Annotated in this window: 106 protein-coding genes and 2 tRNA genes (2 of these 108 running past the window's edge); 52 read left to right on the plus strand and 56 right to left on the minus strand. The window is 65.0% G+C overall.

From position 1 onward, the window contains the following. Positions 1-432, minus strand: the 5' portion of a protein-coding gene (locus AC0QDI_RS01895) for a DUF6517 family protein (protein WP_474664703.1). Its footprint begins 237 nt before the window's first position; the window shows 432 of its 669 coding nt (coding positions 1-432); its start codon is at positions 430-432; its stop codon lies off the left edge, out of view. A 165-nt stretch (positions 433-597) separates the two neighbouring features. Between AC0QDI_RS01895 and AC0QDI_RS01900 the strand changes: the two genes are divergently transcribed. Continuing rightward, positions 598-1,719 (plus strand): pyridoxal phosphate-dependent aminotransferase, encoded by a 1,122-nt coding sequence (locus tag AC0QDI_RS01900; protein WP_474664706.1) that lies wholly within the window; start codon positions 598-600, stop codon positions 1,717-1,719. 660 nt (positions 1,720-2,379) lie between these two features. On the opposite strand, the gene AC0QDI_RS01905 is transcribed toward AC0QDI_RS01900, so the two are convergent. Next, positions 2,380-2,946, minus strand: a complete 567-nt coding sequence (locus AC0QDI_RS01905) for a type 1 glutamine amidotransferase domain-containing protein (protein ID WP_474664708.1) — start codon at positions 2,944-2,946, stop codon at positions 2,380-2,382. Between the two features lie 174 nt (positions 2,947-3,120). Here AC0QDI_RS01905 and AC0QDI_RS01910 point away from each other — a divergent pair, with 174 nt between their 5' ends. Next, positions 3,121-4,086 (plus strand): NADPH:quinone reductase, encoded by a 966-nt coding sequence (locus tag AC0QDI_RS01910; protein ID WP_474664711.1) that lies wholly within the window; start codon positions 3,121-3,123, stop codon positions 4,084-4,086. A gap of 28 nt (positions 4,087-4,114) precedes the next feature. Here the strand turns inward: AC0QDI_RS01910 and AC0QDI_RS01915 are convergent, their stop codons facing one another. The 3 genes from AC0QDI_RS01915 to AC0QDI_RS01925 all read right to left on the minus strand — a co-directional run bounded on the left by AC0QDI_RS01915 (position 4,115) and on the right by AC0QDI_RS01925 (position 6,457). Next, complete coding sequence (locus AC0QDI_RS01915) at positions 4,115-4,903, minus strand: TrmB family transcriptional regulator (RefSeq protein WP_474664713.1); 789 nt, start codon at positions 4,901-4,903, stop codon at positions 4,115-4,117. Between the two features lie 56 nt (positions 4,904-4,959). Further along, entirely contained in the window at positions 4,960-5,364 is a 405-nt protein-coding gene (locus AC0QDI_RS01920) for a DUF7344 domain-containing protein (protein WP_474664715.1), read from the minus strand. 85 nt (positions 5,365-5,449) lie between these two features. Beyond that, positions 5,450-6,457 (minus strand): TIGR04024 family LLM class F420-dependent oxidoreductase, encoded by a 1,008-nt coding sequence (locus tag AC0QDI_RS01925; RefSeq protein WP_474665647.1) that lies wholly within the window; start codon positions 6,455-6,457, stop codon positions 5,450-5,452. Between the two features lie 362 nt (positions 6,458-6,819). Here AC0QDI_RS01925 and AC0QDI_RS01930 point away from each other — a divergent pair, with 362 nt between their 5' ends. Then, positions 6,820-8,247 (plus strand): FAD-binding oxidoreductase, encoded by a 1,428-nt coding sequence (locus tag AC0QDI_RS01930; RefSeq protein ID WP_474664717.1) that lies wholly within the window; start codon positions 6,820-6,822, stop codon positions 8,245-8,247. On the opposite strand, the gene AC0QDI_RS01935 is transcribed toward AC0QDI_RS01930, so the two are convergent. Continuing rightward, on the minus strand, positions 8,244-8,381 hold the full coding sequence (locus AC0QDI_RS01935; RefSeq protein ID WP_474664719.1) for a hypothetical protein: 138 nt from the start codon (positions 8,379-8,381) through the stop codon (positions 8,244-8,246). The genes AC0QDI_RS01930 and AC0QDI_RS01935 overlap by 4 nt on opposite strands. Here AC0QDI_RS01935 and AC0QDI_RS01940 point away from each other — a divergent pair. After that, positions 8,380-9,279, plus strand: a complete 900-nt coding sequence (locus tag AC0QDI_RS01940; RefSeq protein WP_474664721.1) for a hypothetical protein — start codon at positions 8,380-8,382, stop codon at positions 9,277-9,279. The genes AC0QDI_RS01935 and AC0QDI_RS01940 overlap by 2 nt on opposite strands. Before the next feature lie 140 nt (positions 9,280-9,419). Beyond that, the gene (locus tag AC0QDI_RS01945) at positions 9,420-10,967 is read left to right on the plus strand and encodes a TrkH family potassium uptake protein (RefSeq protein WP_474664723.1); all 1,548 of its coding nucleotides are present in this window, start codon (positions 9,420-9,422) and stop codon (positions 10,965-10,967) included. Positions 10,968-11,058: 91 nt separating this feature from the next. Here the strand turns inward: AC0QDI_RS01945 and AC0QDI_RS01950 are convergent, their stop codons facing one another. Beyond that, positions 11,059-12,747, minus strand: coding sequence for a thiamine pyrophosphate-binding protein (locus AC0QDI_RS01950; RefSeq protein ID WP_474664725.1), 1,689 nt, complete (start codon positions 12,745-12,747; stop codon positions 11,059-11,061). 109 nt (positions 12,748-12,856) lie between these two features. Here AC0QDI_RS01950 and AC0QDI_RS01955 point away from each other — a divergent pair, with 109 nt between their 5' ends. Beyond that, positions 12,857-13,717, plus strand: coding sequence for a UbiA family prenyltransferase (locus tag AC0QDI_RS01955; protein ID WP_474664727.1), 861 nt, complete (start codon positions 12,857-12,859; stop codon positions 13,715-13,717). Positions 13,718-13,751: 34 nt separating this feature from the next. On the opposite strand, the gene AC0QDI_RS01960 is transcribed toward AC0QDI_RS01955, so the two are convergent. After that, positions 13,752-13,952 (minus strand): hypothetical protein, encoded by a 201-nt coding sequence (locus AC0QDI_RS01960; RefSeq protein ID WP_474664729.1) that lies wholly within the window; start codon positions 13,950-13,952, stop codon positions 13,752-13,754. 607 nt (positions 13,953-14,559) lie between these two features. Here AC0QDI_RS01960 and AC0QDI_RS01965 point away from each other — a divergent pair. Further along, entirely contained in the window at positions 14,560-15,069 is a 510-nt protein-coding gene (locus AC0QDI_RS01965; RefSeq protein WP_474664731.1) for a DUF7979 domain-containing protein, read from the plus strand. 282 nt (positions 15,070-15,351) lie between these two features. Here the strand turns inward: AC0QDI_RS01965 and AC0QDI_RS01970 are convergent, their stop codons facing one another. From AC0QDI_RS01970 to AC0QDI_RS01980, 3 genes are all read right to left on the minus strand, one after another. Then, positions 15,352-16,530, minus strand: a complete 1,179-nt coding sequence (locus tag AC0QDI_RS01970; RefSeq protein WP_474664732.1) for a redox-regulated ATPase YchF — start codon at positions 16,528-16,530, stop codon at positions 15,352-15,354. Between the two features lie 180 nt (positions 16,531-16,710). Further along, entirely contained in the window at positions 16,711-17,916 is a 1,206-nt protein-coding gene (locus tag AC0QDI_RS01975; RefSeq protein WP_474664734.1) for a hypothetical protein, read from the minus strand. 78 nt (positions 17,917-17,994) lie between these two features. Further along, positions 17,995-18,726: an N-acetyltransferase family protein gene (locus AC0QDI_RS01980; protein WP_474664736.1), complete on the minus strand. Its 732-nt coding sequence runs from the start codon at positions 18,724-18,726 to the stop codon at positions 17,995-17,997. Positions 18,727-18,952: 226 nt separating this feature from the next. Between AC0QDI_RS01980 and AC0QDI_RS01985 the strand changes: the two genes are divergently transcribed. Next, complete coding sequence (locus tag AC0QDI_RS01985) at positions 18,953-20,674, plus strand: RICIN domain-containing protein (protein WP_474664738.1); 1,722 nt, start codon at positions 18,953-18,955, stop codon at positions 20,672-20,674. Between the two features lie 126 nt (positions 20,675-20,800). Beyond that, entirely contained in the window at positions 20,801-21,250 is a 450-nt protein-coding gene (locus AC0QDI_RS01990; protein WP_474665649.1) for a hypothetical protein, read from the plus strand. Between the two features lie 69 nt (positions 21,251-21,319). Here AC0QDI_RS01990 and AC0QDI_RS01995 read toward each other — a convergent pair whose 3' ends face one another. The 3 genes from AC0QDI_RS01995 to AC0QDI_RS02005 all read right to left on the minus strand — a co-directional run bounded on the left by AC0QDI_RS01995 (position 21,320) and on the right by AC0QDI_RS02005 (position 24,300). Further along, on the minus strand, positions 21,320-21,889 hold the full coding sequence (locus AC0QDI_RS01995; RefSeq protein WP_474664740.1) for a DUF7344 domain-containing protein: 570 nt from the start codon (positions 21,887-21,889) through the stop codon (positions 21,320-21,322). Between the two features lie 408 nt (positions 21,890-22,297). Then, positions 22,298-22,996, minus strand: coding sequence for a helix-turn-helix domain-containing protein (locus tag AC0QDI_RS02000; protein ID WP_474664742.1), 699 nt, complete (start codon positions 22,994-22,996; stop codon positions 22,298-22,300). Between the two features lie 380 nt (positions 22,997-23,376). Beyond that, positions 23,377-24,300: an HhH-GPD family protein gene (locus AC0QDI_RS02005; RefSeq protein ID WP_474664744.1), complete on the minus strand. Its 924-nt coding sequence runs from the start codon at positions 24,298-24,300 to the stop codon at positions 23,377-23,379. 142 nt (positions 24,301-24,442) lie between these two features. On the opposite strand from AC0QDI_RS02005, the gene AC0QDI_RS02010 reads away from it, so the two are divergent. Further along, positions 24,443-24,766, plus strand: coding sequence for a ribbon-helix-helix protein (locus tag AC0QDI_RS02010; RefSeq protein WP_180841645.1), 324 nt, complete (start codon positions 24,443-24,445; stop codon positions 24,764-24,766). 353 nt (positions 24,767-25,119) lie between these two features. Here the strand turns inward: AC0QDI_RS02010 and han are convergent, their stop codons facing one another. Beyond that, positions 25,120-27,024, minus strand: coding sequence for a Hef-associated nuclease (gene han / locus AC0QDI_RS02015; protein WP_474664746.1), 1,905 nt, complete (start codon positions 27,022-27,024; stop codon positions 25,120-25,122). A 217-nt stretch (positions 27,025-27,241) separates the two neighbouring features. Here han and AC0QDI_RS02020 point away from each other — a divergent pair, with 217 nt between their 5' ends. Beyond that, positions 27,242-27,739, plus strand: coding sequence for a Mov34/MPN/PAD-1 family protein (locus tag AC0QDI_RS02020; protein ID WP_474664748.1), 498 nt, complete (start codon positions 27,242-27,244; stop codon positions 27,737-27,739). Positions 27,740-27,839: 100 nt separating this feature from the next. Then, complete coding sequence (locus AC0QDI_RS02025; RefSeq protein ID WP_474664750.1) at positions 27,840-28,271, plus strand: FAD synthase family protein; 432 nt, start codon at positions 27,840-27,842, stop codon at positions 28,269-28,271. Between the two features lie 79 nt (positions 28,272-28,350). On the opposite strand, the gene AC0QDI_RS02030 is transcribed toward AC0QDI_RS02025, so the two are convergent. The 3 genes from AC0QDI_RS02030 to AC0QDI_RS02040 all read right to left on the minus strand — a co-directional run bounded on the left by AC0QDI_RS02030 (position 28,351) and on the right by AC0QDI_RS02040 (position 31,255). Then, the gene (locus AC0QDI_RS02030; RefSeq protein WP_474664752.1) at positions 28,351-28,506 is read right to left on the minus strand and encodes a hypothetical protein; all 156 of its coding nucleotides are present in this window, start codon (positions 28,504-28,506) and stop codon (positions 28,351-28,353) included. Positions 28,507-28,631: 125 nt separating this feature from the next. Beyond that, entirely contained in the window at positions 28,632-30,359 is a 1,728-nt protein-coding gene (gene ilvD / locus AC0QDI_RS02035; protein ID WP_474664754.1) for a dihydroxy-acid dehydratase, read from the minus strand. 188 nt (positions 30,360-30,547) lie between these two features. Continuing rightward, positions 30,548-31,255, minus strand: coding sequence for a glycosyltransferase family 2 protein (locus AC0QDI_RS02040; protein ID WP_474664756.1), 708 nt, complete (start codon positions 31,253-31,255; stop codon positions 30,548-30,550). A gap of 146 nt (positions 31,256-31,401) precedes the next feature. On the opposite strand from AC0QDI_RS02040, the gene AC0QDI_RS02045 reads away from it, so the two are divergent. After that, the gene (locus AC0QDI_RS02045; RefSeq protein ID WP_474664758.1) at positions 31,402-32,379 is read left to right on the plus strand and encodes a beta-ribofuranosylaminobenzene 5'-phosphate synthase family protein; all 978 of its coding nucleotides are present in this window, start codon (positions 31,402-31,404) and stop codon (positions 32,377-32,379) included. A 55-nt stretch (positions 32,380-32,434) separates the two neighbouring features. Here AC0QDI_RS02045 and AC0QDI_RS02050 read toward each other — a convergent pair whose 3' ends face one another. Continuing rightward, the gene (locus AC0QDI_RS02050; RefSeq protein WP_474664759.1) at positions 32,435-32,824 is read right to left on the minus strand and encodes a DUF7344 domain-containing protein; all 390 of its coding nucleotides are present in this window, start codon (positions 32,822-32,824) and stop codon (positions 32,435-32,437) included. A gap of 90 nt (positions 32,825-32,914) precedes the next feature. Then, positions 32,915-33,574: a helix-turn-helix domain-containing protein gene (locus tag AC0QDI_RS02055; protein ID WP_474664761.1), complete on the minus strand. Its 660-nt coding sequence runs from the start codon at positions 33,572-33,574 to the stop codon at positions 32,915-32,917. 110 nt (positions 33,575-33,684) lie between these two features. Between AC0QDI_RS02055 and AC0QDI_RS02060 the strand changes: the two genes are divergently transcribed. From AC0QDI_RS02060 to AC0QDI_RS02110, 11 genes are all read left to right on the plus strand, one after another. Continuing rightward, a complete protein-coding gene (locus AC0QDI_RS02060; protein WP_474664763.1) occupies positions 33,685-34,521 on the plus strand; it encodes an RAD55 family ATPase in 837 nt (278 codons plus the stop codon). Positions 34,522-34,588: 67 nt separating this feature from the next. Beyond that, the gene (locus tag AC0QDI_RS02065; protein WP_474664765.1) at positions 34,589-35,464 is read left to right on the plus strand and encodes a hypothetical protein; all 876 of its coding nucleotides are present in this window, start codon (positions 34,589-34,591) and stop codon (positions 35,462-35,464) included. After that, a complete protein-coding gene (locus AC0QDI_RS02070) occupies positions 35,461-36,129 on the plus strand; it encodes a DUF8135 domain-containing protein (protein ID WP_474664767.1) in 669 nt (222 codons plus the stop codon). Before AC0QDI_RS02065 ends, AC0QDI_RS02070 begins: the two co-directional genes overlap by 4 nt. A gap of 139 nt (positions 36,130-36,268) precedes the next feature. Then, positions 36,269-36,598: a transcription factor S gene (locus AC0QDI_RS02075; RefSeq protein ID WP_474664769.1), complete on the plus strand. Its 330-nt coding sequence runs from the start codon at positions 36,269-36,271 to the stop codon at positions 36,596-36,598. An 84-nt stretch (positions 36,599-36,682) separates the two neighbouring features. Beyond that, on the plus strand, positions 36,683-37,972 hold the full coding sequence (gene dinB, locus AC0QDI_RS02080) for a DNA polymerase IV (RefSeq protein ID WP_474664771.1): 1,290 nt from the start codon (positions 36,683-36,685) through the stop codon (positions 37,970-37,972). Between the two features lie 136 nt (positions 37,973-38,108). Next, on the plus strand, positions 38,109-39,434 hold the full coding sequence (locus tag AC0QDI_RS02085) for a J domain-containing protein (RefSeq protein WP_474664773.1): 1,326 nt from the start codon (positions 38,109-38,111) through the stop codon (positions 39,432-39,434). Between the two features lie 105 nt (positions 39,435-39,539). Next, positions 39,540-40,082 carry a transcriptional regulator gene (locus tag AC0QDI_RS02090; protein ID WP_474664775.1) on the plus strand — a complete coding sequence of 181 codons (543 nt, stop codon included), beginning with the start codon at positions 39,540-39,542 and terminating at the stop codon, positions 40,080-40,082. A 73-nt stretch (positions 40,083-40,155) separates the two neighbouring features. Continuing rightward, the gene (locus AC0QDI_RS02095) at positions 40,156-41,025 is read left to right on the plus strand and encodes an alanyl-tRNA editing protein (RefSeq protein WP_474664777.1); all 870 of its coding nucleotides are present in this window, start codon (positions 40,156-40,158) and stop codon (positions 41,023-41,025) included. Between the two features lie 158 nt (positions 41,026-41,183). Next, positions 41,184-42,422, plus strand: coding sequence for a mandelate racemase/muconate lactonizing enzyme family protein (locus tag AC0QDI_RS02100; protein ID WP_474664779.1), 1,239 nt, complete (start codon positions 41,184-41,186; stop codon positions 42,420-42,422). Positions 42,423-42,793: 371 nt separating this feature from the next. Further along, positions 42,794-43,447, plus strand: a complete 654-nt coding sequence (locus AC0QDI_RS02105) for a bifunctional 4-hydroxy-2-oxoglutarate aldolase/2-dehydro-3-deoxy-phosphogluconate aldolase (protein ID WP_474664781.1) — start codon at positions 42,794-42,796, stop codon at positions 43,445-43,447. Positions 43,448-43,526: 79 nt separating this feature from the next. After that, a complete protein-coding gene (locus tag AC0QDI_RS02110; protein WP_474664783.1) occupies positions 43,527-44,687 on the plus strand; it encodes a S1C family serine protease in 1,161 nt (386 codons plus the stop codon). A gap of 99 nt (positions 44,688-44,786) precedes the next feature. Here the strand turns inward: AC0QDI_RS02110 and AC0QDI_RS02115 are convergent, their stop codons facing one another. Continuing rightward, positions 44,787-44,993, minus strand: coding sequence for a hypothetical protein (locus AC0QDI_RS02115; protein WP_474664785.1), 207 nt, complete (start codon positions 44,991-44,993; stop codon positions 44,787-44,789). 155 nt (positions 44,994-45,148) lie between these two features. Between AC0QDI_RS02115 and AC0QDI_RS02120 the strand changes: the two genes are divergently transcribed. Both AC0QDI_RS02120 and AC0QDI_RS02125 read left to right on the plus strand, forming a co-directional pair. Then, entirely contained in the window at positions 45,149-45,328 is a 180-nt protein-coding gene (locus AC0QDI_RS02120; RefSeq protein ID WP_098726634.1) for a protein translocase SEC61 complex subunit gamma, read from the plus strand. Beyond that, positions 45,328-45,765: a transcription elongation factor Spt5 gene (locus AC0QDI_RS02125; RefSeq protein ID WP_098726635.1), complete on the plus strand. Its 438-nt coding sequence runs from the start codon at positions 45,328-45,330 to the stop codon at positions 45,763-45,765. The genes AC0QDI_RS02120 and AC0QDI_RS02125 overlap by 1 nt, the downstream gene beginning before the upstream one ends. Before the next feature lie 171 nt (positions 45,766-45,936). Here the strand turns inward: AC0QDI_RS02125 and AC0QDI_RS02130 are convergent, their stop codons facing one another. Next, complete coding sequence (locus AC0QDI_RS02130) at positions 45,937-46,224, minus strand: DUF7565 family protein (RefSeq protein WP_474664787.1); 288 nt, start codon at positions 46,222-46,224, stop codon at positions 45,937-45,939. 110 nt (positions 46,225-46,334) lie between these two features. Between AC0QDI_RS02130 and AC0QDI_RS02135 the strand changes: the two genes are divergently transcribed. From AC0QDI_RS02135 to AC0QDI_RS02150, 4 genes are all read left to right on the plus strand, one after another. After that, positions 46,335-46,763: a hypothetical protein gene (locus tag AC0QDI_RS02135; RefSeq protein ID WP_474664789.1), complete on the plus strand. Its 429-nt coding sequence runs from the start codon at positions 46,335-46,337 to the stop codon at positions 46,761-46,763. A gap of 36 nt (positions 46,764-46,799) precedes the next feature. Then, positions 46,800-47,552, plus strand: a complete 753-nt coding sequence (locus tag AC0QDI_RS02140) for a PHP domain-containing protein (protein ID WP_474664791.1) — start codon at positions 46,800-46,802, stop codon at positions 47,550-47,552. 150 nt (positions 47,553-47,702) lie between these two features. Continuing rightward, the gene (locus tag AC0QDI_RS02145; protein WP_474664792.1) at positions 47,703-48,926 is read left to right on the plus strand and encodes a mandelate racemase/muconate lactonizing enzyme family protein; all 1,224 of its coding nucleotides are present in this window, start codon (positions 47,703-47,705) and stop codon (positions 48,924-48,926) included. Positions 48,927-49,353: 427 nt separating this feature from the next. Then, positions 49,354-49,986: a GAP family protein gene (locus AC0QDI_RS02150; protein WP_474664793.1), complete on the plus strand. Its 633-nt coding sequence runs from the start codon at positions 49,354-49,356 to the stop codon at positions 49,984-49,986. A gap of 174 nt (positions 49,987-50,160) precedes the next feature. On the opposite strand, the gene AC0QDI_RS02155 is transcribed toward AC0QDI_RS02150, so the two are convergent. The 3 genes from AC0QDI_RS02155 to AC0QDI_RS02165 are packed head-to-tail and all read right to left on the minus strand — an operon-like array spanning position 50,161 to position 52,838. After that, entirely contained in the window at positions 50,161-50,625 is a 465-nt protein-coding gene (locus AC0QDI_RS02155; RefSeq protein WP_474664795.1) for a Mut7-C RNAse domain-containing protein, read from the minus strand. Positions 50,626-50,649: 24 nt separating this feature from the next. Further along, a complete protein-coding gene (gene polX, locus AC0QDI_RS02160) occupies positions 50,650-52,401 on the minus strand; it encodes a DNA polymerase/3'-5' exonuclease PolX (RefSeq protein WP_474664797.1) in 1,752 nt (583 codons plus the stop codon). After that, positions 52,398-52,838 (minus strand): DUF5788 family protein, encoded by a 441-nt coding sequence (locus AC0QDI_RS02165; protein WP_474664799.1) that lies wholly within the window; start codon positions 52,836-52,838, stop codon positions 52,398-52,400. The genes polX and AC0QDI_RS02165 overlap by 4 nt, the downstream gene beginning before the upstream one ends. A gap of 202 nt (positions 52,839-53,040) precedes the next feature. On the opposite strand from AC0QDI_RS02165, the gene AC0QDI_RS02170 reads away from it, so the two are divergent. From AC0QDI_RS02170 to AC0QDI_RS02180, 3 genes are all read left to right on the plus strand, one after another. After that, positions 53,041-53,985 carry a rhomboid family intramembrane serine protease gene (locus tag AC0QDI_RS02170; protein ID WP_474664801.1) on the plus strand — a complete coding sequence of 315 codons (945 nt, stop codon included), beginning with the start codon at positions 53,041-53,043 and terminating at the stop codon, positions 53,983-53,985. A gap of 70 nt (positions 53,986-54,055) precedes the next feature. After that, the gene (locus AC0QDI_RS02175) at positions 54,056-54,847 is read left to right on the plus strand and encodes an endonuclease V (protein ID WP_474664803.1); all 792 of its coding nucleotides are present in this window, start codon (positions 54,056-54,058) and stop codon (positions 54,845-54,847) included. A gap of 181 nt (positions 54,848-55,028) precedes the next feature. Then, positions 55,029-55,967, plus strand: a complete 939-nt coding sequence (locus AC0QDI_RS02180) for an SDR family oxidoreductase (protein ID WP_474664805.1) — start codon at positions 55,029-55,031, stop codon at positions 55,965-55,967. An 85-nt stretch (positions 55,968-56,052) separates the two neighbouring features. Here AC0QDI_RS02180 and AC0QDI_RS02185 read toward each other — a convergent pair whose 3' ends face one another. Further along, positions 56,053-56,580 (minus strand): DUF7097 family protein, encoded by a 528-nt coding sequence (locus AC0QDI_RS02185; protein ID WP_474664807.1) that lies wholly within the window; start codon positions 56,578-56,580, stop codon positions 56,053-56,055. Positions 56,581-56,665: 85 nt separating this feature from the next. Here AC0QDI_RS02185 and AC0QDI_RS02190 point away from each other — a divergent pair, with 85 nt between their 5' ends. After that, positions 56,666-57,016 carry an ArsR family transcriptional regulator gene (locus AC0QDI_RS02190; RefSeq protein ID WP_474664809.1) on the plus strand — a complete coding sequence of 117 codons (351 nt, stop codon included), beginning with the start codon at positions 56,666-56,668 and terminating at the stop codon, positions 57,014-57,016. Between the two features lie 44 nt (positions 57,017-57,060). Then, positions 57,061-57,432: a DUF192 domain-containing protein gene (locus AC0QDI_RS02195; RefSeq protein ID WP_474664811.1), complete on the plus strand. Its 372-nt coding sequence runs from the start codon at positions 57,061-57,063 to the stop codon at positions 57,430-57,432. 119 nt (positions 57,433-57,551) lie between these two features. On the opposite strand, the gene AC0QDI_RS02200 is transcribed toward AC0QDI_RS02195, so the two are convergent. Further along, the gene (locus tag AC0QDI_RS02200) at positions 57,552-58,274 is read right to left on the minus strand and encodes a hypothetical protein (RefSeq protein WP_474664812.1); all 723 of its coding nucleotides are present in this window, start codon (positions 58,272-58,274) and stop codon (positions 57,552-57,554) included. 298 nt (positions 58,275-58,572) lie between these two features. Here AC0QDI_RS02200 and AC0QDI_RS02205 point away from each other — a divergent pair, with 298 nt between their 5' ends. Both AC0QDI_RS02205 and AC0QDI_RS02210 read left to right on the plus strand, forming a co-directional pair. Beyond that, positions 58,573-60,105: a (R)-citramalate synthase gene (locus AC0QDI_RS02205; RefSeq protein ID WP_474664814.1), complete on the plus strand. Its 1,533-nt coding sequence runs from the start codon at positions 58,573-58,575 to the stop codon at positions 60,103-60,105. A gap of 627 nt (positions 60,106-60,732) precedes the next feature. Continuing rightward, entirely contained in the window at positions 60,733-62,391 is a 1,659-nt protein-coding gene (locus AC0QDI_RS02210; RefSeq protein ID WP_474664816.1) for a right-handed parallel beta-helix repeat-containing protein, read from the plus strand. A gap of 67 nt (positions 62,392-62,458) precedes the next feature. Here the strand turns inward: AC0QDI_RS02210 and AC0QDI_RS02215 are convergent, their stop codons facing one another. The 4 genes from AC0QDI_RS02215 to AC0QDI_RS02230 form a co-directional block, all read right to left on the minus strand. Then, complete coding sequence (locus AC0QDI_RS02215) at positions 62,459-64,126, minus strand: 4Fe-4S ferredoxin N-terminal domain-containing protein (RefSeq protein WP_474664818.1); 1,668 nt, start codon at positions 64,124-64,126, stop codon at positions 62,459-62,461. 299 nt (positions 64,127-64,425) lie between these two features. Then, positions 64,426-64,510 (minus strand) — tRNA-Ser (locus AC0QDI_RS02220). Between the two features lie 159 nt (positions 64,511-64,669). Further along, positions 64,670-67,360 carry a phosphoenolpyruvate carboxylase gene (gene ppc / locus AC0QDI_RS02225; RefSeq protein WP_474664820.1) on the minus strand — a complete coding sequence of 897 codons (2,691 nt, stop codon included), beginning with the start codon at positions 67,358-67,360 and terminating at the stop codon, positions 64,670-64,672. Positions 67,361-67,890: 530 nt separating this feature from the next. Beyond that, positions 67,891-68,820: an NAD-dependent epimerase/dehydratase family protein gene (locus tag AC0QDI_RS02230; RefSeq protein ID WP_474664822.1), complete on the minus strand. Its 930-nt coding sequence runs from the start codon at positions 68,818-68,820 to the stop codon at positions 67,891-67,893. Between the two features lie 140 nt (positions 68,821-68,960). Between AC0QDI_RS02230 and AC0QDI_RS02235 the strand changes: the two genes are divergently transcribed. The 3 genes from AC0QDI_RS02235 (at position 68,961) to AC0QDI_RS02245 (ending at position 71,457) form a co-directional block, all read left to right on the plus strand. Next, positions 68,961-70,283, plus strand: a complete 1,323-nt coding sequence (locus tag AC0QDI_RS02235) for an MFS transporter (protein ID WP_474664824.1) — start codon at positions 68,961-68,963, stop codon at positions 70,281-70,283. A gap of 122 nt (positions 70,284-70,405) precedes the next feature. Continuing rightward, positions 70,406-70,858 (plus strand): MaoC family dehydratase, encoded by a 453-nt coding sequence (locus tag AC0QDI_RS02240; protein ID WP_474664826.1) that lies wholly within the window; start codon positions 70,406-70,408, stop codon positions 70,856-70,858. Positions 70,859-71,109: 251 nt separating this feature from the next. Further along, positions 71,110-71,457: a DUF8119 family protein gene (locus AC0QDI_RS02245; protein ID WP_474664828.1), complete on the plus strand. Its 348-nt coding sequence runs from the start codon at positions 71,110-71,112 to the stop codon at positions 71,455-71,457. Here the strand turns inward: AC0QDI_RS02245 and AC0QDI_RS02250 are convergent. The 5 genes from AC0QDI_RS02250 to AC0QDI_RS02270 form a co-directional block, all read right to left on the minus strand. After that, positions 71,428-72,678, minus strand: a complete 1,251-nt coding sequence (locus AC0QDI_RS02250) for a hypothetical protein (protein ID WP_474664830.1) — start codon at positions 72,676-72,678, stop codon at positions 71,428-71,430. The two genes, AC0QDI_RS02245 and AC0QDI_RS02250, sit on opposite strands and share 30 nt — an antisense overlap. Before the next feature lie 276 nt (positions 72,679-72,954). After that, positions 72,955-74,052, minus strand: coding sequence for a glycosyltransferase (locus AC0QDI_RS02255; RefSeq protein WP_474664832.1), 1,098 nt, complete (start codon positions 74,050-74,052; stop codon positions 72,955-72,957). Further along, the gene (locus tag AC0QDI_RS02260; protein ID WP_474664834.1) at positions 74,053-75,036 is read right to left on the minus strand and encodes a glycosyltransferase family 4 protein; all 984 of its coding nucleotides are present in this window, start codon (positions 75,034-75,036) and stop codon (positions 74,053-74,055) included. Positions 75,037-75,132: 96 nt separating this feature from the next. Further along, positions 75,133-75,996, minus strand: a complete 864-nt coding sequence (locus AC0QDI_RS02265) for a hypothetical protein (RefSeq protein ID WP_474664836.1) — start codon at positions 75,994-75,996, stop codon at positions 75,133-75,135. Between the two features lie 219 nt (positions 75,997-76,215). After that, the gene (locus AC0QDI_RS02270; protein WP_474664838.1) at positions 76,216-77,796 is read right to left on the minus strand and encodes a sulfatase; all 1,581 of its coding nucleotides are present in this window, start codon (positions 77,794-77,796) and stop codon (positions 76,216-76,218) included. Positions 77,797-77,919: 123 nt separating this feature from the next. Between AC0QDI_RS02270 and AC0QDI_RS02275 the strand changes: the two genes are divergently transcribed. Both AC0QDI_RS02275 and AC0QDI_RS02280 read left to right on the plus strand, forming a co-directional pair. Then, positions 77,920-78,939 (plus strand): lysylphosphatidylglycerol synthase transmembrane domain-containing protein, encoded by a 1,020-nt coding sequence (locus AC0QDI_RS02275; protein WP_474664840.1) that lies wholly within the window; start codon positions 77,920-77,922, stop codon positions 78,937-78,939. A gap of 99 nt (positions 78,940-79,038) precedes the next feature. Beyond that, entirely contained in the window at positions 79,039-79,536 is a 498-nt protein-coding gene (locus AC0QDI_RS02280; protein ID WP_474664842.1) for a metal-dependent hydrolase, read from the plus strand. 57 nt (positions 79,537-79,593) lie between these two features. Here AC0QDI_RS02280 and AC0QDI_RS02285 read toward each other — a convergent pair whose 3' ends face one another. Further along, positions 79,594-80,070, minus strand: a complete 477-nt coding sequence (locus tag AC0QDI_RS02285) for a metal-dependent hydrolase (protein WP_474664844.1) — start codon at positions 80,068-80,070, stop codon at positions 79,594-79,596. Positions 80,071-80,199: 129 nt separating this feature from the next. On the opposite strand from AC0QDI_RS02285, the gene AC0QDI_RS02290 reads away from it, so the two are divergent. Beyond that, positions 80,200-80,721, plus strand: a complete 522-nt coding sequence (locus tag AC0QDI_RS02290) for a DedA family protein (protein ID WP_474664846.1) — start codon at positions 80,200-80,202, stop codon at positions 80,719-80,721. A gap of 183 nt (positions 80,722-80,904) precedes the next feature. On the opposite strand, the gene AC0QDI_RS02295 is transcribed toward AC0QDI_RS02290, so the two are convergent. Both AC0QDI_RS02295 and AC0QDI_RS02300 read right to left on the minus strand, forming a co-directional pair. Further along, positions 80,905-82,317 (minus strand): aryl-sulfate sulfotransferase, encoded by a 1,413-nt coding sequence (locus tag AC0QDI_RS02295; protein WP_474664848.1) that lies wholly within the window; start codon positions 82,315-82,317, stop codon positions 80,905-80,907. A gap of 151 nt (positions 82,318-82,468) precedes the next feature. Beyond that, positions 82,469-83,344 (minus strand): universal stress protein, encoded by an 876-nt coding sequence (locus tag AC0QDI_RS02300; protein ID WP_474664850.1) that lies wholly within the window; start codon positions 83,342-83,344, stop codon positions 82,469-82,471. A 291-nt stretch (positions 83,345-83,635) separates the two neighbouring features. On the opposite strand from AC0QDI_RS02300, the gene AC0QDI_RS02305 reads away from it, so the two are divergent. Continuing rightward, positions 83,636-84,274: a helix-turn-helix domain-containing protein gene (locus AC0QDI_RS02305; RefSeq protein ID WP_474664852.1), complete on the plus strand. Its 639-nt coding sequence runs from the start codon at positions 83,636-83,638 to the stop codon at positions 84,272-84,274. Between the two features lie 65 nt (positions 84,275-84,339). Continuing rightward, the gene (locus AC0QDI_RS02310; protein ID WP_474664854.1) at positions 84,340-84,687 is read left to right on the plus strand and encodes a DUF7344 domain-containing protein; all 348 of its coding nucleotides are present in this window, start codon (positions 84,340-84,342) and stop codon (positions 84,685-84,687) included. Positions 84,688-84,998: 311 nt separating this feature from the next. Here the strand turns inward: AC0QDI_RS02310 and AC0QDI_RS02315 are convergent, their stop codons facing one another. The 4 genes from AC0QDI_RS02315 to AC0QDI_RS02330 all read right to left on the minus strand — a co-directional run bounded on the left by AC0QDI_RS02315 (position 84,999) and on the right by AC0QDI_RS02330 (position 90,416). After that, a complete protein-coding gene (locus AC0QDI_RS02315) occupies positions 84,999-85,298 on the minus strand; it encodes a HalOD1 output domain-containing protein (protein ID WP_474664856.1) in 300 nt (99 codons plus the stop codon). Between the two features lie 110 nt (positions 85,299-85,408). After that, the gene (locus tag AC0QDI_RS02320; RefSeq protein ID WP_474664858.1) at positions 85,409-88,567 is read right to left on the minus strand and encodes a PAS domain S-box protein; all 3,159 of its coding nucleotides are present in this window, start codon (positions 88,565-88,567) and stop codon (positions 85,409-85,411) included. Positions 88,568-88,627: 60 nt separating this feature from the next. After that, the gene (locus AC0QDI_RS02325) at positions 88,628-89,680 is read right to left on the minus strand and encodes a DNA-methyltransferase (protein WP_474664860.1); all 1,053 of its coding nucleotides are present in this window, start codon (positions 89,678-89,680) and stop codon (positions 88,628-88,630) included. A gap of 199 nt (positions 89,681-89,879) precedes the next feature. Beyond that, entirely contained in the window at positions 89,880-90,416 is a 537-nt protein-coding gene (locus AC0QDI_RS02330) for a hypothetical protein (protein ID WP_474664862.1), read from the minus strand. Between the two features lie 477 nt (positions 90,417-90,893). Between AC0QDI_RS02330 and AC0QDI_RS02335 the strand changes: the two genes are divergently transcribed. Beyond that, complete coding sequence (locus tag AC0QDI_RS02335; RefSeq protein ID WP_474664864.1) at positions 90,894-91,538, plus strand: hypothetical protein; 645 nt, start codon at positions 90,894-90,896, stop codon at positions 91,536-91,538. A 114-nt stretch (positions 91,539-91,652) separates the two neighbouring features. Here AC0QDI_RS02335 and AC0QDI_RS02340 read toward each other — a convergent pair whose 3' ends face one another. The 3 genes from AC0QDI_RS02340 to AC0QDI_RS02350 all read right to left on the minus strand — a co-directional run bounded on the left by AC0QDI_RS02340 (position 91,653) and on the right by AC0QDI_RS02350 (position 95,606). Then, the gene (locus tag AC0QDI_RS02340; RefSeq protein ID WP_474664866.1) at positions 91,653-92,246 is read right to left on the minus strand and encodes an NADPH-dependent FMN reductase; all 594 of its coding nucleotides are present in this window, start codon (positions 92,244-92,246) and stop codon (positions 91,653-91,655) included. A 351-nt stretch (positions 92,247-92,597) separates the two neighbouring features. Then, positions 92,598-92,993 carry an SPW repeat domain-containing protein gene (locus AC0QDI_RS02345; RefSeq protein WP_474664868.1) on the minus strand — a complete coding sequence of 132 codons (396 nt, stop codon included), beginning with the start codon at positions 92,991-92,993 and terminating at the stop codon, positions 92,598-92,600. A 204-nt stretch (positions 92,994-93,197) separates the two neighbouring features. Next, entirely contained in the window at positions 93,198-95,606 is a 2,409-nt protein-coding gene (locus tag AC0QDI_RS02350; protein WP_474664870.1) for an ATP-binding protein, read from the minus strand. A 266-nt stretch (positions 95,607-95,872) separates the two neighbouring features. Here AC0QDI_RS02350 and AC0QDI_RS02355 point away from each other — a divergent pair, with 266 nt between their 5' ends. Together AC0QDI_RS02355 and AC0QDI_RS02360 are read left to right on the plus strand one after the other, a co-directional pair. Further along, a complete protein-coding gene (locus tag AC0QDI_RS02355; protein WP_474664872.1) occupies positions 95,873-96,910 on the plus strand; it encodes a M48 family metallopeptidase in 1,038 nt (345 codons plus the stop codon). 139 nt (positions 96,911-97,049) lie between these two features. Then, positions 97,050-97,517, plus strand: a complete 468-nt coding sequence (locus AC0QDI_RS02360) for a response regulator (protein ID WP_474664874.1) — start codon at positions 97,050-97,052, stop codon at positions 97,515-97,517. A 172-nt stretch (positions 97,518-97,689) separates the two neighbouring features. Here AC0QDI_RS02360 and AC0QDI_RS02365 read toward each other — a convergent pair whose 3' ends face one another. Then, positions 97,690-98,976: a DUF4352 domain-containing protein gene (locus AC0QDI_RS02365; protein ID WP_474664876.1), complete on the minus strand. Its 1,287-nt coding sequence runs from the start codon at positions 98,974-98,976 to the stop codon at positions 97,690-97,692. A gap of 604 nt (positions 98,977-99,580) precedes the next feature. Here AC0QDI_RS02365 and AC0QDI_RS02370 point away from each other — a divergent pair. Then, positions 99,581-99,844 (plus strand): winged helix-turn-helix domain-containing protein, encoded by a 264-nt coding sequence (locus AC0QDI_RS02370; protein WP_474664878.1) that lies wholly within the window; start codon positions 99,581-99,583, stop codon positions 99,842-99,844. Positions 99,845-100,630: 786 nt separating this feature from the next. Here AC0QDI_RS02370 and AC0QDI_RS02375 read toward each other — a convergent pair. After that, a tRNA-Trp gene (locus AC0QDI_RS02375) sits at positions 100,631-100,805 on the minus strand. Positions 100,806-100,863: 58 nt separating this feature from the next. After that, a complete protein-coding gene (locus tag AC0QDI_RS02380; protein ID WP_474664880.1) occupies positions 100,864-101,775 on the minus strand; it encodes a DUF5794 domain-containing protein in 912 nt (303 codons plus the stop codon). A 593-nt stretch (positions 101,776-102,368) separates the two neighbouring features. On the opposite strand from AC0QDI_RS02380, the gene guaB reads away from it, so the two are divergent. Beyond that, positions 102,369-103,871 carry an IMP dehydrogenase gene (gene guaB, locus AC0QDI_RS02385; protein ID WP_474664882.1) on the plus strand — a complete coding sequence of 501 codons (1,503 nt, stop codon included), beginning with the start codon at positions 102,369-102,371 and terminating at the stop codon, positions 103,869-103,871. 217 nt (positions 103,872-104,088) lie between these two features. On the opposite strand, the gene AC0QDI_RS02390 is transcribed toward guaB, so the two are convergent. The 4 genes from AC0QDI_RS02390 to AC0QDI_RS02405 form a co-directional block, all read right to left on the minus strand. After that, on the minus strand, positions 104,089-105,765 hold the full coding sequence (locus tag AC0QDI_RS02390) for an acetate--CoA ligase (protein ID WP_474664884.1): 1,677 nt from the start codon (positions 105,763-105,765) through the stop codon (positions 104,089-104,091). Positions 105,766-105,838: 73 nt separating this feature from the next. Beyond that, positions 105,839-106,318, minus strand: coding sequence for a hypothetical protein (locus tag AC0QDI_RS02395; RefSeq protein ID WP_474664886.1), 480 nt, complete (start codon positions 106,316-106,318; stop codon positions 105,839-105,841). After that, positions 106,315-107,913 (minus strand): sodium/proline symporter, encoded by a 1,599-nt coding sequence (locus AC0QDI_RS02400; RefSeq protein ID WP_474664888.1) that lies wholly within the window; start codon positions 107,911-107,913, stop codon positions 106,315-106,317. Before AC0QDI_RS02400 ends, AC0QDI_RS02395 begins: the two co-directional genes overlap by 4 nt. Beyond that, positions 107,906-108,406 carry a hypothetical protein gene (locus AC0QDI_RS02405; protein ID WP_474664890.1) on the minus strand — a complete coding sequence of 167 codons (501 nt, stop codon included), beginning with the start codon at positions 108,404-108,406 and terminating at the stop codon, positions 107,906-107,908. The genes AC0QDI_RS02400 and AC0QDI_RS02405 overlap by 8 nt, the downstream gene beginning before the upstream one ends. 319 nt (positions 108,407-108,725) lie before the next feature. On the opposite strand from AC0QDI_RS02405, the gene AC0QDI_RS02410 reads away from it, so the two are divergent. Then, on the plus strand, positions 108,726-108,929 hold the full coding sequence (locus AC0QDI_RS02410) for a hypothetical protein (protein ID WP_474664892.1): 204 nt from the start codon (positions 108,726-108,728) through the stop codon (positions 108,927-108,929). 223 nt (positions 108,930-109,152) lie between these two features. Here the strand turns inward: AC0QDI_RS02410 and cmk are convergent, their stop codons facing one another. Together cmk and AC0QDI_RS02420 are read right to left on the minus strand one after the other, a co-directional pair. Beyond that, complete coding sequence (gene cmk, locus AC0QDI_RS02415; RefSeq protein ID WP_474664894.1) at positions 109,153-109,764, minus strand: (d)CMP kinase; 612 nt, start codon at positions 109,762-109,764, stop codon at positions 109,153-109,155. A 128-nt stretch (positions 109,765-109,892) separates the two neighbouring features. Then, positions 109,893-110,369, minus strand: coding sequence for a cupin domain-containing protein (locus AC0QDI_RS02420; RefSeq protein WP_474664896.1), 477 nt, complete (start codon positions 110,367-110,369; stop codon positions 109,893-109,895). A 232-nt stretch (positions 110,370-110,601) separates the two neighbouring features. On the opposite strand from AC0QDI_RS02420, the gene AC0QDI_RS02425 reads away from it, so the two are divergent. Then, positions 110,602-111,144: a hypothetical protein gene (locus tag AC0QDI_RS02425; protein WP_474664898.1), complete on the plus strand. Its 543-nt coding sequence runs from the start codon at positions 110,602-110,604 to the stop codon at positions 111,142-111,144. Between the two features lie 54 nt (positions 111,145-111,198). Here the strand turns inward: AC0QDI_RS02425 and AC0QDI_RS02430 are convergent, their stop codons facing one another. Next, positions 111,199-111,992, minus strand: the end of a protein-coding gene (locus AC0QDI_RS02430) for a YcaO-like family protein (RefSeq protein ID WP_474664900.1). 970 nt of this gene lie beyond the right edge of the window; the window shows 794 of its 1,764 coding nt (coding positions 971-1,764); its start codon lies off the right edge, out of view; the stop codon is at positions 111,199-111,201.

Raw genomic sequence — 111,992 nt, forward strand, 5'->3', positions numbered from 1 at the left:
GTTCGTGATATCACCGTGATCGCTGGGAAGTTCGCTCAGAAACCGCTCGAGGAGTTCCCCGTTCGACATGTCGTCGAGTGGGTTGAGCGATCGGCCGGCGACCTTCATGCCGGGGATCGAGACGCCCGCGAAGGCGGCTCCCTCGCGCGTCTCGCCCAGATAGGTGACCTCCTTCGTGTAAACCGAGCGCCAGACGCCGGCCCGGACGTCGCGTTCGATGCCGCCCGGGAGGTCGACAGTTCGTTCGATCGCGTCGTTATTGACGCCGCTTTCCTCGTAGCCGGCCCCCTCGAGTGCGTCCCCGGTCGGGGCGACGCGGTCGGAGTCGAACTCGAGCGGCCCGTTACCGAGAACGACGTCGATGCAGCCTGCCGTCAGTGCGAGGGCTCCGGTCGCGCCCGCGGCGAGCACCGATCGGCGAGTGGGAGTCATTGAAAGAGAGATTCGGTACGAGCGGCATATCCCTTGTGGCTACTTCAGGACCGCTGACAGGACCGTTTACGGGTCGAGACGGTTCGGGTTCGGGACCGCTCGGGAAACGAGGTCGTACCGACGAACACATGAAGAGTTATCGGGGTCGACCGCCCCCGTATAGCCATGACCGACTTCGCAGCGCGAGTCGAGCAGGTGTCGATCAGCGGCATTCGCAAGGTCTTCGAGGCCGCCGGCGACGACGCGATCAACCTCGGCCTCGGCCAGCCGGACTTCCCGACGCCCGCCCACGCCCGTCGCGGGGCGATCGAAGCGATCGAGGCCGGGCGGGCCGACGCCTACACCTCGAATAAGGGCACCCCGCAGCTTCGAGAGGCGATCTCGGCGAAGTACGACCGGGACTACGGCCTCGAGATCGATCCCGAAGACGTGATCGCCACCTCCGGCGGCAGCGAGGCGCTCCATATCGCGCTCGAGGCCCACGTCGATCCCGGCGAGGAAGTGATCTTCCCGGACCCGGGTTTCGTCTCCTACGACGCGCTGACCCACATCGCCGACGGGACGCCGAAGCCCGTCGGGTTGCGAGAGGATCTGACCCTCGATCCCGAAACGGTCGAAGACGCGATCACCGACGAGACGGCGGTGTTCATCGTCAACAGTCCCGCGAACCCGACGGGGGCCGTCCAGAGCGAAGACGACATGCGGGAATTCGCCCGCATCGCGGACGAGCACGACGTGCTCTGCATCTCCGACGAGGTCTACGAACACATCGTCTTCGAGGGCGACCACCACTCGCCCTTCGAGTTCGCCGAGACGGACAACGTCATCGTCGTCAGCGCCTGCTCGAAGACCTACTCGATGACCGGTTGGCGGCTCGGCTGGGTCGTCGCATCGAATCGGCGGATCGAGCGCATGCTTCGGGTCCACCAGTACGGGCAGGCTTGTGCCTCCGCGCCCGCCCAGTACGCCGCCGAGGCCGCCCTGACGGGCCCCCAGGATCGGGTTCGGGAGATGGTCGACACCTTCGAGCGACGGCGGGACCTCGTGCTCGACGGGCTCACCGACGCCGGCCTCGAGGTGCCGACCCCCGAAGGGGCCTTCTACGCGATGCCGAAGGTCCCCGATGGCTGGTGTGACGAGGTGCTCGAGCGCGGCGTCGTCGTCGTCCCCGGCGACGCCTTCGGCGCGAACGGCGAGGGTTACGCGCGGCTCTCGTATGCGACCGGAACGGAGGAACTGAAGGAGGCGCTCGAGATCATGGACGACGCGACGAAGGCCGTTCGATAGGATTCGCTCGAATCGACCGCTGTTACCAGTACATCGAGGGGTCTCTGTGGGTTGTTTCTCTCACCCTCTCCCCGCTGCGTCTTCCATCGAACGAGCTGCGGAGACGACCTATATTCTCACTTCGGACTGGAAAACCGGCATGCGGTGGCGCGCGCTGTCGGTCGGCCGAACGAAAGTGAGGGCGACCGACGACATTGTGCGAGGGATGAGGACCGCAGCGACCCGTGGGAGCGAGGACCGCAATCGGCTGGGGAGGGTGAGGCAACGCCGTGCCGCCACGATACGCAGAACGCGCCGCGTCATTCTCGTTTTTCTACGTCGATTGATCAGTCCACATGTAGAGAAGAGTCTTCTCGAAGGCGGTCGGGTGGAAAAATGCCTCCTGCGATCGTGGCAACAGGGAATCGCCACGCCCTCCCCAGCCGATTCGCTCGTTCGCTCCGCTCACTCGCTCATCCCTCGCACAATGTCGTCGGCCGCTCTCGCTTTCCGAGGCGCTCACTGTGTTCGCGCCTCGCGACGCTCGCTCGGCCGACAGCGCGCACCACCGCACGTCGGTTGATCAGTCCGAACGATACAGAGAGAATCGACACTGACTGTCCCTGTTTTCGCAGTAGCCTAGTGTCCGATACGAAACGGTGGAGAAAAGCCCGGGAGTTTTCAGCGCTGTGCTGACGCGAACTCGTCGACGATCGTCTCGCAGAACGCCTCGAGGTCGTCCGGATTCCGACTCGTCACCAGTCCGTCGTCGACGACGACCGCCTCGTCGACCCACTCGCCGCCGGCGTTGCGGACGTCGGTCTGCAGGCTGTGATAGGAGGTCAGCGTCTTGCCGTCGACGACGCCGGCTTCGATCAGCGTCCACGGGCCGTGGCAGATCACGCCCGCCGGCTTCCCGGCTTCGACGTGTTGTCGCAGGAGTTCCACGCCGTCCTCGTCGGTTCGGAGCGTGTCCGCACCGACGGTCCCGCCGGGGACGAGCAGCGCGTCGTAGTCGTCCGCCGAGACCTCGTCGAACGATTTCTCGACCTCGTAGCTGTCGCTCCACTCGAGGTCGTCGTTCACCGTCCGCGCCTCTCCCGTCTCGCTGCCGAGCACGTCGACCGCGGCACCGGCATCGGCGACTGCCTCCTTCGATTCGGTGAACTCGATCTCCTCGGTCCCTTCCGGTGCGAGGAAGATGCCGACGGTCGTCTCCTCGAGCGGCTGCTGGTCAGATTCGCTCATGCTGAAAGCGAGTGCGCTCGTGTGCACAAGGGTTGTACTTGCTGGTGCAAAACGGTCGGACGGCGCTCCGATCGGTGCGGCCCGCTCGAGTACCACCGATACCGCTCCAGGGACGCCGTCTCCCCTGCCGTCACGTGTACCATTTTACGGCCCCGCTCCGTGGTCTCGAACGATATGCGCGCTGTACGCCTCCACGAACACGGCGATGCGGACGTACTACAGGTAGACGAAATCGATCGACCGGAGCCGGCCGCCGACGAACTGCTGATCGAGGTCGCCGCCGCCGGCGTCAACCCCGTCGATACCTACTTCCGGGACGGCTCGTACACGCCGGTCGACGTGCCGTTTACGCCCGGCGTCGACTTCTCGGGCGTCGTCGCCGAGGTGGGCGAATCCGTCGACGGCTTCGAGGACGGGGATCTCGTCTACGGCACGGGTATCGGCGGGGCCGCCGCGCAGGGTGCCTACGCGGAGTTCGCGACGGTCCCCACCGATCGCGTCGTCCACCTCCCCGACGGCGCGGATCTGACCGAGGCGGGAGCCGCGGGCGTCGCCGCCGTCACCGCCTGGCGCGCCCTGATCGACCACGCCGACCTCGAGCCCGCCGAACACTGTCTGGTCCACGGCGGATCGGGCGGCGTCGGCCACGCGGCCGTCCAGATCGCGGCCGCCGTGAGCGCGCGAGTGATCACGACAGCGTCCGAGGAGTACCACGACGCGCTCGCCGACTACGGGGCCGAAACGGTGCTCGACTACGGCCGCGACGATCTGGCCGACGCCGTCCTCGAGGCCTCCGGGGGCGGCGTCGACGCCGTGCTCGATCACCGCCTCGACGACTACCTGCAGTTCGACGCGGACGTGGCCGCGCAGGGCGCTCGAGTCGTCGGCATCGGCGAGAACAGTCCCGATCCGGGCTTTACGAACGACGGGGCCGCCCGGTCGAAGGACGTCTCCTACCAGTTCATGAGCATGTTCAATACGCCGGATCTGCGCGTCCCGCTTCGCGGCGTTGCCCACCTGATGAACGCGGACGAACTCTCGATCGACGTGGCGCGGACGTACGACCTCGAGGAGGCGGCCGCCGCCCAGCGGGCCGTCATGTCGGATAGCTTCCTCGGGAAACTCGTCATCGAGCCGTAGCGATCGCTCGAACACCGGGCCGTCCGGATCACTCGAACACTGAACCGCGATCCAGCCGCGTGCCGAGCAGCTGTCGAACGCCGACGACGAGCCCGTGATCGGGGCCCTCGGCCCAGAGCGCCGTCTCTTCCGTGTTACTCGGTCGCGTGCCCGCCGACAGCGCGCTGAGCAGCACCGCCCGGCGGTCGACCAGCAGGATCCGGCTCAGCCACTTGCCCTCGAGTTGCGCCGGATCCGCCGCGAGCGCGGTCGTCGCCACGGCGGCGTCGGGAACGTGCGATCGAATCCGCGCTGCCGTCTCCTCGGACGGAGCTTCGATCATAACGGAGACGCCCGACTCGGACGCCGCTGCGAGCCGATCACACAGTTCCTCGTCGAGCACGTCTTCGTCCGCGATGAGCACGTAAATCTCGTCGGTCGCGTCCTCGAGAAGGAGCCCGGTACGATCCGTCACGTTATCGTGATCGGCGATCGCCCACGCGCCCTGTTCCTCCAGCCCTTTCTTTCGGCGGAGCTTCGAAAGGGCGTCGTCGGCGGCCTCGAGCGTGGACTCGTACTGTTCGCGAAGTCGCTCGAGGACGAGATCCTGGGGAAGCGCTCGATACTGACGGGGTTCGGTCTGCTGGACGTCGACGAGCCCCTTTCTGTGCAACCGTTCGACGGAGTCGTACACCCGCGAGCGAGGGACGTCCGACAGCGTGTGGATTTCGGACGCGCTCGCTTTCGGGACACGCGAGAGGGCGACGAAACAGCGAGCCTCGTACTCGGTGAGGCCGAGTTCGTCGAGGAGCCGCACCGCCTGATTTTCGGTGGGCATACACCCAATTCTAGGGAATCGGACGGGTATACTACGGGCCTATTTGTGCCGGGCCGCTACCGGGATTCCTGTGGGGGCCCGCGGACGGCCGCCTGCCGGGAGAGCAGCGCTCGTCCGCGATCGCGGAGCGTAACTGTCTCCGTCGAGCTATCGTAATCGATGGCCTCCGCGGCCGCCAATTTCGGGATCTGCGTGTGGTGGAGCGAGATCCGAACGGCCCGTCGCTCTCTCGCAGAGACGTCACCGTGATCAGAAATCGCGTTCGGCTCGGAGCCGGCCTCCTGTGCGGCGATCTCCACCGCGAGCTCCGGTAGCGTGGCGGAGCCGCCGTTCGCCTCGAGAAAATCCAACGTCGCACGCCGGCGTCGATTCGCCAACAGATCCATCGCCGTATCGACGGCGTCAGCACGGGAATCGCCGAACGCGGTGAGACTCTCGGGTGAATTCAGTAGCGGGATCATACCACCGATAGGAGCCAGACGGTATATATGCGACGTGTGAGTCCGATCGAAACACGATCGTCGTTTCTCGAGATGAGGTCGTCGACTACGCGAGGTCGGCGACCGCTTCCATCGTCGTCCGCTTGTCCGCCTCGGACATTCCGTTGACGAACCCGAGTCGAACGGCGTCGACGCCCTCGATCTCGCTGTACGCCTCGACCCAGTCGCGAACCTCGTCGGGGGTGCCCGCGGGAGCCAGCTCGTCGAGTACGTCGTCGGGCAGCGCCTCTGCCATCGCGTCCGTGTCCCGGTCGTCCCAGGCCGCTCGGATCTCCTCGACGACGTCGGAGTAGCCCTGCTCGGCGACGGAGTTTCCGTAGTAGGGACCGTACGCCCCGAGCATGAACGCGATAGTGCTGCGAGCCTTCGCGCGTGCTTCCTCGCGGTCTTCGGACACGATCCCGCGAACGATCGGCGCAACTCGCAGGTCCGAGAGGTCCTTCCCGGCGAGCTCGGCACCGCGTTCCAGATCCTCGAGGCGGTCTCGAAGCCCGTCTTTCGTGAATAGCTGGGGGGCCCAACCGTCGCCGAAGCGACCGGCCATCTCGGTGGCCTTGGGGCCGAGGGTCCCGACGTCGATCGGTGGCGGGGTTTCGTGGGGGCCGCGCTCGTATTTCAGGCCGGGAATCTCGAAGATATCGCCCTCGTAGGCGGGGTTCCCTTCGCTGGAGACCGCGCGGACGATCTCGATCACTTCGCGGGTCCGGCGTAGTGGCCGGTCGAACTCCTCGCCGTGCCACCGTTCCGTGATCGCGGGCGAACTCGGGCCGATTCCGAATCGAAACCGACCGTCCGCGGTGTCTTGCATCGTGAGCGCCGTCTGGGCGAGCATCGACGGCGTTCGCCCGTACGGCGAGATCACGTCGTTGGAGATGCCGAGTTCATCGGTCCGCTCGGCAGCCAGCGTCAGCGGCGGCACGATGTTCCAGCCGGTCGTCTCGCCGACCGTGATCCGGTCGAAACCGAGTTCCTCGACCTGAACGGCCCGCTCGGCGACGCCCTGGGGCCGGTCGTAGTCGCCCAGTCGGATCAGCAGATCCAGTTCGGCGTTCATCGGTCGTCCCTCCGCGTCGACTGTCGGATCGCTCGTCGTATTGCCATCACCGTACACCCCGCCAGCCATTCACATAAATTTGTAGCGTTTCCGTCCAGTTTCCCGGGACGAACGGTCGCCGCGGCAATCGACTGCCGCTGTCACCGATGAGGATCTCGACACGCCGCTTCCGGATCGCCTCGAGATACCGATGCAGGTCGCGGCTTCGGGACCAGAGCCCGGAGGATCGCTCACCGTCGTCGGGCAGAGTTGGCGACACGTCGTCGGTCGCCCTCGAGCGCGTGGCCGTTTCCACCCGTTCGACTTCCGCCGCCTTGGAAGCGGTGGGAAACGTTGATACGAGTCGTGACCGACGTGGGCGTATGACACATGACTGTTCGTTCCTCGAGGCGCTCGACCTCGCGGACGCTCAGCTCTCGTTCGCGGACGGGCGACGCGAATCGCACGCGACGGACTTCGGGACGGAGCAAAACGACGGTGGCGGCGTGCTCCCGGACGCCGTCGTCTGGCCCGAGTGCACGGACGACGTCTCGACCGTGCTCGCCGCCGCGACCGACCGTGGCGTCCCCGTGACCCCCTACGCCGCCGGGACCGGACTCGAGGGCAACGCCGTCCCGGCCCGCGGCGGCATCAGCCTGGATCTCACGCGGCTGGACGCAGTCGCCGACTACCGGCCAGACGACTTCCAGATCGACGTCGGGCCGGGAATCATCGGCTCCGACGTCGACGAGCACGTCGCCGGTGACGGCCTGTTCTTCCCGCCGTTGCCCTCCTCCGGCGACATCTCGACGATCGGCGGAATGATCGCGACCGACGCCAGCGGCATGCAGACGGTCCGCTACGGTGAGGTCGCCGATTGGGTTCTCGGCCTCGAGGCCGTCCTCGCCGACGGCACCGTCGTCCGGACGGGCTCGCGGGCCGTCAAGACCTCGAGCGGCTACAACCTGACCGATCTCATCGTCGGCAGCGAGGGGACGCTGGCCGTCGTCACCGAGGCGACGCTGGAACTCGCGGGCCGCCCCGAGCAGATCCGCGGCGGCCGAGCGATCTTCGAGACGCTCGACGACGCGACCGAAGCGGTCTTCGACGCGGTCCGGACGGACGTCGGCGTCGCCCGGATCGAACTCGTCGACGGGCTGAGCGCGACGATGGCCAACGAGTATCTCGGGAGCGATCTCCCCGACGCGCCGATGGTCTTCCTCGAGTTTCACGCCAATCACGGCATCGAGGAGGAGATCGACCTCTGCCGGACGATCTTCGAAGACCACGACGTCGCTCGATTCGAGATGAGCGACGACGATAACGAGATGGACGCCCTCTGGCGGGCGCGGAGGGAACTGGGCTACGCCGTCGCGAGCTACGATCCCGCCCTCGAGCCGCTTCACCCCGGCGACGCGACGGTACCGATCAGTTCCTATCCGACTGTCGTTCGGGAGGCGAAACGGCTGGCCGACGAATACGACCTCCTCGTCCCCTGTTTCGGCCACGCGGGCGACGGCAACCTCCACTACAGCATCCTCGTCGACCCCGACGATCCCGAGCAGGTCGAACGCGGCGAGCAGTGTTATCGAGAGATCGTGGAGCTCGCGATCGAACTGGGCGGCACCGCGACGGGAGAGCACGGTATCGGCCAGGGCAAACGGGAATACCTCGAGCCAGAACACGGGGCCGGCGCGGTCGAGGCCATGCGGACGATCAAGCGAGCGCTCGATCCGACCGACACGCTCAATCCGGGGAAGATATTCCCCGAAACGGCCGCCGGCGAACGGATCAACGGTCGGGAGCGTTAGGCGCGGCCGCATCGCTCGACGGTGACCTCGCAGTCGATCGGACGCGATGTCTGATCGTCGTCACCGTTACTGTCGGCCGGAAGGACGATATGGGCGGTCCGTCTGTTCTCTCGATAGGTAGTGGATTCGATCATGACTCCGATGGACCACCGGCGGCCCGCGCTCGACCGCCGCCGATTTCTCACGTGTGCGTGTACCGCAGTCGCCGGGACGGTCGTCGCATCGGGAGCCGGTTCGGCGGCCGTCGGTGACGGCGATCTGACGATCGAAATCGTCCGCCACGACTCCGTCGAGTCGGCCGACGACGCGCTCGAGTCCGTCTTCGAGGGGGCCGAACTGTTCGCCGAGACGTGGACGGACGCCACGCCGGGAACGGCCGAGGTGACGGTGGACGAATCATCGGTCGCGACGTTCGAGGTATCACCGTCGCACGGTGACACCCTCGACGCGGTCGAAACCGACGACGCGCTCCGGTCCGATCGGACGCCGGAAACGGTGACGCTGTTCGTCGTCGAAGACGGAACGACGACCGCGGGTGCGATGCGTTCGTACGCGGCACACGACGGGAGCGAATACGCAGCGTCCGGAGCGTACGGCTACGTCAATACCGAACTCGTCGACCTGCTCGGCTGGCGGTTCGGGACGCCGCGGGAACTCGTTCGGAACTTCGCGGCCCACGAGTGCGGGCACGCGGTCATCGGCTGGGCCGACTTTCCGTACTATCCGGCGGACGAGCCCGACCGCGACCGCTCGCCGGTGGTTCGCGCACACAGCTGTGGCGCTCAGGACCATCCCGCAGCCAGCGGCTGGTTCGTCCGACACGGGATCACGCCGATGGCCACGGGCTACTCGGCAATGGAAAGTCGGAACACGCCGCGGAATCACCGGTTCGCGACCGAAGCCGATGCGATCGATGTCTACGCGCCCCCAGCCGACGAGGCGTGGTCGTACTTCAACATGGACTACGTCGCCGCGTTCTCTGAAACGTCTCGAGCGGCGATGGGCGAACACCACCGACAGTTCTTTTCGTGACGTCCGTCGACTCTCCCGTTCCTCGGCCGAGGCAGCGGTCTCGAGACACAGTTTTTATTGCTGTACATCGAATCTGTCGGAGTTAGTTACGTTCGGTCGATCGAGAAGCCTGTCTCGGTCCCACCAGATCGGTAGTTAGAATGATAGGAAGGATTCACGTCGACGTCCGGTCCAGTCTCGGTCTCCTCGGCACGGTGCTGAAGTATCTCTCCCTCTCCCTGCTGTTTCCGACGGCGGTCGCGCTGTTCTACCGGGAGAGCCCGCTCCCGTTTCTCGTCGCGCTCGTCGTCGCCGTCGCCGTCGGAACGGGGCTCGAGCGCCTCGAGCCCGATCCGACCCTCGAGCACCGCGAGGCGTTCCTCCTCGTCGCGCTGACGTGGCTCGTGCTCCCGATCGTCGGGATGATCCCGTATCTCGTCGCCGACACGGGGACGATCGCACATCCCGTCAACGCGCTGTTCGAGAGCATGAGCGGCTTCACGACGACCGGAGCGACGGTCATGGGTAGCATCTCCCTCGAGACGCACTCGCGGTCGATCATGATCTGGCGACAGCTCACCCAGTGGCTCGGCGGGATGGGAATCATCGTGCTCATGGTCGCCATCCTCTCGGAGCTCTCCGTCGGTGGCACGCAGCTCATCCGGGAGGAATCGCCGGGGATCCAGGTCGAGAAACTGACGCCGCGGATCAGGCAGACGGCGCGGGCGCTCTGGCTGATCTACGCCTGGTTCACGCTCGCCGCGGTGGTCGTCTACTACGGGCTCCACCTCGCCGGGCTGGCCCCGAACATGACGTTTTACAACGCCGTCGCCCACGCGCTCACGTCGCTGCCGACCGGCGGGTTCTCGCCGGAGGGGCGCAGCGTCGAGGCGTTCGAACCGATCGTTCAGTGGGCGGTCATGGTCTTCATGGTTGTCGCCGGGGCGAACTTCGCGCTCTACTGGTACGCCTGGCGCGGCCAGATCGAGCGCCTGACCGGGAACGCCGAGTTCAGATCTTACCTCCTGTCGATGGGGGTCGTCGGCGGTCTCATCTCCGTCCTCCTCTTCCTCGGGATGGGGCTCGCCACGGTTCCCGAGGGCGTCGCGACGATCCCCGGCAGTCTCGAGCGGTCACTCCGACACGGCCTCTTCCAGACGCTCGCGATCGTGACGACGACCGGCTACGCCAGCATGGACTTCAACGCGTGGAGCGAGTCGACGCAGGTGATCCTCCTGTTCGCGATGTTCCTCGGCGGCTCGGCGGGATCCGCGGCCGGCTCGATCAAGATCGTCCGCTGGTACGTCGTCCAGAAATCGATGCGACGCGAACTCTTCAGACTCGTCCATCCGCAGGCGATCCGCCCGGTTCGAATGGGCGGTACCGGCGAGGTCATCGACGAGGACACCATTCACAGCATCTTCGTCTTCATCGCGCTCTTTCTGACGCTGTTCGTCGTCTCCACCGTCTTGCTCTTCCTCGACGCCTATCGAACGCCGGGCCTCTCGCTGTCGGCGCTCGAGGCCACGAGCGCGACGATCGCGACGCTCGGGAACATCGGCCCGGGCGTCGGCGTCGTCGGGCCGATGAACAGCTACGAGCCCTTCTCGAACGCCGCGAAGCTGTACATGACGTTCCTCATGTGGATCGGCCGGCTCGAGATCCTCTCCGTGCTGGTCATCCTGACGCCGGCGTACTGGCGCTCGTAGCGGCGGCCGAGACTCGTCCGGCCGTCACTGGGTTCCGGCGCAACTGCGCCCGTCCTGCGGATGCGCCGAATCCGACTTTCGGGAGCCCGTCTCAGTCCTGAACCAGCACGTCCAGTACGTCCGGTCCCTCGCGGGTCAGCGCGTCCTCGAGCGCGCCCTCGATACCGTCCGGCGTCTCGACAAGTTCGGCGCGCGCGCCGTGGCTCTCGGCGTTTTTCACCAGATCGACCGCCGGCTCGAAGTCCATCCCGACGAACTCGTAGTCGTCCTCCTCGCCGCCCATGAGGTGGAGCGTATTGTCCTTCAGGATCCGGTAGTTGCGGTTGTCCGAGACGACGACCGTCAGGTCCAGATCGTACCGGGCGGCGCTGTAGATCGAGTGGGGGTAGTACTGGTAGGAGCCGTCGCCGATGAAGCCGATCACGTCCCGCGGGTCGTCTCGCCGTTCCTCGGCGACGGCGGCGCCGACCGCCGCGGGCAGCCCGTAGCCGAGGCCGCCGCCCTTGTTCGACATGTACTGTTCGGGCGCGAGGTCCCATCGGGTCAGCATGGCGTACTTCGAGGTGACGCCCTCGTCGACGATGGCCGCGTCACCGGCCACGCGCTCCATCGCGTCGACCAGCTCGGCCTTCGACGACCGCGGATCGTCCCCGTCGGCCTCGCCGTAGCCGGCCATCTGGCCCTCGACCGTCTCTTTGACGTCGGCGACCGCCTCGAGTCGCTCCGCCACGATATCGTCCGAGAGTTTTCCGCGAACGCGCTCGGTGAGATCCTGCAAAACGAGCCCCGGGTCGCCGATCACGGCGGCGTCGGCGGGCTGATTCTTGCCCACCTGCCAGGCGTCGTCGCTGAGGTGAATGCAGGTCGTGTCGGGATCGACCAGCGCCTCTTCGTGGCGGGTCAGCGTCGTGTTCGTCGAACAACCCGCGAACAGGATCGTGTCGGTGTCCATCAACATTGCGGCCAGGCTCTCGCTGGTCGGTAGGTAGGAGACCCACTGCTCGTGGTCGGTGGGGAAGTCCACCTCGCAGGAGAGGATCTCCCCGTGGACGCGAGCGCCCGTCGCCTCCGCGAGTTCGACCGCCGCGGCGACGGCGTCGGCACCGGAGCGGGCGACGTGGTCCCCGACGACCATCACCGGATCCTCTGCGTCGGCCAACAGGTCGGCGGCGCGCTCGAGTTGCGCCGGATCGCCGCTGCCCGCGTTCGGAATCGGCCCGAGCCGTTCGGGCTCGGCGTCGGTTTCCTCGAGCATCACGTCGAGGGGCAATCCGAGGAAGACGGGGCCGGTCGGGGGCGTCATCGCGACCCGGAACGCCCGGCGGAGCATCGTCGGCAGCGCCGAGACGTCGAGTACCTCGTCGGACCACTTGCAGAACTGGTCGGCTATGTCGACCAGATCGCCCGAGAGGATCGGCTCCTCGTGGCGGAAGTCCGTGCTGTGATTGCCCGCCGTCACGACCAGCGGCGCGCCGGCGATCTTGGCCGCGTAGAGGTTGCCGAGCCCGTGGGCCAACCCGGGTGCGATGTGGAGATTCGCCACGCCGACCGGGGTGATCGAGTCGTCGTGGTGGGCGTGGTACCGTCGCCGCTGGGCGTACCCCCCGGCCATTCCCACCGCGATGTCCTCGTGAAGGCCGAGTCTGTACTCGAGGTCGCTTCGACTGATCGCGTCCATGATCGGCAGTTCGGTCGTCCCCGGATTGCCGAAGACGTAGTCGACGCCGTAGGACTCGAGGGCGTCGGTGAAGAGATCCGCACCCGTATAGCTATCTACCATGCTCCCTCGTGGCACGCCATCTCACATCAAATTGTGTGTTTCGGCGGGTCGGTTCCAGTTCGTGCGGTTCCGGCCCGGGTATTATAGTTCAGTTCGTTGTCGCCCGCATATGGCCATCGCGAGGGACGCCGCCGGCGTCGACGCGACCGCTCGAGCGCTCTGGTCGCAGGTCCATCCCGTCTTCATGACGCCGCCGCTCGCGGCCTCGCTGTTCGGCGCGATCCTCGCCGGAACCGTCGATCCGCTGACCGCGGCGGTTCACGTCGTCGCGATGTTCGCCGCGGTCTACACGGCGCACGTGAAAGACGGTTACGTGGATTTCCACGTCCGCGGCGAGGACGACGACCATCCCTTGACCGAGAGGGGGTGTCGGATCGCACTCGGGCTGTCGACGGCGGTGTTCGCGCTGTGTTGTGTCGCCCTCGGCGTTCTCGTCGGTCCGGTCGCGGTCGCGCTGGTCGTTCCGACGTGGCTGATCGCTTACCATCACGCGCCACAGCTCGACACGAACCCGGTGACGGCGACGACCGGCTATCCGCTCGGGATCGCCCTCTCCCTGCTCGGCGGGTTCTACGTGCAGGCCGCGACGATCACGGTCGTTCCGCTCGGTTTCGCCGTCGTCTTCCTCGCGCTCCTCTCCGGGATCAAAGTGATCGACGACATGCAGGACTACGCGTACGATCGCTCGATCGAGAAACGGACCGTCGCGGTCGCGGTCGGCCCCGACCGCGCCTACGACATCGCCTACGGGCTACTGATCGCTGCGGTCGCGGCCGTCGTCGCGTTGGCCCTCGTTCGCATCTTTCCCCTCACGTCGCTGCTCGCGGCGCTCGCGTTCGCCGCCGTCGCGCTCGTCGCGCGACGGGCGGATCCCGAACTCGCCACCATGCTCCTCATCCGCGGCTCCTACGTCTTCCTCGCCGTCCTCGTGGCCGCGGTTCGGTTCGACCCGCTCGGCCACCTGGTGTGAGCCCCCGGTCCGACGTTCGGGTACTCGAAACGGCCTACACCGAATGCCGGTAACCACACCTGGGGCAGTACATCGTGCCGTCTTTGATGAGCGTGTGACTCTCGTCGCAGTGCCCGCACAGACAGCCGACGGAGACGCCGACTTGCTGTGCGATCCCGGCCAGCGTGTTCTGTAACTGCTGCTGGCGTTGCTCCGTCGCCTCGAGTCGATCCGCCAGGACGGCCAGCTGTGCCATCGTTCGCTCACGACGGGGGTCGGACACGCGGGTTGAACGGGGCGTCATAGTCGGTGTAGGTCGCCGGTGAGCAAATACTCATCTCTACCCGACAGCCGTCGTGAGACTCTTGCCGACTGGCTACCGGCTCTCGGTTACGGTTCACGTCCGAACTCGGGTAGCGATGCTGAAACCACACCCTGTCCATCACCGTCCCTCTCTACGGGAGCAATAGCAGCCGCTCACGGGTATTAGAGAGACGGGGTAGGTCAGTCAACGGTAACCACACGTGGAAACCACGCGGGCTGAAAGGTGCTGCCTGACCGTGCCGCCTACCACCCACTCTCTTCTATCGCTACAAAACACCTCCGGTACTCGGATCTGCGGAGGGGGAGGTGGTACCGAACGTCGCTCTCCGAGCGCGCGATTCGTACTGCGCGGAGCGTGTCACGTGTCCCTGCCGAATCGGGCCATCCACGATCACGGAACGTCCCGCCCGCTATTCCATTACAGAGAGGTCGACGGGTTCGGGTACCGGAGACGCTGTTCGGCGCTGGCGCCGTCTCGGGAGACCAGTTCCGACGGCTCACACGGAAAATGTTACAGTCAGAAAAGGTTAGTGTCTGACATGTCCACTCTCGATCCCTGGCGAGTGCTTGCGGCCATCCTCGTCGTCGGTGGTCTCTGTGGTGTCGGCATCGGTGGGCTCGAATTCGCGTCCACTGTCGAGGCCAACGGCTACGACTACACGATGTCCATCCACGTGCTGGACAGCGACGACGCCGTCCTCGTACAGGGTGACGACGATGCTGGCCCGAACAGCACCACCATCACCGACTACGGGAACCTCTCTGCCGACGCTCGGGAAGCGTTCGACGAACTGTACGACGGCAGTGACGATAGTGTCACTCCCATCCCGGAAAAGCGCGCCCGTCACCTGAACGAGACCACGGAACTCACCCTCCACGACCGGATTACCGTCCGGTATCAGGGCGACCGCTACTGGTTCTGGCTCGGCGAGCGGGCGGAACGGTCGACGGTCGGCCAGTTAGCGATCGTCGGTGGTCTCCTCGTGGGATCACCCTTCGTCGTCGCGACGTTCGGCGTCCTGTTGTACGTCCGGCGGCGGGATAACTGAGGGCCGGCCGTTTGTCGGCTACGCGGTAGCATCCGCCCACGAGACGAGCGTCTACAGTCTTCCACGAGTCAGTTCGGTGTTCTGCCCCAGGAATGGCTGTTCGTTGTCTTTCGAGGGGTGTTCAGATAGCATCGCGAGATGCAGGGCTCGGAGTGCCCGTCGAGCCTTCTACGAGACACTCTACGGAGCGCCGTAGGATCTCGTTTCCGCGGATTCCAGAGAGGTGCTCCGCAGGGATCACATCTCCACGTAACGGACAGCGGCCACTTTGGTGGCCCGTTGTCAATTAGTACTCACGATCTTGATCACGTCGCCCTCCTCGAGTTCGTACTCCTCGCTGATCTCCCGATTCGACTTCGCGTTCACCGCGTGCAGGTAGCCGTCGCCGATGTCGGAGTGAACGGTGTACGCCAGATCGACCGGCGTCGAACCGTCGGGCAAGAGGAAGGCGTCCGGCAGGACGTTCCCGCTGCCGTCGGACCACTTCGCGGCGTCCTCGACCGGGTAGGCGGTGAGGTGCTCGAGCATATCGTAGACCGCGTAATCGAGCGCCGTCTGGACGCCGGTGCCGTCCCACTCGGCCATCGTGTCCGCGAGCCCCTCGAGCGCCTCGCGCTGGGCGTCGTTGACGTCGTCGCCGATCGCGATCGTCTCGTCGCCGGGATCGTACTCGATCAGCCCGTTTTCCGCGGCCCGGCGGAGCGCGAGTTCGCCCTCCGCGGTGGTGGGGATCACCGGTTTGTCCAGTTCGAGCAGCCGTTCGACGTTCTCCTCGGGCGCGATATCGATCTTGTTCGCCGCGACGACGATCGGTTTGGTCCGCTGGCGGACGTCGCGCGCGAGCGCCTCGCGGTGTTCGTCCTCCCACTGGATCGGGTCGTCGGGGTAGTCGAGGTCGCGGAGGACGATTGCGATCTGCTTTGGCGACGCGCCAAAGCCCGAGAGCATGTCCGCCAGCACGTCGTCGATGTCGAAGTCGGGCGAGCGGGACTTGCGCTCGACTGACTCCCAGTTGTTCTCGACGATGCCCGCCAACCAGAGGTCCATCTCCTCCTCGATGAAATCGATGTCCTCGAGCGGGTTGTGATCGCCGATGTCGACGGGCTCGCCCTTCTCGTTGGTCCCGCCGGAGGCGTCGACGACGTTGACGATCACGTCCGCGTTCGTGAGTTCGTCGAGGAACTGGTTGCCCAGCCCCTTCCCCTCGTGGGCGCCCGGGACGAGCCCCGCCACGTCCAGGAGTTCGATCGGGACGTAGCGCTTGCCGTCCTCGCAGTTGTCGGCGGTACAGCGCTCGTCGCGCTCGAGGCAGGGGCACTCGGTCCGGACGTAGCTCACCCCCCGGTTGGCGTCGATCGTGGTGAACGGGTAGTTGGCGACGTCGACCTCCGCCATCGTCGCCGCGGTGTAGAACGTGGACTTGCCGGCGTTGGGCTTTCCGGCAAGCGCGATCGAAAGCATGGCTCAGCGTAGCAGGGTCCGGGAAAACTACCTTTCGATTCCGTCACTACGGCCGGACGGGTTCGAGTCGGCTATCTCGGCGTCAGTCACCGCGCTGGGAGCGGTCGTTGCGGCGAGGTTCCGTCGACAGGACGCGGGTCCGCGTTGCTGTCTCCCACCCCGAACAGGAGCCCTCGAGTGCTACCTCGTTCCCGGTTCGAACGCCTCGAGGAGGACCGACGCCTCGCGGACCCCTTCTTCGAAGACGGCGTGGTCGGATTCCGACACGCGGTCCGCATGGGGATCCCAGTCGATCGCTCGAATCGCCGCCAGTTCCGGGAGCGTGGCGTGTCGGAGCCCGGTCGCGACGGCGTCGGCGGAGTCGTCCGTGTGCGAAGCGATCGCGCGGGCGAGGTCGTCGACCGACCGGGTCTCGCCGTTCCACTCGTGGTAGAGCACGGCGAGTGCGACTCGAGCGCGCTCGGTTCGGAGCGCGTCGAGGACCGTCTCCGCCGTCGACGGGACGGCCGCGACGGTCTCGACGCCCGGATCCCGCGCCGGCAGCACCGACGCGTCGGACGCTTCGGACTGCGGATTCACGGTCGAATCGACGAAATGCGTCGGGTCGTCGGGACCGGCGGCAGTCGACGACGGATCGGTATTCGGGGACACACCAGCGCGCGACGTCGTCTCCGTCGTCGTCGATGCCGATGCGGTGGTGGCTGCCGACGCAGTGGCGGTTGTCGATGCATCGGTGGCTGGTGACGCGGTGGTAGTTGCCGATGTATCAGTCGCTGTCGACGCACCAGCAGTCGCTTTCCCGTCAGTAGAGTCCATCGTGTCCGAAATCCGCTCGTCGATCGATGCCGTCGCTTCGCCAGCGGCCGCTGTCCGTTCTCCGGCCGTCGATTCCGTCTCGGCGGCGGCCGCGGTCGGCGACGGTGCCGCCTCCGTGTCTCCGTCGACCGCGCATCCACGCGTCAAACCGGACTCGTCTCGAAGCGGTTCCCGGACGGCACTGACGAAGCCGGTCGCACCGCCGACCGCCGCGAGGACCGTCACCAGCGACAGCGGATCGCGGATCGCTCCGCCCTCGAGCGTGACGTAGCCGATCAGCCAGACGCCGAGCGCGCACGCGACGACGATCCCGATCGAGACCCTGGTCGCGGCTCGCCAGCGGACGTCCGGCGAGACGTTCCGACTGGCCAGCCAGTAGCCGCCGGTGGCCAGCCCGGTCGGCACGAGCAGCGAAACGAACAGTTCGAACGCGACGACCGGCCGTGAAACCGGCGTCTCGAGCGTCTGGACGATTCCGGCGACCGCGAGCGCGAGCCCCATCGCGACGATTACGGCGGTCGATTCCCCCCATCCCTCCCACTCGTACTGTGCGGGGGTGGCAAGACGCATACCTGTCCGTTCCAGAGACGGTTATATAAAATGGATTGGTTAGGAAACGACACGTTTTTCGAACCGAACGCGCCGCGGCTACAGATCGACGGCCATCATCACCTCGTCGACGTAGTGGCCGTTGAGCTTGTAGTGATCCTCGCGGACGGCTTCGGTCTCCCAGTCGTGCATTTCGAGGAACGCGATCGCCTCCTCGTTGGTCGATGGCACGCTCTGGTAGACTCGCTCGTAGCCGTTGGCGCCGGCCCACTCGAGCCCGCGCGAGAGGAGATGCGAGCCGATACCGTGATCGCGGTACTCCTCGAGGACGCCGACGGTGAGTTCGGCGGTGTGGCTCAGCTTCTCTAACTCCGGGGCGTGAAGGTGGACCCAGCCGACGACATCCTCGTCGACCGTGGCGACGAAGAACATCCGGGACTGGAGTTCGTTGTGCCGAAGCAACGCGTTCTCGTGGTCGATCTCGTCGGCGACGCTTTCCGCCTCGATGTACGTTTTCTCCTCGGCGACCTGCCGGATCGCCCCGACGATCCCCGTCAGGTCCTCCTGTCGCGCCGGCCGGATGTGAAACTCGAGCGCCTCGGAGACGTACTCCTCTTCTGCGCCCGCGTCGATCGTGACTCTGAGCGTGCCGTCTTCCTCCTCGATTCGGCCGTCCCGCTTGAGGATCGCGACGTGGTGGCGGAAGCCGCCGGGATCGAGACCCAACTGGTCTCGAGTCTCTTCGGGATCGACCGCTCCGCGGCGCTCGACGTACTCGTATATCTCTTTGCGGTCCGCGTGGCCGAACTCGAGCGTTTCTGCCGATTCCATGCTGTTCGTTACCACGAGACAATACTTAGTTCTTGGCCGACCGAACTGGTTCGGATCGGACCATTTCGACGGTCGGTTTCAGGTAGCGATCGGCACGGCCAGCGACGTGAACGGACCGATCACGGGGACACCGCATACGCGAGGGTAAAGTACACTTCACATCTGAGTGTAATCTACGCATCAAAAATATATATTTATCAGCGAGCGATATTTGAAATAGGTATTCATGAACCAATCACGGAGAACGTACCTGAAAGCGGCGGCGGCATCGGCGGCGCTCGGTGGCGTCTCGCTATCCTCGGTAATCGGTTCGGTGACGGCACAGACCGACGGCGGATCACAGTACGGCCTCGACGACGGCTTCAGCGATACCTCGTGGCTCGAAAGCGAGAACGTGCGCGTGATCAGGATCACGGAACCAACGCGAGGTGCGGTCGAAGACGCGTTCCAGACGAGCGGCCCGCGGCTGATCGTCTTCGAGACCAGCGGGACGATCGATCTCGGAAATAGCAATCTGGCGATCACCGAGGACAAGTGCTGGGTGGCCGGGCAGACGGCTCCCTCGCCCGGAATCACGTTCATCAAGGGAGCGGTCCAGATCGACGCCAACGACTGCGTCGTCCAGCACATCAGATCCCGGATCGGCCCCGGCGACGGCTCGATCCAGGGCAACGACGCGTTCAACACCCAGGACGGCACCCAGAACAACGTCGTCGACCACGTGACGGCATCGTGGGGCGTCGACGAGTGTCTTTCCGTGGGCTACGACACGCAGAATACCACGGTGATCAACTCGCTGATCTACGAGGGCCTGTGGAGCCCGTACGGCGACGGGGCCGATCACAACTACGGCACGCTCGTCGGCGACGGCGCGTCGAACGTGACGCTGGCGGGCAACGTCTGGGCGAAGTGTCGCGGCCGCCTCCCGCGACTCAAGGCCGACACGAGCTCGGTCGTCGTCAACAACCTCACCTACTTCTTCGACGAGTCGGCGAACGCCGACAGCTCCGCCACTACGAGCTTCGTCGGCAACGTCTACACCGGGCTGAACGATACCGGCGATCCGATCCTCGAGGGGACGCCCACGGCCTACCACCGGGACAACGTGACGGCCGATCCGGCGCTTTCCGGGCAGTCGTTCGCCGAGGTCTCGAGCACGGGTTCGCCGCCGCTGTGGCCCGGCGGCCTCTCCGAGCTGCCCGCGGGCGACGTCGAAAGTCACAACCTCGCGAACGCGGGCGCACGGCCGGCCGACCGGACCGACGACGACCGACGCATCGTCCGGGAGATCCGCGACCGCGCGGGCAACGATCGACTCGACTCGCCGTACGACTATTGGGTCGGCCACCACGACGAGGTCGGCGGCTATCCGTATATTCCGGCGAACACGCACTCGCTGTCGGTCCCCGACAGCGGGCTGCGCGACTGGCTCGCGGAGTGGGCCAGTGCCGTCGAGGTCGGGGGCTCGCCGCCCGGCTCCGGCGATGGCGACGATGACGGAGATGGCAGCGCGAGCGGCCCGATTTCGACGGGGATCTACGAAATCGCGAACGTCAACAGCGGCCAGCTGCTCGAGGTGGCGAACGCGAGCACGAGCGACGGGGCGAACGTTCAGCAGTGGCCCGCCAACGGCCATCCGACGCAGCAGTGGTCCGTCGAAGATCTCGGCAACGGCGAGTACCACATCCGGAACGAAAACAGCGGCAAGCTCCTCGAGGTACCGAACGCCGACACCAGCGACGGCGCGAACGTCCAGCAGTACGCCGCGAGCGGCTGCGACTGCCAGCGCTGGCGCATCGTCGACGACGGCGGCCAGTACGCGCTCGAGGCCGTCCACAGCGGGAAGGTCGCCGACGTCGTGGACTGGTCGACCGAGAACGGGGCGAACGTCATGCAGTGGCCCGACACTGGCGGTGCCAACCAGCGCTGGACGTTCGAGTCGGTCTGAGATCGTTCGACCTTAACACGGCAACTGGTACAGCCGGACGGCCTTCCACGGGTAGCTCCTCGACTCGGACGCGTGAGACGCCTCCGCGACAGAGGCACCAGCCATGGTATGCATCTCACGCACCCTATGATCGGCTCGAATCTGCTAGTCGCCGGCTGTGCGCTCGCCCTCGCGGTCGCGATCGGTCTGGTGGCCCACGAGTGGGCACACGCGACGGTCCTTCGACTCGCCCGCGTCGAGTACTCCGTCTCCTATTTCCCCGGCCGTCCCGACGGGTTCGTCGCGTTGGTGACGACTCGTCCGTGGGCCGCCGTCTATCCTCGGCCGTCCGGGAACGAATCGCCCTGGGTGCTGCGTTTCGCCGCACTCGCACCCGCCCTCCTCGCGATCCCGGCGTTCGGACTGGCCGCCGCCGGCTACGTGACGAGCGACACGCCGATCGTCGCCGCCGCGACCATCGGCTGGCTCGCCTGCGCGCTACCCAGCCCGCAGGACTTTTCGGTCGCGTTCCACGTCCACCGGCTCCTCGAGCGGTCCCGCGAACCGAACGCGATCGCGCCGTCCCGCGCCGATTGACGGTTGTCGCTCGACTCTCGCGTTCGGAGAACCTCTGAGCGGTATCGTCGGAACGTACCCGCCGAGACGCTATCGGCGGAACGCGCCGGTCGAGCGCGCGTGTATCCCCGTCACGGTAGCGAACGCGACGAGAACGAGTCCCGCACCGACGAGCCCGGAAACCGGAACGATCCCCGTCGCGATGGTCCCGAGAAACAGCCCGCAGAGGGCGATCGTCGCCGCGTACCGTCGCGGCCACCGTGTTTCTGACGGGGACTGATCAGGGGGCTCGAGATAGGGACGCAGCCGTGCCACGAGCGGCGTCGGCTCGACCCACCCGCGGTCTTTGTCGTACGTGACGATTCCGTGATTGTCGAGTTTCGGCAAGTGGGATTGATACAGCGAAATGTAGACCCGCTGGCGCTCGTCGGAACTCAGTGCTTCGACTGCCGTCTCTTGCTCCCAGGCGGCGACCTGTTCCGCGAGGTCTCGCAACCGAACCCGGCCGCCTTCGTCGTGGAGGTACCGGAGCACGTCCCGACGGCGCTTGGTCTGTAGGAGGTGATAAATATCGTCGAGTGAGAGATCAGCCGAACCCTCGACGGCATCGGATGCGTTCAGCGAGTCACTGACGGCATCCGGCTGGCTGCGTTTGACCACTCGAATTCACGACTGACAGTATTATCGTGTAACGGATAAAACTATTCACTCGTTGACCCGCTGGATCGGCCGTTCGGCGACGAAAACCGTGTGTGGGTCGTGAGACGACCCGTTACGGATCCGGTAAGCGCGGCCACACAGCCACGAATGACCGCGCGTCGTAAGTGAGCACGGGTGAGCTACCGGCGCCACAGCGCTTCTCGGTGTTTCGGGCGGTCGGCGTCACGCCGACATTTGATTGTCTCCATGTCCACTGTTAAAGCTATCTATTGAGACAAATACGCCGATAGACGGGAGAGAATAAGACGATTATAAGAAACGAGCCAGGTATTTGGATACGACAACAATACCGTCGGCACGAGACGTGAAATTCACCGCAGTCGTCTACTCGAGCAACGAACGCACCGATCAGGGATCTATCTCCATCGGTGCGGTTCGCTCGGACAGTTCCGCGCTGACGAGGGCGGCGTGACTCCGACGGAGTCGTTCCGAGAGCGCCTGATGTGAGACGTCGAGCTCCGCGGCCAACTCCTTGAGCGTCACCCCCCTCGGGACGTCGAAGTAGCCGAGTTCGTGAGCCTTGCAGATGGTCTCGTATTGCGTTTCGGTCAGGGGTGTTTGCGCGCTCGCGAGATCGTCGATACCGCTGATCCGGGTGACGACGGCCTGGTATTCGTATTGCTCGAACAACTCGTGACACGCCGACACCGATTCCCGATCGTCGAACAGTAACTTCAGCATCCACCGCCCGTTCGCTCCGCGAGCCGTCAGGATCGCGCCGTCGGTCTCGGTGACGATCTGTTCGAGCAGTTTCACGCCGTCTCCGAACTCGAGTCGGAACAACCAGCGATCGTTCTGACCGGGCGTCACTCCGTCGTCCGTCGAGGACTCGTCGGCGTCGTCGGCGATGCTCGCGATCACTTCGACCGACGGATCCGCTTCGAGCGCCCGCTCGACCGTTTCGCGGTCCGGGCCGTTCGTCCAGACGAGCGGTGACGACCCACCGACCATCCCCCCGACCTGAAACTCGAACGTCGACACTCGATCGAACGTCCGGGCGAAGCCGAGTCGCGCAGCCGGAATTTCGAGTTCGACGACTGTGGTCATCACCGAAGTCCACCACGAAGACGTATAGACGGGTTTGGTTTCCGGTAGCCTTTCCCGCCACCCAATTCCGATGACTATCGCTTCCGTCGGACTCTCCAATCTATCGAGTGGTTACTGTTGGATGAGCTTCGCCTGTAATCCGTCGATCTCACAACCGTCACGCCCGATTCGCGAGACGAGGACCTCCGCCTCGGCGCCGGGTTTTCGGGGCCGACGAAGCGGCCAACCGAGATCGAAGCGGAGTTCGAGAGCGTTCTCAATTCCTGTAATTCCCGAGTAGCTACAAGTATTATACTATCGTCGTTTCACGTGGCCAACGGGAAACTCTGGCCGACAGGGAATGCAGGCTGTCCGGCGTTCTTCTCCACCCGAAACGCGTTCTACCGTCGAAGCCGTGCGACAGGAGTGTCACCGTCGCGATCGAACTCGACCAGTCCGTCCGACTCGAGATCGGCTACGATCCCCTCGAGCCACTCCCGTCCGTACTCGCCGTCGGGGGTGTAGTCGACGCGGACGCGGTGACCGAGGGTATCCACGTCGAGTTCGTCGTACTCCCGGAGAGTGGCGATCACGCGGCCGCGGAACTGCCGGCGGCTCCCCTCGAAACTCGGCTGGGTGGGGACGTCCGGAGCGGTGAAGTCGCCGCTCGCGTAGGCCCCACACCACTCGCGCCACGGACAGCCAGCCTCGTCACAGCGGGGCGTCTGCTCGCAGGCGACGCCGCCGAGTTCCATGATCGCGTTGTTCCAGACTCGAGACCGGCCGTCAGGCATGAGTTCGCTCGCGGCCGCCTCGAAGGCCGTGTCGTCGTCCGGGACGTCGAAGGCCCGATAGAGGACGCGTTTGACGTTCGTATCGACGACGGCGTCGCCGTTGTTAAAGGCGAAGCTCGCGACCGCGTTGGCGGTGTACGGACCGACGCCCATCAGCTCCTGGAGTTCGTCGGGCGTTTCGGGGAACTCGCCGTCGTACTCCTCCTCGACCTGTCCGGCGGCCTCGTGCAGGTACTTCGCCCGGTTGTTGTATCCGAGACTGTGATCCGTCCAGAAGCCCACGACGTCGGCGCGATCGGCGTCGGCCAGCTCGGCGGTCGTCGGCCAGCGCTCGAGGAATTCCTCCCAGGCCTCGACGACGCGGCCCAGTTGGGTCTGCTGGCTCATCACCTCGCTGACGAGGATTTCGTAGGGATCGTCGGTCCGCCGCCACGGAAAGTCGCGGTGGTCGTCCTCGTACCACCCGATCAACGCCTCGCGAACGGCCGCCGGGTCGTCGGGCAACGCCCACTCCTGGGCCTCTGCTGTCATCGACGGGGGTTATACTGTCGGCTGTAAGTCAGTGTCGCAATTCGCCGACGCACTCGATAGGTCACGGAGCGGGTCCGGGGAGCGGTTCCCGGGTCGAAGCGACCACGAAAGGTCTATCCGACGCGCTCGAGTCCCCTTCCCTATGAGCCTCGATGATCTCACCGACGAAGTGACGGACTCCTACACCGGTATCGGCGACGACCTCACCGTCTCGCTGGATCGCGAAACGCGCAACGAACTCGCACTGCTCGAGACAGCCCTCGAGCCCGAGGAGACGGACGAACTGGTCCGCCGGGCGATTCACATGCTCTTTCAGTCGACCGTCGACACCGGAAAACTCGACTTCCAGTTGCGATCGGCCTACGACGTGACCTACGACGAGTACCTCTCGGGCATGACCTTCGAGGAGATGACCGGTGCGGATCAGTATCCGTCGATGGACGACGAGCGCAGGTATCAGTTCTAGCGGCCTCGAACTCGCCGACAAAACATCACGGTTCGCTGTCGGTTCGATCGTGGTAGTCGTATGCATTCTAGCTTCACGGCATAATTCAACCCTCATAATAGGCGAGCTTATCAGTGCTCAGTTCCTCGAGTCGCACATGGCAATCAGTCAACGTTCACTCGAATCCGAATACCAATGTCCGGAATGTGCGGGATCGCTCTCCGCTCACTACGAGTCACTTTCCTGTGACGACTGCGGCTACACGCCGCGTCACGGTGCCGATTAAGCCGAGGTCAGATACTGTCCGCTCGAGTCGATAGAAACGGACCAAAACCGAATTTTCGCTGCTCGCTGTTCGTCGCTCGAGTCGACGGTCAGTCGTCGATCGGGGCCGCACTCGAGAGCGCTTCGTCGATGTCGGCCTCGGCCATCTTCTCGACTAAGGCGTCGATCACTTCCTCGCGCTTGCCGCTGACGAACTTGATCGAGCCGACGACGAGGTGGCCGCCGCCGGAGACGCCGCCGCCCGCGATTTCTGCCTCGAGTTCCGAGACCATGTTCGGAATGTCCAGTCGAACGCCATCGGAGCGCAGGACGGCGAAGTCCGGACCGTAGCCGACCGTGATGACCGGGTCGCCGGTCTCCTCGATCTTGCGGTCGTGGATCTCGCCCGTGGTCTTCCCCGGCGCGGGGTACGTGAATCGGTGGGCGTAGTTCTCGACGTCGATCCGGTAGAGATGCGCACCGTTCTCGAGCGTCTCGTGCTCGAGATGGGGCATCGCGGCGTCGAGCTGTTCATCGACTTCCTCGCGGCCGCGCTCGGCGAAGAACTCGACGAGGTCGCGGTGGCGCCCTTCGTCGTCGCTGTCGACCTGCAGGAGGTCCTGAATCAGCTGGTCGCCGGAGTTGTAGCGCAGCCAGAAGGCGGCGTAATCCAGCGCCTCGCTGACGTCCTGCAGGCGATTTTCGTCGTACCCTTCCTCGGCGGCGAGGTCGATGTAGTCGTCCATCGCGTCGGCCTTCGATCGGTCCGAGAGGCCGGCGACGGCGGGGACGTGGCGGAGTTCGTCGCCCAGATCGGGGTAGATCATCCGCGCGAGTTCGACGCAGAGCATCCCCGTCGTGATCCGGTAGTCCTCGTCGTGGAGGTACGGGTTGACGTGGGCGTCGAGCAGGTCCTCGACCGCGTCCGGATCGGGGTGGTGGTGGTCGACCGTGACGATCGGGATATCGTAGTGGGCCAGCGTCTCGTAAGCCGGAACGTCCTCGGCCGTCGAGCCGTTGTCCAGCATGAGGAGGAGCGGCAGTTGTTGGCCGTGTTTCTCGCGGTCCTCGAGCGCGAAGTTCAGGTCTCGCGTGGCGTCTTCCATCTCGTAGAAGGGAGCCTTCGCGGGGAGGCGCTTGATGAGGTGGCGCGGCGCGTTCTCGTCCTCGTGGACCTCGGCGATGAATCGCTGGAGCGCGATCTGGACCGGGACGGCGGCGCACATGCCGTCGCCGTCGGCGTGGTGGCGCACGCGGATCGGACGCCCCTCGAGTACCGTCCGGCGGAGCAACCGGGCGACCTCCTCGAGGTCAGGTCGGAGCTTCTCGAACGCCGGCCAGTCGATCAGCGGGTCGACGTCGTGGGGTTCGGCGCGGGCTTCGAGGGCGATCTCGAGGCGGTCGCGAGCCTCGGCGGCGTCTTCGCCCTCGAGTTTCGAGAGACCGTCGACCTCGATCTGGACCGAGCCCTCGCGGTGTTCCGGCGTTCCGGTCACGCGGACGACGTCGCCGACTTCGATGGCGGGGTAGGCGCGGACGCCGGCCTCCTCGAAGGCGGCGCAGGGAACGACGCCGTTCTCGTCGGCGACGTGGAAGATCGTCGGTCCGCCGGTCTGTTTGACCTGCGTCACGACGCCCTCGAGGTGGATCTGTTCGCCCACGGTCGCCTCGAGGCGGTCGGTTCCGGTCAGGGAGTAGTCGTGAGAGACCGTCTCGAGCGTGTAGTCGTCGACGTCGACCGGCTCGAAGGCGAGGTCGCCGTTCTCGCGGACGCTTTCGAGTTCGACGACGAGCTCGTCGCCGACGCCGTACGTGCCCTCGAGAACCGATTCGTGGACGAGTCCGGAGACCGAGTCGGAGAGATCGACGAAGACGCCGTAGTCGACGATGCCGTTGATTTGGGCGAGATAGGAGCGACCGGTCTCAACGTCGTCAGCGGTACAATCGGGAGCGAGATCGTAAACGACGGAATCCCCGTCGTCTGCGCCGGGTTCCCCGGCGGAGTCACGCGTCATCTTGAGTCGCAGTTTGGGGGTGGTCGCGTATAACCCTTGTCAAGAAGCGATGGCGACTCGAATCGGGAACCGAGATCGTGCGAGCCGAGGTCGCCGGCCTCACCCCGACGGGCTCGATTTCGGACGCAAACGGGGACGACGGACCGGCTCGTCTCGGTGAGACGAGGCAAACCGGCGCATCGGAACGTTTAGCAACCGCAAGGCCGCAGGTGGGTGTATGGGGCTGTTCGACGCGCTGTTCCGCTCGAGCGAGATCCTCGGTATCGCCGAGGAGACCCTCGAGTTCGCCCTCGAGTCCTCGGAGGCGACCCACCCGAACGAGTACATGGGGTTTCTCCGAGGGACCGAGGCCGAGCGCCTGGATCTCGATCGGGAGGGCCTCGTCATCACGGATATCCTCGTGGTGCCCGGCACCGAGTCCAACAGCGTCAGCGCGACCGTCAAGACGAACCAGATTCCGAACGACGTCAAGGCGCTGGGAAGCATTCACTCCCACCCGAACGGCGTGATCAGCCCGAGCAACGCTGATCTGGACACGTTCGGTCGCGGAAGCGTCCACGTCATCATCGGCGCACCCTACCGCCGATCGGACTGGAAGGCGTTCGATTCGAAGGGCGAGCCGACGCAACTCGCCGTGATCGACGTCGACCTTCCCGAGACCGAGGACTTCTTCGATTTCACGCAGGCGGATATCGACGAGGAACTTCGACGATGAGACTCGCTATACTCGAGACGATGCTATCAGTGACTACCGCACCGATTACGACGGGATCGACACGGAAGGCGTCCGCCGCCGAAGGGGGAGTGATGGGGCGATGACGCGGACGGTCATCGCCCAGGGAACGTTCGATATCCTCCATCCAGGCCACGTCCACTACCTCGAGGCGGCCGCCGCGATGGGCGACGAACTGTACGTCATCGTCGCCCGCAAGACGAACGTCGACCACAAGGAGGCGCCGATCTGCCCCGCGACGCAACGGCGGGACGTCGTCGGCGCGCTCGAGGCCGTCGACGAAGCGATACTCGGCCACGAGGAGGACATCTTCGTCCCGATCGAGGAGATCGATCCCGACGTGATCGCGCTCGGCCACGACCAGCACCACGACGACGAGGCCATCGCGGCCGAGCTCGAGCGCCGCGGGATCGACTGTTCGGTCCGCCGGGCGAGTGCGCTGGAACCGAACGACGAGGAGCATCTGCTTTCGACTCGACTGATCATCGATCGGATCCTGGAACGACGCGCGTAACCGGTCGCTCGAGCGGAATCGGTCGTCCGAGCGGACGGGGACGGCCGTCACGAGTCGCGGACGGTGTGGCGCTCCCGTCTCAGTTTTCGAGGATGACCGGCGGCGGGAGCCGGAGCGAATCGACCGTGTGTCCCGTCTCCACGAAGTGCTCGATCGCCTTTTCGGAGACCTCCGCTTCCGTGTAGCCGTCGGCGGTGCTGATCTGCCAGTCACACTCGAGACAATACTTACTCATCGGTCGGTCTAGCTGGTAGTCGGTCACAAAGGCGGGAAAGACTCGTGCAGGAAAGCGAAGGGAGTGGTGTCACGAAACCGTCACCCGGAAGCGGGTGAATCGATGCGACCGCGCGCGTCTGCCGATCAGTCCTCTTTGACGCCGGGGTTGGTCACGGCACCGTTGGCGGCCGAGCCGAAGTCACGGCCGAACTTCGCCAGAACGCCGGTCTCGTAGTTGGGTTCGGGTCGGTCCCACTCCTCGCGGCGCGCCTCGAGTTCCTCGTCGCTGACGTCGACCGCGAGGGTTCGATCCGCGATATCGATGGTGATCACGTCGCCGTCCTCGATGAGACCGATGGGGCCGCCGGCGAACGCTTCGGGGGCGACGTGACCGATCGAGAACCCGCGCGTCGCGCCGGAGAAGCGACCGTCGGTGATGAGCGCGACGTCTTCGGCGTGGCCCTGCCCGGCGACCGCGCTCGTGACGCCCAGCATCTCGCGCATGCCGGGGCCGCCCTGTGGCCCCTCGTTCCGGATGACGATCACGTCGCCGCTCTCGACGCGTCCCTCCTGGACGTAGGCCATGGCGTTTTCCTCGTCTTCGAAGACGCGGACGGGCCCTTCGTGGTGGAGTTCGTCGTCGCCCGTAACCTTCAGGACCGAGCCGCCGGGCGCGAGGTTCCCCGTCAGGATCCGGATCGCACCCTGCTCGTTTTTCGGCTCGTCGACGGTGTAGAGGAAGTCGGCGTCCAGGTCCTCGATCGCCGGCGGATCGAGCGCCTCGAGTTCCTCGCCGATCGCGTTCCCCGTGACCGTCAGCGCGTCGCCGTGGAGGAGGTCCGCCTCGTAGAGGGCGTTCAGGACGACCGGGATGCCGCCGACCTCGTGGAGGTCCTGCATGACCCGCGTGCCGCCGGGCTGCATGTCTGCGATCTTCGGCGTCCGCCGGCTGATCTCGTCGAACTCCTCGATGGAGAGGTCGACGCCGGCCTCGGCGGCCATCGCCAGCAGGTGGAGGACGGCGTTGGTCGAGCCGCCGATGGCGACCTGCAACGCGATGGCGTTTTCGAACGACTCCTTGCCGAGGAAGTCGGAGGGTTTGCGCTGTTCCTCGACGACTTCGACGGCGAGTTCGCCGGCCTCGCGGGCGACCTCGTAGCGCGCTTCGTCCTCGGCGAGCGGGCCGGCGCTGCCCAGCGGTGCGAAGCCGAGCGCCTCGGAGATCGAGGCCATCGTGTTGGCGGTGAACATCCCGCCACAGGAGCCGGCGCCGGGACAGGCGTTGCGCTCCATCTCGTCGAGTTCCTCGCTTTCCATCTCGCCGTCGGCGACGGCGCCGACGCCCTCGAAGAGGTTCTGGACGGTGATCTCTCGGCCCTCGTGCTCGCCGGGCATGATGGAGCCGCCGTACAGGAAGACGGAGGGCAGGTCCGTCCGGATCGAGGCCATCATCATTCCGGGCATGTTCTTGTCGCAGCCGCCGATGGTGACCAGCCCGTCCATGCGCTCGCCGAAGGAGACGAGTTCGACGGAGTCGGCGATGAGTTCCCGAGAGATCAGGGACGCCTTCATCCCCTCGGTCCCCATCGAGATGGCGTCGGAGATGGTGATCGTCCCGAACTCGATGGGCATCCCGCCGGCCTCGTCGACGCCCTCGAGCGCCGCGTCGGCGACGTCGTCGAGGTGGACGTTACACGGCGTGATGTCGGCCGCCGGATTCGGGACGCCGATCATCGGCGCGCCGAAGTCCTCGTCGTCGAACCCCATGGCGCGGAACATCGCGCGGTGGGGGGCCTTATCGGGCCCCTCCGTCACTTCCCGACTCCGTAGCCGCTCGTCCTTTCCGTAGTCGAACTCGTCGTCGCTGCTCATGGTCGGATCTTGCGTCGAAGGGGCATAAGTCGTCCTTTCTCGGTCAATCGTTCCCGGGGCCGCGGTTCGACCGAATAAATTCGGTTCGATGGGAGGGATCGTCGTTCGGATCGCTCCGGCCGGCCGAATCAATCGCGCCGGCGTCGCGTTCCGACCGACTCCCGCGCCGGAAAAGATCGACGCGGAGACTAAAAGTACTCTCGAGTCGGCGAGAGACCGGGCAAAGCGTACTCGAGGTAGCCGACGAGATACGTCCAGCAGAGCCGTCCGTAGCCGACCCGCTCCTGCCGGCGGGTCGACGTGGCGACGGGACAGGTGTGGTCGTACGCGACGACTCCCTCGCGGCGCAGTCGCAGCGACAGGTCCGTGTCCTCGAGAAATTTCAGGGAGTCGTCGAAGCCGCCGATCGCCTCGAACGTCGTCCGCCGCACGCTGCAGTTACACCCCGGCTGCTGGACGAAGCCGACCGGCCAGCACGCGCGATACCACCAGTCCGAGAGGAGCCGAAAGCACGCTCGGTGACGGAGTCCGTTCTCGAGCGGCCGGAGCGGTCCGCCGACGCCGACGACTTCGGGAGTGGCGTAGTGCCGGTAGTGGCGTCGAACCCACGACGGCGGGACGACCGTATCGGCGTCGGTGAACAGGAGGACGTCGCCATCGGCGACGGTTACACCTCGGTTTCTGGCCGCGCCGGGCCCCTCACCGCGGTCGTCGACGATAACCCGGTCGACGGCCGAATGGCCTCGAGCGATCCGCACCGTTTTCGCGCCGCTCGCGGCGACGATCGCCTCGAGATCGCCGTCGAACCGCTGGGCGGCCAGCGAGTCCAGGGTTCGCTCGAGCCGCTCTCCTTCGTCGCGGGCGGGGACGACGACCGAGGCGTCGACTGTCCGCATCATCGGGGAGTGTCGGCGGAACCAACATAACCGCTGTGTCCCGTCGACTCGACCGCGTGGGCAGCGGTGACACCGTCGCGACGGTCCCAGTCGTTGCCACCGTCGAAACCCCCTTCCCGGGGGCTTTCGTAGCGGTGGATAGCATCATGGCGACCGCGACCGTCAGCGCGGGTGCGCGACTCCACGTCGGCTTTCAGAACCTCTCGCTCGCTCGCGAGCGGCTCTACGGCGGTATCGGCGTCGGGCTCGCGGAGCCCCGGGTGACCGTTACGGCCGAGCCGGCCCCAACGATCCAGGCAGACGATCCGCTCGTCCGGACGTACGCGAGCCGCGCCGTCGACGTCCTCGAGGTACCGGGCGTCGCGGTCGACGCCGAGGAGTCCCTGCCGCGCCACGTCGGCCTCGGTAGCGGCACCCAACTCGCACTGGCCGTGCTCGCGGCGACCGCGCGGGCCCACGGCCTCGAGCCTCGAGTTCGGGCCCGCGCGCCGGCGATGGGTCGGGGCGGCCGCAGCGGCGTCGGCGTCGCGACCTTCGAGAGCGGCGGGTTCGCCGTCGACGCCGGCCACCCGACGAACCGCTTTACCACGGAGCCGCCGGCGGAGGGCGACTGGACGGTGCCGCCTGTCGTCGCCCGCCACGACCTGCCCGCGAACTGGCGGTTTCTCGTCGTCGTCCCCGACGCCGACCCCGGCCGCAGCGGCGACGACGAGGACGCGAGCATGCGCGCGGTCGTCGAGCGAGCCGATCCCGCTATCGCCGACGAGATCGCCGGCGTCGTCACCCGAAAACTGTTGCCGGCCGCCGCCGCGGGTCGACTCGAGCCGTTCGGCGAGGCCGTCGCCGAAATCGGGCGCAAGAACGGTGCCTGGTACGCCGACGCGCAGGGCGGCGTCTTCCGGCCGCCCGCGGGGGAACTCGTCGAAGCGCTCGAGGAGTGTCAGGTCCTCTCCGGCGTCGGCCAATCGTCGTGGGGGCCGGTCGTCTACGGCGTCACCGATACCGGACACGCCGACGAGGCCGAAGCCGCGGCGGAAGACGCGCTCGCCGATCGCGGGCTCGAGGGACGGGTTATTCTTGCAAAACCGGCGGCGTCCGGTGCTCGGTACGGATCCGACGAGTAACGGAGCGGACGTCCTCGCGATATCGGCGGATCCTCGGGTTCGAACGTGATCGCACTCAGGAAAGTTCCGGACGAGAGGAAATCGAGATGTCGAGCGCGTTGTGCGGGTTCGCAATCGTTACCGACAGGTGATCCAGCAGCGACGTCAGCGAAACCAGATCGCGGTCTCGATCCCACTCGAGCAGGCCCGCCTCGCGAAGCGCCGGCAGGTGTGCGTGTCGAAGGCTGAGATCGATCTCTCGGCGTCGATCCGGTTGGACGTCTGCCGCCGGTCTCCGGTACTCGGCCGCCGCGAGTTCGGTCGTCAGCCGGTAGACGGTCACCGGGCCGCTGTGCGTCGTCAGGTACCGGAGCGCGTTCCGCCGCGTCGAATCGGCAAGCAGCGCGTGTATCGTGTCGAGGAATTCGGGCGAATCTACCTGCTCGAGCCGGAGTCGTTCTACCATGCTCGATCAGTGGCTCGGGGCCACGATAGCCTGCTCCCCTGTCTACTCATGACCTTTATCTCAGTAGTAATGGCGTCTCTGAATATCGCGTTACGAATTTCGCGAATCCGGGCGGAGGAAAACGGTCTGAAGCACTTTGTCCACCCCGCGACGCATCCGCTCCGAGAACGCCTGCACGGAGACGTCGAGCTCGTCGGCGAGTTCACCGTACTCGACCTCGCGGGGGACTTTGAAGTAGCCCCGCTCGACGGCCAGCGAGACCGCTTCGTACTGGGCCTCCGTGAGTCCGTAGTCGTCTCCGCTCGCGTCGATGTCGGCCAGCGACGAGACGCGATTGAGTCGGTACGCGATATCGTGCTCGGTACAGTACTGATTGAAGCGCGCGAGCCCCGCGTGTTCCTCGAAGCGGATCCGAAAAAGCCACTCCTCGTCGCTGTGAGCCTCGAGGATCGTCGCGTCCGTCTGCGCGATGCCGGTAATCAGCTGTTCGGCCGGATCCTCCCACTCGATCTTGTACAGCGCCCGGTCGTCGTACTCGTCGAGCGCGGTGATCGATTTGACGTTCGGGCTCTCGCTCATGGCGACTTCGAACGATTGCAGATCCGATCCGTACCCCCAGATGTACGGCATGACCCGCTTGGCTGCGGGAACGACGCGCTCGATTTCCACGGAGAGGCCGGGGTACTCGGCGATGATCTGGCCGAGGAGGAACTCGTCGCCTCCGATCGATATTTCGGCGATGATAGCCATGCGACCGGTACGCGCTCCACGGGCTTTGGTGACGGGGGTCGGTGACTCGGGTCCACTCCCCGCTTCGCATTTGCCACAACAGGTAACTCGGTGCGTCCGAACGGACACGTATGGAGCGGATGCCGCTCGGAATCTCACGGTTCGATCGAACGATCGGCGGCGGTGCGCCGACCGGGAGCGTCGTTCTTCTGGCCGGCGAATCCGGTGCCGGGGCGCGCGAGTTCTGTTATACGAGCGCCGTGATGAACGGACTCGTCGACGCCGATCCCGAACTGTTCGACCTCTACTACGGCGACCTCGAGCCGGAGACGACGGTCCCCGAGGCCGTCCACTACGTCTCGTTTACGGACGAACGAAGCGCCATCGTCGGCGAGATGGAGTTCGTTATGGACGAGGAACTCGTCCGGGCGGGGACGAACGACGTCTCGTTCGTCGAACTCGCCGAGGAGTACTTCCAGCTGACGCCGGTTCCGACCGCCTGGTACGCCGAGGGGATGGCCGACATCACCGAACTCGGCTCGCACAACGAGCGAACCGACGTCCTCGAGGCCCTGGGCGAGTACCTGACCGAGCACGCGAGGGGGAACCTCGTCGTGATCGACTCGCTGACCGACCTCATCGCGGTCGCCGACGACCGGCTCGGGCTGTCGGACCTGACCGTCCTGCTGAAGGGACTCAAACGAGCGTCACATCGCTGGGGCGGCGTCATTTTACTGCTTATCAACTCGGACCTCCTCGAGCCCACGGAGCTCGGGCGGATCAAGGAAGCCACCGACGGCACGCTGCTATTCGAGTGGGAGAGCGGCGGCTCGGAGCGAGCGCGCACGCTCGTCGTCGAGCAATTCCGCGGCGTGCTCTCTCGGCTCGAGGACGAGGACATCGTCAGGTTCGAGACCGAGATCCACGACGGCGGGTTCGATATCAGCAACGTCCGGAAAATCCGGTAGCGGTCGACCGACTCAGCGACTGAGTTCGAACCAACGCTTATCCGACTGATGGCCCTACTACGAGCAGATGTCGAGCCAGAACGACGACGAGGGCGATTTCTCCTTTCCGTTGCCCGCCGAAGTCGACGACTGGCTGACCGCAGAGGCGGTTCGACGCGATGAGAGCCGGGACGAGGTCTGTCGCAGGTTGCTGACCGCATCGCACACCGCCGCGACGGACGACGACCTGGCGGTGGCCGACCCCGACGAACTGTCGGCCGTCCGGAGCCGGCTCGAGACCCAGCGCGAGGAGTTCACGGACCTCCTCGAGGACGTCCGCTCCCGCGTGATTCAGGTCAAACGGGAGACCGACGGAAAGTCGCCGATCGATCACGACCACCCCAGCTCCGCGACCGCCGACGGTCTCGCGGCGGTTCGCGACGATCTCGCCGCGCTCCAGGAAACCGTCGATCGCGGGTTCGATAACTACGAGGCGATTCTCGAGGGGCTCCTCGAAGACACCGACGAACTCGAGGACAGGTCCACGCTGCTCGCCCGGGCGGTGATCGAACTTCGGGAACAGCGGGATGCGGTCGCGGACGAACGGCGGGAGCGAGCGGCGACCGAGCGACTCCAACGCGCGGCGAACCAGCTGGGAGTTCGAACGGCGACCTGCGCCGACTGCGGCTCGAGCGTCGACCTCGCGCTGTTGACCGGTCCCGCGTGTCCGCACTGCGAGAGCCGGTTTTCGGCTATCACGAAGCGGTCGTCGATCTTCGGCTCCCACCGGCTCGAGACCGGTGAGCCGCCGGCGCTCGAGGGCCACGTCGAGGGGGCGGCGGACTCGACGACCGAAGCGGTCTTCGAGGCGGTCGAGTCGGAGGCGGAATCCGAAATGAGGAACCGTGACGAAGAAGACGAGACCGATATGACCGAGACCGACGCCGGAGCGATCGATCGATGACCGACGACGCGAGCCGTGACGAGGGAGACGGCGACGACGCCACCGGAACGGAATTCACCCACGGCGAGAACGGAGAACCGACGATCGACGCCGGTAACGAGGGGTCTCAAACGGTCGACGGCGGCGACGAGGTGGCCCGGCCGGACGACGACGGCGAGGACGTGAACGGCCGATCGGATCCGCTCGGCGATCTCGCTTCGACGGTCTCCGACGAGGACCGCGAGCGCTCGCGGACGCCCGATTTCGACGACCTGTTCGACCGACACGACGTCGCCGATATCGACGGCGACCGACTCTGGGAGCGCCTCGAGGCCGATCGCGCGGCGGAGTCGAGCGGTGCGGGCGACACGGCTTCCGGAGACGGGTCGAGCGGGACGGATGACTCGACCGAAACAGGCGACTCGCGGGGGACGGACGATCCGAACGGAACGGGAGAATCGGCCGACCCGGCCGAGCCGGGCGGTGCGCTCCGGCTGGCCGACCGGGAAATACGGGAGGTCGAAAAGCGCTCGTACTGCCAGGGGTGCGAGCACTTCACCGAACCGCCCGACGTCGCCTGCACTCGCGACGGAACCGATATCCTCGCCGTCACGACGATGCAAACGTTCCGGGTCGCGGACTGCCCGTTCGTCCTCGAGGACGAAGCGCTCGAGAAACGGCACTGATACGGTCTGCAGTCAGTCAGTTCCGGCGCGACCGCAGGCCGGTTGCGGTCGCGCCTGTACACCGGTACAGTAAACCGTATGACGACGCGGATCGAGCGAAGTGGTGTCTTTTTGCGTGCCGAGTTCGTAGCCGTCCACTATGCAGTTTTGCGACGATTGCGGTTCGATGATGAAAGCCCGCGACGACCGAATGGTCTGTACGAACGACGACTGCGGGGCCTCGAGCGAACGGGACCGCGAGCAGGAAGACGCGTTCGTCACGACGGAGTCACAGACCGACGACGACGTGATCGAATCCAGCGAGGAGGCCAACTTCGAGGGGAAACCGAAGGCGACGGACGTCATCTGCGACGAGTGCGGCGCCGAGGAAGCGTGGTACACGCTCAAACAGACCGCCTCCGCGGACGAACCGCCGACGCGCTTTTTCAAGTGTACCGACTGTGGCAAACGATGGCGAGAGTACAACTGATCGACGAGCGACGAGTTCCGTTTTGGGCGTGTCCGCCGCGGACGCAACGTTCACATCGGTCCGGACGAATCCACCGATAGACGAATGCCAGATGGCCCGCGTCTCCCGGGCGTCGACGGCGAGGACGACGAGGACCGCATCGTCTGTCACGTCGACGCCGACTGCTTCTACGCCTCCTGCGAGCGACTGCGCGAGTCCGAACTCCGCGGCGAACCCCTCGTCGTCGGGATGGGCTACGAGGCGGGCGACACCAATGGCGCGGTCGCCACCGCGAGCTACGAGGCCCGTGAATTCGGCGTCGAGAGCGCCCAAGCTATCTCGACGGCCCTCGAGCGGCTCCCCAGACGCGCGGCCGCCGAAGCCGGCGAACTGGACGACGACATCGAGCGCGCGGAGACCGGCTACTACCGGCCGGTCGACATGGACTACTACGAGTCGGTCGCGAGCGAGGTCCGGGAGATCCTCCACGACTGCGCCGACACGGTCCGCGAGGTCAGCATCGACGAGGCCTACCTCGACGTGACCGAACGCACCGCCTGGGAGGTCGCGGACGGCTTCGCCCGCCACGTCAGGGACCGCATCCGTCGGGAGGTCGGCGTCACCGTCAGCGTCGGCGTCGCCCCGACGATGAGCACCGCGAAGATCGCAAGCGATTTCGACAAGCCCGACGGGCTCACGGTCGTCAAGCCCGGCGAAATCCGGGCATTCCTCGCGCCGCTCGAGGTCGACTTGCTCCACGGCGTCGGCCCCGTAACCGCCCGCGAGCTTCGGGAGATGGGCCTCGAGACGGCGGGCGACGTCGCCGCGGCCGATCCGGAGCCGCTGGTCGAACGATTCGGCGAGCGCGGTCGGGAGCTGTACGATCGCGCCCGCGGGGAGGACGACCGCCGGGTCGAACCGAAGGGCGACCCCAAGAGCTTCTCTCGGGAATCCGCGTTCGCCGAGCCCGTCGAAGCGCCCGATCCGAAGTACGAACTGATCGAAACCCTCGCGGCCGCCGTCGCGGATCGCGCACAGCGGGAAGGGGCGCTGTACCGGACCATCGGCGTCAAAGCCGTCACGCCGCCCTACGACGTCAACACGCGCGAGCGATCCCTGTCCGGTCCGGTCGACGACCCCGACCTCGTCGACCGCATCGCTCGAGACCTGTTCACCGAGTTCGAGTCCGACCCCGTACGCAAACTCGGCGTCCGGGTAGCCAACCTCGAGTTCGTCGCCGCCGATCAGGCCAGCCTCGAGAGCTGGGAGCGAAGCGGGGACGGTGTCGAGACCGACGCGGGCGACGAGGTTTCCGATGAGGAACCGGTATCGGAATCGGAGCCGGCCGGCGACGAGCCGTCAGCCGGGCAGTCGTCGCTCGCGGATTTCTCGTAGGCCGGCGCTCGTGGCGACGGCCGAAATACCCACGGTACTCGAGTGCGGACGATTCGGACGGAAACCGGAAGGAACACTGAAATTATAACCCCTCCCCCACAATCCCACTCACGGACGATACCATCTCCACGCTCACATGACAGATGACTTTTACGACCTTCTCGAGATCTCTCCCGACGCCCCACAGGACGAGATTAAGGACGCCTACCGCGAACAGGTTCGGGTCTACCATCCCGATCTGAACGACGATGACCGCGCGCAGGCGCAGTTCACAGCGGTCAAAACGGCCTACGATATTCTCGGCGATCCGGTCGAACGTCAGGCCTACGACCGACTCGGTCACGAGGACTACGTCGCGAAACGGACCAGCGGCCTTCCCTCGCCCGACGTCTGGCGGAGCGACGAGGACGACGAGACGGAAGACGGGACGGAGCTGAGCTACTCGGAATCGGGGACGAAATCCGCCTCCGCCTCGACCGCGTCGTCGGCGACGGCCGGCTCCGAGACGGCGAGTTCGGGCGGGACGGCCTCGAGTCGGTCGTCGGCAACGGCGGGCGCGACCGGGGCGACGTCGGCGGCCGGCGCGGCCTCTGCCGGGGCCGCCGGAAGCGCCTCGAGCGCGACCGGGGCCAGCGGTGCGGCGGGAACCGGTACCGGTACCGGTACCGGAACCGGGTCTCCCAGTGGGAGCGCCTCGGGGACGGGGCGGGCCGGTGGAACGGCTCGCGGAACCGGTCAGTCGAGCGGAACCGGAACTGCGTCCGGCTCTCGATCGGAACCGACGACTCCCAACCCGCTCGTTCGTTGGTGGCGGCGACAGAACTTCTCGCTACCGCTGATCTGGTTGTCAGTGATCGTCTACACCGTCGGCCTCGGACACTTCGCGCTCGAGAACGGCGAGCCGCTCGAATCGCTCTGGGCCGACGTCCGCGCCACGGGAGCGGATCCGTCGGGAATCTGGTCGCTGCTTTCGGAGAGCCGTCACGGTATCGAGACGGTGACGACGTTCGTCGGGGGCGTCGAGTTCGTGACGCCGCCCCTCGAGCCGACGCTGTGGTACGGCGCGCTGGCCGGTGTCGTCGCGCTCGCGCTGAGTGCCCTGCTCGTGACTCGCGCCGTCCGCCGGGAGGAGACGTGGGGTCCGGTGACGATCAACGAGACGATCGTCGTCGCCCTCGCGATGGCGGCCGCGACGACGCTGATCGGCGGTCCCCTGCTCGCGGGGGCGGTGCTCATGCCGCTCCTGTTCGCCGTGATCATCCGCCACACGAAGCGGTTGCCCGGCTGGGCACCCTCGTATCTGTACGTGGTTCCGGTGCTCGCGCCGGCCGCCGGCTTCGGCGCTGCGGCGGCCGGTGCCGCCACGCTTCCCGTCGATATCGCCGCGTTCGTGATCTTGCCGCTGCTCGGCGGACTGGCCTTGCCCCTGCGGACGACCGTCCGGAAACGCTTCGGCCGCTGAGTTCCGGCACCCACACGAATTTTCTCGAACGAGTCCGCTCGAGCCGATACCGTCCGCCATCCCCCGTACCGAACGGTTAAAATGCGCCAGTAGCCAATGTGTCGCATGGCCAAATACTCGACCGGTTCGTCCGGCGGCGGTGGCGGGACGAACTGCGAACTCTGTGGTGCCGAGAGCAACTCGCTCAGGCTCGCGACGGTCGCCGGAGCCGAACTCGAGGTCTGTCCGGACTGCGCGCCACACGACGATTCGCAGGCTCACGGCGGGAATCGGAACCGGAGCGGCGGCAATTCGAGCGGGAGCGGCTCGAGCGGCGGCGGTTCCAGCGACGGACCCAGCCGCAAGCAGAAGGCGGCCCAGAACGTCGCGAAGGCGAACCCGGTCTGGGACGGCGACTCCGAACACTGGGAGAAGGAGGGAACCAACTACGACGACGATCAGCTGCCGTATCTCGTTTCGGACTACGGCGAGGCGCTCGTCGAGGCGCGACGGGACGCCGGTCTCCAGCGCGAGGAACTCGCCGATGAACTCGGCGCACCGGAGAAAGACCTCCTCGCCGTCGAACAGGGACGCGCGACGCAGGCCGGCGTCGGCGGCGGCCTGATCGAGGCCCTCGAGGAGCGACTGGACGTGACCCTTGCGGAGTAATCGACCGCACTAACCGAATTCGGTGACCGTCTCGGCGAGCAGACTTTTAGTGGCGGACGACAGACTCCAACCGATGACCGGGCAACGGGCGGCAGCGGAGCCGTACGCCACGCGGTTCGAGACCGAAGTGACGTCGATCGACGGGCGGCGGGTCTGGCTCGAGCGGAGTCACTTCTACGGGGCGAGCGGCGGCCAGCCGGCCGATCGGGGGACGATCGGCGATATCGCCGTGACCGAGGTCGAACTGGTCGACGGCGAGCAGGTTCACGTGCTGGCCGAGGAGCCGTCGTTTCGGCCGGGCCACCGCGTGCTGTGTTCGGTCGACTGGTCGTTCCGAATGTACTGCATGCGGGCCCACACCGCCAGCCACATCCTCGCGGGGGCCGCGCGGCGGCTGCTCGAGGGGAGTTCCTACGCCGGCCTGGATATCGGCCCGGAGACGGTCCGGGTCGACCTCGAAACGAACGCGACCGTCGACGACGAGACGCTGATCGAACTGGACGAGACGGTCAATCGCGTGATCTGGGAGTCGCGGCCGGTGTCGTGGGACGACGTCCCGGTTTCGGAGGCGCGCGAGCGCGATGGGGTCGCGTTCGACGCCGACGCCGACGCGGGTGCCGTCGAGAAGGGGCGGGTGCGACTGGTCACGATCGAGGACGAAAACGACAACCGGAGCGGGAACCGGCTCTCCGGGATGACCGGTCCGACCGATCCGTGGGACGTGACGGCCTGCGGCGGGACCCACGTCCGGAATACTCGCGAGGTCGGACCCGTCACCGTGTTGGGCCACTCGAGTCCGTCGACGGGAGTCCGCCGGATCGAGTTCGCCGTCGGTCCGCAGGCGATCGACCGTCGAACGGCCGAGAAGCGGGCCGCCTTCGCCGCGATATCGGCGCTAGATGTCGACCTCGAGGATGTGAGCGACGAACTCGAGCGCGCGTGAGGTGACGGCGGTCGGCGATTTTCGCCCGAGCGAACGAGGGTGCCGTTCGCAAGCGGTGGGTTCATTTCCGTTGATTCCAAACTATCGACTACGCGTCCCCCGGACCTTGCTCACGGAAGGTAGAAACTATTACTACCTTAGGAGTGAAAATCTACTTTATGGGGATCGATTACTCACAGCTGCACGATCCGAACGCCGAGTATACGATGCGTGACCTCTCGAGCGAGACGATGGACGTCACCCGCGAACGCGGCGGCGGCCGGGACGTCGAGATCACCGACATCCAGACGACGATGGTCGACGGGAATTTTCCGTGGACCCTCGTCCGGATCTACACCGACGCGGGAATCGTCGGCACCGGTGAAGCCTACTGGGGAGCCGGCGCGCCGGAACTGATCGAGCGGATGACGCCCTTCCTGCAGGGCGAGAACCCGCTGGACATCGACCGACTGACCGAGCACCTCGTCCAGAAGATGTCCGGCGAGGGCTCGATCGGCGGCGTCACGGTCACCGCGATCTCGGGGATCGAGGTCGCGCTGCACGACCTCGCCGGAAAGATCCTCGACGTCCCGGCCTATCAGCTGCTGGGCGGCAAGTACCGCGACGAGATGCGGGTCTACTGTGACTGCCACACCGAAGAAGAGGCCGATCCCGACGCCTGTGCCGACGAAGCCGAGCGCGTCGTCGAGGACCTGGGGTACGACGCCCTGAAGTTCGACCTCGACGTGCCCAGCGGTCACGAGAAAGACCGCGCGAACCGGCACCTCCGCGACCCCGAGATCGAGCACAAGGCCGAAATCGTCGAGAAAGTCACCGAGCGCGTCGGCGACCGCGCCGACGTCGCCTTCGACTGCCACTGGACCTTCTCCGGCGGCAGCGCGAAACGACTCGCCAAACGGCTCGAGGAGTACGATATCTGGTGGCTCGAGGACCCCGTCCCGCCGGAGAACCACGACGTCCAGCGGGAAGTCACCCAGTCGACGACGACGCCGATCACGGTCGGCGAGAACGTCTACCGGAAACACGGCCAGCGCCGCCTGCTTGAGGAGCAGGCCGTCGACATGATCGCGCCGGACATGCCCAAAGTCGGCGGGATGCGCGAGACGCAGAAGATCGCCGATCTCGCGGACATGTACTACGTCCCGGTCGCGATGCACAACGTGGCCTCACCGGTCGCGACGGTCGCTAGCGCCCACGTCGGCGCGGCGATCCCGAACTCGCTCGCGGTGGAGTACCACTCCTACGAACTCGGCTGGTGGGAGGATCTCGTCGAGGAGGACATCATCGAGGATGGCTACATCGAGATTCCCGAGGAGCCCGGACTGGGCGTTACGCTGGACATGGAGACCGTTGAGGAACACATGGTGGAGGGCGAGGAGTTGTTCGACGAAGCGTGAACTTCGTCGAGCCAGCAAATCTCGGATTTGCGTTGTTTGACGAAGCGTGAGCGAAGTCAAACGTACGGAGCTTTGCTCGGGGTTGGTCGACGGAGTTCGAGCGTCGTCGAGTTCGTATTCCAGCGCGGCCGCCACTCAAGGTCCACGACGATCGGGACACGATCGGCGGCACCGGCGCGTTCCTCGAGAACTACGAGGCGGAGTCCGTCACGATTCGCCCGCTCGAGAAGTGATCGATTCGAAATTCAGATTATTTCGACTATGAGTGAATTTATGGGGGTCTGGGAAGAACTCCTTCCTATGACGGATCGTCTCAGCAACGGCCGGATCACGCCCGGGGATCGAACGGCGGCTTCGGGAGGGCTCTACGGATGAGCGAGAAACGGGTCGTCAGGGAACGGATCGTCGACGGCGGCGTCATCGCGGTCCTCCGCGGTATCGATGAATCGCAGATCGTCCCGGTTGCCCGCGCGATGCACGACGCGGGGGTGGACGCGCTCGAGATCACGGCGGATGGAACTCGCGCGGCCGAACAGATCGCGGCCGTCGATCGGGAACTGACGGACACCGACGCGGTCGTCGGCGCGGGGACCGTCCTCGACGCGCCGACCGCGCAGTCGGTGATCGACGCGGGCGCGTCGTTCGTCGTCTCGCCCCATACCGAGGCGGACGTCGTCCGGACCTGCAACCGACACGGCGTCCTCGTCGCACCCGGCGTGATGACGCCGACCGAGGCCGTGACGGCGATGGAAGCCGGCGCGGATCTCCTCAAAATGTTCCCCGCGTCGACGGTCGGCCCGGGCCACATCGGCGCGCTCGCGGGGCCGCTCGGCGACGTCGACATCGTTCCGACGGGCGGCGTCTCGCGCGACAACGTCGCCGACTTCTTCGACGCCGGCGCAGTGGCCGTCGGAGCCGGCGGCGCGATCGTGGACGACGCGGCCGTGGCCGACGGCGACATGGATCGGGTCCGAGCGACGGCGGCGTCGTTCGTCGACGCGGTCGAGGCGGCGCGTAGCGAGTAATCGAACGGCGGCGCTCTCGGCGGTGCTTCTTCCGCGGACGGCCACAGCACGACCGTCTGAGTGTGCTGGTTACCGTTTTATGCCAGTCGTCGGGGTCGCTACGGGCGTGACTCCAGATCAGCGCACGCGCAGACGAGTCCTTCGAACGGTCGGGGCCGCCGCAGCGATCGGCGGCCTCGGGGTCGGCTCGAGTGCTGCGCAGAACGGGCAGGACGACCAGGACCGGCAGAACGGGCAGAACGGAAACGGTGACGGGGTCGACAGTCCGTATACGGCAGTGTATCGCGACACTATCGGGTCCGTCGTGCTGGTCACCGTCTCCGGTCCTCGCGGCGGTGGCGGACTGGGATCGGGGTTCGTCATCGACGATCAGCACGTCGTCACCAACAACCACGTCGTCCAGAGCGCGGCCGAGGGCGGCGTCGAACTGCAGTTCAGTACCGAGGAGTGGCGGACCGCGTCGATCGTCGGCACCGACCCCTACAGCGATCTCGCCGTCCTTCGCGTCGAGGAGCTGCCGGACGTCGCGTCAGGGCTGTCGATCGTCGACAGCGAGCCCGCCATCGGCCGGGAGGTACTCGTTCTCGGCAATCCGCTCGGGCTCGACGCCTCGGTCTCTCAGGGGATCGTCAGCGGCGTCGATCGAGTGCTGCCCAGCCCGGCGGGCTTCTCGATTCCGGCCGCGATCCAGACCGACGCGTCGGTCAACCCCGGCAACAGCGGCGGCCCGTTGGTGAGCCTCGAGGGCGACGTGCTCGGGATCGTCTTCGCCGGTGCCGATCAGACGATCGGTTTCGCGATCTCCTCTCACCTCGCGAATCGGGTCGTCCCCGCGCTCATCGAGGACGGCACGTACGAACACCCGTTCATGGGCGTCGCCGTTCAGCCCGTCGGACCGGACATCGCCGAGGCGGTCGGACTCGAGGCGGCCACCGGCGTTCTCGTCACGGAAGTCGTCCCGAACGCGCCCGCCGCCGGCGTTCTCCAGCCGGCGGTTCCCACGCAGCCCGGCAGCGGTGACGTGATCGTCGCCATCGACGACGAGGAGATCCAGAATCAGGCCCAGCTCCTCTCGTATCTCGCGCTCGAGACGTCGCCTGGTGACACGGTCGAACTCACGGTCGTCCGGGAGGGCGAACGGGGGTCAGTGGAGGTAACGTTAGCATCGCGGCCGGAACCCCGGCTGCCACGGACGCCGATTCCGGGAACGCCGGGCGAACGACCGCCGACGGGCCCGTAACCGATACCGGCCGCTACCAGTTCGTTTCGGGACGGTTGGGTCGGCCGGCTCCGTCAAATATGCGGAAACCCAGTTCGCTCGTCGTTCGGACGACTGCCGTTAGCGTTCGTCGGCCGCTTCTTCTTCTTCCTCCTCGAGGTCCTCGAGATCGTCCGCGTCCTCGCGAGGCGCGTTCTGGGTACCGAGGTTGTCATCGCCATCGTCGACTTCGTCGGGATCGCGGTCGATCCGCTCGAGTTCGTCGTCGATCTCAGCCTCCCGTTCCGCCTCGTACTCGTTCGCTCTGTCGGCATCGTCTTCTGCCATGGTTTCCGATTGGTAACCGAACGGTTTGGGTGCCGGGCCGTCGACTGCAACGTCTCCGGCGGTCCCGATCGAGTGCCGTTTCGACACCTGACGGGCGCGATCCGTCGCCGGACACGAAAGACAGATAAAAGAGCCCGCGCTGTGAACAGACAGACATGGACGTTCCGTACGACCTCACCTCGTACGTTCGGGTGTTGAAAATGGCGACGACACCCACTACCGAGGAGTTCCTTCAGGTGTCGAAAATTGCCGGTGCAGGAGTCCTGCTGATCGGGCTCGTCGGATTCCTCATCGGCACGATCATGGTATTCCTGACCAGCGGTGGTGGCCTCTAATGGGCATCTTCGCTGTCAAAACGACGGCGAGCCAGGAGCGAACCGTCGCGGACATGATCATCAACCGCGAAGAGCCGGATATTCACGCCGCGCTCGCGCCCGACTCGCTGACCTCCTACGTGATGGTCGAAGCCGAAGGCGACGCGGTCCTCAACCGAGTCCTCGAGGACATTCCGCACGCGCGGAGCATCGTCCCCGGCGAGTCCGACATCTCCGAGGTCGAACATTTCCTCTCGCCGAAGCCGGACGTCGAGGGAATCGCCGAGGGCGACATCGTCGAACTCATCGCCGGGCCGTTCAAGGGCGAGAAGGCCCAGGTCCAGCGCATCGACGAGGGGAAGGATCAGGTGACGGTCGAGCTCTACGAGGCGACGGTTCCGATTCCGGTGACGGTGCGTGGCGACCAGATTCGCGTGCTGGATTCCGACGAACGATAGTTCGTCGGAGCGCGCGAACGGGTGCCACGAACAGTACGAGGCGAGCCGTGGCTACGTGACCGAAATCAGCAACTTCTGAGTCTGAGACGTCACAGAACGTGTCGAATTGGTGACCGCAGCGGCGGAACCGGTGGGATCTATCGCCGGCCGTTGCCGACAACCGATCGTTCGCTACCGTTTCAGTTTCGTGGCGATCGCCTGCATATCCGCGACGGATTCGATCTCCTCGAGCAACTCCTCGCGCTCTCGGACCGCTTCGGAGCTGGCACCGTAGGCGCGGACGTATTCGGCGCGGCTGTGTTCGGTGAAGGCGTGGCGAATCGCGAGATAGCCGTCCGGAATGATGGTCCCACAGACTTTACACTCGCGGCGCTGGTGGTCCGTCGCCTGATGGACGACGGCAGACTCGACGTCTTCGAACACCGATCCGCAGCCGTCGATCCCGCATTTCCAGGCCATTCGATACGATCACTCGGACGGCCGCCCTAATCATCCTTTCGCAGCGAAGGTCATCGGCCAGAAACATGTGCCCGACAGACCTTCGGCCGTCGAGTTCCTCCGCTCGAGGTATGCCGGCGACTAACAGGTCGGAGCTGGCGGCGTTCGATGCCGATCGCGTCCGTCAGGTCGTTCAGGAGACGGTCTCCGGACCGTTGTACGCGTTCTGTGAGTACGACACGGAGTCGTTTCGACCGCTCTACCTCAGCGACGAGACCGTCTCGATGTACGAGAGTCGAGACGCGATGCTCGAGCACTTCGAGACGATACACACGAACGTCCACATGGACTTCATGCAGAGCACGCTCTTCCGAAACACCCTGTTTCCGGACGCCGAACGCGTGGAGTACATCACGACGTCGATGGACTTCCTGAAGATCCTCCGCGTCTACGTGGGCGACGACGGCCTCTTCATCTCGGTCGATCCGTCGGAACCGGTCGTTCCGATCGTCGACGCGATCAAGGCGACCGTCGACTGGCCGGAAAATCAGAATTCATAACTCGGCGCTGGCGAAAGTGAGCGACGTGACCGACGGATGACGTTCCGAGTCGACTGCCACGTGAAGGTGCTCAACGACCGCGTGGTCGAGCGGGCGAAGCGAGCCGGCCTCGACGCGATCGTCTACGCACCTCACTTCACCCGCCTTCCGGAGATCCGCGAGCGCGCGGCGGAGTACGCCGACGACGAGTTGCTGGTGATCCCCGCCCGCGAGGTGTTCACCGGCTCGTGGCGACAGCGCAGGCACGTCCTCGCCATCGGTCTCGAGGATCCCGTTCCGGATTACATCCCGCTCGAGACGGCGATGGCCGAGTTCGATCGACAGGGTGCGGCGGTGCTCATTCCGCATCCGACCTTCGCGAACGTGAGCTTCGAGGAAGCCGATCTGAAAGCGTACGCGGAGACGATCGACGCGATCGAGATCTTCAACCCGAAGCACTTTCGATTACACAATCGCCGCGCACGCAGCCTCGCCGAGTCGCTCTCGCTCCCGCCGTTTACCTCCTCGTACGCCCACCTCCCGCGAACGGTCGGCGTTGCCTACACCGCCTTCGAGGCGGCTATCGAACGCGAGGCGGAACTCGTGACCGCGATCAGAGACGGGATCGCACGCCGTGTCGTCTACGACAACTGCCCCGATCGGTTGACGACGACCGCGTCGGAACTCGCACACCTCGTCTACGAGAACACCTGGAAGAAGGTCGATCGACTCTTCCTTTCGGGAACCGAGCCGACCCATCCTACCCACATCGCGTACGACGGTCGATTCGACGACGTGTCCGTCTATTAGGCACGCTCCGGCTGATCGCTAACTCACCTGCCGAGTCGATAGCTACACGTGCCAACGCATACCACTACGAGTACCGATGTGCTCGAACCGTATCTCCCGGAACCCGTTCGACCGAAGCGCAGCCGACGCCGTCCCCGGAGCTGATCGCCGATGAGGAATTTCTCGAACCACGCGTCCGATCGACCCGCGGGCCACGATGTCGAAATCACCGGGATCGAAGCGGCGGTCGTGGAGGGGAACTTCGAATGGAATCTCGTGAAAGTCCACACCGATGCGGGCGTGACGGGGATCGGCGAAGCTTACCGCGGCGGTGGGGTCCCCGAACTCGTCGAGTACGCGAACCGATTTCTCGTCGGCGAAAACCCGCTGGACGTCGAGCGGTTGTTCCGCCGCATCGTCCAGGAGATGTCGGGCCACGGCGGCACGACCGGGAAGGTCGTCACCGCCGCTTCGGGGATCGAAATCGCGCTGTGGGACGCCGCCGGCAAAGTTCTGGACCTGCCGGTCTATCAGTTGCTCGGATCGCGCTACCGCGATCGGGTCCGGATCTACTGCGACTGCCACGCCGGCGAAGCGTACGCGGTCGACGACGGCGGTTTCACCGAGTACGCCGACGCGGACGCCTACACGCCCGCGGCCTACGCCGCCGAAGCCGAGCGCGTCGTCGACAGGGGTTTCGACGCGATCAAGTTCGACCTCGACATGGCTCGAGACAACGAGCCGGATCCGTACAACGGTCGCCTGACTAACGCCGCCTTGAACCAGAAGGTCGCGGTCGTCGAGGCCGTCCGCGAGGCGATCGGCGACGAGATCGACCTCGCCTTCGACTGCCACTGGGATTACACCGTCGAGAGCGCCGCGCGGCTCGCCCGCAAACTCGAGCCCTACGATCTCATGTGGCTCGAGGACGTCGTTCCCCCGGAGGAGACGGCGGCACAGAAGGAAGTCGCCCGACGGACCGAGACGCCGCTCGCGACGGGCGAGAATCGGTTCCGGATCCACGAACTGAGCGATCTGATCGACGACTACGCGGTCGACGTGATCACGCCCGATCCGACGACCTGCGGCGGGCTCGCCGAGTCCAAGGGGATCGCCGAACGAGCCGAAGAACGCTATATTCCGTTCTCACCGCACAACGTCTGTAGTCCCGTCGGGACGATGGCCTGCGTCCACCTCTGTGCGGCCGTCCCCAACGCGGACGTGCTCGAGTATCACGCGCTCGAGGTCGACTGGTGGGACGACCTGCTCGAGCGCGACGAGCCGCTGATCGAGGACGGGTACATCGACGTGCCGACCGAGCCGGGCCTGGGCATCGAACTGGACGGAGGGGTCGTCGAGGAGCACGTACTGCCTGGGACCGGCGGTTTCGACTGAGAGACACGCGGCCTCGGGTTCTGTCAGTAACGGTACTGCGATCCCTTCATTCGAGGTGTGATGTGAAACTCGTGTGCAGTACAGGTAACGTCGTTACCGGAACGAGAATCGATCTCACCGATAGCCGAAAAATCGTATCTGATGGGGGCATCTGAGTCGACCGGACATTTCAGATTCTCGACTCGGCCGCGCCTTGTGGTCGCGTCTTCCGACCCTCTGAACGGCTACGCTCCTCCCTGTGAATACCGCCTCGAGAGCAACCGTCGTATCATCTGACTATTGTCGCATTCTGCGGATCCCGCGCATCATTAATTGCCTTTGCAACCCTACTACTCTCGGACGGAAATCAAATAATGGAGTACGCTGTCCACGTTCCCCGAAGCGGACGTCTCAATCGGATAGATAAATCGACCGTCGAGTGCGAGCGATGAGTCTCGTCGAGGTTCTCCCGCTGGCTATCGTGATGATCGCAGGTCCGCAGATACTCTCACCGATTTTTCTCGCCACGAGCGAGCGGTGGCGGGCGAACTCTACGGCCTACGTCTTCGGTGCGGCCCTCTCGATCAGCACCGTCGTTGTGGTTGCGTACCTCCTCGGGAACCGTTTGGGCAGTGGCGGTGATCTAGTAGGGGCGAGTACGAAAGACCTTCTCTACGTCGCAGTTCTCGTGTTCCTCCTCTACGCGGCGGTGGATACCTATCGAAAGCGGAACGTGTCGGAGCCACCGGAGTGGATGGGAAAACTGATAGATGCGACCCCCCGGTTCTCGTTTCGACTGGGATTCCTCCTGTTGGGATTTTTCCCGACCGATATCCTCACATCACTCAGCGTCGGAACCTATCTCGCAGCCAACGGCGCCCCGGTTACCGATGCGATGGGATTCGTCTTGCTCACACTCTTCATCTTAGCGCTGCCGTCGCTGGGAGTGTTCTTACTCAGGGACCGAGCGGAAGTCGCACTCCCCAAAGTCCGTGACTGGCTGAATGACAACTCGTGGATCGTCTCCGAAGCGGTGATTCTGCTCTTCGTCGTCCTGACGCTCCAGAACCTCCTCACGTGAGGCGGTAGATTCCTCTGAGGCGGGGTAGATACGGAGCTCTCCCCTCTACACGATAGTAGACAGCGTCCCTCCCGAATATCACCAACAGCTACCAGAATCCTCATCGCTCGGTGAGTGCGCGTCGTTCCTGCGTTGCTCGACGCGGTTTCGACCTTGCTGAGGATCGAAAGTGCATTACTCTCCGTCGGCTGATTCGCGGACTCGAACGAGCGTCTCCGCGACCCGGTCCCAGTGGCTTCCGCGCCAGAAGTACTGCCCGCAGTCCCGACAGACCCACGTGGCGAACTCGGACGGGTCGGGCGCGTACTCCGGCGTCGCAACCGTCGAGCCGACGCGCTCGAGCGGGCCGTTACACCGCCCGCAGAACCGGGGGTCGTCCGCGAGCGTCAGGTCGATCCCGGCCGCGTCGAGCGCCGCGAGCTGGGCCTCGACGTCGCGGGACTCGAGCAAGATCGACTCGTCGGCCCGCCCCGCGAGTTCGACGTCTCGAGTGACGACCGTCCGCTCCTCGGCTCGAGCGACGGCGAACAGGTCCGCGTCGGCCTCGAGTCCTCGGTCACCGGCGTAGACGGTGTCGTGATCGCACATTCGTAGATAGGAGACGATTCCGCCGCACATGACGTCGACGAGCGAGCGCATGGGAGGGGAAGCCGGTGGCGTTCGTCAGTGAAGGAACTCGCGCAGGTCCGCGAGTTCCCACGTGTTGATCACGTCGGCCGGTTCCGCCCAACCGCGGCGCGCGGTGTGGACCCCCCAGCGCATGTACTCGAGCGTCGAGGGCTGATGTGAGTCCGTGTTGATCGCGATCGTTGCGCCCTCCTCGAGGGCGGCCTGAACGGCGCTGCCCCAGAGGTCCAGCCGGCGGGGATTGCTGTTGACCTCGAGGGCGGTGTCGTGTTCGGCGGCGGCCCGTCCGAGCGCGGTCGCGTCGAACTCGAGACCGGAGCGCTCGTTGAGCAGCCGGCCGCTGGGGTGGCCCAGCACGTCGATCGCCGGGTTCTCGAGGGCGTGGACGAGTCGATCCGTAGCCGTCTCGGCGTCCTGCCCGAGCGCGCTGTGCGTCGAGGCGACGATTACGTCCAGCGCCTCGATGACGTCGTCGGAGAGGTCGATCTCGCCGTTAGCGTCGACGTTCGCTTCGATTCCCGCGAGGACTTCGATATCGACCTCGTCGCCGACCGCGCGGATTTCCTCGACCTGCTCGAGGATCTCGGTATCGGAGAGACCCATGCCGCCGACGATACCCGGGCCCTCGGCGTGGTCGGCGATTCCGAAGTAGTCGTAGCCGCGCTCGGCGGCGGCGTCGACCATCGCCTCGATGGGAGTGGCACCGTCGGACCACTCGGTGTGAGTGTGCAAGTCGCCGCGAATGTCGTCGCGCGCGATGAGGGCGGGCAGATCGCCCTCCTCGGCGGCTTCGATCTCGCCTCGATCCGTCCGAAGCTCCGGCGGAATCCACGGCAAGCCGAGCGCCTCGTACATTCCTTCCTCGGTTTCGCCGGCGACGCGATCGCCGACTCGCTGTCCCTCCGTCGCGTCCGGAACCCCGCTCACGTCGAAGGCACCGTACTCGTTTAACTTCATCTCGCGGTCGATCGCGTAGTTGCGCAGGCTGACGTTGTGGTCCTTGCTCCCGGTGAAGTATTGGAGCGCGGAGCCGAACTCCTCGGGGACGACGACGCGCAAATCGACGCGGATTTCGCCGACGCGGACGCTCGCCTTTTCGGGCCCGGATTCGATCTCGTCGTCGGCCGACTCCCACTCGACGAAGCGCTCGATCACGGCCTCGTTCGCCTCGGTCGCCGCGAGGATGTCCACGTCGCCGATCGTCTCTCGCCACCGACGGATCGAGCCCGCCACTTCGCAGCGCTCGACCGCGTCGATCGACTCGAGGAACGCGAGCACGTCGTCGGCGAGCGGTCGCGCCTCGCCGAGCAGTTGGCGCTGACCGACGGTGCGTGCGAACTCGACGTTCTCGAGGATGTTCTGCTCAGTTTTCGGCCCGAACCCCTTCACGGACTGTATCTCCCCGGCTTCGGCCGCTTCCTCGAGGTCGTCCAGGGTCCGAATCTCGAGTTCGCGGTAGAGCGTCCCCGCGGTTTTAGGGCCGACCCCTTCGATCCGGGTGATATCGGCGATGTCGATCGGGAGTTCCTCTCGGAGCGCCTCGAGTTCGTCGATATCGCCGGTTTCGACGTACTCGATGATCTTCGAGGAGATGGCGTCGCCGACGCCCTCGATGTTCTCGACGGCCTCGCGGTCGCCGGACTCGACCCGGTCGGCGATCGGCGACGGATGAGCGCGGATGTTCTCGGCGGCTCGGCGGTAGGCGCGGGGTTTGTACTCGACGTCGTCGGCCTCGAGCAGGTCCGCGAACTCCTCGAAGCGAGCGGCGAGTTCGGCGTTGGTCGTCATCGGCCCCTCCGCGCGCTGGCGTCGTCCTCCTGGCCCAGCGCCTTCTTCAGGAACGACATCCAGCGTTTGCGATCCTGGGCTTGCTGCACTTTCTGCTCGCGCTCGAGATCCGTCGGCCCCAGACTCTCAAGGGCGTTCAGCGCCCGGTCGATGCCGATGATGCTGCCGGCGAGCTCCTCGCCCTCGGCCCACGTGATCTCGCCCTCCTCGATCCGCTCGAGTCGCTCGAGCCGCTCGCGTCGCAGGTTCTTCTTGGCCTGCTCGACGCGGTCGCGTTCGCCGGCCGGGACCGTCTCGCGGCGCTTGATCTCGAAGACGAACGTCCGGAGGTCGATCTCCTCCCCCTGGATTGCGATCGTCTCCGGGATGTCCGCGCCGACGGTCGCGCCCTCGCGCTCGACGCGCTCGAGCAGTTGCTTGCGCTCGTACTCTTGCACAGTCGGATATGGGAGCGAGGAGCCAAAAATGTACAGTCCGCGCCGTCGGTAAGTACGGAACCAGCCCGTTTCGTGACCTTCGATCGGTCGGTAATGAGAGCGAAACGAACCGTACACCGTGCCTACTGATCGAACCGAACGCGCCGAAATAATCCGTCGAAAACCCCAAATCCCTTAGCGACTCCGCACATACCCCCGGTTAATGGCCAAGTGCGACGTGTGTGGGAAGGACGAAAACATGCCGTACAACTGTCGGCACTGCGGTGGCACGTACTGTGGCGACCATCGGCTCCCCGAGAATCATAACTGCACGGGGCTCGAGAACTGGAACGACCCGAAGGGCGTCTTCGACAGCGGCTTCGACGACAACGTCAATTCGGGCGGCAACGCGTCACGCGCTTCGAGTCTCGTGAACAAGCTCCCGATCGATACGGGACCGGGCGGGCCACTGGCGTACTTCCGCGGGAACATGACGTACACGATCCTCGCCGTGATGTGGCTGACCTTCCTCAGTCAGTTACTTTTCCGACAGTTCCTCAGTTACGAGGCCTATAGCTCTATCTTCGTTCTTCGGCCCTATCATCCGGAGTACGTCTGGACGTGGTTCACATCCATTTTCGCCCACGGTGGATTCATGCACATCGTCGGGAACAGCATCGTGATATTCTTCTTCGGCCCGCTCGTCGAGCGCTACGTCGGGTCACGGAAGTTCGCGATTCTGTTTCTCGTGAGCGGTGCACTCGCCGGTCTCGGACAGATAACGATTCAGATGATCGAGGTTAGTCCGATAACGCCGTTTACCGCCGGTGTTGTGGGAGCCAGCGGTGCTGCACTCGCTATTTTGGGAGTCCTGACGGTCTTGAATCCGGACCTCAAGGTGTATCTCTACTTCATCCTCCCTGTCCCGATCTGGCTGCTCACCGCCGGCTACGCCTTCATCAGCGTTTTCTTCCTCTCGACCGGAGGCGGTGGCAACATCGCGCACATGGCCCACCTCGTCGGCCTCGTGATCGGCCTCGCCTACGGCCAGTACCTCAAGCAAAACGGGAACGTCAGCGCGCCGAACCGCCTCGAGTTCGGCGGTGGCGGTCCCGGTGGCCCCGGTGGACCGGGCGGCCCCGGCGGCCCGGGACGCGGCCGGTTCTAATCACTCGGCACCCGTCACAGCCGCAAACCCCGCAACTGATTTTCGCCCGCCGTCTATCACCGCCACACCGATGAGCAATCCCCGCCCCGATCTCGCACCCGGTTCCGGTCTCTCGCGCGAGGCGATGGAGGACCTCCAGCGCGAAATCGCGTCCGCCGCCGTCTTCGACGACGAGTTCGCGTTCGATCCCGACGCGCTCTCGAACCCGCTCGCGACGACCGCTACCGGCGGCTCGCCCCCGGTCGTCGTTGGCGTCGATCAGGCGTTTCTCACGAAGGAGGACGGCGATCAGGACCGCGCGCTTTCCGCCGTCGTGGCCATGCGCGGCGGCGAAGTGATCGAGCGCGTCCACGCGGTGACGCCCCTCGAGATCCCCTACATCCCCGGCCTCCTCTCCTTTCGCGAGGGCGGGCCGATCCTCGCGGCGCTCGAGGAGCTGTCGGTCGACCCGGACCTCTTGCTGTTCGACGGCAGCGGCCGCATCCACTTTCGGCAGGCCGGGATCGCGACGCACATGGGCGTCGTTCGCGACGTGCCGAGCATTGGGGTCGCGAAGAGCCTGCTCTGTGGCACGCCGCGAGCGGACACCGACGACCTCCCCGAGGGGTCGACGGTCGCTATCGAATCGAACTCGAGAGTCGACGCGCCCGACGGGACCCTGATCGGCTACGCCGTCCAGACCCGGCAGTACGACTCGCCGAATCAGTACATCAATCCGCTGTACGTCAGCTCCGGCCACCGTGTCGGCCCCGAGACGGCGGCCCAGATCGTCCTCGAGCTCGCCTCATCGTACAAACTCCCCGAGCCGGTCCGGCTGGCGGACGCGTACGCGGACGAAGCGAAGAAGTCGCTCCTCGAGTAGACCTCCGTCACCGTCCACCGGCTACAGCCGACCGTCGAACCGCCTGCGGTGGGTGGGCTTTCGAGCTGTTCGCTGTCCCGAACCGAACGGTCGAGCCAGTCGGATCTCATCCGGACCTGAAAATTACGATGGGCGCGACAAACCGTCGATACTTAGGTATCGTCTCTCGAACCGGTCACGTATGGCCACCGCTGAGGACGTCGACAGGACAGCCGATGACGGGCCGGACGGGACCGTCGTCGAGGACGACCGGGGTCGCGAGACCGCGACGAGCGACGAGGACCGCTATACGCGCAAGAAATCGGTCCTCATCACGGGCTGCTCCTCGGGGATCGGCCGGGCGACCGCTCGAGCCTTCCTCGACGAGGACTGGCAAGTATTCGCGACGGCGCGAAACGTCGACGACATCGACGACCTCGAGGAGGCGGGCTGCGAGACGCTCGCGCTCGACGTCACCGATCCCGAACAGGTCGCGTCGGTCGTCGAGGAAACCGTCGACGTCGCGGGGTCGATCGACTGCGTCGTCAACAACGCCGGCTACGCCCAGATGGGGCCCCTCGAGGACGTCGCCACTGTCGACCTCCACCGGCAGTTCGACGTCAACGTCTACGGCCCCCACCGGCTCACTCGCGCCGCCCTGCCGCACATGCGCGCCCAGGGTGAGGGGTGTATCGTCAACGTCTCGAGCGTCATCGGCCGGATCTCGATGCCCGGCGCGGGTGCCTACGCCGGCTCGAAGCACGCCCTCGAGGCGATGAGCGACGCCCTGCGCGGGGAGGTCGACGAGTTCGGGATCGACGTCGTCGTGGTCGAACCCGGGCCGGTCGAGACGAACTTCTCCGACCGAGTCGACGACGAACTCCCGGAAGACGAGCGGACACCGGCTTACGAGTCGCTGTACGAACTGTACGACGACGCGCAGCTGGTCGGCGGCGGGAGCGGCGGCCCCTTCGCCTCCGATCCCGAGGACGTGGCGGAAGCGATCCTCGAGTCGGCGACCAGCCCCGACCCGCCGGCGCGGTACCCGGTCGGCCCGCTGGCGCAGTACGGCCTCTACGCTCGCTATCTGCCGGATCGGCTGCGTGATGCGGTGTACGGTCTCCTGCGAAAACTCGCGTAACTCGTCGGACGGTCTGCTGTACCGAATCCACGCTGCGACCGCAGGACGGTTCTCAGTTGCGCCGGAACCGACTCAACAGTCCGTTTCACTCGTCGTCATCGTAGCGCTCCGCGGCCGACTCGAACCCGAGCTCCGACTGCTCGCGGCTCCGGCGCTCCTCGAGGGCCGCGATCGCCGCCGGGTCGAGCCCGGCGTCGTCCGTGATCCGCGCCCACGAGTTGTGGACTTTGGCGTGACACCACCGACAGAGGTAGATCGTGATCTCGTGGGAGAGGCTTTCGCCGTCGCGAGCGTAGGAGAGGTGGTGTTCCTCGAGCAGTGGTTGCTCGTCGTCGTGTGCGATTCGCTTCTCCTCGAGTCCGCAGCGAACGCACTCGCGGTCGCGGTTGCGCGAGCGGAAGTGCGGGCAGTCGGCCCACGACCAGTCCGATTCGGGGTCGACGACTGGGCACTCGTAGTCCTCGTTCGCGCGCTCGCGAGCGAACTCGGGGTCGTGCTCGTAGTGGTCGAAGGCGTACCGGCACTGTCCGTCGCCGGTGAGGTGGTCGCAGACGCCCGCGAACTCGTAGGGGTCGTCGACGCCGACCGAGGTTCCCTGCGGGGTTTTCTCCATCGTCGACGGGGCGTAGGGCCGCGAGGGTGTTGAATCGCCCGCCTCCGCCGATGGTATTTTGATACCCTGCTGCGTCGCTATCGCTATGTTTCCGACCGACGACGGAGACGCGCTCCTGTCGACCGAGGACGTGCTCGAGGCGGTCACCGCGATCGGGGACCGCGACCGGCTCGCGGTCGCCTACGCGGTGTACGCTCACTCGGCGGACGGCCTCACGGTGAGCGAGATCGCCGCCGAGGTCGACAGAAGTGAGTCCGCGGTCGAGACCGACGTCGACGCGCTCGTCGCCGGCGGCGTGCTCGCCGAACGGATGCCCTGTCTCGTCGATACGTCGGTCGACGGCCCCGAGTACGAACTGACCGAGTTCGGCCGGCTCCTGCTCGAGGAGGGGATCCTGGCGCTGTTCGACGCCGCGGGAACGGTCGACGACCTCTGACCGCGGCCGAGACCTTTTTCTCGCCGCCGTTCGGACTCGAGTCCGTGCGACTCGTCCACGAGCCCACGTCCGACGGCGACGACGTCTTCGAGGAGCCGACGGAGACGCTTGCGACGACGGTCGAGGTTGCGGACTCGTTCGTGAGTCGGGCCCGCGGGCTCATGTTCCGGCGCTCGGTGCCGGACGACTACGCCCTCGTCTTCCCGTTCGACGACGCGGCGGTCCGGGACCTCCACATGCTGTTCGTCCGCTTCCCGATCGACGCGGTCTGGATCGAGGACGGGGTCGTCCGACGCGTCGAGCGGCTCCGGCCGTGGCGGAGTTTCGCCCGTGCGCGCGCCGATCTAATCGTCGAGCTGCCGGCCGGCGCCGCCGACGGCGTCCAGGAGGGGGATCGGGTCGTCCTCGAGTCCTGATCCCCACTAGGTTGCGTTAGCCATACGGCAATCACTGAGAAGGTCCGCGGGAGTACGACCAAACGTTCTCCGACTCACCTCTACCCAAACAGACCTAATAAGAAAATCTCACTAGTTACTCACTCTAGATTGCCTGTACGATATGTGAACGTATATTCACCGTCAAAATCATTTGGATCATAATCTGCCTGATGGAAGTACCATTTACCGTCAACTACCTCATCGTATTCCTCAATAGAGGTAGTATCAAATACTGCGATCGCCTCGAGAGCGATATGATTCGTCTCCAAACCACCACTGAGTTCATACCTATGCTTACATAACGCCTCGTCCCTTCGGCTCTTGTCATCAATGTGGAGCCCGCTTTTCGTCATTCCATTAGTAGTTGAAAAGCCAATGGAAACATCTACTCCTGATGAACCGCCGCTGACGCTGATACTTTTAGTTCGAGAGTTACTCGTTTGTGGAATCGTATTTCCGGGCCAGACTTCTTCTAATCTTGCTCCGTTCTTACCCTTCATCTCGATATAGCCCCAATCATGCTCGTAGATGCTAGCGTCCAACTCTAGTTCGCTTCTTACGACTCGATACCCACTTCGCGAAAGATCACTCCCCCAGCTGGGTCTATAAATGTTCGTACTATGGTATATCTTCTCACCGTTAATTTCTTGACTTTCATATCTACTTCCAACATTCTGGAAGTCAGATTCTAAGTTTAAATCATGGCTTGTACTAGCACTCGCACTAGCACTAATTGATCCGAGAGTGAGACCCCCTGCGATCAACTGTCCTGATTTTTTCAATACCTTTCGTCGGCCACTTTCAGCATCATTTTGATGCATGCTTTTTCCTAACAGAATCTAACACTTATGTCTCTATATTTTTAATAAATATACTATGAAGTTACTATATAAAATCCATTTGCTTTATAACTGTATTCCGCGCTTGCATCCGAACCTATGCGTTGTTAAATAGGGTGAGGTGATCCACGACCGGCGGATTTAAGTCAGCGACCTCCGTTAGCCTGCAATACAATGGCACGCCATACGCCATCTGACGAGGATAGAGGAAGTCGGGGCGACCCGGCTGGATGCGAAATTCTCCGACGAACGTAACCGCAGTACGCGCAACTCACCACTCTTGCCTGTAACTCACTCCCCCGAACAGACGATAGAATCGGACCGTACAGTGCGCCTTCTCGATACGACGCTTCGCGACGGCGAGCAAGCTCCCGGCGTCTCGCTCTCGCCCGACGAGAAAGTCGAGATCGCTCGCTCCCTCGAGCGCGCCGGCGTCTCCGTTATCGAAGCCGGCAGCGCCTGTACCGGCGCGGGTGAGCGACAGGCCATCTCGCGGGTGACTGACCTCGATCTGGACGCCCGCGTCACCAGCTTCTGTCGCGGGATCGCGAACGATATCGACCTCGCGCTCGAGTGCGAGGTCGACGGCGTCCACATCGTCGTTCCCGCCAGCGACCGCCACGTCGAGGGCAAGGTCGGGACCTCCCGCGTAGACAACCTCGAGAAGACCGCCGAACTCGTCGCCTACGCGAAAGACCACGACCTCTGGGTCGAGGTCATCGGCGAGGACGGCTCCCGGGCCGATCTCGACTACCTCGAGAAGCTGGCGGAAGCGTCCTTCGAAGCGGGCGCGGATCGCTTTTGCTTCGCGGATACCGTCGGCCACACGGGGCCGGAACACACCCGCGAGGCGGTCTCTCGGCTCGCCGAACTCGGACCCGTCAGCGCCCACACGCACGACGATCTCGGGTTGGGCGTGACCAACGCGCTCGCGGCCGTCTCGGCCGGTGCCGACCTCGTTCACTGTACGGTCAACGGGCTCGGCGAGCGCGCCGGCAACGTCGCCCTCGAGGAGGTCGCGATCGCGCTCTCGCACGTCTACGATCTCGAGACGCTCGAACTCGAGGAGCTGTACGACCTCGCACAGATCGTCTCGCGGGCGACTGGCGTTCAGCTCCCGCCGAACAAGGCCGTCATCGGCGAGAACGCCTTCACCCACGAGAGCGGTATCCACACCGACGGCACGCTCAAGGACGACAAGATGTACGAGCCCTACGCGCCCGAGACCGTCGGCCGCGAGCGCCGACTCGCACTCGGCAAGCACACCGGTCGCGCGGGCGTCGCGGCGACGCTCGAGGAACACGGCGTCGAGGCCGACGACGACGAGGTCGCGGCGATCGCGACCCGCGTGACGGAACTGGGCGATCGCGGTCGCCGGGTGACCGACGCCGACCTGCTGGCCATCGCCGAGGACGTCACCGGCGAGGATCGCGAGCGGGTCGTCGACCTGCTCGATCTCACCGCCACCAGCGGCGGAGCGGTCCCCACCGCCAGCATCCGACTGGACGTCGGCGGCGAGGAACGCGTCGCCAGCGGCACCGGTTCCGGGCCCGTCGACGCCGCCGTCTCCGCCGTCCGCGAGGCGCTGGGCTCGATGGCTGACGCCGAACTCGAGTCCTACCACGTCGACGCGGTCACGGGCGGCACCGACGCCGTCGTGACCGTCGAGGTGACGATGGCGCGCAACGACCGCTCGGTGACGGTCGCCCGCAGCGAAGCCGACATCACTCGCGCGAGCGTGAAAGCGATGGTCGACGCGCTCGATCGGCTGCTCGCGGCCGATCAACGACCGCTCGCGCCGGCCGACGACTGAGACGGTCCGCTAACCGATCTCCCGGTGCAACCCCGTAGGTCGCAGGTGCTCCGGAACTGAGTACTATCAGTCCGTCTGAGGGGGATACACGACGATTTTCGCAGCTCCGAGTAACGGTGTGACCGCCACCCTCCCGCTCGAAACGCCGACGGCTACTCCTAGCGGACGGAATCGCAATCGAGAGTTCACGGATCGAGTACATAAACGCTCCCCAGAGAGGGTGCCGACGAACGGACGCGCGATTTCGCCTGTCGACGACGGGGCCCCGAGGTCGAGGGCCGTCGGCATCACCCCTGCGACTCCGACCTGGAGGTACCCGACGATCAGCCGCTTCCGACGGTCAATAGGCGACACTTCGGCTCGAGTCGCTTGAATACGGGTGGTTTCGAACAGGTCGAGACGGAAAGATCTCCTCGGATCTGGCGTGCGCGGATCGCGATCAGAAGCGGTTATAGTCGATAGTTACTCCGGGACGGCGTCGTGATCGACCACTCGTGATATGCGTGAGCCTACCGACCGTATTCGCGACGATTGCAGGCAGAAAACTGACCGGTAATCGCTTGCAGTCGTGAAATTATCAGTAGATTAAGTATAACAAATTCGGAAATTCGTGACTGTGTGATCGCGATGGAAACCGATCAACGGGAAGACCGATCGACTGGTACCGCTGGAGAGACGACGCGTCGTTCGTACGTCCGATCGCTCGCTGCGATAGGGCTCGGCGGTGGCGTTACCGGCACGGCCGCATCGGGATCGCAGGGCACCGATGTCGCCCAAATTGACGCGTCCGCGCGCGGGATAACTGTGACCGACTCGGGAACGACGGTCGCCGATGACGTCTCGCAGTTGAATTTCGGGAAGTCGCTCTCGGCGAGCGAGTCCGCTGCGAACACCGTCAGGGTTCGGAGCGATACGAACCCGAACGTCGTCGACGTTCGTGACGATCTCGGAGTCGAACCCGAGGAAGACGACCTCTGGGCCGCAATCGAGGCCCACTACACGTCGTTCGAACCGACGGAGCGGAACCACCGCTACGAGATACCCGCGGGGACGTGGCACGTCGAGACCGACAACGTCCACTTCGACGCCCACGAGTTTCTGGGGATCGTCGGTGATCCGTTCGCGGTGTTGAGAGTGACCGATCAGGACGTCGATCGCCTGATGACCGTCGGAACGCTAGACGCGTCGCTCCCGCACGCCCAGCGGACCGTCATGCGAGACCTACAGGTCGACATTCGGGGCGACTACGACGCCGGTATCGCTCGCTGGTTCACCTACCGGTACGGGCACATGGAGAACGTCTCGATGCGGGGAACGCGCGACAGGCTCAATTCCGAGTACGGCGGCGACCGACACACGGTCCTGGTCGACGGGGTTCGGTCCTCGACGACCAACGTCATCAGCGGCTGCCACCTCGCTAACGGTGATACGGCGTCCGACCGATCGACTCACGTCGGTCACGCGATCCCCTTCAGTTCGGACGTCTACAATCACGGGACGAACCTCTGGGAGGGGTGTCAGGTGTCCGGCTACATCGACAACGGAATCTACGTCTCGGGAGACGACGGCCGAAACATCATCACCGGCTGTCACGTCCGCAACTGTTCCGGTGCGGGCATCCGAATCGGTCCCAACGACTACGTCCAGGACTGCCAGATCACGATGACCGAACACCCCGGCTTCCCGTGGTCCGGCCTCTGGATCGAGAACGGCGGCGGTCAGCTGGTCTCCCAGTTGCTCGTGAACAGCCAGATCAGGAAAGACACCGAAATCATCCGTCTGACCCAGGACGGACCCGCCAGACTGACCGACGTGCATATCTCGGACGACGGAACCGACGGCCGAGCGATCCGGGTCAACGACAACGACCACGCACCGACCGTTTTCGATGGCTGTACCGTAACCGACCGCTCGAGTCCGACGACGGAAGATTACGCGGTCTACGTTCGGTCGTCGAACGTCACGTTCAACGACTGCGAGTTCGACATCGCTCCGCAGTCCTCGACGGATCGACACGGCGTCTTCGTCACGAACGGCGGTGAGGACATCGATCGACTCACGCTGGATAGCTGTACGATCGACGCGGACGGCGCGAGCCTCCGGTTCGCCGAGAGCGGCGCGGACCACTCCGTCGAAAGCTCGTTCTTCGAGGGAGTCGTGATGAGCGACCCCGAGACGACCCTCTCGTCGGTGCTGTGGGTCGGCAATCGGCACTACGGTGAGACCAACTTCGGCGGCGAACGAGCGGGGTGGCAGGGCGACTTCAACTTCGGCTTCGACGTGTGAACGACTCGTTCGGCTCGCTTACGGTACGCGTCGTTCGCCACGTGAGCACGGGGTCGTTCCCACTGCGTTAGTGGGAAGAATCCGACCCCACGCCCAAGTCCACGTCTCGGTCGAAGATGCTGACGGTTTCGTCGTCGAGGGCCTTCTGTCGCACGTTGAGCATGCCGACCTCCTCGTAGGAGGTCGGCCCGGGGACCTGATGGGCGTTCGGACCGGGCTGCTTGCCGAGATAGGTGACGTTCGGATTCGTTCCGATGTCCGCGAGGAGTTCGAACTCCTCTTCGGGGGCGTCGATGTAGTCTTCGAAGAGCTCCTGGGCCACGTCCTGGCGGTCGGAAACCTCGACGTCTTCGACCGGTCCCTGGAACTGGTCGACCGTGAGACCGAGTCGTGTGAGGGTCTCCTCGCTGGTAAGCTCGAGCCCGTGCTCCTGGAGGATCCCGACGACGTCGAGGATCGTCTGCTCCTGATCCGGAAGGGTATCGCCCGGCGGTGCCTCCTGCTCGTAGTCCTCTTGTGTGAGCTGGACGGCCGTCGCGAGGGCGATCGACTGCTCGTTGAGGCCGTCGACGGCATCGATGACCGCGTCCAGATTCGAGTCGACGCCCTCGAGCATCGACGGGAGCTCGTCCGGGGAGGGGAGGCTCGTGCTCAACCGGATCAGCGTTCGCGCTCTGGCCGGGTTCTCCTGATAGCGCTGTGGGTCACTGTTCGGGTTGTTCTTGTCACCGAACTGGATGACGCTCGGCGGACAGGCCTGCTCGCACGCGGTCGTCCCGACCAGTTCCTCGCCGTGATTGCCGTCCTGCCGAGCCGGATCGAAAACGCACTTCGACATGACGCCGCGGGGAGCGCGGCGGCTGACGGGTCGGTCCCGGTAGTCGTAGATTCCCTCCTCGCTGAGTTCCTCCCGTTCCACGTTCGGCTCGTCCCACTGGAAGTAGTTGACGCCGTACGGACAGGCGACCTGGCAGTATCGACAACCGATACAGACCTCGTAGTCGGTCAGTACCAGGCCCCCCCTCTCGCGGGTGTGTCGGGCCGTCGTCGGACACACCTTCTCGCAGGGCGCGTCGGTACAGTGCTGACACGGCCGGACGAGATAGTTGAAATCGTGGACGCTCTCGTACTCGTCGGGTTCGGGCGACTCGACGTTGCCGTCCTCGAAGGCGAGAACGTACATCCAGTTCGCCCCCTCGTCCCACTGGTGTTCCGCGTTGCAGGCGGTCACACAGGAGAGACAGCCGTCACAGTGCTCGAGATCGATCGTCATCCCCCACTGCGTCGCGTCCTCGTCGGGGTGTACTTCCCCCGGGTCCTCGACCGCCTCCCGTGGCTCCTCCGGTTCCTGTTGGTCGACCGCACCCCACCCGAGGCTGGCGAATCCGGCACCGGCGGCCCCCTTCTTGAGCACCTCGCGACGGGACTCGTCGCCGGTAAGCGACGAGAGTAGTGATCCCGACCCCTCGTCGTCGGCGTCGTCCGGACTGGCGATCGGTCGCTCGTCTTCGCCGAACTCCTCCATCACGTCGTCGTGATACCGCTCGTGGAACTCCGCCTCGGAGAGTTCACCTTCCGTAACTCGCATCGCGTCTCGTCCCATCTTCATCCCGAGTTCCGTGTCGTACTCGGTATCGTCGAGCACGTCCTCGAGGTCGTCCTGCCACGCCTCACCGAGCGGATGAAACGTCTCGTCGCTCGTGGCAGTCTCATCGGTCGATTCGTCGGGTCTCATCGCACACACCCCGTCGGAACGGCCTGCAGTATAGTTGCGTACATTGGTGGCTTATGACACGGTAAATACGACCAGAATTCGCATAGTGGCCACCCTTGCGAGTGATGGGGTTCTCGGTCGGTTCGACGTGTCAGGACGCCATCGATCGACCGCAACGCACCCACCCGCGGCTCCGCACGTCTCGGCTCCGATAATCGGTGCATCGAACCCACGCCCGGTCATTCACGCGTCTCGAGGCGGTCGCTCGAGGAGAATCGGACTCGTACACGCATCGCTCACGGTCGTTGTCGTCGCGAAAACGCCGAGAGGGAGATTTGAACTCCCGAGTCCGTGAGGACAGTAGATTTCGAATCTACCGCCTTGGCCGGGCTAGGCTATCTCGGCTCACTACTCCCTACTCGAGAGACGTTTTTACCCGTTTCGATCCGTGGCGCTCCCTGTGAGCGATTCACGTCCGAGAAAAGCGACGGAATCGGTCACAGGGAGCGGGGTCGAAACGGCGGGCCTCGCTCGTCGGCGCGACGCTCGCTCGCTCCGCGTCGGTTATCCGGTGTTTTTCATTCCGGCCGCGATCCCCTTTACCGTCAGCCGCAGCGTCCGTTCCTCGATGTCCGTTCGATGGGTCCGGTCGAGTAAGTAGACCTGCAACATGTTCAGCGGATCCACGTAGGGATTTCGGCGCTCGAGGTTCTCCCCGAGCCAGTCGCGGGTGTGGAGCCGATCGCGCTGCCCGATTTCCGTAACGAGGTCGGCGGTTCGCTCGTACTCGTCGGTCACGCGGGGGAAGAACCGACCGCGAAGCTCCGGTTCGGCCATGTCCGCGTACCGTTCGGCGATCTCGAGTTCGGTGCGGGACAGCGAGAGCGCGGCGTTGTCCAGCGTCGTCCGGAAGAACGGCCACTCCTCGTACATCGTCTGAAGCGTCTCCATCGACCCGCCGTCGTCCACGTAGGCCTCGACGCCCGTCGCGATCGCGTACCAGCCCGGCAGGATACACCGCGACTGGGTCCACGAGAACACCCACGGGATCGCGCGCAGGTCCTCGACGGTGCGCTCGCCCGATCGGGAGGCCGGGCGGGAGCCCAGATCGAGATCCTCGATGACCGTGATCGGCGTCGCCTGCTCGAAGTACTGGACGAACCCCTCGCTCTCGAGGAGATCGCGGTACTCCCGTCGAGCGGCGTCGGCCATCGTCTCCATCGCCTCGACCCACTCGTCGCGGACTTCCTCCTCCGGCTGGTCTATCGCCCCCTTGCGCGCCCGGAGCTGGGCGTTGAGCATCTGTTCGATGTTGCGCTCGGCGATGCGCGGGTTGGCGTACTTCTCGGCGATGGCCTCGCCCTGTTCCGTGAACTTGACCTGCCCCGTCACGGTCGAGTTCGGCAGCGCGAGCAGGGCCTCGTTCATCGGGCCGCCACCCCGGGAAATCGACCCGCCGCGGCCGTGGAACAGCCGCATCGTCACGTCGTGATCGTCGCAGATCTCGCCCAGGCGGCGCTGATTTTTGTAGAGCGACCAGTTCGCGGCGAGAAAGCCGTTTTCCTTGTTCGAGTCCGAGTAGCCGAGCATGATCTCCTGGGTCTGACTCCGGGCCTCGAGGACCTGCGAATACGCGTCGTTCTCGAACAAAGAGCCCATGATCCGCCGGGCACCCGAGAGGGCGTACTCGGTCTCGAGCAGCGGCACGATGTCGATTCCGGCGTGTTCGGGCAGGGCGATGACGTCGGCCTGATCGGCCAGGAAGAGCACCTCGAGGACGTGGCTGGGTTCCTCGGTCATCGAGATGGCGTAGGTGTCGATGGCGTGGCTGCCGTACTCGGTCTGCCAGTCCGCGAGGCTGTCGAACAGTTCGAGGACGCGCGCCGAATCGTCCGAGAGTCCAGCGGTGTCGCTCAGATCGATCACCGTCTCGTCTTGCATGACGGCGTCGGTCAGGAACTCGACGCGGTCGTCTTCCGAGAGATCGTGGTAGTCGACTCCCTCGGCCTCGAGCGCCTCGGCGATGGCGTCGGTGTGTTTTTGCTGGTGCTCTCGCAGATCGAGACTCGCCAGCGAGAAGCCGAAGGTGGCGACCTGTCGGCGGATCGGGTCGACGTGGGCGTCGACGACGCTCTCGGCGCCGTTGTTGCGCAGGCTTTTCGAGATGACCGCGAGGTCCGCGAGGAGGTCGTCGACCTCGTCGTAGCCCCCCGGACGAACGTCGCCGACGCGGCGGAGTCGCTCGCGCATGAGCTTGAGCTTCTGCCGGTAGGGCTCCCCCGGATAGCGTTCTTCGGCGGTACGGGCGCTGCCGGGGAGTCGATCCCGATCGCGCTCGAGGGTGGCCTGGAACTCGGAGCCGGCGTCGATCCGACTCCCGTCCTGACTCAGGACGCCAGAGAGCCGTTTGAGCTGCTCGCGATACTGCTCGAGAACGACCGATCGCTGGCGCTCCAAGGTGTTCGCGGTCACCTCGGGGGTCACGTACGGGTTGCCGTCGCGATCGCTGCCCGCCCACGACCGGAACTCGAAGAGCTTCGGGATCTCGAGGTTTCCGGGGACTTCCTCGTCGATCGCGTCGTCGAGTTCGTCGTACACCTCGCCGACCACGTCGAACAGCGTGTTCTCGAGGTACCACTGAACGTTGCGCGCCTCGTCCTCGGGTTCGGGCTGGCGATTGCGCACCTGCGGGGTCTGCCAGAGGCTCGTCACCTCGGCGTCGATGTCCCGCCAGACCTGTCCCGTTTCCTTGTCGGTCAACAGTCGTTCGTCAAGCGTCTCGAGGTACGTCGAGATCTCTCGCAGTTTGGACTTGACGGTCTTGCGCCGGGCTTCGGTCGGATGGGCCGTGAACGTCGGCTCGATCAACACGTCGTCTAGGATCTGCCTGACCGTCTCGACGTCCGCCTCGCCGAGTTCCTCGGCCGCGGTCTCGAGGCTGTCGTCGAGGGTTCCCTCCTGGGAGGCCGTGCGGATCGTTCGGACCCGCTCGCGCTCCTCGGCGAGGTTGATCAACTCGAAGTACGTCGTGAACGCCCGGGCGACGATCCGTTGTTGGTGGGGCGACAGATTCTCGAGTTCCGTCACGAGCGGCTCGCGGGACTCGAGTTCGCCCGCTCGGTAATCGATCGCGGCTCGGCGGCACGACTCGACCGTTTCGAACGACCGGCGAGACGTCTGGTCCTCGAGAACGTCTCCGAGTAACGCGCCGAGTTCGCGGACGTCTTGTCTGACGTCCCTGTTGTGCAGTCGCATATCGTGTGGATGTGCGTGCCGTGGTAAAAACCCCTTGCAGGTACGCTGCTCCGCTTATACATCGTTTTCCGTGATAGTTACTGGGGCCGGTATTCGTCCGGTAGACGAGCGCTGTCGATCCGTCCACGCGGCGGTCCGTTGACGAGGGGTATCGACACTACTACAAAGAAAATAACTACAGTTGTAAATAACATCCAATTTGATCGGAAAGAGGGCGAGATATACTCGCGGTGGCGGCATTCAATTTCGAACGGTGGCGATTTACGAGGCGCGATTATCTCATCGAGAGTTTCCTCGCACGGAAGTTCACGATCTCCCGAAATCCCGATGCGGGTCCACCGTCGGCTCGAGCCGAGGGTACCGGTCCAGCTAACTGCGTCATTGGGCTGGCTATCGGGGCTATCGGTCGGGGTATCATCTGTCCGGATCGCGGGCGTACATCTACGGCGCTTCTCACCGGCTTCGTTCCTCGGCTACCGACTCGAAGAATCGACGGAATGGCGATCCGTGAACGACGACGCAGAATAGCGCTACTGGTCCGTGTACTGCGCACAGACGCGCCGAATACCCTCTTCGAAATCGATCTGCGGTTCCCAGCCGGTCTCCTCTCGGATCTTCGACGCGTCGGCGCAGGTATCGTGGACGTAGACCGAATCCGGAATCGGGTTCTCGACGTACTCCGCTTCCACGTCGGTTCCGAGTTCGTCGTTGATCATCTCGACGACGGTGTCGAAATCGTACGCCTCTCCCGTCCCCAGATTGTAGATCCCGTCGAGTTCGTGGACCGCGGCCAGCTCGAGGCCGCGAACGATATCCGAGACGTGCGTGAAGTCCCGCGTCTGGGTGCCGTCGCCGTAGAGGACGGGCGACTCGCCGTCGGCGATGTTGTCGGCGAACTGGGCGATCACGTTCGCGTACTCGCCCTTGTGTTCCTCCGCGCCGCCGTAGCCCTGATACACCGAGAAAAAGCGCATGCCGGCTGCGGACATATCGTAGTGATTCGAGAAGTACTCGCCGTAGCGTTCCCGCGCGAGCTTCGAGGCCTCGTAGCCGGTGTTGACGCTCACCGGCATATCCTCGGGCGACGGCTCCGTTCGACTGCCGTAAATCGACGACGTCGAGGCGTAGACCACCGTCTCGCAGCCGTCCTGCCTGGCCTGTTCGACCACGTTGACGAAGCCTTCGACGTTGACCCTGGCACCCGTCGTGGGGTCCTCTTCGTGCATCGCGTACGACGACAGCGCCGCGAGGTGGAACACGACGTCGACGTCCGTCGGCAGATCGTCGTCGAGGACGCTCGCTTCGACGAACTCGACCTCGTCGGACAGGTTTTCGGGCGTTCCCAGATAACAGTCGTCGACGACGGTCACGTCGTTCGACTCGGCGAGGTGGGTCGCCAAGTTCGATCCGATAAATCCCGCACCGCCGGTGACGAGGACGGTTTGCTCCTCGAGGTTCATACCGAAACACCCCATTCGGTGACGCAAAGGTGTTTGGAAGTTTCCGTACCGGCGGCGGCGGCTGCTCTCGGCGTCGCTTCCGAAGTTCGACGGTGTGGGCCGGCGGTGGGTTAATGTGACCACATCACAAATTCCAGCAGGTGAAGCCCCTTTCGAACCCGTCCTCCCGCCGATGGCTCGGCTGGTGCGTACTCGTCTCGGGGTTCTTTCTCGTCAGTCTCCACCGATCGTCGACCGCGGTTCTTTCGGAACAGTTGATGCGCTCGTTCGAGACGACGGGGACGAGTCTCGGATTGCTCCACTCGTCGTTTTTCTACCTCTACGCGGCGTTTCAGATCCCGGCCGGCCTACTGACGGACCGGTACGGCGTGCGCGCGATCGCCACGGCGGGAACCGCGGCGATGAGCCTCGGGTCGCTCGCGTTCGGTCTCGCGCCGACGTACGCGCTGGCGTTCGTCGGCCGGCTGCTGGTCGGGCTCGGGGCGAGCGTCCTGTTCGTCGCGGCGTTGCGGTTTTGCGCGAACTGGTTCCGCCCCGACGAGTTCGGGACGATGACGGGAGCGACCTTCAGCGTCGGCATTCTCGGCGGGCTGGCGGCGACGACGCCCCTGGCGATCGCCGCCTCGAGCCTCGGGTGGCGCGCCACCATGCTCGGACTGGGAGCGTTCGGGCTCGCGGTCGCGGTCGGTATCGGCCTCTTCTCGCACGATTCGCCGTCCGACGCCGGCCTCCCGCCGATCGACGGCGTGGCCGACAGTTCGGACGTGACCTCGGCCGCGGCGCTGCGGCGATACGTCTCCGACGCGATCCGAGAGCCCGAGACCTGGCTGTTGGGTATCATGCTCTTTTTCATGACCGGCATCGGGATCACGATCTTCGGCCTGTGGGGGATCCCCTATCTCGTGCAGACCCACGACATTTCCGTGACGGAAGCGTCGGTCTACCTCCTCGTCGGAAACGTCGGCGGGATGATCGGCCCGACGCTGTTCGGCTGGCTCTCCGACCGGTCGGGGAACCGAACCGGTCTCATCGTCCTCTCGACAGTCGTCTTCGGGCTGACCTGGGGCGTCTTCGCCGCCTTCGGGACCGTTCCGCTGTTGCTCGTCGGCGCGATCTTCCTCTTCTCTCGAATCCTGCGCGGCGGGATCCCGCTCGCGTTTACCGTCATCAAGGAGCGCCACCCCGAGGCGGCCAGCGGAACCGTGATCGGCCTGATCAACACGATGGGCTGGATCGGGGCGGCCGTCTTCCCGGTCGTCCTCGGTGCCGCACTCGACGCGTACTGGACCGGAGAGACCGTCAACGGCACCCGCGTCTACACGGAATTGGGCTATCGAGTGGCGTTCGCCATCGCCGCGGCAGCAGGCCTGCTTGCCGCGGCCTGTGCCGTCGTGTTGTCCCTCCGGACGCGAGACGAGCGCCCCCTCGAGTCGGACGCCGACGTGGAACGGCCGACGAGCTGAGCAGTTACGAGCACCGGGAGCGACCGTTTCGATTCGGTTTCGAGCGCTCGAGCGGTCCCGCCTCGCCGCCCACACTGCCTCGTCCCACAGGTTCTTGCCGATACGTAGCACATGACAGGGCAATGCGTTACTACGAGGACATCGAGATCGACGACACCGAGGAGTTCGGCGAGTATCACGTCACGAAAGCCGAGATCCTCGAGTTCGCCGAGCGGTACGACCCGCAGCCGTTCCACACCGACGAGGAGGCCGCCGAGGATTCGGCCTTCGGCGAACTGGTCGCGTCCGGCTGGCACACCGCGGCGATCTGTATGCGAATGCTCGTCGACGGTCCGATACAGGACCGCGCCGGCATGGGCGCTCGCGGGGTGGACGAACTTCGGTGGAAACAACCCGTCAAACCCGGGGACACGCTCTCGGTCCGCACGGAAGTGCTCGACAAACGTGTCTCCGAGAGCAACCCTGTCCGCGGCTACATCGACAGCCAAATCGAGGGGATCAATCAGGACGGCGACGTCGTTACTTCCTGGATCGCGCTCGGAATGATCGAGCGTCGATCGCCGGGTGACGAGTAGCGGCGCGGCGGATGGCAGTACGCCGCCCGACGAGCGCGCCGGAGTACGACCCGTTCCTCCGCTCCGGTATCCGGGTTCCCGTCGCGGACTGCTCGCCGTTGTGCTATCGGATATCGACGCCCCTTCCCTGCAGGAACTGATCCTCGAGAACCAATCGAATACCGTCTTCCGGCCGAGCGTGGCGGTCGGCTCCGGAGCGAACCATAAAACGTATTCCACCGCTCCCGAACCACCGAGCAACGGTGACTCGAATGGAACTCGATCCCGCCGATCCGGACTGTGATATCGCCGAATCCGGCCGGGACGATCGACCGCTGCTCGAGTCACGACGCCGCCGATTGATCGCGTACTGCCGGCACAACGGGGAACGGATCTGTCGCGATGCGTCGGTGCTGGTGGCTTGGGCGCTCGTGATGACGATCTGGGTACAGGGGTTCGGCCTGCCGCGCTGGCTGTGTTACGTCGTTACCTTCGTGGGCGTCGTCGGCTACACGCAGACGACGACCTCGTGGTCGCGTCCGTACGTGAGTCCCGACGATTTCGGGGGGCAGTCCGCGGACGGGGGATCGCTACAGGAATCGGAGCAGCGGCACGAGTAGCGTGACGCCCCAGAGGAGCGCTCCCATTCGAACGAAGCCGTGATCCTCCGGATCGATTCGTTCCGCGTGCGACGCGCCGACGGCGAGAAGGCCGAGCGCAATCGCCGTCGAGAACCGGTGAACGAAGACGGTGACCGGCAATCGAGTCACGCCCAGGGCGGTGTAATCGAGCAGGATCGCCGTCGCGAAGCCGATCGACCCGGCGGCGAAGGCCGTCGGCCGATCGAGCGGCCGGGCGAAGTAGTACGTACAGACCGGTAATCCGACGACGAGCAGCGGGTAGAACGCGCCCGCGACGATTCGCGGGTCGAGATCGCCGAGCCGTGCCTCGACGGCGATCGCACCGAACCGGACGGAGAGGTAAAGCCCGATCAGCGCACCGGCCAGCACGAACGCGCGTCGAACGCGCGGAGAAACGAGCGCTCGAGGCGCGCTTCGCGACGTGACGCGACCCACGAGCACCGCGCCCGGAAGGAGTCCGAGCATCGCGAGGTGGGCCGGCGGGCCGCCGTCGTCGCCGTTCAGATCGATGATCGTCACCCAGCCGTCGGAATCGAAGCCGCGGTCGTTCCCTAGATGGTCGCGCGAGACGCTCGAGACGTATCGGCGGTCCATGAACTCGCGTTCGACGTACTGCTGTGAGTCCTCGGCGCTGGTGACCGTGTGGCTGAGCCGAAACCAGTCCCAGTGTTCCCGATGGGCCTGCATCGCCGTCCACTCGTCGCCCCTGTCGGGTGACGCGTAGGCCCGAATGTGGTGGCGAGAGCCGAGATACTCGCCGTCGTGTAACTGGTAGCTCTCGTCGAGCCACTGACCGCCGGTCGGCTCGCCGTCGGTGGCGACGTAGACGTACCGAGTCGAGCCGTCGGCGCGTCCCCACGCCGTCGCCGTTCCGGCGCTTTCGCCGGCCCCCGTACTTCCGTTCTCCGTCGCCGTACTCGTCCCCTCGGTCGTCGCGACGTCCTCCTGATCGGATCTGGTCTCGTTCCAGTCACCCCGGCTTCGCTCCTCGAGATGCCGACGCGTCTCCGCCGGGTCGCCGGCGACCACCACGTTGATCGCGAGCGTCCGCTCATCGAACGTCGTCGCGCCGCTCGTGTACGGCCACAGCGAGGAATCCTCGTCCACCGTCACCAACTGCTCCTGTCGGTCGACCGCGGTATCGCTCGAGGACGAGGTCGCAGCCGATCCGAAGACCAGGACGACGAGGACGAGGGCCAACGCCCCCAGCGCGATTAGCGTCCGTCGATCGATGACCGCTCACCTCCGTCGGTACGTGTTCGAGTTGACATCGTAGCGAGCGACGGGGCCGGCCCCGTCCGTTGCGTTACGTGCCATCCTGTTCGTTTCGCATATAGGTCTTCTCGTCCGCCCCGTCAGTGACGCTATCGGTGAAATTCGAGATTTCCGACCGATCGACAGAACCGAACGAACCGGCCGACACCGAGTGACTGGTCGAGACCGCGGACCGGCCGACACCGAGTAAAATCGACCGCTTCAGCTCCGCTCTTCCTCGGAGAACCGCCACGGGCTCTCGACGTCCGTCGCGGCCTCGTCCGTCGAGAGGGGGACGTTGTGGTAGAGCTGCTCGAGGTGATCCATCGTGTACTCGACCGCGTAGCGTTCGACGCCCGCTCTGGTCTCGCGGTCGGTCGCCAGACAGGTCTCGATGGCGTCGACCATCGACTCGAGGTCGCCGTATTCGAACCGCTCGCCGTTGTCGGAACCGATCGTGTGATCGAACGGGGGAACGTCGGCGGCGGCGACGGGCGTTCCGCAGGCGTTGGCCTCGAGCGTCGAGAGGCCGAGCGTGTCCGCGGTCGAGGCGGTCAGGAAGGTATCGATCGAGGAGTAGAAGGCGGGCAACTCCTCGCGGGGGAGGAACCCACGGATCTCGACGTTCTCCGTCGCGTCTCGCTCGAGGCAGTCGCGGTAGGGGCCCTCACCGACGATGACGAAGTCGTACTCCGGTAGCTCCGCGGCGGCACGCAGGATTTCGCTGACGTTCTTCTCCATGCTGAGCCGACCGCTGTAGCCGATCACCGTTCGATCGGGGTACAACTCTTCCGCGGTCGGCTGGAAGAAGTCCATATCGATTCCCACTGGAAGCTGGACGTGTTCGACGTTTCGATCGATCCGTTCGGTCGAAGCGGTCACCACGTCGAAGCTCTCGAGGAACGCGTTCTCGACGGGAACGTACAGTTTCGAGAGCAGTCCCGCGATCGACTCGAATTTGACGTTCTGATGGAAGTACTCCTCGAGCGGGGTGTGGTGCGTGTAGATCGTCGGGAGGTCGTGTTTCCAGGCGTAGTACCGCCCGAGGACGCCGATCGGCGCGGGGCCGTGGCAGTGAACGACGTCGAGTTCGGGGAGCGTCGACGGCCGCCGGGTGAGCGGGATCCGATAGCCGGCGTAAAACGGGTTCGGCAACGATTTGACCGGGACCTCGCGGTCCCCGGGCTCGTAGTCGCCGTCGGGGTAGACGACGTACACCTCGTGGCCCTTTCGTTCTAACTCCTCGCGCCAGAGCTTGATCGTGTACGTTACGCCGTCGATCTCGGGGAAATAACTGTCCGTGAAGAATCCGATTTTCATTCAGGCCACCTCCTGGTACAGCGATTGGTACTGCGTCGCGACCGTCTCGAGCGAGAACGCCTCGCTCCGTCGCGCCGCGTTCGATCCGAGCCGATCCCGGAGTTCGGCGTCTGTGAGCCGCTCGAGAGCGGCCTCGAAGGCGTCGACGCCCGCCCCGGAGACCTTCAGGCAGTCCTCGCCGTCCGCGAGCCACGAGAACGTCTCGATGTCGCGGACGAGCACCGGTTTCCCGGCGGCCATCGCCTCGAGCAACGCGATCCCCTCGTTTTCTTCGTGGGTCGGGAAACAGAAAATGTCGCCCGCCGCGAACGCGCCGCGGATGTCGTCGACGTAGCCAGTGAACGTACAGTTCGCCGGAGAGTCCTCGATCAACCGCGTCGTCTCCCGGCCCTTGAGGGAGAGGTCCAGCGGGCCGAACCACGCGAAATCCAGTTCGGGCAGTCGGCGGGCCAGTTCGACGAACGTCTCGAGGCCCTTGCGCTTGATGACGTGGCCGACGAGGAAGACGGTCGGCGACTCGAGGTCGTAGCGCTCGCGGTACTCGTCTTCGAGCGATTCGAACCCCGCGAGTTTCTCGCGGTCGACGCCGTTCGAGATGACCGTCGTCGGCGCGTCGGTGTACGTCTCGAGCAGCCGTCGGTTGTACGCCGACGGACAGACGAGCGCGTCGGCCAGTCCGTAGGCCCACCGGAGGTACGGTTTGAGCGGCTTGGCGAGCGCGTTCGTGAACCGAAAGCTCTCCCCGAAGTCCTCGGCGGTCACGTGCGTGTGCGCGATGACGGGCATATTTCGTCGCCGCGCTCGCCTCGCGTACCAGACCGAGCGCGGGCCCATGAGGTTGCAGTGAAAGACGTCTGCCTCGAGCGTCGGCTCGGTCGTGTAGGTGAGGTCCAGTCGGTCCAGCATCTTCCGCTGGTGGACGACGGACTCGCGAATGCCGCCGGTGACGTGCGCTTCGAGTTCGAAGTAGTGGCTGATCTTCATACCGGACACCCCCTGATCGGTTCGGTTACAGTCGTCCCCTCGAGACCGTCGCCGCCAACCGGCGAGCGGTATCCTCGTCGCCGTCCGAGCGCGGCGTTACGAAACTTCGAGCCACGGAACCTCCATGAGCGCCGGGATGTGCGTCTCGATGTGGTGTTCCCAGACGCCCTCCTCGCCGAAGGCTTCCCCGTGGTCCGCGGTCACGACGACGGTGCCGTCTAACTCCGAGGCCACGTCGGCGACGGACTCGAGGGCGATCCGCAGGTTCTCCTCGTAGAGTTCCATGGCGGCCTCTCGAGTGCCGTTCCTGACGAGGTCGGCGGGGTCGAGTTCGAGCCAGAGACCCGCCTTCTGGGCAAGTTCGCTGCCTTCGAGCGTGTCTTCCACCTTCGGGCGGATCGTATCGCCGAGCGACGAGAGGGCACTACCGCCACCGCCGTCGGTTTCCTTCTCGGCTTCCTCCTGTTTTCGGATCCCCTTCTGGATCTGTTTGAGCTTCTGGCCCTTCCCGCGGGAGAGGTAGGGCGCGTGTGGCTGCATGTAGTGGAGCACCGTCCGGTCGGCTCGTTCGACGGCGTCCCGATTCTCGTGAAACGCGTCACCGAGACTGTCCGGGGGGACCGTCCCGAGATCGTCGTCCCAGCCGGACTTCCACACGTCGAAGACGTCGCTGATATGGTCCGAGGCGGTCCACTCGTAGTCGCAACTGGCACCCCACTTCAGTTCGTTCAGCGGAATGCCCAGATCGTTAATGAAGGGGTTCCCCGAGAAGTACGCGATATCGTGTTCGTCGGTAAACGTCCGATAGGCCCACTCCGGAGTCGACGAGCCGGTGCTCCAGCGCTTTTCCAACGTCCCGTCGAGGTACTCGTCGTATACGTCGCTGAATACGTCGTACCGGCACGCATCCAGCACCAGGCAGTAATCCCAGTCCGACTCGAGGAAGTGCTGGTCCTGCATTAGTTGCCGCTACCTTTCGAGTCGACCTACGTATTCTTATTGGTTCCCGGAAAGTCACCGAAACCGGCCCTATTCCCCGGGAACACCTCCGGTTTCGTCCCGCCGCGTCGGTCCGCTCGCTCGCCGATCCGACATCTCGTACGGTCTGCTGTAAGTGATTTCCGGCGCAACCGCGATTCGGCCACCGGTCGCGCCGGTAAATCGTTACAGCAAACCGAATCACTCGAGGTAGCCGAGTTCCCGTAACCGATCGCGGGTCTCTTCGTCGGCTTCTTCGAGGGCGTCCGCCGCGTCGTCGGTTTCCGTCGGGTCGTCCCACGCGCCGCCGACCTCCTCCTCGAAGCGAGCGAGCGCCCGTTCGGTCGCCCCGACGACATCGTCGTCGGCCGGATCGACCGACGTTCGCTCCCCGGGGTCCTCGTCGAGCCGGTACCCCTCGTCGGGGATGCGGTCCGCGCGGACGTACTTCGCGTCCGTGCTCCGGGCGGCGCGCAACCGCGAGTAGGCGCGGTGATCGTCGGGCAGGTCGATGCCGGCCTCGCTCGCTTTCTCCTCTAAGTGATGCAGTTCGATGACCGGCTGGGCGTACTCGACGAACGCGTAGTCGTCCCCCTCGCCCTCGAGGACGGCACGCTGGCCGGCGTCGGGATCAACAGCCTCTTCGAACGCGCGATACTCGCTCGAGAGCAGCGAGCGCGTCGAGTCGCGAGCGACGACGCGGCTGGCATCGCCGTCACCCTCCGTCCGGCCGACCGCGTCGGGATCGACGTCCAGCACGTCGAGCACCGTGTGATAGCAATCGAGTAACTCGACGAGGTCGTCGCGCCGGTCCGCCTCGAGGTCGGGATGTTTGACCAGCAGCGGGACGTTGATGAGCTGATCGTAGAGGGCGAACTCGTGGCCGTAGAGGTCGTGTTCGCCGTGGAGTTCGCCGTGGTCGGCCGCGACGACGACGGTGGTCTCCTCCCACTGGCCGGTCTCGCGGAGCCGGTCGAACAGGCGGCCGAGCTCGGCGTCCATGTGTGCGATTTCGGCGTCGTAGAGGCCGCGAATGTCCTCCCACTCCTCGTCGTCGATCTCTCGCGCGCCCGAATTGAATTCCTTGGAGTTCTGGCAGACGTCGTCGGGATCGACGCCGGGCGCGAACTCCTCGCGATACTCCTCGGGCGGGTAGTACGGCAGGTGGGCGTCCATCAGATTGACGAAGGCGAACCAGCCGTCGTCGCTCTCGCTGTCGTCGATGAAAGACTCGGTCCGATCGATCACCGACGGCGTCTTCGAGTCCGCCCCCTCGCCGCTGGCGAGTTTGGAGTGGGCCATCGCGCCGACGTGAACGAGCTTCGACGCCAGATCGCGGAGGTAGTCGTTGTCGTTGACGGTCTGCCAGACGCTTGCCAGCGGTCCCGAAAGCACGTCGCCGGGGAGAACTTCGAAGAACGAGTCCTGATCGTCGAACCCGTCGGTGAGGCCGGTGTAGGGCGTGATCCAGGCGTTAGAGGAGTAACAGGCCGTGTCGTAGCCGGCCGCCGACAGGGTCGACGCGAGCGTCGTCTCGTCGTCGAGATACGGACTCCCCTGGTCGGCCCCGTGCCGGCTCGGATACCGGCCGGTAAACAGCGAGGCGTGAACCGGGAGCGTCCACGGCGCGGGCGCGACGGCCGATTCGAAGACGGTCGCCTCCTCGGCGAATCGCGACAGTTGGGGCGTCGTCTCCCGTTCGTACCCGTAGGGCTCGAGACGATCCTTCCGGACCGTATCCAGAACGACGAAGAGGACGTTCGATTGCGGTGTCCTGTCCATTACTGGCCTCACGTTTCTCCACGCCAATAAATCGATTGAAGGGGAGGGCGGCCGCCCGTCACGGCCGCGTTCTCGCTCGGCGGCGATCAGATGTTTCAAGGTAACTGACGATTCATACCAGCCATGGACGAGCGAAATCGTCGGGCGTTCATCGTCGGGGCCGTCGGGACGATCGCGGTCTTTTCCGTCCTCTTTTTCGTCGTCGGCGCGCGCGACATCCTCGACTCGTTGCTGTCGGCGGAGCCGTCGCTGATCGCCGCGACGTTCGCACTCGCGCTCTGTTGGCTGGCCGCCTGGAGCCTGATGCTCAGAACCGTCCTCGCCGCGCTCGGCATCGACATCCCGGCCGGCAAGTCGTTTTTCATCTACGCCGGTGCCGTCTTCGCGAACAACGTCACCCCGTTCGGGCAGGCCGGCGGCGAACCGGTCGCTGCGCTGCTCATCTCGAAGACCTCCGACGCCCGCTACGAGACCAGCCTCGTCGGAATCGCGAGCGTCGACGTTCTCAACGTCGTTCCCTCGATCTCGCTCATCCTCGTCGGCGTCGGCTACTACGCGACCACCGCCGCGCTCGGCGATCACCTCGTGACGGCCGTCGGCTCCGCGGTCGTGTTGATCGCGGGGATCGTCATCGCCATGGGGCTCGTCTGGCGCTACCATCAGGCGATCGTCGACCGGCTCCCCGGAATCGTCGCCCCCCGACTCGGCCGGCTCGGCCTCGAGCGCTTCGAGTCCGAGACGCTCGAGGAGGATATCGCCGACCGAATGGGGCGGTTCTTCGAGAACATCGAACGCGTGGCGACGGATCGGTGGCGGCTGTCCGCCGTCATCGGGCTGTCGCTCTGTGGCTGGCTCTTTCAGGTCGCCGCGCTCATGGCCGCGTTCGCCGCGCTGGGGTACGGCGTCCCGCCGTACGTCCTGCTGTTCGTCATCCCGCTGGCGAACCTCGCGGGCGCTGCGCCCCTTCCGGGGGGACTCGGCGGAATCGAAGCCGCGTTCGTCACGCTGCTCGTTCCGACGACCGGAATCCAGGCGTCGGTCATCACCGCGGCCGTCCTCATCTTCCGCGGCGCGATCTACTGGATGCCGATCCTGATCGGCGGCCTGGCCGTGTCGGCGTTCGGCGTCCGGGCGGTGCGGTGACTCCGATCGGCGGTCGACCGAACGCTGTGACCACCTGTCCGCCGGGGCGACCGAGCGGTTAATTTCCGTTCGGACCCGATGGACGGTCGGTCGACCGGTATGTACCAAGAAGGTCACTCCGGATTCAACGCCCTGCTGTACGCGCCGTTTCTGCCCCTGGTGAGTCACGTCTGGTCGCTCGAGCTGGCGCTGGTCGGGGCGCTCGTGGCCGTCGGCGTGGCCAACCTCCCAGATATCGACGAGCCGCTGCCGCGGCTCCGACACCGCGGGCCCACGCACACCGTCTGGTTCGCCGTCCTCGTCGGACTGATCGCCGGCGTCGGGACCGCCCTCGCCGTCCCCTCGACGCCGGACGCGTTCGCGTTCGGGTTCGTCGTCGGCACCGGCGGGATCCTCGCCCACCTCGCGGGTGACATCGTCACGCCGATGGGAATCAGCCCGTTCGCTCCCGTCTGGCGGGCCCACGTCACGCTCGGCTGGTTCAAATCCAAGAACGGCCGAATCAATCGTGCGTTCCTGCTCGCCGGTTCGGCCGCCCTGTTCGCGTCACTGCTTCTAACGGTGTTGCTGCCGATAGCGAGCGTTCCGACGGGGTAAGCGACCGCACGGTTCTGCGGTCACGGCTGCCGCGCGCCGCGTCTCCGGCTCGAGGCCTCAGCGAATCGACGGGAGCCCGTTCGCGCTCCACGCGAGAAGGCCGATCGATGCGGCCCAGAGCAGTACCGTCGCAGCCGGGCTGTGAACCGCCAGTCCGGGACTCCAGCTCGTCCGGAGGGGGAACAGCCAGTCGATCCCCTTCGGCGAGAGCGAGTCGATCGCGAGATGCGAGCCGATCGCCAGCCCGACGGCGGCCGCGAGTCCCCGGCCCTGCCAGTTCTCTCGATTCAGCCGTCGGCCGACCGCGTAGCCGCCGATGACGATCGCGAGGGCGAACAGGGGTGTGTGGGTCACGCCGCGGTGAACGAACGGCCATCCCCATCCCGCGGGAAAGAGGAAGTCCGCGTCGGGAAGGAGGCCGAAGACGAGCCCGATCCGCGGATCCGCGTCGGTGAACCCGCGGACGAGGGCGTAGCCGACGAACGCGTGAGTCGCGAACGCGCCCGCGAGAAACAATCCACGTTCGAGTTCCATCGCGTACGGATTCGATCGATCCCACTACGTAACTTGCGGTTCCCGGATGTCGGATCGGCTCGTCCGAACGCGGTCGACGCTGCCATCGAACCAACAGTGCTTACATTCGGGACCGATTACGAACCGGGCATGCATCCGTTGCAAACCGAAGGACTACCGCCCTGGCTCGAGTCGATGTTTACGTCGGAACTCGCGTTGGCGGTGTTCTTCGGTATCTGCGTTCTCGAGGGGGCGATGCTCCTGCGGTTCATGCCGAGCGAACTCGTCGTGCCAGCGGCGCTGGCGCTAATCGGATCGTCGATCCCGCAGGTGATCGCCATCGTCGCCATCGCGGTCGTCGGAACGACGGTCGGCCAGTTCTGTCTCTTCTGTCTCGTCCGTCGCGCCGGTCGGGAGTACGTCCTGCAAAAGCGCTGGTTTCCCGTCACCGAGTCGCGACTCGAGCGATTCGACGGCTGGTTCGATCGCTGGGGCGGCCTGGCCGTCCCCGTGAGTAATACGATGTTGTTCGTTCGCGGACTGCTGACAATTCCAGCCGGGCTCTCGGAAATGGACGGCCGCTCGTTCGTCGCGCTGTCAGCGATCGGCTCGCTGTCCTTCCAGACGATCCTCGCGTCCCTCTACCTCGCCGGCGGCCATCTGTTGGCGTGACCGAGCGGTCGGTCCGTTCCCGTCACCACTGCTTTCCAGTATCGCTTCGCGTTCCTGAGTCACCGAACTCCAAAATCGAAAAACCGCTATCGCCTCGTCTCATACGGTTTACTGTAACGATTTACCGGCGCGGCCGCAGGGCCGGGTCGCGGTCGCGCCGGAAATGACTTACAGCAGACCGTCTCAGTTCCCGCCCTGTCGGTAGACGGGAAGCCGGAACCGAACACCTCTGTCGCGGAGCTGCCACCTGGTCTCGGTACCGACCCACGTCAGGCCCGTCAGGAGCGCGACGCCGATGGCGGCGAACTCCGAGGACCCCATCCAGACCGGGCTGACGAAGAGGAGGGCGTTGTAGATCCGGTGTGGGAGGATCGACTCGATGAGATCGCCGAGGAATCCGAGGGGGTTAAAGCCGAATCCGCCCCCGCCACCGCCGCCACCGCTGCTCTCGGCTTCGGTTCGGTTCTCGAGGCCGAGTGTCCGGGCGCTCTGGCCGCCCTCGCTTTCGTCACCGGGCTCGAGGCGCTCGGATTCGTACGGGAGACTGGAGCCGACTTCCCAGACGATCTCGCCGGACTGATTGACCTCGATGACCCGGTTGCCGTGGGTGTCGGAGATCAGCGTGTTCCCGTTCGGAAGTCGATCGGCGTCCCGGGGCCACTGGATCTGATCGTCTTCCCATTGCCAGGTCTGCGTCCACTCGCCGTCCTCCCGTTGGAACTCCTTGATCTGGGCGTTCTCGGAGTCGGCGACGAGGACGGCCGGGCCGCCCTGACTCTCGGGGATGAAATCGGGGTTGTGCTGTTCGTGGAGGACGTCGTGCTCGTTCTCGCTCCCGAGCGTCCAGTCCTCGAGCAGGCCCTCTTCACGATCGAGGAAGACGACCTGGTCTTGATTGCGCAGACTGGCCATGATTCGCCCCTCCATCTGGCCCTCCTCGATGTACTCGACGTCGTTGATGTGGGCCCAGTCGCGGGGCCAAGAGTGACCGCCCTCGAGCGGGAAGTCGCTCTGGGCGTCCCAGAGCCAGTTGACGACCTCGGTCTCGGTGTTGACGATGAACACCTGGTCGGCGACCATGTCGGCGACGACGAAGTGGGTCTCGTTGATGCGATCGACGTCGTGCCACTCGCCGGCGTACTCCTTGTAGTCGTATCGCTCGTAGATGACCTCGACCTCGCCGGTCTCGAGGTCGGCTCGCTCGATGACGTTGCGGGTACACGGCGGCGCGCCGCAGTTAGCGCCTTCCGTGTGAATCGTGTCCGTCGCGGCGTACTCGATGGTCAGCGGATCGCCCTCGACGGGGTCCGCGTCGAAGTACTTGGTCCGCGAGTTGTTGTAGTAGAGGACCTCACCGTTGGGCTGGTAAGCCGTAATCGTCCCCGCGCGTCCCGATTCGGTGACGACGGTGTGGTTCTCCGTCTCCGGCGCGTCCGGGATGTCAGCCTCCGACGCCGTCGAAACCCCGCCCGACGCAGCCGCGCTGGCGACGGCGGCGGCCGAGACGAGGATGAGCACGGCGAACGCGGCCCGGAGTCTGTTTCTCGTGATCTCCGATCGGACGCGCTCGAGCGAGGGGAGCGTTCGTTCGGTCACGGTTCGGTCACCATTCTGTTTCGGAGCACCGTTCGGGGAACCATCGTCCGTCGTTTCCGAATCGAGATATTAGTACCTTTTCTAACTGGATCGCGACTCGAGGATCCGATCGACTGAACGAGCCGAGGGAACCCCCGGATGAATGAGCGGGTCACGCGTCATCGTGGGCCTGCGTGGTGAGGACGGGAACCGGCGAGGTGCGGATCACGCGCTCGGTGAAGCTCCCGAGCAGGTGCCGGTCGAGGCCGGTGTGGCCGTGCGTTCCCATCACGACGAGATCGATACCCTGCTCGTCGGCGTAGGTCGTGACCTCCCGGGGCACCGACCCCGCGGCGATGGTGGTCGTGACGTCGTCGACGCCCGCTCGCGTGGCGCTCGTCGCCGCGTCGTCCAGGACCGCCTGGACGTTTTCCTCGAGTTGCTCGGGAAGCTCGGCCGACCCCGCGTCGATCACCTCCGGGAGTTCGTCGACGACGGACAGCAAGTGGAGTCGCGCGCCGTGTCGCTCGGCGACCGTCGACGCCAGCTCGAGGGCGGCCGTCGCGTGGTCGCTTCCGTCGGTCGGAACGAGGACGTCCGTATAGGGAAACGTCGGCGACACCTCGTCGGCGGCGCGAACGGTCAACACCGGAACGGTGCTCCTGTTCACGACGTGATCAGTGACGCTCCCGAGGACGTACTCCCCCAGTCCGCGCCGTCCGTGGGCTCCCATCGCGACGAGGTCGAACTCGTCGGCGGTGGCGTGCTCGACGATAACTTCTCGCGGATCGCCCTGAACGACGGTCGTCACCACGGACACGCCGTGGTCCGCTGCCATCGCCGCGGCCTCGGACACGATATCGTTACCCTCCCGCTCGAGCGTATCGACGACGTCGTCGCCGAGGCGAGTGAGGCTCGGTTCTTTCGTATCCGCCACGTTGAGCAGGTGCACGGTCGCCTCCCGATCGGCGGCAACGTCGAGGACGTGCTCGAGGGCGGCCGTCGCGGAATCGCTCCCGTCGGTCGGGACGAGGATACGAGTGGACATGGCGGAGCGTTCGAGACGGATCCGCTTATCAGTTATTGGTAGTCTGGTTTCTTTATTCAGGGTCGGTCGTGAAACTCGCGTTCAGTACAGGTGACTAGATCCAAGATCTGGTCGGAGCAAAAATATATAAAATATTTCATATCTGTCACAGGTGTGGAACCAACACTATCTATGAAATTCTTACATTTCATCAGGAATTTCAGAACCAACCGCGGACTGTGCTAAGTGGGAAAAAGTTCACATAAATGCCTTTTCCTGCTCTTTTTCTGCTTTTCTCTATTACTATTTCGTATGCTTATCGTCGAGTATTGGACAGATACCCCTCTGCTGAAAACTGCTTTCGACCACGCCCCAGAGATGAGTGTGTATCCTGAAGAAGGGTATATTGACGAGAGGGCTCACTATATTTTCTGGGCTGGTGGCGGGGATTTCGACGCCTTTGAGGAGGGCCTTGATACTGACCCGACGGTCACAAATTCGAAAACCCTGACCGAGCTGGAAACGCGTAAGCTATACCGAGTCACAGCTACTGAACAGGGAGGAGACCTAGGGAGACTCCAGGTTTGGCGTGACCTTAACCTTGTGCTGCTTGACGGAGAAGGAACTCATGACGGTTGGGTGCATCGGATGCGGTTTCCTGACCGGGAAGCACTTACCCAATTTAACAGGCTTTTTCAGGAGCAGGGATGGCCTTTCCGCCTTCAAACGATTTATCGTGAGACTGAAGCACGGAATGATGTTGATGCATTGTTAACGAGCAAACAGAAAGAGGCGCTTGTCGCTGCTTATGAGGTCGGACATTTCGATATCCCGCAGACAGCGTCGCAAACTGACGTTGCAGCAGAGGTGGATATCTCTTCTCAGGCGCTCTCTGAGCGGCTCCAGCGAGGGATACGGACCTTGATCGAGGCGACAGACATCGCCCCGTAGAACTTAAACCCCAGAATATTCCCCCACCGAGGCGATGCGTCTGCGAGTGTTCTTTCTCTATACTGATGGCAGCACAAACGACGATCTACGAAGCGATTGGAGAACCACGGCGTCGTGAAGTTTGTCAGTACCTGGAATCTACTGAGGATCCCCCGGTGACGCTCGAGGAGGTAGCGACACACGTCGCCGTGGACAAACAGACTGAACGTGATAGCCCCGTAACAGAGAGGGAATCCTCCCGGCGGATTCTTCTCGAACTCCACCACCAACATCTTCCGAAACTGGCCGATGCAGCCATACTACAGTATGAGGTCGACCGGAAGTTACTGAATGCTGGCCCTAAACTACCGGCAGCTATCGAACTCATTGGGAGTGTGCAGGGAGCCACTGGGAATGTCGCCCCGAACCCGTAGACGCCCTCTCCGCATAGATCTTTAGTGGCCGGGACGCGTTGAGAGAACAGTGAGCGCTTACTAAGTAGCTGTAGTCACCGAAACTCTCGATTCGGTTTCAGGGGCGGTTCTGAATAAAGAGATCGTGTTACCGGTATACTGTCGGCTGTCCGTCAGTGTCGTGGCGTCGTCGAACGGTCTCGACAACGCCCGCGCGTCACCCAGCGGTATTTGTGGCGGAGTCGAAGTGGCGTGCGAGGCGCTGGCACTCGGCCCCATAGTCGAAGAATGACTGCGGGATCACGCTGATCCCCCCGCCCCAGAGAGAGCGGCTAGCTGGAGTCGATGCGAATCTCGCCGTCACCGGTGACGGTTACCAGGCAATCGCTGTACTCGAACGTCACCGATCCGCCGGAGCGAAGCCCGTCCGCACGGGGTTCGAACAACCGCTCGAGCGCGTCGGCGTTGATCGAGTAATGGAGCGGCTCGAGTTCGGTAACGTCCTCGCCCTGAAATGTTGCGACGGCGTCCGCGACGGCAACGCTGAGCGGTTCGTCGTCGAGTCTATCGTATTGCACGGAATAGTGATCCCCCATCGCGGTCGACGGTGATCGTGAACTCATCTCGGTCATGGATTAGTACGTACCCCCAGTACGCAGGTGGGAAGTCGTCCCTTGGTTCACGAGTCGTTGCAAAGAGCCTGATCGTTAACTGTGTAACGGTTCCTTCGAACGACGGTTAATCAGTTAACCTCCGAAGCGGCCGCCCCCTCGAACAGGGCCGCGAACAGCTTTCGTTCGGCGGATCGAACGTGCTTGTGAAAGGCGGGCGAGGAGATGTCCAGCGAGCCGGCGATCTCCTCGCCGTTCGCTCGGCGGGGCCACTCGAAGAAGCCGCCGTGATAGGCCGTCTGGACCACCTCGCGCTGGCGGTCAGTGAACGTTTCGAGAAGCGCGCTGCGCGCCGGACCGCTGACCGTCGATCCATCGTCGGTCGCCCCCTCGCGTCGGGCCACCATCGACACCGAGGGCCCGCTTCGGCTGATACCTGATAACACGTCGCGAATCTCGACGGCGTCCGGTACGTCGACGATCGCGCGGCCGCCCGACGCGTCGGCAACGAACTCGCGCAGCCGCGCGCCGTGGGTATCGGTGATCGAACCCAGGAAGGAATCGGTGACCCGGAGCTGGAGCAACGTCTCCTCCTCGTAGTCGGCGATCGTGGTGATCTCGTTGATTCCCTCGATAGCGGTGTATTCGGCTGCCTCGAGCGATTCGTCGACCGGCACCTCGGCGGCCACGAATACGAACTGGTCGCCGTCTGCTCGCGCCGTCGCCCCCTCGTACGTCACGGACTCGCCGAGGAACTCGGCGAGCCGACACAGCGTCGCGTCCGCCGCGACCTCGAGTTCCACCTCGGTGTGACCGTCACCGAACAGCGCGTTCTTCCGTTTGACGGCGTCGATCGCGTACGCGATCGTCTCGCCGAGTTCCGCGAGCGTCGACCGCAGCGTCTCGTCGAACGCGCCCCGTTGTTCCCCGTAGATCGAGAGGACGCCGTAGCAAAACCCGTCGTAGACCAGCGGGATCGCGTACGCGGACTGGAAGTTTCGCGAGAGCGCCTCACCCCGCCACTCGCCGTCGTGAACCGACGCGGCGACGTTTTCGACGTGGACCGGGCTCCGCGTTCGAACCGCCCGCCCAGCCGGTTCGGCGGCCGATTCGTCCACCGTCGTTATCGTCACCGCGTCGAGATACCCCCGTTCGAACCCGGCGTGGTATCGCGGTTCGAGGCTGTTCCCGCTCGGGTCGGGTTCGCCGAACCAGGCCAGCGAACACGACTCGAGTTTGGCCAGTGATTCGGGGATCCCACGTTCGATCTCGCTTCGGGAGTCGGCCATCAAAAGGAGTTGTTCGACCTCTTGACGCACCTCGTTGGCGGCGTTGAGCCGCTCGAGGTGTCGGTTCTGTTTCTTGAGTTCGCGTTCGCGTTCGCGGAGCCGGCGGCTTCGCCCGATCCGGTCGAGGGCGGCTTCCGCCGTCGTCGCGAACAGTTCGGCGAGTTCGACGGTCTCGTCGGTGTACGCGTCGGATTCGGTCGACAGCGCGACGAGAACCCCGTGTTCGCCGAGCGGAACGGAGAGACCGCTTCGAACGTCCGGCGACTCATCGCGAACGATCCCCACCGCTCGTCCGTCGTCGTGGACCGTCGGTTCGCCGGCGACGAACGCCCGCCACGGATCGCCGGCGTCGGGTGGGAGCGGGTGGGGCGAACCGAACGTCGACTCGATGGTCGACGAGTACGCCGTCGGCAGCAGTTCGTTCGCTTTCGCGTCGAACCGGTAGACGACGGTTTCGAGGTCGAGCACGTCGGTCGCGATGTCGACGATGTACTCGCACGCCTCTTCCTTCGAGTCGACCGTCAACAGGTGACTGGTCGCCTCGTGGAGCGCGTTGAGCGCCTCCTGATACTGGACCCGTTCGGTGATATCGTTGGCGACGCCGATGACCCGGTCGACGGTACCGTCGTCCGCGATCGGTCGGAGGGACGTCTCGAAGATACGGTCTCCGAGCCGTCTCCGCGTGTTGACTGCCACCCCATCGAGCGCGTCCCTCGCGTCGGCGCGGACCGCGGGGTAGTCCTCGAGCAGTTCGAAGAACGATCGGCCGATGACCTCCTCCGATTCGAAGCCGAGATTCGCGAGCCCCTGGCCTTCCGAGAGCGTGAAGGTCCCGTCGTCGTCGAGAACGAACAACACGACGGGAACGTTCTCGACGAGCGTCTGTAATCGCTCCGTCCGCTCGGTCAAATCCCGTTTGCGTTCGACGCGCTCGGTCACGTTCCGCCAGTAGACGGAGATTCCGGACGGCGATGGGTAAATCCGCGACTCGATCCACGCGTCGTAGGCCTCCAGGTAGGCTTCGACCGTCCGCGCCTCTTGCGTTTCCATCGCCTCGATGGCGGCGTCTTGAAACGAGGTCCCCGCTATCTCCGGGAAGACGTCGAGGATTGGTTGACCGACCAGGTCGGATCGCTCGAGATCGAGCACGTCGAGCGCGCGATCGTTCACGTAGGTGAACCGCCAGTCGGCGTCGAGGGCGTAGAACGAGTCCGTGACGCGTTTGAACGACTCGCTCAACTCCCGTTCGATGCGGTGGAACTTCGTAACGTCCCGTATCGACGCGATGATGCCGTCGACGGCGTCGTCCTCGAGTCGGTTGGTGAGAACGGCCTCGTGGACGTACCAGCGCCCGTCCGCGTGTTTGCACGTGTATTCGACGGTCCGCGTGGTGCCGAGTTCCCCCTCGCAAACGGCGTCGAACTCGTCTCTGACCGTCTGCCCGTCGTCGGGGTGGACGAACTCGAGCATGTTCTTGCCGGACATTTCACTCGAGGTGAACCCCCCGACGCGTTCGATTGCCGGGCTCACGTCGGTGACCGTTCCCTCCTCGTCGAGGACGATCAGCAGATCCGACGACTGTTCGATCAACGTCCGGTACAACTCCACCCGGTGGTCGGCCGATCGCTCCATCGCGGTGAACTCGACCGTCCGCCGGAGTCGATGGGTCAGCAACGGCGGCTCCTGGATGGTCGTCTTGGCGACGAGTTCGGTCGCACCCTCGTCTCGGAGGCGGTCGATCGACTCGTTCGCAGCCGGATCGACCGCGTAGACGATCGGACACGATCCGTCGACGGCCGCGAGGACGTCTCGGTCGTCGGTCAGGACGCAATCGACCGTCTCGAGCCGGTCGTCCGTGAGGTCGGACGCGTTCGGAACGGATTCCGCGACGGCCACCGCTTCGTCCCCGAGCCCCGCCGTCGCCGTCCGGATCCACTCGGACGAGCCGACGGAAAGGGCGCGGACGGGCGTCGTCTCGGTATCCTCGAGACTTCGAACCATACCGCTTGTGGGAGCGGAGAAGGGAAAAAGCTCGCGTCGGTTCAGACTCCGATCGACGGCCTACTCGAGGACGAGCGGGCCGTGCTCGACCAGGTAGCCGTCGTCGCGGTCGTCGATAGCGCGGGCTTCTCGAAACCGGATTCCCCGTTCCATATCGGTCATGACCGGCGTCTCGTAGTAGTCCGCTTCGTACTCGAACGCCCCGCCGTCCCGACGGCGGCGCTCGACGAACGCCCGATGCCGCTCGAGGCGAGCGCGGCCGACCGACCGCGACAGCGCCGGCACGTCATCGATCCGGTCGTCGAATACCTCGAGGAAAGCGTCCTCGAGTTCGAACCCGATCGAGTTTCGGCCGGCACACATCGCCGCGAGCGTGGTCGTGCCGGTGCCCCAGAAGGGGTCGAGAACGGTGTCGCCGTAGGCGGAGTACATACAGAGCAGCCGGTAGGGGATCTCCAGCGGGTACGCCGCTGACCGCTCGCGGAGTTCGTCGTCTGCCTCCTCGAGGGACTGCAACTCTCCCGTGACGTCGGTCCAGACGTCCGAGAACCAGCGGTTGCGCTCCTCCCAGAAGAACGCGGCCTCGTAGCGCCGGTCGGCTCCCGGCTCGAACGCGCGGCGCTGGTCTCCCTTTCTGAAGAGCAGGATGTACTCGTGTTCCAGCGTCACGTAGGCGTTGGGCGGAATCATCCCGCTGCCCATGAACTTGGCCGCGCTGTTGGCCGGTTTGCGCCAGAGCACGTCCGGCAACGGATCGAACCCGCGGTCTTCGAACGCCGCGAGCACGCGAGCGTGGTTCGGATAGACCCGAAAGCTCCCGTCGACCGATCGGGTCGCATCGCCCACGTTGATACAGGCGATGCCGCCGTCGACGAGCACCCGCTCGAGCTCGTCCCAGACGGCCTCGAGTTGGTCGTGCATCCCGTCGAACGCGGCCTGACCGTCGTCGTTGGCCAGCGCGTCACCGATCGCGGGATCGAGCCCGGTAAAGAGGTCGTCCCACATCTCGATCATCGGATACGGCGGCGACGTGACGACGAGTTCGACCGACTCGTCGGCCACGCGCGAGAGATCGCGAGAATCACCGGCGAAAACGCGGTGGGTCGTCTCCATTGACCGTATACTGTCTGCGTCGGGCCCTTAGCTCCTTCGTCAGGGCGACGGTACGGATTCGAAAAAATCGCTCGAGTCACCGGTCGGCCCGGCGGAGCACCGGCCGAACCGGAGATGCGCTATTCGGATCGAAGAGCGGCGATTCGAACCCGCGAACTCGGTCGTGCGGCGGACGCGTCACTCCTTGCTTGCCTCGCTTCTACTCTTCGCTTTCCTCGCCTGCCCCCTGGGCTTCCTCCATTTCTTCCGACTCCGCCGCATCGTCCGCGTCGTCGCTCGTGGCCGGTTCGAACTCCTCGATCGGCTCCCACTCCTCTTCCTCGCCCGAGGCGAGGCGCCGACGGAGGAACGCGGCCCCGGCGAGCACGCCCACGGCTAGTAGCAGCCGGGGGAGCCGCGATGTCGAACCGGAATCCGATTCGTCCGCCGTCTCGGCCGCCGTCTCGTCGGTCGCTTCGGTCGACTCCATGACGTCCTCGATGATCTCCGGCTCCTCGAGGTCATCGATCGGCGACTCCTCGAGTTCGGGCGATTGACGACCCACGAGAAAGCCGACGGCCGCGCCGAGGCCGAACAGGGCCCCCGCGAGCGGTAGCCGTCCGCCCGATCGCGATCCCTCGGACTCCTCGACGGCTTCGAGAATCGATTCCCGCATCGACGAATCCATTCCTCTGTTGATTGCTTCCTTGACGATGAGCTCGGACAACGTTTTGTCTTGTTGTTCCATCTCGGGCATAATTCGCTCCGACCACACCACCGCACATAGTTCTGTTCACCGTTTCCGTCGTCGGCTCCACCGGCCCCGCTCGTTTCAGGGAACGGTTTCGAAAGACAAACTGTTTAATTACTTGTTTACCGGCGTGGCGATCGACTGCTCACCGGCCATCGCGATCGGTTGCTGTCGACCCGTAATTTGCGTTACAGTGGGCTGAACTGGCCGGAGAACCGATATCGACGGAGTTCCGTCGGGAAATCAGTTCCTACGTCCGCTTTCGATTGGCCGCGAGTACGTGTCGGTCGCGCGCGCGGACGGCTGCCGAGCGGGCCTTCGATCGATGTGCGACTCGAGGGCACCCCTCACCGATCGGATCGCGTCGTCGATCGATAAATCGACTGCTTCCCGTGGTATAAGGTCTCATCGGCGCGACGAGGACGAAGGGAGGTGTAGAACGCCTTCCATAACGAAAGGGGTCCGCTCGAAACGGATCCGGGTATGAGCGTTTTCCGCCAGCCCGGGGTCCTCGGTCGGTCGACGCGGCGACGCGTAGTTGGCGTCACCGCGGCGCTCTCGGCCGCGGCCGTCGAAACGCTCGCGGTCGGGTGCTGGTTCGTCCTCGTCGTCGACTCGCGAACGGCGTCGACCGCACTCGCGGGGCTCGGGGTGCTGTTCTGCGGGTCGCTGCTCAGGGCGGGCGTCTTCGGCGCGACGGTCAGCGATATCGACGACCTCCTGCAACCGCGGCGACTGGGCGTGACGATCGTGCTCACGACCGGGTGGATCGTCTGGTTGCTCGTGGCCGAACTGATCGGCGCGGTCCCCGGCGTCGTCGTCGCGACCGTCGTCCTCGCGGGGATCCTCACCGCGCAGTTCCGTCTCGAGCGACGCGTCTTCGGGGAACGCACGTCCACGCGCGTGACGTTCACGCCGGTGGTCCCGGGACTTCTGATGGCCGTCGGCGCGTCGACGTTACTCGCGACCGCCTGGTTTACCGACTGGAGCCTCTCCTCGCCACCGGTTTCGCTCGGCGTCACGACCGCGGTTCTCGAGATCAACGCGCTTCACGTCGGCGTGCTCGTCTTCGGACTCTTCGCATTTCTCGCCCACCAGTACCGATTTCAGCGGATTCTCGACCCCTGAGACGGTCTGCCGTGACAGTGTCCCGGCGCACCGCCCGGCGGGTCGCGGTGCGCGGGAACTACCTGACTGATAGGAGTCCGTGTCACGCCTGGGGCTCGAGCGGGGATCGACCGCTCACTTCCCCTGTGCACCCACGTTCTGATCGCTCTCGAAGGAGTCCGGATCCGGTTCGATCGCCGCGTACTGCACCGCTCGCCGCCCCAGCGTCGCGACCCGCTTCTCGAGTTTCGGATCGACGAACTCGCCGTCCTCGAAGGCGGCGCTCGCGTTCGGGATCGCCGCCTCGTGGGGGATCACCCACGCGTTCAGCGCCCGGCAGACCGACCGCATGTGCTCGAGGGCCGTCACGGGAAACGCACCACCCGAGACGGCGAGGAGTCCGACGGTCTTGTCCGCGAACTCGTCGAACCCGCAGTAGTCGATCGCGGTCTTCAGCGGCGAGGCGTACGACCCGTGATACATCGGCGAGCCGAGGATGATCGTATCGGCGGCGCGAACCCGGGCCGCCAGCGCCTCGGCATCGCCCGCGTCCTCGCGGTCCCGGTCGGCGTCGAAGACCGGGAGGTCGTACTCCCGGAGATCGAGTAACTCGGTCGTCGCGCCGGCCCGTTCGGCGGCCGAGAGGGTCGCTTCGAGCGCGGTCCGAGTGTGACTGCCCTCGCGGAGACTGCCACAGAGCGCAGCCACGTGGACGTCGCTGTCGGTCATGTCTATCCGGACGGCCGGAAGCGGGAAAAGTATCCCGAACGTGACCGTTTTTGAGGCGATTCGGTCGGAACTCCGCCCAACGTGGGACGACTATCGTAGCCCCTGAAACGATTTCCCACTAATCGCAACGCCGTCGTTCGATTCGGCGCGTATTGACTTTCGGTGGCTACGATAGCCGTCGGAGACGCAGCCGTTGCAGAAATCCGGGACGATATCGCGAAATCGCGTCTCACCGCGGCGCTCGAGGAGTCCCTCCGTCGGAAAGAGACTACGCCGAGCCACTCGCGGCTGGCGGCTTCGCTTCACTCGTGCGTGGTGGAACGAACAGCCGCGAAAACGGGTGCCCTCGAGTCAGGCGGTCGTCGCGGTCGCGTCCGACGTTCGAACGCTTCCGTACACACCGACGACCGAGAGGATCGCGATGATCGCACCACCGAGGCTGTTGATCCCGACCACCAGTTCGCGGTCGATTCCGAGGACGAACGGTGACGCGGCGATCCAGATTCCGAGCAACACGAGGACCGCGGCGAGGGCGATGCTCTGGGTGCGGCTTTCGCCGGTTCGGTACGCGTGTACCGAGGCGACGAGTGCGGTCACAGCGCCCACGAGGACGTTGTGGATTCCCTCGACGCCGGTGATCGTGAAGACGACCGTCGATGCCATGATGAACACACCGAGTACCGCCGTCAATCCGGCCGTTCGTTCGACCAGCACTGACGAGTCGTCCGCGGATCGCGTTTGACTCATATGCAATGCAACGTGAGCTTCGTATTTGAGAGCACCGATAATATACACTATCTGATAGGTGTCCGGATCTGAGGAGCGAATTCCCCCCGGCATCGGATCCACTGACGGTCAGTGCAACCCCGATCGAACCCCGACGGCGCTGGCCCAGCTCGTTACCGTGAGAGGAGACACCAGCAGTAGCGCTCGACCGACCGAAGAAGGGGCCTACCCGTCGGTTACTGCCGGAAGCGTCAACGAGAACGTCGTGCCTTCGCCGGGCTCGGAGTCGGCCCAGATCGTCCCGCCGTGGCGTTCGACGATCCGCCGACAGAGCGCCAGCCCGATTCCCGTCCCCTCGTATTCTTCGCGGCTGTGCAGTCGATCGAAGACCGTGAACACGCGATCGTGGTTTTCCGGGTCGATGCCGATCCCCTCGTCGCGAACCGAGAGGACCCACTCTCGGCCTCGACGCTCGGCGTCGATCTGAACCCGCGGCGGGCCGTCCGCGTGATACGTCAGCGCGTTATCGAGGAGGTTCTGGAAGACTTGCCGCAACTGACTCGCGTCGCCTTCGACGACGGGAAGATCGCCGATCGTGATCTCGGCGTCGGTCTCGTCGATCTGTAACTGGAGATCGGCGATCACGTTCTCGAGCACGGCGTCGAGATCGATCGGTTCGAGCGGATCGCCCCGCGTTTCGACGCGGGAGTATTCGAGCAGGCCGTCGATCATCTCGTGCATGCGTTCGGCACCGTCGACCGCGAACTCGAGGAACTCCCGCCCGTCCTCGTCGAAGGCGTCACCGTACCGGGTATCCAGCAGTTGGAGGTAGCTCGTGACCATGCGGAGGGGCTCTTGTAAGTCGTGCGAGGCGGCGTAGGCGAACTGCTCGAGTCGCTCGTTCGACGCCTCGACCTTCTCGACCGTCTCTTCGAGTTTCCGCTGTGACTCGCGCCGTTCGGTGATGTCCGTGAGCGTGACGAGGGCGCGACTGACGTTTCCGTCCTCGTCCCGGACCGGCATCCCGTGTTCCATGATAATTCGCCGGTCGTCGTCAAACGGCTCGATCTCGTAGACATTGGGCTCCGTGACTTCCTCGCCCTCTAGTACCTGCACCATCGTCCAGTCTTCGGGTTCGACTGGTTCACCCGTCTCCGCCCACGCCGCCGAGTACTTCTCGTACTCCGCGATCGACTCCGCGTCGAAGACGTCGCCGCCCCAGATTTCCTTCGCCGTGTCGTTCGCTCTGAGCAGCGATCCGTCCGCGTTCGCCACGACCGCACCGACGGGTAACACCTGAAAGAGCGTCTCGAGTTCCGTTCGCTGCCGTTCGACCTCGAGCTCGGCCCGCTTTCGGTCCGTGATGTCCGTGAGCGCGCCGGGGAACGTGACGGGATTGCCCTCCTCGTCGCTCTCGACGTGGCCGCGGGCGACGACCCACCGGAGTTCGTCTTCCGCGTTCCAGACGCGATACTCCGACTCGTACTCGCTGCAGCGTTCGACGGCGTCCTCGACTTGCGCTTCGACGCGGTCGCGATCGTCCTCGTGGATCGCAGCGGTGAACCGCCCGAGCGGAACGCCGTCGCGAGCCTCTTCAGGGTCGATACCGAACGTTTCGGCGAACGACGCGCCGACGGTCATCTGATCTTCGGGAATCATCCATTCCCACGTCCCGACCGCACCGGCTTCGGTCGCGGCCTCGAGTTGTGTCTTGGCGTCGCGAAGGTACCGTTCGTGCTCCTTGCGTTCGGTGATATCCCGATCGGAGACGATGATCGACACGACGTCCCCCTCGTCGTTCGTGACGGGTCTGAAGACGCCGCTGATCGTGAATTGCTGCGCATTTCGCCCGACGATATCGGTCTCGAACTCGACGTACTCGCCGGCCGCCGCTCGCTCGGTCCAGTCTTTCACGTCGGACTGCACGCCGTCTCCGTCCCCCCACCACGGGGTCTCCCAGAACGCCTCGTCGATCACGTCCGCGAGGTCGGCGTCGATGTACTCCATCGCCGTCCGGTTGATATCCAGCACCGTCCCGTCCGGCTCGAGCAGGCCGACGAGAATGTTCGGATCGTCGAAAACCGCCTCGAACCGCCGCTCCGTCCGTTCGTTCTCGACGGCCATCGCGAGGGTGTTCGCCACGCTCCGGACGAAATTCGCGTCGTGTTCCGCGAACTCCCGCCGTTCGGTCGGGTGGGCTGCCAGGACGCCCCACGGCTCCTCGTCCGAGCCGATCCCGACGCTGATCCCGCTGACGATACCGTGATCGGCGAGGTGGGCGGGATCGGAAAACCGCCCGTCGGCTCGCAGATCGTCGACGACGACCGGCCCGTCTCCGCGTAGCGCTCGGCCGGCCTGCGAGTCGGGGGTCGCCGATACCGTCGCGGTCCCGACGCAGCCGTCGCGCCAGCCCACGCCCTGCCGAAGGACGAACTCGTCAGTCGCCGGGAGCGACTCGAGAACCGCCGCGAACTCGGTCTCGAGCGTCTCGGCGATCGTCGCCGTCGCCTCGCGAAGCAAACTCGTGAGGTCGTCGATTTCGAGCGCGCGCTGCCCGAACTCGGCGACGGCCTCCTGTTGACGGATACGGGCGCGTGTCGAGGGATCGCTCTCCGCCCGAGGAGATGAGGTCATTCGTCGTACATTCCTCGGGGCGGAGGATAAGGGCTTCCCCGGACGACCAACCGTCCGGACCCGTCAGATACGGTGGCCAAACGCGCGCTTCCTGGCAGGGGGAATGCGAGGGAACGGTTCCGAGACATCACGGCGGCCTCGTCCGACCGTCCGGCGTCCTCGAGCGTCTCTGGATCTCCTCGAGCGTCCGTGACGGTCGTTCCGTCGGACCGATACGGAACACTAATCACCGACGGTGGTCGTGCATCTCGTGTGGAGGTGGCAATATGATGACAGCAAGCGCCCGGGTTCGGGCCTCACTGCTCTGGCGAATGGCCGTCGCCCTGGTCGTGTTGACGGTCGTCTCGATACTCATCGCCGCGACGGCGATCGTCGTCGGCGGCTCGCTCGCGTGGCTCGGAATCCTCGTCGTCGTCTACGTGCTCGAGACGTTGTTCCTGCCGTTCTCCGGGGACTACTTCGGGCTGTTGCAGTGGACGCTCACGCATCCCCTCCGCGTCGCGATCGCGAGCGGGATTCCCCTGCTCCCGGTCCTGTACTACTGGCCGGTCCGGGACGAGATCCGGGAATTCCAGGCGGAACTCGGAAAAGCGGGTGCGCCGGCGTCCGAAACCCATTCCGAACTGGCGGCGGTGGTCCGTCGGCTCGCCCAGCAGGGAGACGTTCCCGAGCCGGACGTCTACGTCGCCGATCGCCGACGGCCGGAGTCGTACGCTATCGGCGGCCGCTCGAGCGGGACCGTCATCGTCACGACGGGGCTCGTGAATCGGCTCTCGGCGGGCGAGCTGGAAGCGGTGCTCGCACACGAGCTCAGCCACCTCGCGAACGGCGACAGCCGCATCATGAACCTCGTGCTCGTTCCGATGCTGGTCGCCGAACGCGTCGGTTCGGACGACCCGCCGTCCCGAAAACTGCTGGTCTCCCAGCCGCTGGCCTACCTGGCCCGGCTCGTCCTGTGGGCGCTCCTGAGGGTCGTCACGACGGGACAGCGGCTGTGCTGTCAGTTCGGAATCGCCGTCCTCTCGCGCGGTCGGGAGTTCGCGGCCGACAGGGGAGCCGCGGAGCTGACGGGCGCGCCGAGCGACCTCGCCAGCGCGCTCGAGACGCTCTCGGACGACCGCTCGCGACCCAGCGAGGACAAGCGAACCTGGGCGAAATCGGCCAGCGCGCTGGATATTCTCCCGCGCGAGGCGGCGGCCGCGTCGCCGGGCCCGTTTCGGACCCATCCGAGCACCGAGCGGCGGATCGAGCGCCTCGAGCGGCTGGTCGTCGAGCGGGTGACGGGAGCCGGCACTCGCGAGTAGCGGTTCCGGGCTCTCGCGGTCGGCGACGAGCGGCTGGCCCGCGAACGAGGGCTGCAGCGCTGCGGGACGCTGAAACGACTACTTGGCAGTCATGGGACCAGAGAGTTGCAGTTTTATCCTTGCGGTTGCATAGTCGGGTATGGCTTCGGCAGACGAAACCGACGAAACTGATCTGGGGGAGGTAGTCGACATTCTATTGGTCGAGCCGAATCACGGCGACGTGCGACTCTTCGAGGAGAACTTCGAGGAGGGGAAAATCGCGAACGCAATCCACACGGTCTCCGACGGTGAGGCAGCCCTCGATTTCGTTCATCAACGCGGCGACTACGGGGACGTCCCGAAGCCGGATCTCATCCTGCTCGAGCCCCAGCTCCCCGGCACGAGCGGGATGGCGGTCCTCGCGGAACTGAACGACGAACCGGTACTGAGCGAGATTCCCGTCGTCGTCCTCACGAGTTCGAAGATGGGCGAAGACATCGTGCGATCCCACGGCCTCGAGGCCGACGAGTACATCCGGAAGCCGGTGGACACCGACGAGTTCGTCGAGTTCGTCCAGTCGATCGAGGACTTCTGGTTCGCGATCATCAAAACCGACGGCGACGACTGATTCGACGCTCCGGCTCGAAAGTGAGACCGCAAATCGCGGTATCGTCCGTTCGGGTACTGCAGATAGCCCCCTCCCCCCACCGATACACCCCGAACCTTCTGTGAGTCCGGTTCGAGATGGTCCGGGACCGATATTCCGGGACCGAGACCGGACCGGGACGGCTCGTTCGCGGCTATCCGCTCCAGTGAACGCTCGTTTCCGCACTCGCGTATCCGCTCGACCACTCGCCGATCAACTCGAGATCGTCTGCGGATGTCGAACTCGGGACATCGAATCGGAGAACGCCGGCTATCGTTTTCCCAGCGCCGATGGTCCCGTACGTGCCGTACTCCCCGTCATCGATGGGATCGACGTAGCTTCCGCTGATTCCCACGTCGAGGGACGCGGTATCGTACACCGATCCGTCGGCGGAAAGATCCAGATCGGACGATCGAGGGGCCAACAACCGTTCGGTACTGTTGTTTCGAACTTCGAATTCGAAGAACACGAACGATCCGTCCGCTTGGACGGTCTCGGAGCCGTAATACGAATCTGCCTCGAACGAATCCGTAACGATGGGGTCGCTGACCGCGATCCGTGGCAACCCGTCGACGGCTACCGTCTCACCGAACGTCGCCGTCAGGGGCGTCACTTCCACCGACTTCGAGACGTTGTATTCGTCGAGGAAAACGGCGAACGATCCAGTCGTCACCGAATTGAAAGAAAGCCGGACGCTCGCAGTGTCTTCAGCGGGGACGGTGACTTCGAACGACTCGGTGTCGGTCGATCCGTCCGGATAGTCGACCTCGAGGGCGCTTTCGACCGTGTATTCAGTGCCGCCGGCGTTCTCCAGGACGACTTCGGCCGCGATTTCGTCGCCGATCGCGACGCTTTCGGGGAGGGTCAACTCGAGGAAGCCGACGTCGGGTAGCTCCGAGGGGTCAAGCGAGAGGTCCCACGCCGCTTCCTCACCGTCTTCGGAGTCGCCGGAGCCGACCCACGAGAGCGTCGCGGACTCGGTCGCGTCCGGGATCGAAAACGCTAGCCACCCGCCAGCGGAGACGTCCTGCCGAGCGTCGGTAGGCGCTTCGTACGCCTCGCCCGAAACCGGGGTCTCGAGCGACGGCGGAACGACGTTGTCGTATTGCTCGCTCTCCGCGACGAGTTTGAAATTCTCGGCTCGAGGGAGATCCCGCGTTTCCTCGCTCCGGTTCGCGACCTCGACGTTCGCGAGTACCCACATTTCACCCTCGTTCGATTCGCGAAGATCACCGTCGCCGTCCTGGAGTTCGATCGCGAGTTCCACGTCGGCGAGCGTCAGTTCGATACCGCCGGTTTCGATCGTCGACCCGACGTCGTCCTGCGGGTCCGCGTCGTTCTCCCCGTTCCCGCTCGAGTCTCCGTCGTCGGAGCTCGAGGTGCATCCGGCCACGAGGGCCAGCGGAACGGTCGTCGCCTGCAGGAGCGTTCGTCTGTTCATAGAGCGATACTCTCCGGATTACGTTAATATCTACTGGCAGATCACCCGCCAGCGAAGGTGTCCGAGAACGTGACCGCGCGTCGGTTCGGACTGATCGGCGGGTCGCGGCGGTCGGTCCTCGAGTGGGTTCGGTACCATCTCCGGGGCGATACCGTCTCCGGAGCGGGCGTGGCGATCACGGTATTCGCTCGCCGTCATCGGTGACCGCGATCGCGAAGTCGTCACAGAGCCACCAGCGGATCGCGTTCGGGGAGTGTCGCATCGCAGTTCGGACACTGCACGGCTGGCTCGGCTCGAGCCCCGGTCATCCGCTCCCACCCGTCCCTCGAGCGCTCGCGTCGACAGGTTCGGAATCGGGCGCGCCGAGTCCGATTTCGCAGGCGGCCGCGAGGCGCTCGGCGCGCTGGATGAGGGTGTCTGAAGCACCGGGACGGATTTTCGATCTGGACTCGACGGGTCGTGAGTCGCTTCGATGCCCTCATTTGCTTACTACCGCGCCTATCGAAAAAATCCTTCTACGATATTGTGGGATTTTATCTACGGTATCGACTAACTGCTCGAGCGTTTCGAACGATGTAAGAAGCCGTTCAGAAACGCGTAACTGATGAGGAAACCCGGTGATTGGATGCAGAATCCGACAGACGAGCGGATTCTGGAGGTGCTGAATACCAGGTTAGAGCTTGGTCCGACGACGATCGGGAGAAACATCGATCGTGATCGGACCGGCGTCAGCCGACGTCTCTCCGTGTTGGTTGAGTATGGTCTCGTAACTCGAGTCGATGAAGGATACTACGTTCTTACTGATCTCGGAGAGCAATATCTTACTGGGGAACTTGATGCGGACGGGCTCGAGCCGGACAATAACTGACTGAAGGACGAATTACGTCGGGACCGCCATCGAGAAACGGATGGTCGAGAAGTGTTGTTTTGATCTCGAGCGGGCGAGCTAGCTCGGTGCAAAATACGGCAACGGGGTGCCCGTTGGGAGTAAGTCGATAGTGACACGAGTTTCCATTCGGAGAACCCGCGAACCTCGCGCCGAGTACGGGCAGGGTCGGTATCACGCTGTGTGTCTGACGGGAGGTTACTCGTAAAGAACCGCTTTCGCAGCTTCTGGGCCATCTACATCGGGGTGGTTTGGCCAGTCGGTCATCTTTTCGGCACAACAACCCAAACAAAATAGATGGTACGTGTTCGTATTTTGCCAGTTTTCGCGCTCCAACCAGTATCCCTCAGTTTCATCTCCGTCAATACGCGTCCCACACTCAACGCATGCCTTCGGCTTGCAAGGCGGGTTCGGCTCGGGCCAATAAAATCTCATAATACCGTCTATACAGATGACAGCCTAATAACTTTATTCTACCAACACTTAAATTACCAGTTATGATTAGAGATGGTGGGAGATCTCAGGGAAAGACATCTCGTCAATACACCCCTGTACCGACCGAAGCGGGTGTTTCAATTTCCCATGTCGGTCAGAATATCGAACCCGGATCTCCGACTATCGAGAGACTGGACTTGAGTCCGGTACCGGAAGAACGAACAGTCGAGTCAGAGAGGGTGTTGAACCACGCGGACTTCGATTTTACTCGTCTTCTGGGTCAACTCCTCCTCAGACGCAGCTACCGCTCGAGAATTTGCTCGCGGCGAGGAATGGGGTCGGAGGGATTTGAACCCCCGATCTACTGATATCTCCGGTGCGCCTCGGAACTCCAGAGGGTCATCACACGAGCACTGATCAGGTGCCCGATCAGTATATCAGTCTGGAGTGTCGTCCCGGGCGCGGTGCCTCTGGAGTCAGCCGCCATGCCTGGCTTGGCCACGACCCCTCGAGTCTCCGTTGGGCGATCCGCCCTAAAGTGGTTTCGATTCGGTGCTGAAACCGCACTACAGCCACGGGGCCCGTCCCGCGGTGTCCGTCCCGTCGTCGCCCGGATACGCGTTCGACTCCTCCTCGCTCTCCTCGGTCGGCGGCTCGCTCGAGTCCTCGACGTCCCCGCCGTCGGCCACCGCGCCCATCTGCGCGGCCGCCGAACCCGCTTTGGCATCCGAACTCGAGTCCGCGTCGGAGCCGACCCACGGGAGGTCGACTGCAAACAGGGCGGCGACGAGCAGCGCCGCGAGCGGGGCCTGTCCGAACGCCATCCCGAGCAGGGACAGCGGCAGCAATCCGAGCGCGACCGCGCTCCCGAAGCGGAACCGATCGATGTCCATGTACTCCCGCAGGTAGGGCCCGGTGAGGGCGATGGTCAGCGCGAACGCCACGCCGACGGCCGCCGCCAGCGTCGCGTGGACGACGAGGACGGGATCGGTCATCACGACGAACGTCGCCCCCGAGGGATCGATGCTCGCGACCAGACCCAGCCCGATGACGACGACCGGATTGGGGAGGTAGTCCCCGATGGTGGCGCTGGCGGTTTTGGCCGCGATGGCGGCGATCACCAGCGCCGCGAACCGCTCGAAGATGACGATGTCGAGCACGCTCTCGATCGCCGGCGCGAGCGCGGCCTGGACCGCCGCGAGCAGTATCAGCGGGATCCCGACGAGCAGGACGACGGTCGCTTGCTCTCGAGGCGTGCCGTCCATCTCCGCGAGGATCACGGCGACGGTGGCGCTCCCGCCGAAGATCAACAGGCCGACCTGGAACGCGCCCAGCGGCTCGTCGAGCGCGCCGGCCAGGATTAACGCGGGGAAGACGCCGTCGACTAACGGCAGCATCATCACCAGCGCCAGGAGCCTCGCGTCACCCCCGACGATGCGCTCCATCTGGAGCGCGACCGGATGTTGTGACGTACTCATCGGTCAGGGCCGATGGCCGTGACCCGGGGCCAGTGGGCGATATGACGGGCGATCCCGTACCGACCGGTCCGCACACCGGTCGATCGCATTGGGAGTCTGGCCTCGTGCTGTGAGTTTCTGTGTAAAATTCCCGAAGGCGAAGGCGGCGACGAAGTCGGAACTCGTCCGGCCATCGGTTCGGGCGGCGGCTGCACTCACAGCGTACATGCCCGAAGACACGAGCGGCCCGTCAATAAACGTTGTGTGGGACTGCATTCCACGATCAGGCAGTGTTTCAACAGTAGCGTTCAGATCCGTACGGAAACGCACAGATCTGGCACGAATGTGGGCACTCGTCGCTGGAATAGGCGCGATTTGTGACAACGAAAGCGACTCGAGCGCGGACACAAACCGGGCGAGAACCCGAAGGCCTGAGGGGGGGCGGACACCCCGAGCAAGAACGACTCCAGAATCTCATTCGAGCGATACCAAACGATGCGTGCTCGAACCGGGTACCAGCGCGGCTAGACGATTCGCCCACTGAGGCCTCCGTCAACCGTTCACACCCGGATATATCTCGCAACGCTTTTTGCCCGGGGGTCCGGACGGTTTACATGGCGAACGACGTTCCAGAGCAAGAGCCCTATTCTTCGAAACTGCAGGTACCGGAAGCGCTAACGTTCGACGACGTCCTTCTCCGCCCGAAGGAGAGTCGCGTCGAACCCGACGACGCCGACCTCACGTCGAACGTCTCGAGAAACGTCGAGGTATCGGTCCCCATTCTCTCGGCGGCGATGGACACCGTCACCGAGAGCGGGATGGCGATCGCGATGGCCCGTCACGGCGGCCTCGGCGTCCTCCACCGCAACATGAACGTCGACGAGATGGTCGAGGAGATCGGGCGCGTCAAGAGCGCCGACGAGCTCATCATCCCCCTCGACTCGGTCGTCACCGCAGATCCCGAGATGTCCGTCCGCGAGGTCGACGAGCGAATGGCCCGCCAGGGCGTCGGCGGCGCGCCCGTCGTCAACACCAACGGCGAAGTTCTGGGGATCATTTCGAGTACGGACATCCGCCCCCACCTCGAGGTCAACGAGGACGACCCGGTCACCGAGGCGATGACCGACGAGGTCATCACGGCCCCCGAGGATATCGATTCCCGCGACGCGTTCGAGATGATGTACGAGCACAAGATCGAGCGGGTTCCGGTCGTCGACGACGAGAACCTCCTCGTCGGCCTCGTGACGATGCAGGGGATCCTGCAGCGCCGCGAGTACAAGGAGGCCGTCCGCGACGAGGACGGTCGCCTTCGCTGTGGCGTCGCCGTCAGTCCGTTCGAGCACGACCGCGCGACGGCCGCTGACGAGGCCGGTGCCGACATCCTTTTCATCGACACCGCGCACGCGCACAACCTGAACGTCGTCGAGGGTGCCCGCGACATCAAGGAGTCCGTCGACGCGGACGTCGTCGTCGGCAACATCGGCACCCGCGAGGCGGCCGAGGATCTGGTCGGTTTCGCGGACGGCCTCAAGGTCGGCATCGGCCCGGGATCGATCTGTACCACCCGCGTCGTCTCCGGCTCCGGCATGCCCCAGATCACGGCCGTCGCACAGGTCGCGGACGTCGCGAGCGAGCACGACGTGCCGGTGATCGCCGACGGCGGCATCCGTTACTCCGGCGACGCGATCAAGGCGGTCGCCGCCGGCGCGGACGCCGTCATGCTCGGCTCCTACTTCGCCGGCACGGACGAGGCACCGGGCCGCGTCGTCACGATGAACGGGAAGAAGTACAAGCAGTACCGCGGCATGGGATCCGTCGGCGCGATGAAGTCCGGCGACAGCGACCGATACCTCAAGGACGAGCCAGACGAGGACGACGAATACGTTCCGGAGGGCGTCGAGGCCGCGACGCCGTACAAGGGCACGCTCAGGTCCGAACTCCACCAGCTCGCCGGCGGCATGCAGTCCGGCATGGGCTACGTCGGCGCGGAAACCGTCCCCGAATTCAAGGAGCGCTCGGAGTTCGTCCGCGTCTCCGCGGCCGGCCAGGCCGAGAGCCACGCCCACGACGTCGTCATCACCGACGAGGCGCCGAACTACTCGCCCGACGGCGAGTAGCCCGCACGAAGCTCCGTCGTTCGGACGTCGACCCCCGCGATCGCGGTGTCGGATCGAACGGATTTCCGGTAGATAGGCGTTCTTTTCCCCGATCTCGGTAGTAGACGAGAGTGCCCCTTCGAGAGCGTTTCGAAACGCGCACAGTCCCTCGAACCGGACGAGTCGGAGGAGACCGTGCGACGAGCGGTGTCCGCCACGGACCGCCGGTCCGTCTCCGTCACTCCTCTTTCAACTCCGTTCGCCGGATCTTCCCGGTCGTCGTCTGGGGGAGTTCGTCGCGGAACTCGATCACCCGGGGATACTCGTACTCGGCGAGTCGGTCTCGGACGAGATCGCGTATCTCCGCGCGTAGTCCGTCGGCGTCGTCCTCGGCGGAGATCGCGCCGTCCGCTGGTTCGACGACCGCTTTGATGAGCTCGCCTCGCGTCTGGTCCGGTACGCCGACGACGCCCACCTGGGCGACCGCCTCGTGTTCCAAGATCGCCTCCTCGACCTCGCGCGGGCCGACGCGGTAGCCGCTGGTGATGATGAGGTCGTCGTCCCGGGAGACAAACCAGCAGTAGCCCTCCTCGTCGCGCTCGGCGAGGTCGCCCGTGAGGTGCCAGCGTTCGCCGTCGACCTCGAGCGTAACCGACTCGGTCTTCTCCGGGGCGTTCCAGTACTCCTCGAAGACGACGGGGTCGTCCCTCCGGCGGACGGCGATCTCGCCGATCTCGCCAGACTCGACGCGCTCGCCCGTCTCCGAATCGAGGACCGCCACGTCGTGGCCGGGCACGGGCTTTCCCATGCTGCCGGCCTTGGCGGGGAACCACCCCCGGAAGTTCGTCACGAGCAGGTTCGCCTCCGTCTGGCCGTAGAGTTCGTTGACGACCGTCCCCTCGAGTTCCGCGTCGGCCCACTCGAGTATCTCGGCTGTGAGGGGTTCGCCGCCCGAGCAGATGGCGCGCAGCGAGAGGTCGTACGCCTCGGTCGGGTCGTCGATCTCCATCAGCATCCGGATCGCCGTCGGCGGGAGGAACGCGTGGGTGATGTCGAACTCCGCCACGATCTCGAAGGCGCTGTCGGCGTCGAACGAGCCCATGGGATAACCGACGACGGGCCGGCCGTAGTGCCACGCGGGGAAGACGAGGTCGCCCAGCGCCCCGATCCAGGCCCAGTCGGCGGGCGTCCAGAAGACGGCGTCGTCGTCACGGACGTCCCGCTCGAAGTACATCTGGAACGCCGGACAGTGGCCGAGCCAGACGCCGTGGGTGTGGAGGACGCCCTTCGGCGACCCCGTCGATCCGCTCGTGTACATGACGATCGCCGGCGTGTCGACGTCCGTCTCGGCGCGGTCGTAGTCGGTGACGCCCCAGTCGATCGCGTCGTCGAAGCGCCCCGCGGTTGCCTCGCCCATCTCGTCCGTCTCGGCGTCGCCGTCGACCACGAGCACGTGCTCAAGGTCGGGGCAATCAGGCGCGACGGCGTGGATCGTCTCGCGCTGGGAGTCGTCCACGACGGCGACGCGGGCGCCGCTATCCGTGAGCCGGTACCTGAGCGCGTCGTCGCCGAACAGCACCGATAGGGGCAGCGAGATCGCGCCCAGTTTCCAGCAGGCGAGGTGGGTCAGAACGTTCGCCGGTTTCTGCGGGACGACGACCGCGACGCGGTCGCTGCGCTCGACGCCGCGGGACGCGAGGGCGGCCGCGACCGCGTTCGATCCTTCGTCGAGGTCGTCGAAGGTGTATCGCTCGCGGCCCCCGTCGGGGTACGTCTGATAGAGCGCGACCCGGTCGCCGCCCTCGTGTTTCGAGACGAGGTCGGCCGCGGCGTTGAACGCATCGGGGACGTCCCATGCGAACGATTCTCGGGCGTCGTCGTACGAGTCGTGGTCGAGGGTGATGTGCCAGGTCATGGGTCCGTGCCCGTATCGTGGTGCACGACGGGAGGGGTATTCGAAGTCGGGGCCGGATTCAGGGTGACGGCTGTCAGCGAAACGGCCACCCCCGCGATTCGACGGAGACATCGACGTGGTCGAGTCGGGGATCCTCGGCGAGCCCCGCGACGAGGTCGGCGTGGGACGCGGCGTCTCCGGTCGCGACGAGGGTCATCTCGCCGCCGTAGCGGTCCGCGTCGCCGCGCTCGCCGCCCGCTCGCCAGCGCAGGTCGAGTTGCGCCCGCCGAAACCGCGTCCCCTCGAGCAGGCTGATCCCCTCGAGGTCCGAAAGCGGGACGGCGAAGTTCATCTCGGCGAGCGAGAGGAGGTCCTCGAGCGGCCGGTCGTCGACGAGGGCGCGGTCGCGTTCGCCCATGTCCGCCCGCAGGAGCATGGATCGGTAGGACTGGCCGACGTAACACCAGACGAGGCGCTCGTCGGTGAGCACCAGTTCCCAGAACTCGATCGAGTTCGGTCGCTGGCGGAGCCACCGGGTGAAGCGGGCGATCTGATTCTCGGCGGTCGTCATCATCGTTCGAACAGCGTGTTGAGGTCGGCGGGGAACCGCTCGCCGTCCTGGGTCGCAACGGAGACGAAGACGAAGACGACCATCACGACCAGCAGGATGATCGCCTCGGCCGGGACCTCCGGCGGGTAGGGATAGAGCGTTCCCGAGATCAGTTCGACGAGCCACTCGTCGCCCGTGACGGACGCGGCCTCCGGGATCACGTTGTACACGACGTTCAATCCCATCCCGAGGACCAGTGAAGTGATCGCACCCCACTTCGTCGCGCCCTTCCAGTTCATCCCGAGCACCACGACGGGGACGAACGCCGCGGCGAAGAAGCCCCAACTGATCGCCCCGAGGATGCCCACCAGCGCGTCGGAGTAGAAGACGACGACCGTCGAGAGGACGGTGATCGTCGCCAGCGCCGCCTGGGTGACGCGAAGCTCCGTCTTGTCGTCCGTGATCGGACGACCGAGCGCCCGCGGGATGTCTCGGGAGACGGCGGCCGCACCGATGTTGAGGAACGAGTCGCTGGTGGACATGATCGCCGCCAACAGCGCCGCCAGGATCAACCCGGCCAGAACGTCCGGCGTGTACTCGAGGACGAACACCGGGCCGACCTCGCTCGCGCTGAACGTCTCCTCGATCTCGCCGGCCTCGACCATCGCGCGCATCGAGAGGCCGGCCGAGAAGGCGATCATGCTCGAGATGGCGTAGGAGATGGCCGCGATCGGGGCGCCCCACTTGAGGATCGTGAGGTTCCGACTCATGTAGAACTTCGTGATGAGGTGGGGTTGGCCGGCCGACCCGACCGAGAAGAGGATCCACCAGGCGAGGCCGACGAGGATGGCGGTCTCCGCGCCGCCCAGCGCGCCGAACGGCGAGATCAGCGCGGGATCGGCGCTCGCCAGGTTACGGGAGATGTTCTCCATACCGCCGCCGAAGGACATCGCGTAGACGAAGACGAACACCGCACCGGTGATCATGGTGATCGCCTGGACGAAGTCCGTCCAGACGCCGGCGATCATCCCGCCGAGCATGCTGTAGAGCAGCAGGATGAACGCGCCGCCGACCAGGCCCCAGAAGAGGGGAATCCCGAAGATGGCGCGCATGACGAACTGGAGTGCGGCCAGGTTCACCGCAAGGTACGCGATCACGCCGAGGAAGACCGCCAGGCCGCCGAGTCCCCGGACCCACTCGCTCTCGTACCGAACGAACATGGCATCGGGCAGGGTCAGGACGTTGCGCACGTCGGCGAGCACTCGGAGTCGCTTCGCGAGCACCACCCACGTGAGCAGGAACCCGATGGGTGCAGAGAAAAAGATCCACAGCGAAGTCGTCCCGAAGGCGTAGACGAGTTCGGGCCCGCCGACGAATCCGAACCCCGACTGAATCACCGAGAAGGCGGTCATCGCGAGCACCCACGTGCCGATGCTCTTACCGGTGATCAGGAAGTCGTCGGTCGTGTTCGTCTGTCGCCAGCCCCAGACGCCGATCGCGACGACGAGCAGCAGATACGCCCCACCGAAGGCGACGATGATCGGTTCGTTCGCGACCGGTATTCCCCCCTGCAGCGGCGCGAGCACCGCGAGGGTCGCGAGGAGGGCGACGCTACTCATCGCTCACCTCCACGAGATCGGAGTCACCCGCCTCTCGATCGGACTGGTTCGGCGCCAGCGGATACGCCCGCTCCTCCTGTTGCCGCCGCGCGTCGCGAACGATCTCCTCGACGATCTCTTCGCTGCCGATCCGATCGAAGATCAGCGAGTAGTAGATCGCGATCCCTAGTGGGAGGAACCAGATGAAGGCGAAGTAGAGCAGCGTGGGGACCGGCAGACCGAGGACGTACTCGTACTCGGTGACCGTCGGGTCCCACGTCAGCCAGACGCCGGTCAGACCGATCAGGAAGAGGACTCCCATTCCAGCGACGATACCCGTGTACGGTTCCAGGGAGAGTTCGCGTTCGTTCTGTTCGGTCGCCGCGGCGGCGATGACGGCGAGGATGATGCCCGCCGCCAGGTACGAGAACGGACGGTACAGTTCGAGCGCGGCCGCGATCAAGGCGGCGAGACTGAGCACGCCGATCGCGATCATGATCGTGTTACGCGACATGGTTGTGGCCAAATTGCTTCCGGTGTGCGTCTTCGAGGTCTACAGACCCTGTACCGTCCGGGCGGTTTCCGTTTGGTTCGTCGACGACCGGTCCACGGTGATGGCGCTTGGTGATGTCACCCATCGTGTGGGGCGGTACCATGTTACGTAAAAAGAAAAGATTTCGGTTAATATACCGATATTAACCGTTGAGATAGCCGATACGTTCTGCAATACTGTCGTGTTACTCCGCGGGAACGTTTTCCGAAAGCCGAACGACGAGCCCCCTCGTCAACGCTCGACGCACCGATCTCTGCGAGACGTGTTCCGCCGCGAGTCGATGCCGACGATGCGCGGGCGGAACGTGCGCCCGACCGACATCGACCGATCCGCCGTCGAACCGATCGAGGAGCGGCGGGACTACGGGAGCGAAAACGGGGTCCCGAACTCGGTGCAGTTCGGACCGGCCATCGCCGGCGAGGACGAGTCCGATCAACCCTCTGCTCCCGAGAGTCGAGGCGGCGAGAGAAGCGCTCCGATCTGAACGGTGATCGGTTACGGCAGTTAGACCAGATCCTTCCATCTCGGACGCGTCCACCGACATCTACTCGAAGAATCGGGTGTCGCGAGCGAGTGAGAACGATTTATCGCTACGCCTCCCGGTTCGTTCGGCGAAATCGACACGTTATGACGCCGCCGACGAGGGATGCCGGAGCGGGCCGATCGTGCGCCCGTGCTCGACGGGACGTCCGGTCGATCCCGGCCGCTCAGGGCTCGAGTTCGGGAGTTGTGAACGCTCCCTCGTCCGTCTCGGGATCGTACTCCTCGATGGCCGTTCGGACGAGCGAGAACACGCCGTGCTTGCTCCAGCGAGCGGTGTTGATGTGGAGGTCGTAGAACGTCTGATTGCCGATATCGATCTCGTAGTAGGACTGATAGCGGCCGGCTTCGCTCACCTCGCGGACGCGCATCTCGGCGTCGGTTTCGCCGCGGTCGTCGATTCGATCGAGGCGGACGTCTTCGGGCGCGTCGAGCCAGATCCGCAGGTCGGCGCGCTCGCCGGCCAGCCAGCCCGCGAGTCGGGACTCGAGAATGAAGGGCTTGTTGGCCATCCCCCACTTCTCGGCGATCTGCTGGAGGCGTCGGTCGAGCGCGCGGTCGATCTCGTCGGAGCCGTCGGCCTCCGCGGTGAGCTGGTTGAGGCTCATATCGCGGTCGTCGGCGAGTTCGCGGAAGATGTCGCCGCCGGAGACGTAGGGACAGCCCATCGCGTCGGCGAGGCGTTTACAGAGCGTCGTCGCCCCGCAGCCCGGGGGTCCGGAAACGGTGATGAACAGTCTCGTGTCGATCTCCGCGTCCGAACCGTCTGCTGTGGCCATACGTTGATCCACTCGGTCCCCCCTGAAAAGGTTCCGGCCGCGATCGGGTCCGATCGTCGCTCGCGGGTACGGCACCTCATCGGTAGACGCGGGTAACGTTCGCGACTCCTCCAGTCCGCCCGCCGTCGTTAGGTCGTAAACGAGTTGCCACACTCGGTACACGTCATCCGGAAGGCGCCGTCAGCCGTCAGTTCGAGGCCGTGGCCGACTTCGTCCTCGCAGTCCTGACAGTGGATCATCGACTCGATCTGGTCCCAGTCGTGTTTCGACTTTGGCGCACCGAAGGCGAAGCCGACGACCCGCTCGTCAGTGTCGTTGTACCCGTGCTGGAAGTCACCGGGAGCGAACCGGATCACCTCGTCCTCGTCGACCGTCACCTCCCCCTCTTCCGTCTCGAACGTCGCGGTCCCCTCCTGAACGTAGAAGACCTCCTCCTGATCGTGGTGGGTGTGCAGGCCGCCAGAAAAGGACTCTCCCGCCTCGAGTTCGAAGTAGTTCATCGCGAAGTCCGAAAATCCGAGCGCGTCCGAAACCGGCCGTCTGACCGAGTGAACGTCCAGCGGATTGGTTTCGATGTCGACATCGTCGATAGCGACTTTCTCCATGTCTCGACGTTCGGTTCGGGATGCAAAAACCCCGTGGATGATGATATCTACCGCGGCCAGCTCCGTCGACCCGACCGATCGGACTCAGAACCAGTATCGGAATCGCGGCCGTATAGCGGCGTCCCGACCCGAACCAGCGTGACCGACCGACCGATCGATCGCTGATCAGAACGAGACTGCCGGGCCGGCCTGAAGAGTAACGCATACGGTCGTTCGCCTCCGACGAGTAGACGTGAACCGTCGGACGGTACTTCGAACCGCGGGGGTGGCCGCGACGATCGGGCTCTCGGGCTGTACGGATGCGCTCCAGGAGCACTACGAGGGCACGTTTCAGGGCCTGGTCCCGATCGAGATCCACAGCGAAGCCGAGAGCCACTACGACGTCACGCTCGAGGCGTACAAGCCGGGAACGAACCGCCAGACCTACGACGAGAGTTACACGATCACGGCCAATCAATCGGCCTCGCCGCCCCATCTCGAGGCGACCGAACAACACCTCCGCGTGACCAAGTTCGAACGGCAAAGCGAGGAACAGACCACCGAGGAGGCGACGATCACGCCGAACACCAAGTCGGTAACCGTCAGGCTCACCGACGACGATCTGCTACTGGAACTCACGAGCGACGACGGCGAATCGTCCGGACCGGCCGCTGAACCCGGAACTGACGGTCCTGAGACGGATGGACCGGAGACGAGTGATTCCGACCCGAGCGAATCCGAGCGGAGCGACGGCGGACCGAACGAGACTGATTCTGCGGCGGATACCGACGACTAACGCGAGCCGATACACCCTCTCCCGCCCCCGACGCTGCCAGCGACCGCTCCGCGGTCAGGGATACGGATGAAACGCCCGTTCGAGGCGCGGTTCGAAGCCCAAGTCGTCCGGTACCGTCCGCGCGCGCTCGCCGAAGAACGGCTCGTCGGTAAACAGCGGCTGGGCACCGGGCACGACGACGCGGACCGCCTCGAAGCCGATTTTCTCGACGTCGCGCGTCGTCAGACGAGCCGCGAACGGCGTCAGTCCGGCGTCGGCCGTCCGCGAACACAGCGCCTCGAGGCGCTCGAGGCCGGTCGGAACGGAGTCGGGACCGACGCTCGCCGCGGGAACCGTCCGGTCGGCGTCGACGAACGCTCGCGCGCGCTTCGGGAACGACCCGTACTCGCCGATCGCGCCGCCGGCGTCGGCCGCCTCGTCGGGGCCGAGACTGCGCAGTTCCATCCAGTTCTGTAGCGCCTCCTCGAGCGCCGCGGTCGCGGCCGCCGCGGCGTCGAGGCCGGCCGCCGAGCCGACCGCGAACGCCGGCCACGCGTCGTCGGTCGCGGAAATCGGCTCGTCGCCCTCGAGCGCGTCGGGATCGCGATGGACGGCGACGGCGACGACGGGGACGTCGATGTCCTGCGTGACGAGCAACGGCGTCACCGAGAGCCCCTCGCTCCGGGCGCGGCGCTCGAGCGTCGCGAAGGGGTCCGTCTCGACAGACAGCCCGAGCGGCTCGAAGGTCGAGTACCAGGCGAGCATCGTCGCGTCGCGCTCGATCACCTCGGTCAGCCCGGACACGAGCGCGTCGACCGTCGAGGACCCCAGTCCAAGCCCGGTCGTGATCGCCGGGACCAGCGACGCGC

Source organism: Natrinema sp. LJW11 (genome assembly GCF_056135975.1).

Coding starts and splice junctions, on each gene's coding strand:
- AC0QDI_RS02065 (WP_474664765.1), top strand. CDS start 34,589: ATGTCGAGCCAGAACGACGACGAGGGCGATTTCTCCTTTCCGTTGCCC.
- AC0QDI_RS02000 (WP_474664742.1), bottom strand. CDS start 22,996: ATGACCACAGTCGTCGAACTCGAAATTCCGGCTGCGCGACTCGGCTTC.
- AC0QDI_RS02400 (WP_474664888.1), bottom strand. CDS start 107,913: ATGAGTAGCGTCGCCCTCCTCGCGACCCTCGCGGTGCTCGCGCCGCTG.
- AC0QDI_RS02185 (WP_474664807.1), bottom strand. CDS start 56,580: ATGGAGAAAACCCCGCAGGGAACCTCGGTCGGCGTCGACGACCCCTAC.
- AC0QDI_RS01925 (WP_474665647.1), bottom strand. CDS start 6,457: ATGAACGCCGAACTGGATCTGCTGATCCGACTGGGCGACTACGACCGG.
- AC0QDI_RS02170 (WP_474664801.1), top strand. CDS start 53,041: ATGGCCAAGTGCGACGTGTGTGGGAAGGACGAAAACATGCCGTACAAC.
- AC0QDI_RS02070 (WP_474664767.1), top strand. CDS start 35,461: ATGACCGACGACGCGAGCCGTGACGAGGGAGACGGCGACGACGCCACC.
- AC0QDI_RS02275 (WP_474664840.1), top strand. CDS start 77,920: ATGGACGAGCGAAATCGTCGGGCGTTCATCGTCGGGGCCGTCGGGACG.
- AC0QDI_RS02140 (WP_474664791.1), top strand. CDS start 46,800: ATGACGTTCCGAGTCGACTGCCACGTGAAGGTGCTCAACGACCGCGTG.
- AC0QDI_RS02330 (WP_474664862.1), bottom strand. CDS start 90,416: ATGCCCGAGATGGAACAACAAGACAAAACGTTGTCCGAGCTCATCGTC.
- AC0QDI_RS01900 (WP_474664706.1), top strand. CDS start 598: ATGACCGACTTCGCAGCGCGAGTCGAGCAGGTGTCGATCAGCGGCATT.
- AC0QDI_RS01950 (WP_474664725.1), bottom strand. CDS start 12,747: ATGGTAGATAGCTATACGGGTGCGGATCTCTTCACCGACGCCCTCGAG.
- AC0QDI_RS01905 (WP_474664708.1), bottom strand. CDS start 2,946: ATGAGCGAATCTGACCAGCAGCCGCTCGAGGAGACGACCGTCGGCATC.
- AC0QDI_RS01970 (WP_474664732.1), bottom strand. CDS start 16,530: ATGCTTTCGATCGCGCTTGCCGGAAAGCCCAACGCCGGCAAGTCCACG.
- AC0QDI_RS01915 (WP_474664713.1), bottom strand. CDS start 4,903: ATGCCCACCGAAAATCAGGCGGTGCGGCTCCTCGACGAACTCGGCCTC.
- AC0QDI_RS02060 (WP_474664763.1), top strand. CDS start 33,685: ATGGAGCGGATGCCGCTCGGAATCTCACGGTTCGATCGAACGATCGGC.
- AC0QDI_RS02055 (WP_474664761.1), bottom strand. CDS start 33,574: ATGGCTATCATCGCCGAAATATCGATCGGAGGCGACGAGTTCCTCCTC.
- AC0QDI_RS02260 (WP_474664834.1), bottom strand. CDS start 75,036: ATGAAGATCAGCCACTACTTCGAACTCGAAGCGCACGTCACCGGCGGC.
- AC0QDI_RS02335 (WP_474664864.1), top strand. CDS start 90,894: ATGAGCGTTTTCCGCCAGCCCGGGGTCCTCGGTCGGTCGACGCGGCGA.
- AC0QDI_RS02305 (WP_474664852.1), top strand. CDS start 83,636: ATGCTTATCGTCGAGTATTGGACAGATACCCCTCTGCTGAAAACTGCT.
- AC0QDI_RS02135 (WP_474664789.1), top strand. CDS start 46,335: ATGCCGGCGACTAACAGGTCGGAGCTGGCGGCGTTCGATGCCGATCGC.
- AC0QDI_RS01940 (WP_474664721.1), top strand. CDS start 8,380: ATGACTCCGATGGACCACCGGCGGCCCGCGCTCGACCGCCGCCGATTT.
- AC0QDI_RS02240 (WP_474664826.1), top strand. CDS start 70,406: ATGCGTTACTACGAGGACATCGAGATCGACGACACCGAGGAGTTCGGC.
- AC0QDI_RS02360 (WP_474664874.1), top strand. CDS start 97,050: ATGGCTTCGGCAGACGAAACCGACGAAACTGATCTGGGGGAGGTAGTC.
- AC0QDI_RS02290 (WP_474664846.1), top strand. CDS start 80,200: ATGCATCCGTTGCAAACCGAAGGACTACCGCCCTGGCTCGAGTCGATG.
- AC0QDI_RS01990 (WP_474665649.1), top strand. CDS start 20,801: ATGATCGGCTCGAATCTGCTAGTCGCCGGCTGTGCGCTCGCCCTCGCG.
- AC0QDI_RS01930 (WP_474664717.1), top strand. CDS start 6,820: ATGACACATGACTGTTCGTTCCTCGAGGCGCTCGACCTCGCGGACGCT.
- AC0QDI_RS02145 (WP_474664792.1), top strand. CDS start 47,703: ATGAGGAATTTCTCGAACCACGCGTCCGATCGACCCGCGGGCCACGAT.
- AC0QDI_RS02255 (WP_474664832.1), bottom strand. CDS start 74,052: ATGAAAATCGGATTCTTCACGGACAGTTATTTCCCCGAGATCGACGGC.
- AC0QDI_RS01965 (WP_474664731.1), top strand. CDS start 14,560: ATGTCCACTCTCGATCCCTGGCGAGTGCTTGCGGCCATCCTCGTCGTC.
- dinB (WP_474664771.1), top strand. CDS start 36,683: ATGCCAGATGGCCCGCGTCTCCCGGGCGTCGACGGCGAGGACGACGAG.
- AC0QDI_RS02175 (WP_474664803.1), top strand. CDS start 54,056: ATGAGCAATCCCCGCCCCGATCTCGCACCCGGTTCCGGTCTCTCGCGC.
- AC0QDI_RS02340 (WP_474664866.1), bottom strand. CDS start 92,246: ATGACCGACAGCGACGTCCACGTGGCTGCGCTCTGTGGCAGTCTCCGC.
- AC0QDI_RS02120 (WP_098726634.1), top strand. CDS start 45,149: ATGGACGTTCCGTACGACCTCACCTCGTACGTTCGGGTGTTGAAAATG.
- AC0QDI_RS02005 (WP_474664744.1), bottom strand. CDS start 24,300: ATGACAGCAGAGGCCCAGGAGTGGGCGTTGCCCGACGACCCGGCGGCC.
- AC0QDI_RS02280 (WP_474664842.1), top strand. CDS start 79,039: ATGTACCAAGAAGGTCACTCCGGATTCAACGCCCTGCTGTACGCGCCG.
- AC0QDI_RS02050 (WP_474664759.1), bottom strand. CDS start 32,824: ATGGTAGAACGACTCCGGCTCGAGCAGGTAGATTCGCCCGAATTCCTC.
- AC0QDI_RS01955 (WP_474664727.1), top strand. CDS start 12,857: ATGGCCATCGCGAGGGACGCCGCCGGCGTCGACGCGACCGCTCGAGCG.
- AC0QDI_RS02270 (WP_474664838.1), bottom strand. CDS start 77,796: ATGGACAGGACACCGCAATCGAACGTCCTCTTCGTCGTTCTGGATACG.
- ilvD (WP_474664754.1), bottom strand. CDS start 30,359: ATGAGCAGCGACGACGAGTTCGACTACGGAAAGGACGAGCGGCTACGG.
- AC0QDI_RS02020 (WP_474664748.1), top strand. CDS start 27,242: ATGGGGCTGTTCGACGCGCTGTTCCGCTCGAGCGAGATCCTCGGTATC.
- AC0QDI_RS02105 (WP_474664781.1), top strand. CDS start 42,794: ATGAGCGAGAAACGGGTCGTCAGGGAACGGATCGTCGACGGCGGCGTC.
- AC0QDI_RS02315 (WP_474664856.1), bottom strand. CDS start 85,298: ATGACCGAGATGAGTTCACGATCACCGTCGACCGCGATGGGGGATCAC.
- AC0QDI_RS02095 (WP_474664777.1), top strand. CDS start 40,156: ATGACCGGGCAACGGGCGGCAGCGGAGCCGTACGCCACGCGGTTCGAG.
- AC0QDI_RS01975 (WP_474664734.1), bottom strand. CDS start 17,916: ATGCGTCTTGCCACCCCCGCACAGTACGAGTGGGAGGGATGGGGGGAA.
- AC0QDI_RS02100 (WP_474664779.1), top strand. CDS start 41,184: ATGGGGATCGATTACTCACAGCTGCACGATCCGAACGCCGAGTATACG.
- AC0QDI_RS02245 (WP_474664828.1), top strand. CDS start 71,110: ATGGAACTCGATCCCGCCGATCCGGACTGTGATATCGCCGAATCCGGC.
- AC0QDI_RS02230 (WP_474664822.1), bottom strand. CDS start 68,820: ATGAACCTCGAGGAGCAAACCGTCCTCGTCACCGGCGGTGCGGGATTT.
- AC0QDI_RS02380 (WP_474664880.1), bottom strand. CDS start 101,775: ATGAGTACGTCACAACATCCGGTCGCGCTCCAGATGGAGCGCATCGTC.
- AC0QDI_RS02150 (WP_474664793.1), top strand. CDS start 49,354: ATGAGTCTCGTCGAGGTTCTCCCGCTGGCTATCGTGATGATCGCAGGT.
- AC0QDI_RS02045 (WP_474664758.1), top strand. CDS start 31,402: ATGGCGACCGCGACCGTCAGCGCGGGTGCGCGACTCCACGTCGGCTTT.
- AC0QDI_RS02410 (WP_474664892.1), top strand. CDS start 108,726: ATGCCGACGATGCGCGGGCGGAACGTGCGCCCGACCGACATCGACCGA.
- AC0QDI_RS02320 (WP_474664858.1), bottom strand. CDS start 88,567: ATGGTTCGAAGTCTCGAGGATACCGAGACGACGCCCGTCCGCGCCCTT.
- AC0QDI_RS02125 (WP_098726635.1), top strand. CDS start 45,328: ATGGGCATCTTCGCTGTCAAAACGACGGCGAGCCAGGAGCGAACCGTC.
- AC0QDI_RS02310 (WP_474664854.1), top strand. CDS start 84,340: ATGGCAGCACAAACGACGATCTACGAAGCGATTGGAGAACCACGGCGT.
- AC0QDI_RS01935 (WP_474664719.1), bottom strand. CDS start 8,381: ATGATCGAATCCACTACCTATCGAGAGAACAGACGGACCGCCCATATC.
- AC0QDI_RS02215 (WP_474664818.1), bottom strand. CDS start 64,126: ATGAGACCCGACGAATCGACCGATGAGACTGCCACGAGCGACGAGACG.
- AC0QDI_RS02075 (WP_474664769.1), top strand. CDS start 36,269: ATGCAGTTTTGCGACGATTGCGGTTCGATGATGAAAGCCCGCGACGAC.
- AC0QDI_RS02180 (WP_474664805.1), top strand. CDS start 55,029: ATGGCCACCGCTGAGGACGTCGACAGGACAGCCGATGACGGGCCGGAC.
- AC0QDI_RS02285 (WP_474664844.1), bottom strand. CDS start 80,070: ATGGAACTCGAACGTGGATTGTTTCTCGCGGGCGCGTTCGCGACTCAC.
- AC0QDI_RS02155 (WP_474664795.1), bottom strand. CDS start 50,625: ATGCGCTCGCTCGTCGACGTCATGTGCGGCGGAATCGTCTCCTATCTA.
- AC0QDI_RS02325 (WP_474664860.1), bottom strand. CDS start 89,680: ATGGAGACGACCCACCGCGTTTTCGCCGGTGATTCTCGCGATCTCTCG.
- AC0QDI_RS02010 (WP_180841645.1), top strand. CDS start 24,443: ATGAGCCTCGATGATCTCACCGACGAAGTGACGGACTCCTACACCGGT.
- AC0QDI_RS02420 (WP_474664896.1), bottom strand. CDS start 110,369: ATGGAGAAAGTCGCTATCGACGATGTCGACATCGAAACCAATCCGCTG.
- AC0QDI_RS01980 (WP_474664736.1), bottom strand. CDS start 18,726: ATGGAATCGGCAGAAACGCTCGAGTTCGGCCACGCGGACCGCAAAGAG.
- AC0QDI_RS02030 (WP_474664752.1), bottom strand. CDS start 28,506: ATGAGTAAGTATTGTCTCGAGTGTGACTGGCAGATCAGCACCGCCGAC.
- AC0QDI_RS02395 (WP_474664886.1), bottom strand. CDS start 106,318: ATGATGACGACCGCCGAGAATCAGATCGCCCGCTTCACCCGGTGGCTC.
- AC0QDI_RS02210 (WP_474664816.1), top strand. CDS start 60,733: ATGGAAACCGATCAACGGGAAGACCGATCGACTGGTACCGCTGGAGAG.
- cmk (WP_474664894.1), bottom strand. CDS start 109,764: ATGGCCACAGCAGACGGTTCGGACGCGGAGATCGACACGAGACTGTTC.
- AC0QDI_RS02025 (WP_474664750.1), top strand. CDS start 27,840: ATGACGCGGACGGTCATCGCCCAGGGAACGTTCGATATCCTCCATCCA.
- AC0QDI_RS02090 (WP_474664775.1), top strand. CDS start 39,540: ATGGCCAAATACTCGACCGGTTCGTCCGGCGGCGGTGGCGGGACGAAC.
- AC0QDI_RS02130 (WP_474664787.1), bottom strand. CDS start 46,224: ATGGCCTGGAAATGCGGGATCGACGGCTGCGGATCGGTGTTCGAAGAC.
- AC0QDI_RS02200 (WP_474664812.1), bottom strand. CDS start 58,274: ATGCATCAAAATGATGCTGAAAGTGGCCGACGAAAGGTATTGAAAAAA.
- AC0QDI_RS01910 (WP_474664711.1), top strand. CDS start 3,121: ATGCGCGCTGTACGCCTCCACGAACACGGCGATGCGGACGTACTACAG.
- AC0QDI_RS02040 (WP_474664756.1), bottom strand. CDS start 31,255: ATGCGGACAGTCGACGCCTCGGTCGTCGTCCCCGCCCGCGACGAAGGA.
- AC0QDI_RS02265 (WP_474664836.1), bottom strand. CDS start 75,996: ATGCAGGACCAGCACTTCCTCGAGTCGGACTGGGATTACTGCCTGGTG.
- AC0QDI_RS01945 (WP_474664723.1), top strand. CDS start 9,420: ATGATAGGAAGGATTCACGTCGACGTCCGGTCCAGTCTCGGTCTCCTC.
- AC0QDI_RS02190 (WP_474664809.1), top strand. CDS start 56,666: ATGTTTCCGACCGACGACGGAGACGCGCTCCTGTCGACCGAGGACGTG.
- AC0QDI_RS02405 (WP_474664890.1), bottom strand. CDS start 108,406: ATGTCGCGTAACACGATCATGATCGCGATCGGCGTGCTCAGTCTCGCC.
- han (WP_474664746.1), bottom strand. CDS start 27,024: ATGACGCGTGACTCCGCCGGGGAACCCGGCGCAGACGACGGGGATTCC.
- ppc (WP_474664820.1), bottom strand. CDS start 67,360: ATGCGACTGCACAACAGGGACGTCAGACAAGACGTCCGCGAACTCGGC.
- AC0QDI_RS02085 (WP_474664773.1), top strand. CDS start 38,109: ATGACAGATGACTTTTACGACCTTCTCGAGATCTCTCCCGACGCCCCA.
- AC0QDI_RS02110 (WP_474664783.1), top strand. CDS start 43,527: ATGCCAGTCGTCGGGGTCGCTACGGGCGTGACTCCAGATCAGCGCACG.
- AC0QDI_RS01985 (WP_474664738.1), top strand. CDS start 18,953: ATGAACCAATCACGGAGAACGTACCTGAAAGCGGCGGCGGCATCGGCG.
- AC0QDI_RS02355 (WP_474664872.1), top strand. CDS start 95,873: ATGATGACAGCAAGCGCCCGGGTTCGGGCCTCACTGCTCTGGCGAATG.
- guaB (WP_474664882.1), top strand. CDS start 102,369: ATGGCGAACGACGTTCCAGAGCAAGAGCCCTATTCTTCGAAACTGCAG.
- AC0QDI_RS02370 (WP_474664878.1), top strand. CDS start 99,581: ATGAGGAAACCCGGTGATTGGATGCAGAATCCGACAGACGAGCGGATT.
- AC0QDI_RS02345 (WP_474664868.1), bottom strand. CDS start 92,993: ATGAGTCAAACGCGATCCGCGGACGACTCGTCAGTGCTGGTCGAACGA.
- AC0QDI_RS02115 (WP_474664785.1), bottom strand. CDS start 44,993: ATGGCAGAAGACGATGCCGACAGAGCGAACGAGTACGAGGCGGAACGG.
- AC0QDI_RS02365 (WP_474664876.1), bottom strand. CDS start 98,976: ATGAACAGACGAACGCTCCTGCAGGCGACGACCGTTCCGCTGGCCCTC.
- AC0QDI_RS02390 (WP_474664884.1), bottom strand. CDS start 105,765: ATGACCTGGCACATCACCCTCGACCACGACTCGTACGACGACGCCCGA.
- polX (WP_474664797.1), bottom strand. CDS start 52,401: ATGACGACCAACGCCGAACTCGCCGCTCGCTTCGAGGAGTTCGCGGAC.
- AC0QDI_RS02350 (WP_474664870.1), bottom strand. CDS start 95,606: ATGACCTCATCTCCTCGGGCGGAGAGCGATCCCTCGACACGCGCCCGT.
- AC0QDI_RS01960 (WP_474664729.1), bottom strand. CDS start 13,952: ATGGCACAGCTGGCCGTCCTGGCGGATCGACTCGAGGCGACGGAGCAA.
- AC0QDI_RS02300 (WP_474664850.1), bottom strand. CDS start 83,344: ATGTCCACTCGTATCCTCGTCCCGACCGACGGGAGCGATTCCGCGACG.
- AC0QDI_RS01920 (WP_474664715.1), bottom strand. CDS start 5,364: ATGATCCCGCTACTGAATTCACCCGAGAGTCTCACCGCGTTCGGCGAT.